Source organism: Cupriavidus sp. H39, from assembly GCF_050271075.1.
GTDB classification, from domain to species: domain Bacteria; phylum Pseudomonadota; class Gammaproteobacteria; order Burkholderiales; family Burkholderiaceae; genus Cupriavidus; species Cupriavidus necator_B.
In genome coordinates, this window is sequence record NZ_CP189848.1 from 2,141,496 (window position 1) to 2,254,526 (window position 113,031).

Annotated in this window: 103 protein-coding genes, 1 tRNA gene and 1 pseudogene (2 of these 105 running past the window's edge); 47 read left to right on the plus strand and 58 right to left on the minus strand. The window is 67.7% G+C overall.

From position 1 onward, the window contains the following. The 7 genes from galU to ACOCMH_RS25290 all read left to right on the plus strand — a co-directional run. Nucleotides 1-233, plus strand: partial view of a UTP--glucose-1-phosphate uridylyltransferase GalU gene (gene galU / locus ACOCMH_RS25260; protein WP_171517145.1) — the final stretch only. 664 nt of this gene lie to the left of the window's left edge; only the last 233 of its 897 coding nucleotides appear in the window; the start codon falls outside the window, past its left edge; its stop codon occupies nt 231-233. A gap of 57 nt (nt 234-290) precedes the next feature. Next, nucleotides 291-1,106, plus strand: a complete 816-nt coding sequence (locus tag ACOCMH_RS25265; protein ID WP_427309701.1) for an undecaprenyl-diphosphate phosphatase — start codon at nt 291-293, stop codon at nt 1,104-1,106. A 345-nt stretch (nt 1,107-1,451) separates the two neighbouring features. Then, the gene (locus ACOCMH_RS25270) at nt 1,452-1,931 is read left to right on the plus strand and encodes a VOC family protein (protein WP_427313362.1); all 480 of its coding nucleotides are present in this window, start codon (nt 1,452-1,454) and stop codon (nt 1,929-1,931) included. Beyond that, complete coding sequence (locus ACOCMH_RS25275; RefSeq protein WP_427309703.1) at nt 1,928-3,148, plus strand: FAD binding domain-containing protein; 1,221 nt, start codon at nt 1,928-1,930, stop codon at nt 3,146-3,148. The genes ACOCMH_RS25270 and ACOCMH_RS25275 overlap by 4 nt, the downstream gene beginning before the upstream one ends. A 35-nt stretch (nt 3,149-3,183) precedes the next feature. Beyond that, nucleotides 3,184-3,567: a DUF485 domain-containing protein gene (locus ACOCMH_RS25280; protein WP_427309705.1), complete on the plus strand. Its 384-nt coding sequence runs from the start codon at nt 3,184-3,186 to the stop codon at nt 3,565-3,567. Next, a complete protein-coding gene (locus tag ACOCMH_RS25285; RefSeq protein ID WP_427309707.1) occupies nt 3,564-5,201 on the plus strand; it encodes a cation acetate symporter in 1,638 nt (545 codons plus the stop codon). Before ACOCMH_RS25280 ends, ACOCMH_RS25285 begins: the two co-directional genes overlap by 4 nt. A gap of 121 nt (nt 5,202-5,322) precedes the next feature. Further along, nucleotides 5,323-5,997 carry a TetR/AcrR family transcriptional regulator gene (locus ACOCMH_RS25290; protein WP_427309709.1) on the plus strand — a complete coding sequence of 225 codons (675 nt, stop codon included), beginning with the start codon at nt 5,323-5,325 and terminating at the stop codon, nt 5,995-5,997. Nucleotides 5,998-6,155: 158 nt separating this feature from the next. Here ACOCMH_RS25290 and phaP read toward each other — a convergent pair whose 3' ends face one another. The 11 genes from phaP to ACOCMH_RS25345 form a co-directional block, all read right to left on the minus strand. Further along, the gene (gene phaP, locus ACOCMH_RS25295; protein WP_427309711.1) at nt 6,156-6,722 is read right to left on the minus strand and encodes a TIGR01841 family phasin; all 567 of its coding nucleotides are present in this window, start codon (nt 6,720-6,722) and stop codon (nt 6,156-6,158) included. A gap of 168 nt (nt 6,723-6,890) precedes the next feature. Beyond that, nucleotides 6,891-7,121: a hypothetical protein gene (locus ACOCMH_RS25300; protein WP_427309713.1), complete on the minus strand. Its 231-nt coding sequence runs from the start codon at nt 7,119-7,121 to the stop codon at nt 6,891-6,893. Nucleotides 7,122-7,349: 228 nt separating this feature from the next. After that, nucleotides 7,350-8,429 (minus strand): phosphotransferase, encoded by a 1,080-nt coding sequence (locus ACOCMH_RS25305; protein WP_427309714.1) that lies wholly within the window; start codon nt 8,427-8,429, stop codon nt 7,350-7,352. 117 nt (nt 8,430-8,546) lie between these two features. After that, a complete protein-coding gene (locus ACOCMH_RS25310) occupies nt 8,547-9,335 on the minus strand; it encodes an SDR family NAD(P)-dependent oxidoreductase (RefSeq protein ID WP_427313363.1) in 789 nt (262 codons plus the stop codon). Between the two features lie 38 nt (nt 9,336-9,373). Further along, entirely contained in the window at nt 9,374-10,843 is a 1,470-nt protein-coding gene (locus tag ACOCMH_RS25315) for an NAD(P)(+) transhydrogenase (Re/Si-specific) subunit beta (protein ID WP_427309716.1), read from the minus strand. Next, nucleotides 10,840-11,190, minus strand: coding sequence for an NAD(P) transhydrogenase subunit alpha (locus ACOCMH_RS25320; RefSeq protein WP_427309718.1), 351 nt, complete (start codon nt 11,188-11,190; stop codon nt 10,840-10,842). Before ACOCMH_RS25320 ends, ACOCMH_RS25315 begins: the two co-directional genes overlap by 4 nt. 22 nt (nt 11,191-11,212) lie before the next feature. After that, nucleotides 11,213-12,331, minus strand: coding sequence for a Re/Si-specific NAD(P)(+) transhydrogenase subunit alpha (locus tag ACOCMH_RS25325; RefSeq protein WP_427309720.1), 1,119 nt, complete (start codon nt 12,329-12,331; stop codon nt 11,213-11,215). 103 nt (nt 12,332-12,434) lie between these two features. After that, a complete protein-coding gene (locus ACOCMH_RS25330; RefSeq protein WP_427313364.1) occupies nt 12,435-13,229 on the minus strand; it encodes a TauD/TfdA dioxygenase family protein in 795 nt (264 codons plus the stop codon). Between the two features lie 34 nt (nt 13,230-13,263). Beyond that, on the minus strand, nt 13,264-14,235 hold the full coding sequence (locus tag ACOCMH_RS25335; protein ID WP_427309722.1) for a zinc-binding dehydrogenase: 972 nt from the start codon (nt 14,233-14,235) through the stop codon (nt 13,264-13,266). Between the two features lie 70 nt (nt 14,236-14,305). Continuing rightward, nucleotides 14,306-14,671: a hypothetical protein gene (locus ACOCMH_RS25340; RefSeq protein ID WP_427309724.1), complete on the minus strand. Its 366-nt coding sequence runs from the start codon at nt 14,669-14,671 to the stop codon at nt 14,306-14,308. Further along, on the minus strand, nt 14,661-15,122 hold the full coding sequence (locus ACOCMH_RS25345; protein WP_427309726.1) for a hypothetical protein: 462 nt from the start codon (nt 15,120-15,122) through the stop codon (nt 14,661-14,663). Before ACOCMH_RS25345 ends, ACOCMH_RS25340 begins: the two co-directional genes overlap by 11 nt. 217 nt (nt 15,123-15,339) lie before the next feature. Here ACOCMH_RS25345 and ACOCMH_RS25350 point away from each other — a divergent pair, with 217 nt between their 5' ends. From ACOCMH_RS25350 to ACOCMH_RS25380, 7 genes are all read left to right on the plus strand, one after another. Continuing rightward, nucleotides 15,340-15,630, plus strand: a complete 291-nt coding sequence (locus tag ACOCMH_RS25350; protein WP_427309727.1) for a UxaA family hydrolase — start codon at nt 15,340-15,342, stop codon at nt 15,628-15,630. Between the two features lie 5 nt (nt 15,631-15,635). Further along, on the plus strand, nt 15,636-16,790 hold the full coding sequence (locus ACOCMH_RS25355; protein WP_427309729.1) for a UxaA family hydrolase: 1,155 nt from the start codon (nt 15,636-15,638) through the stop codon (nt 16,788-16,790). A 6-nt stretch (nt 16,791-16,796) separates the two neighbouring features. Continuing rightward, a complete protein-coding gene (locus ACOCMH_RS25360; RefSeq protein WP_427309731.1) occupies nt 16,797-17,501 on the plus strand; it encodes a GntR family transcriptional regulator in 705 nt (234 codons plus the stop codon). Next, entirely contained in the window at nt 17,498-18,532 is a 1,035-nt protein-coding gene (locus ACOCMH_RS25365) for an Ldh family oxidoreductase (protein WP_427309733.1), read from the plus strand. The genes ACOCMH_RS25360 and ACOCMH_RS25365 overlap by 4 nt, the downstream gene beginning before the upstream one ends. A gap of 91 nt (nt 18,533-18,623) precedes the next feature. Further along, the gene (locus tag ACOCMH_RS25370) at nt 18,624-22,193 is read left to right on the plus strand and encodes an indolepyruvate ferredoxin oxidoreductase family protein (protein WP_427309735.1); all 3,570 of its coding nucleotides are present in this window, start codon (nt 18,624-18,626) and stop codon (nt 22,191-22,193) included. 65 nt (nt 22,194-22,258) lie between these two features. Then, a complete protein-coding gene (locus ACOCMH_RS25375) occupies nt 22,259-23,257 on the plus strand; it encodes a tripartite tricarboxylate transporter substrate binding protein (protein ID WP_427309737.1) in 999 nt (332 codons plus the stop codon). A 113-nt stretch (nt 23,258-23,370) separates the two neighbouring features. Next, the gene (locus tag ACOCMH_RS25380; protein WP_427309739.1) at nt 23,371-24,696 is read left to right on the plus strand and encodes an MFS transporter; all 1,326 of its coding nucleotides are present in this window, start codon (nt 23,371-23,373) and stop codon (nt 24,694-24,696) included. A 114-nt stretch (nt 24,697-24,810) separates the two neighbouring features. On the opposite strand, the gene ACOCMH_RS25385 is transcribed toward ACOCMH_RS25380, so the two are convergent. From ACOCMH_RS25385 to guaB, 4 genes are all read right to left on the minus strand, one after another. After that, a complete protein-coding gene (locus ACOCMH_RS25385) occupies nt 24,811-26,121 on the minus strand; it encodes an MFS transporter (protein WP_427309741.1) in 1,311 nt (436 codons plus the stop codon). Nucleotides 26,122-26,603: 482 nt separating this feature from the next. Then, entirely contained in the window at nt 26,604-28,223 is a 1,620-nt protein-coding gene (gene guaA, locus ACOCMH_RS25390) for a glutamine-hydrolyzing GMP synthase (RefSeq protein WP_427309743.1), read from the minus strand. Continuing rightward, nucleotides 28,198-28,809 (minus strand): hypothetical protein, encoded by a 612-nt coding sequence (locus tag ACOCMH_RS25395; RefSeq protein WP_427309745.1) that lies wholly within the window; start codon nt 28,807-28,809, stop codon nt 28,198-28,200. Before ACOCMH_RS25395 ends, guaA begins: the two co-directional genes overlap by 26 nt. A gap of 177 nt (nt 28,810-28,986) precedes the next feature. After that, nucleotides 28,987-30,450 carry an IMP dehydrogenase gene (guaB, locus tag ACOCMH_RS25400; RefSeq protein WP_427309747.1) on the minus strand — a complete coding sequence of 488 codons (1,464 nt, stop codon included), beginning with the start codon at nt 30,448-30,450 and terminating at the stop codon, nt 28,987-28,989. A 123-nt stretch (nt 30,451-30,573) separates the two neighbouring features. Between guaB and ACOCMH_RS25405 the strand changes: the two genes are divergently transcribed. Together ACOCMH_RS25405 and ACOCMH_RS25410 are read left to right on the plus strand one after the other, a co-directional pair. Next, a complete protein-coding gene (locus ACOCMH_RS25405; RefSeq protein WP_427309749.1) occupies nt 30,574-31,533 on the plus strand; it encodes a DMT family transporter in 960 nt (319 codons plus the stop codon). 203 nt (nt 31,534-31,736) lie between these two features. Further along, complete coding sequence (locus ACOCMH_RS25410; protein WP_427309751.1) at nt 31,737-32,261, plus strand: DUF4124 domain-containing protein; 525 nt, start codon at nt 31,737-31,739, stop codon at nt 32,259-32,261. A 54-nt stretch (nt 32,262-32,315) separates the two neighbouring features. Here the strand turns inward: ACOCMH_RS25410 and ACOCMH_RS25415 are convergent, their stop codons facing one another. Further along, on the minus strand, nt 32,316-32,663 hold the full coding sequence (locus tag ACOCMH_RS25415) for an RnfH family protein (RefSeq protein WP_427309753.1): 348 nt from the start codon (nt 32,661-32,663) through the stop codon (nt 32,316-32,318). Then, nucleotides 32,650-33,087, minus strand: a complete 438-nt coding sequence (locus ACOCMH_RS25420; protein WP_116356588.1) for a type II toxin-antitoxin system RatA family toxin — start codon at nt 33,085-33,087, stop codon at nt 32,650-32,652. The genes ACOCMH_RS25415 and ACOCMH_RS25420 overlap by 14 nt, the downstream gene beginning before the upstream one ends. Before the next feature lie 179 nt (nt 33,088-33,266). Between ACOCMH_RS25420 and smpB the strand changes: the two genes are divergently transcribed. Beyond that, nucleotides 33,267-33,719 carry an SsrA-binding protein SmpB gene (smpB, locus tag ACOCMH_RS25425; RefSeq protein WP_171517156.1) on the plus strand — a complete coding sequence of 151 codons (453 nt, stop codon included), beginning with the start codon at nt 33,267-33,269 and terminating at the stop codon, nt 33,717-33,719. A gap of 24 nt (nt 33,720-33,743) precedes the next feature. On the opposite strand, the gene ACOCMH_RS25430 is transcribed toward smpB, so the two are convergent. The 3 genes from ACOCMH_RS25430 to ppsA form a co-directional block, all read right to left on the minus strand. Beyond that, entirely contained in the window at nt 33,744-34,673 is a 930-nt protein-coding gene (locus ACOCMH_RS25430) for an SPFH domain-containing protein (protein ID WP_171517157.1), read from the minus strand. Between the two features lie 120 nt (nt 34,674-34,793). Next, nucleotides 34,794-35,228, minus strand: a complete 435-nt coding sequence (locus tag ACOCMH_RS25435) for an NfeD family protein (RefSeq protein WP_427309755.1) — start codon at nt 35,226-35,228, stop codon at nt 34,794-34,796. A 151-nt stretch (nt 35,229-35,379) separates the two neighbouring features. Further along, the gene (ppsA, locus tag ACOCMH_RS25440) at nt 35,380-37,764 is read right to left on the minus strand and encodes a phosphoenolpyruvate synthase (RefSeq protein ID WP_427309757.1); all 2,385 of its coding nucleotides are present in this window, start codon (nt 37,762-37,764) and stop codon (nt 35,380-35,382) included. Between the two features lie 405 nt (nt 37,765-38,169). Between ppsA and ppsR the strand changes: the two genes are divergently transcribed. Beyond that, nucleotides 38,170-38,973, plus strand: a complete 804-nt coding sequence (gene ppsR, locus ACOCMH_RS25445; RefSeq protein ID WP_010809585.1) for a posphoenolpyruvate synthetase regulatory kinase/phosphorylase PpsR — start codon at nt 38,170-38,172, stop codon at nt 38,971-38,973. Between the two features lie 54 nt (nt 38,974-39,027). On the opposite strand, the gene ACOCMH_RS25450 is transcribed toward ppsR, so the two are convergent. The 16 genes from ACOCMH_RS25450 to rpsB all read right to left on the minus strand — a co-directional run bounded on the left by ACOCMH_RS25450 (nt 39,028) and on the right by rpsB (nt 55,282). Next, nucleotides 39,028-39,810, minus strand: a complete 783-nt coding sequence (locus ACOCMH_RS25450) for a TrmH family RNA methyltransferase (protein WP_427309759.1) — start codon at nt 39,808-39,810, stop codon at nt 39,028-39,030. Then, nucleotides 39,807-40,568, minus strand: a complete 762-nt coding sequence (rnhB, locus tag ACOCMH_RS25455) for a ribonuclease HII (RefSeq protein WP_427309761.1) — start codon at nt 40,566-40,568, stop codon at nt 39,807-39,809. The genes ACOCMH_RS25450 and rnhB overlap by 4 nt, the downstream gene beginning before the upstream one ends. Further along, on the minus strand, nt 40,568-41,710 hold the full coding sequence (gene lpxB / locus ACOCMH_RS25460; RefSeq protein ID WP_427313365.1) for a lipid-A-disaccharide synthase: 1,143 nt from the start codon (nt 41,708-41,710) through the stop codon (nt 40,568-40,570). Before lpxB ends, rnhB begins: the two co-directional genes overlap by 1 nt. A gap of 87 nt (nt 41,711-41,797) precedes the next feature. After that, nucleotides 41,798-42,601 (minus strand): acyl-ACP--UDP-N-acetylglucosamine O-acyltransferase, encoded by an 804-nt coding sequence (lpxA, locus tag ACOCMH_RS25465; protein ID WP_427309762.1) that lies wholly within the window; start codon nt 42,599-42,601, stop codon nt 41,798-41,800. Nucleotides 42,602-42,743: 142 nt separating this feature from the next. Then, complete coding sequence (fabZ, locus tag ACOCMH_RS25470) at nt 42,744-43,193, minus strand: 3-hydroxyacyl-ACP dehydratase FabZ (RefSeq protein WP_010809590.1); 450 nt, start codon at nt 43,191-43,193, stop codon at nt 42,744-42,746. A 12-nt stretch (nt 43,194-43,205) separates the two neighbouring features. Next, nucleotides 43,206-44,297, minus strand: a complete 1,092-nt coding sequence (gene lpxD / locus ACOCMH_RS25475; protein WP_427309765.1) for a UDP-3-O-(3-hydroxymyristoyl)glucosamine N-acyltransferase — start codon at nt 44,295-44,297, stop codon at nt 43,206-43,208. 54 nt (nt 44,298-44,351) lie between these two features. Further along, nucleotides 44,352-44,879 carry an OmpH family outer membrane protein gene (locus ACOCMH_RS25480; protein ID WP_171517165.1) on the minus strand — a complete coding sequence of 176 codons (528 nt, stop codon included), beginning with the start codon at nt 44,877-44,879 and terminating at the stop codon, nt 44,352-44,354. Between the two features lie 22 nt (nt 44,880-44,901). After that, a complete protein-coding gene (bamA, locus tag ACOCMH_RS25485) occupies nt 44,902-47,235 on the minus strand; it encodes an outer membrane protein assembly factor BamA (RefSeq protein WP_171517166.1) in 2,334 nt (777 codons plus the stop codon). A 99-nt stretch (nt 47,236-47,334) separates the two neighbouring features. Further along, nucleotides 47,335-48,738: an RIP metalloprotease RseP gene (gene rseP, locus ACOCMH_RS25490; RefSeq protein WP_427309766.1), complete on the minus strand. Its 1,404-nt coding sequence runs from the start codon at nt 48,736-48,738 to the stop codon at nt 47,335-47,337. 102 nt (nt 48,739-48,840) lie between these two features. After that, nucleotides 48,841-50,022, minus strand: coding sequence for a 1-deoxy-D-xylulose-5-phosphate reductoisomerase (ispC, locus tag ACOCMH_RS25495; RefSeq protein WP_427309768.1), 1,182 nt, complete (start codon nt 50,020-50,022; stop codon nt 48,841-48,843). Nucleotides 50,023-50,033: 11 nt separating this feature from the next. Then, entirely contained in the window at nt 50,034-50,855 is an 822-nt protein-coding gene (locus ACOCMH_RS25500) for a phosphatidate cytidylyltransferase (RefSeq protein WP_427309770.1), read from the minus strand. A 36-nt stretch (nt 50,856-50,891) separates the two neighbouring features. Further along, the gene (locus ACOCMH_RS25505) at nt 50,892-51,662 is read right to left on the minus strand and encodes an isoprenyl transferase (RefSeq protein WP_171517170.1); all 771 of its coding nucleotides are present in this window, start codon (nt 51,660-51,662) and stop codon (nt 50,892-50,894) included. Nucleotides 51,663-51,708: 46 nt separating this feature from the next. Beyond that, complete coding sequence (frr, locus tag ACOCMH_RS25510) at nt 51,709-52,269, minus strand: ribosome recycling factor (protein ID WP_115703368.1); 561 nt, start codon at nt 52,267-52,269, stop codon at nt 51,709-51,711. A 115-nt stretch (nt 52,270-52,384) separates the two neighbouring features. Next, complete coding sequence (gene pyrH / locus ACOCMH_RS25515) at nt 52,385-53,095, minus strand: UMP kinase (RefSeq protein ID WP_012352952.1); 711 nt, start codon at nt 53,093-53,095, stop codon at nt 52,385-52,387. 273 nt (nt 53,096-53,368) lie between these two features. Beyond that, nucleotides 53,369-54,247 carry a translation elongation factor Ts gene (tsf, locus tag ACOCMH_RS25520; protein ID WP_171517172.1) on the minus strand — a complete coding sequence of 293 codons (879 nt, stop codon included), beginning with the start codon at nt 54,245-54,247 and terminating at the stop codon, nt 53,369-53,371. A gap of 291 nt (nt 54,248-54,538) precedes the next feature. Then, nucleotides 54,539-55,282 carry a 30S ribosomal protein S2 gene (rpsB, locus tag ACOCMH_RS25525; RefSeq protein ID WP_116356606.1) on the minus strand — a complete coding sequence of 248 codons (744 nt, stop codon included), beginning with the start codon at nt 55,280-55,282 and terminating at the stop codon, nt 54,539-54,541. Between the two features lie 337 nt (nt 55,283-55,619). Here rpsB and map point away from each other — a divergent pair, with 337 nt between their 5' ends. From map to ACOCMH_RS25540, 3 genes are all read left to right on the plus strand, one after another. Beyond that, nucleotides 55,620-56,438, plus strand: coding sequence for a type I methionyl aminopeptidase (gene map / locus ACOCMH_RS25530; RefSeq protein ID WP_427309772.1), 819 nt, complete (start codon nt 55,620-55,622; stop codon nt 56,436-56,438). Between the two features lie 77 nt (nt 56,439-56,515). Beyond that, on the plus strand, nt 56,516-59,098 hold the full coding sequence (locus ACOCMH_RS25535; protein WP_427309774.1) for a [protein-PII] uridylyltransferase: 2,583 nt from the start codon (nt 56,516-56,518) through the stop codon (nt 59,096-59,098). 22 nt (nt 59,099-59,120) lie between these two features. Next, nucleotides 59,121-61,100, plus strand: coding sequence for a pseudouridine synthase (locus ACOCMH_RS25540; protein WP_427309776.1), 1,980 nt, complete (start codon nt 59,121-59,123; stop codon nt 61,098-61,100). 236 nt (nt 61,101-61,336) lie between these two features. Here ACOCMH_RS25540 and def read toward each other — a convergent pair whose 3' ends face one another. The 4 genes from def to smc all read right to left on the minus strand — a co-directional run bounded on the left by def (nt 61,337) and on the right by smc (nt 68,968). Further along, nucleotides 61,337-61,870 carry a peptide deformylase gene (gene def, locus ACOCMH_RS25545; protein ID WP_427309778.1) on the minus strand — a complete coding sequence of 178 codons (534 nt, stop codon included), beginning with the start codon at nt 61,868-61,870 and terminating at the stop codon, nt 61,337-61,339. A gap of 14 nt (nt 61,871-61,884) precedes the next feature. Then, nucleotides 61,885-64,014: an NAD-dependent DNA ligase LigA gene (ligA, locus tag ACOCMH_RS25550; protein ID WP_427309780.1), complete on the minus strand. Its 2,130-nt coding sequence runs from the start codon at nt 64,012-64,014 to the stop codon at nt 61,885-61,887. A gap of 12 nt (nt 64,015-64,026) precedes the next feature. Next, the gene (locus ACOCMH_RS25555; protein WP_427309782.1) at nt 64,027-65,346 is read right to left on the minus strand and encodes a cell division protein ZipA C-terminal FtsZ-binding domain-containing protein; all 1,320 of its coding nucleotides are present in this window, start codon (nt 65,344-65,346) and stop codon (nt 64,027-64,029) included. Between the two features lie 106 nt (nt 65,347-65,452). Continuing rightward, the gene (gene smc, locus ACOCMH_RS25560) at nt 65,453-68,968 is read right to left on the minus strand and encodes a chromosome segregation protein SMC (RefSeq protein ID WP_427309784.1); all 3,516 of its coding nucleotides are present in this window, start codon (nt 68,966-68,968) and stop codon (nt 65,453-65,455) included. Nucleotides 68,969-69,397: 429 nt separating this feature from the next. Here smc and ACOCMH_RS25565 point away from each other — a divergent pair, with 429 nt between their 5' ends. Continuing rightward, nucleotides 69,398-70,225 (plus strand): ferritin-like domain-containing protein, encoded by an 828-nt coding sequence (locus ACOCMH_RS25565; protein ID WP_427309786.1) that lies wholly within the window; start codon nt 69,398-69,400, stop codon nt 70,223-70,225. Between the two features lie 17 nt (nt 70,226-70,242). Here the strand turns inward: ACOCMH_RS25565 and ACOCMH_RS25570 are convergent, their stop codons facing one another. Next, a complete protein-coding gene (locus ACOCMH_RS25570) occupies nt 70,243-71,202 on the minus strand; it encodes a DMT family transporter (RefSeq protein WP_427309788.1) in 960 nt (319 codons plus the stop codon). A 206-nt stretch (nt 71,203-71,408) separates the two neighbouring features. On the opposite strand from ACOCMH_RS25570, the gene dapC reads away from it, so the two are divergent. The 24 genes from dapC to ACOCMH_RS25690 all read left to right on the plus strand — a co-directional run bounded on the left by dapC (nt 71,409) and on the right by ACOCMH_RS25690 (nt 94,031). Next, nucleotides 71,409-72,608 carry a succinyldiaminopimelate transaminase gene (gene dapC / locus ACOCMH_RS25575; protein WP_427309790.1) on the plus strand — a complete coding sequence of 400 codons (1,200 nt, stop codon included), beginning with the start codon at nt 71,409-71,411 and terminating at the stop codon, nt 72,606-72,608. 222 nt (nt 72,609-72,830) lie between these two features. After that, nucleotides 72,831-73,658 carry a 2,3,4,5-tetrahydropyridine-2,6-dicarboxylate N-succinyltransferase gene (dapD, locus tag ACOCMH_RS25580; RefSeq protein ID WP_427309791.1) on the plus strand — a complete coding sequence of 276 codons (828 nt, stop codon included), beginning with the start codon at nt 72,831-72,833 and terminating at the stop codon, nt 73,656-73,658. 116 nt (nt 73,659-73,774) lie between these two features. Then, a complete protein-coding gene (locus ACOCMH_RS25585; protein WP_427309793.1) occupies nt 73,775-74,134 on the plus strand; it encodes a hypothetical protein in 360 nt (119 codons plus the stop codon). A 27-nt stretch (nt 74,135-74,161) separates the two neighbouring features. Continuing rightward, nucleotides 74,162-74,509 (plus strand): ArsC family reductase, encoded by a 348-nt coding sequence (locus ACOCMH_RS25590; protein ID WP_427309795.1) that lies wholly within the window; start codon nt 74,162-74,164, stop codon nt 74,507-74,509. Nucleotides 74,510-74,528: 19 nt separating this feature from the next. After that, entirely contained in the window at nt 74,529-75,680 is a 1,152-nt protein-coding gene (dapE, locus tag ACOCMH_RS25595) for a succinyl-diaminopimelate desuccinylase (protein WP_427309797.1), read from the plus strand. A 23-nt stretch (nt 75,681-75,703) separates the two neighbouring features. Beyond that, entirely contained in the window at nt 75,704-76,597 is an 894-nt protein-coding gene (gene prmB, locus ACOCMH_RS25600; RefSeq protein WP_427309799.1) for a 50S ribosomal protein L3 N(5)-glutamine methyltransferase, read from the plus strand. Nucleotides 76,598-76,765: 168 nt separating this feature from the next. Then, on the plus strand, nt 76,766-78,037 hold the full coding sequence (locus ACOCMH_RS25605) for an MFS transporter (protein WP_427309801.1): 1,272 nt from the start codon (nt 76,766-76,768) through the stop codon (nt 78,035-78,037). 156 nt (nt 78,038-78,193) lie between these two features. Then, nucleotides 78,194-79,192 carry a tripartite tricarboxylate transporter substrate binding protein gene (locus tag ACOCMH_RS25610; RefSeq protein ID WP_427309803.1) on the plus strand — a complete coding sequence of 333 codons (999 nt, stop codon included), beginning with the start codon at nt 78,194-78,196 and terminating at the stop codon, nt 79,190-79,192. A 61-nt stretch (nt 79,193-79,253) separates the two neighbouring features. Then, a complete protein-coding gene (locus ACOCMH_RS25615; RefSeq protein WP_427309805.1) occupies nt 79,254-80,804 on the plus strand; it encodes a class I adenylate-forming enzyme family protein in 1,551 nt (516 codons plus the stop codon). 85 nt (nt 80,805-80,889) lie between these two features. Then, nucleotides 80,890-80,966: transfer RNA gene (locus ACOCMH_RS25620), tRNA-Val, on the plus strand. A gap of 124 nt (nt 80,967-81,090) precedes the next feature. Next, entirely contained in the window at nt 81,091-82,074 is a 984-nt protein-coding gene (locus ACOCMH_RS25625; protein ID WP_427309807.1) for a LysR substrate-binding domain-containing protein, read from the plus strand. Nucleotides 82,075-82,159: 85 nt separating this feature from the next. Beyond that, nucleotides 82,160-83,638, plus strand: a complete 1,479-nt coding sequence (locus ACOCMH_RS25630) for a 2-hydroxymuconic semialdehyde dehydrogenase (protein WP_427309809.1) — start codon at nt 82,160-82,162, stop codon at nt 83,636-83,638. 15 nt (nt 83,639-83,653) lie between these two features. Next, nucleotides 83,654-84,433, plus strand: coding sequence for a 2-keto-4-pentenoate hydratase (locus ACOCMH_RS25635; protein WP_427309811.1), 780 nt, complete (start codon nt 83,654-83,656; stop codon nt 84,431-84,433). A gap of 23 nt (nt 84,434-84,456) precedes the next feature. Then, the gene (locus ACOCMH_RS25640; RefSeq protein WP_427309813.1) at nt 84,457-85,398 is read left to right on the plus strand and encodes an acetaldehyde dehydrogenase (acetylating); all 942 of its coding nucleotides are present in this window, start codon (nt 84,457-84,459) and stop codon (nt 85,396-85,398) included. An 8-nt stretch (nt 85,399-85,406) separates the two neighbouring features. Then, entirely contained in the window at nt 85,407-86,450 is a 1,044-nt protein-coding gene (gene dmpG / locus ACOCMH_RS25645) for a 4-hydroxy-2-oxovalerate aldolase (protein WP_427309815.1), read from the plus strand. Then, entirely contained in the window at nt 86,447-87,223 is a 777-nt protein-coding gene (locus tag ACOCMH_RS25650; protein WP_427309817.1) for a 2-keto-4-pentenoate hydratase, read from the plus strand. The genes dmpG and ACOCMH_RS25650 overlap by 4 nt, the downstream gene beginning before the upstream one ends. Further along, nucleotides 87,220-87,651 (plus strand): RidA family protein, encoded by a 432-nt coding sequence (locus tag ACOCMH_RS25655; protein WP_427309819.1) that lies wholly within the window; start codon nt 87,220-87,222, stop codon nt 87,649-87,651. Before ACOCMH_RS25650 ends, ACOCMH_RS25655 begins: the two co-directional genes overlap by 4 nt. Nucleotides 87,652-87,660: 9 nt before the next feature. After that, the gene (locus ACOCMH_RS25660) at nt 87,661-88,212 is read left to right on the plus strand and encodes a 3-hydroxyanthranilate 3,4-dioxygenase (protein ID WP_427309821.1); all 552 of its coding nucleotides are present in this window, start codon (nt 87,661-87,663) and stop codon (nt 88,210-88,212) included. 9 nt (nt 88,213-88,221) lie between these two features. Then, a complete protein-coding gene (locus tag ACOCMH_RS25665; protein WP_427309823.1) occupies nt 88,222-89,223 on the plus strand; it encodes an amidohydrolase family protein in 1,002 nt (333 codons plus the stop codon). A gap of 56 nt (nt 89,224-89,279) precedes the next feature. Beyond that, a complete protein-coding gene (locus ACOCMH_RS25670; protein ID WP_427309825.1) occupies nt 89,280-90,455 on the plus strand; it encodes an ABC transporter substrate-binding protein in 1,176 nt (391 codons plus the stop codon). Nucleotides 90,456-90,474: 19 nt separating this feature from the next. Further along, entirely contained in the window at nt 90,475-91,464 is a 990-nt protein-coding gene (locus tag ACOCMH_RS25675; RefSeq protein ID WP_427309827.1) for a branched-chain amino acid ABC transporter permease, read from the plus strand. A 1-nt stretch (nt 91,465) separates the two neighbouring features. Then, nucleotides 91,466-92,446 (plus strand): branched-chain amino acid ABC transporter permease, encoded by a 981-nt coding sequence (locus tag ACOCMH_RS25680; protein ID WP_427309829.1) that lies wholly within the window; start codon nt 91,466-91,468, stop codon nt 92,444-92,446. Then, nucleotides 92,443-93,324, plus strand: a complete 882-nt coding sequence (locus tag ACOCMH_RS25685; protein ID WP_427309831.1) for an ABC transporter ATP-binding protein — start codon at nt 92,443-92,445, stop codon at nt 93,322-93,324. The genes ACOCMH_RS25680 and ACOCMH_RS25685 overlap by 4 nt, the downstream gene beginning before the upstream one ends. Further along, the gene (locus tag ACOCMH_RS25690; RefSeq protein WP_427309833.1) at nt 93,321-94,031 is read left to right on the plus strand and encodes an ABC transporter ATP-binding protein; all 711 of its coding nucleotides are present in this window, start codon (nt 93,321-93,323) and stop codon (nt 94,029-94,031) included. Before ACOCMH_RS25685 ends, ACOCMH_RS25690 begins: the two co-directional genes overlap by 4 nt. A 66-nt stretch (nt 94,032-94,097) precedes the next feature. Here ACOCMH_RS25690 and ACOCMH_RS25695 read toward each other — a convergent pair whose 3' ends face one another. The 3 genes from ACOCMH_RS25695 to ACOCMH_RS25705 are packed head-to-tail and all read right to left on the minus strand — an operon-like array spanning nt 94,098 to nt 97,304. Further along, nucleotides 94,098-95,258, minus strand: a complete 1,161-nt coding sequence (locus tag ACOCMH_RS25695; RefSeq protein ID WP_427309834.1) for a CaiB/BaiF CoA transferase family protein — start codon at nt 95,256-95,258, stop codon at nt 94,098-94,100. A gap of 13 nt (nt 95,259-95,271) precedes the next feature. Next, the gene (locus tag ACOCMH_RS25700; protein ID WP_427309836.1) at nt 95,272-96,285 is read right to left on the minus strand and encodes an NADPH:quinone oxidoreductase family protein; all 1,014 of its coding nucleotides are present in this window, start codon (nt 96,283-96,285) and stop codon (nt 95,272-95,274) included. A gap of 11 nt (nt 96,286-96,296) precedes the next feature. Continuing rightward, nucleotides 96,297-97,304 (minus strand): Bug family tripartite tricarboxylate transporter substrate binding protein, encoded by a 1,008-nt coding sequence (locus ACOCMH_RS25705; protein ID WP_427309838.1) that lies wholly within the window; start codon nt 97,302-97,304, stop codon nt 96,297-96,299. Nucleotides 97,305-97,519: 215 nt separating this feature from the next. Here ACOCMH_RS25705 and ACOCMH_RS25710 point away from each other — a divergent pair, with 215 nt between their 5' ends. After that, nucleotides 97,520-98,419, plus strand: coding sequence for a LysR family transcriptional regulator (locus tag ACOCMH_RS25710; protein WP_427309840.1), 900 nt, complete (start codon nt 97,520-97,522; stop codon nt 98,417-98,419). Nucleotides 98,420-98,431: 12 nt separating this feature from the next. Here the strand turns inward: ACOCMH_RS25710 and ACOCMH_RS25715 are convergent, their stop codons facing one another. The 14 genes and pseudogenes from ACOCMH_RS25715 to ACOCMH_RS25780 all read right to left on the minus strand — a co-directional run. Next, nucleotides 98,432-99,394, minus strand: a complete 963-nt coding sequence (locus ACOCMH_RS25715) for a phosphatidate cytidylyltransferase (protein ID WP_427309842.1) — start codon at nt 99,392-99,394, stop codon at nt 98,432-98,434. Then, a complete protein-coding gene (locus ACOCMH_RS25720) occupies nt 99,391-100,017 on the minus strand; it encodes a lysophospholipid acyltransferase family protein (RefSeq protein ID WP_427309844.1) in 627 nt (208 codons plus the stop codon). The genes ACOCMH_RS25715 and ACOCMH_RS25720 overlap by 4 nt, the downstream gene beginning before the upstream one ends. A 6-nt stretch (nt 100,018-100,023) precedes the next feature. Next, entirely contained in the window at nt 100,024-100,467 is a 444-nt protein-coding gene (locus ACOCMH_RS25725; RefSeq protein WP_427309846.1) for a hypothetical protein, read from the minus strand. After that, nucleotides 100,457-101,840: pseudogene (locus ACOCMH_RS25730) on the minus strand (phosphatase PAP2/dual specificity phosphatase family protein). The gene ACOCMH_RS25725 and the pseudogene ACOCMH_RS25730 overlap by 11 nt, the downstream one beginning before the upstream one ends. Further along, a complete protein-coding gene (locus ACOCMH_RS25735) occupies nt 101,837-103,606 on the minus strand; it encodes a bifunctional alpha/beta hydrolase/class I SAM-dependent methyltransferase (protein ID WP_427309848.1) in 1,770 nt (589 codons plus the stop codon). Before ACOCMH_RS25735 ends, ACOCMH_RS25730 begins: the two are co-directional and overlap by 4 nt. Nucleotides 103,607-103,610: 4 nt before the next feature. Further along, nucleotides 103,611-104,237 (minus strand): CDP-alcohol phosphatidyltransferase family protein, encoded by a 627-nt coding sequence (locus ACOCMH_RS25740; RefSeq protein ID WP_427309849.1) that lies wholly within the window; start codon nt 104,235-104,237, stop codon nt 103,611-103,613. A 263-nt stretch (nt 104,238-104,500) separates the two neighbouring features. Next, nucleotides 104,501-105,571 carry a M14 family metallopeptidase gene (locus tag ACOCMH_RS25745; RefSeq protein ID WP_427309851.1) on the minus strand — a complete coding sequence of 357 codons (1,071 nt, stop codon included), beginning with the start codon at nt 105,569-105,571 and terminating at the stop codon, nt 104,501-104,503. Nucleotides 105,572-105,637: 66 nt separating this feature from the next. After that, complete coding sequence (locus tag ACOCMH_RS25750; protein WP_427309853.1) at nt 105,638-106,402, minus strand: hypothetical protein; 765 nt, start codon at nt 106,400-106,402, stop codon at nt 105,638-105,640. A 74-nt stretch (nt 106,403-106,476) separates the two neighbouring features. Continuing rightward, complete coding sequence (locus ACOCMH_RS25755) at nt 106,477-107,295, minus strand: M55 family metallopeptidase (RefSeq protein WP_427309855.1); 819 nt, start codon at nt 107,293-107,295, stop codon at nt 106,477-106,479. Beyond that, nucleotides 107,295-108,332 (minus strand): P1 family peptidase, encoded by a 1,038-nt coding sequence (locus ACOCMH_RS25760; protein WP_427309857.1) that lies wholly within the window; start codon nt 108,330-108,332, stop codon nt 107,295-107,297. Before ACOCMH_RS25760 ends, ACOCMH_RS25755 begins: the two co-directional genes overlap by 1 nt. 4 nt (nt 108,333-108,336) lie before the next feature. Next, nucleotides 108,337-109,245 carry a glutathione ABC transporter permease GsiD gene (gene gsiD / locus ACOCMH_RS25765; protein ID WP_427309858.1) on the minus strand — a complete coding sequence of 303 codons (909 nt, stop codon included), beginning with the start codon at nt 109,243-109,245 and terminating at the stop codon, nt 108,337-108,339. A gap of 7 nt (nt 109,246-109,252) precedes the next feature. Continuing rightward, nucleotides 109,253-110,173, minus strand: coding sequence for a glutathione ABC transporter permease GsiC (gene gsiC, locus ACOCMH_RS25770; protein ID WP_427309860.1), 921 nt, complete (start codon nt 110,171-110,173; stop codon nt 109,253-109,255). A 280-nt stretch (nt 110,174-110,453) separates the two neighbouring features. Then, nucleotides 110,454-111,998 carry a glutathione ABC transporter substrate-binding protein GsiB gene (gene gsiB / locus ACOCMH_RS25775; RefSeq protein ID WP_427313366.1) on the minus strand — a complete coding sequence of 515 codons (1,545 nt, stop codon included), beginning with the start codon at nt 111,996-111,998 and terminating at the stop codon, nt 110,454-110,456. 50 nt (nt 111,999-112,048) lie between these two features. Continuing rightward, a protein-coding gene (locus ACOCMH_RS25780) for a dipeptide ABC transporter ATP-binding protein (protein WP_427309862.1) crosses the window boundary here: on the minus strand, nt 112,049-113,031 show its 3' portion. The gene runs 922 nt beyond the window's last position; the window shows 983 of its 1,905 coding nt (coding positions 923-1,905); its start codon lies off the right edge, out of view; the stop codon is at nt 112,049-112,051.

A 113,031-nucleotide genomic window follows, 5' to 3' on the forward strand; every position in this document is an offset into this window, starting at 1 on the left:
TGAAGCCCGGCGCCGGCGGCGAATTCCAGCTGACCGACGCAATCCAGTCGCTGCTCAGCCAGGAGCAGGTTCTGGCCTATCGCTACCACGGCACGCGCTATGACTGCGGCAGCAAGCTCGGCTACCTGAAGGCCACCGTCGAGTTCGCGCTCAAGCACCAGGAGACCGGCGCGCATTTCCGCAGCTACCTGGAACAGCGCGAGCCTCAACTGCTCCACAGCCTGGCGGCCTGACGGCCTCCTGCTCCGCGCCCCCTTCGACCCGCACAGCAACCACAAGGCAGCCGCCACATGATCGACTGGATCCACCTGGGCAAGGCGTTCTTTCTCGGCCTGCTCGAGGGGCTGACGGAATTCCTGCCCATTTCGAGCACCGGGCACCTGATCCTGGTCGGCGACTGGATCGACTTCGCATCCCATGAAGCGCGCGTGTTCGACGTGGTGATCCAGCTGGGCGCCATCCTGGCCGTGTGCTGGCTGTACCGTGCCAAGATCACGGACCTGTGCGAAGGCGTGGTGCGGCGCGATCCGGATGCGCTGCGCTTCGCCACCGCGGTGCTGGTCGCCTTCCTGCCAGCCGCGGTCATCGGCGCGTTGCTCATCGGTCCCATCAAGCATCACCTCTTCGATCCGGCTGTGGTCGCCGCGGCCTTGATCGCGGGCGGGCTGGTCATCCTCTGGGCAGAGCGGCGCAGCGCCGTGCCGCGCATCCACGCCATCGAGGATTTCGGCTGGAAGCAGGCCATCGGCATCGGCTTTGCGCAGTGCGTGGCGATGATTCCCGGCACGTCGCGCTCGGGCGCCACCATCGTCGGCGGCATGCTGTCCGGCGTATCGCGGCAAGCGGCGACCGAATTCTCTTTCTTCCTGGCGATCCCCACCATGCTGGGCGCCGCCAGCTACGACGCCATGCGGCACTACCACCTGCTCAGCATGGCCGACTTCTGGGCCATTGCCACCGGTTTCAGCGCGGCCTTCCTCTCCGCGCTCTTTGTCGTCAATGCGCTGGTGCGGCTGGTGGCGCGGCATTCGCTGCGCGTGTTTGCCTGGTATCGGATTGCGCTGGGGCTAGTGATTGCGGGGGTGAGCGCGGTGCCGTCGCTGTAAGCGCCAGACGCGCTTGGCTTTCATTGCAGGCTTTCAGCAACATTCCAATCCAACTCGGCCCTTGGGCGACGCTACCAATGGTGTCGACCACGCTGAAGTTCCGGCGCATCAGGTAGGCGGCTGACAAGCCCCGCGTGGTCATCGGCCGTACCCAGCTTCCCCCTTCCCCAGGCGTCTCGCGCTTTCCCTTTCCGACAGCGCCACTCAGTGCATCTGGCACCACATTAGATCAAGAACGCTTCGCCCTAGGGTAAGTACCAGCCTGTGGCAGCTTGGCTAACAGCATTCAGCTGCCTATGATTATCACACGATCACTTATCGATTGATAATCAACAGGAGGCAATGATGGGCATCAAGAAACTGGCCCACTACTCGATCCGCACGACCGACCTGGAACGCTCATGCGCGTTCTACGAACGCGTACTGGGATTTCGACGCGGATACCGGCCCCCGTTTGCCTTTCCGGGTGCGTGGCTCTACCTGGGCGACGACGAGCGCGACTTTGGCACCGTGCACATCATCGGCATCGACCCTGAAGATCCGTCCGGCCTTGTGGCCTACCTGGGCGACAAGGCCCTGCCGCAGAGCGGGACCGGCACGGTCGACCACATTGCGTTCCTGGCAGAAGGCGTTTCGCGGATGTGGGACACGCTGAAGGCGGAAGGCATTCCCTGGCGCGACCGCACCGTACCCAGCCTGGGACTACACCAGGTGTTCATCGAGGACCCCTCGGGCGTCACCATCGAACTCAACTATCCCGCCGAGGAAGTGGCGGGCATGACCCTGCCCTCGCAAACGCAGGTCAACGCAGGAGCCACACCATGAACGCAGCACAACCTTCGCAACGCAAGGCCATCGTGGTTGGCGGCTCGGTAGGCGGATTGTTCGCTGCCACCCTGCTGTCGCGCAGCGGCTGGGAAGTCGAGGTGTTCGAACGCACGCCCGAGGCGCTGACCGGTCGTGGCGCCGGTATCGTCACCCACCCCGAGTTGTTCGAGGCCCTGAGCGCCGCCGGGATCGAGGTGAACGACAGCATTGGCGTTTCGATCAATACCCGAATTACGTTGGCGCGAGACGGCAGTGCCGTATCGGAACGTGAACTGCCGCAGACGCTGACGGCATGGGGCAAGATGTACGAAGTTCTTGGCAACGCTTTTTCCGGCCCCTATCGCACCGGCGCACATGTGACGGCGGTTGCATCGCTCACGGATCATGCCGAGGTCACGCTCGCCGATGGCACGACGCATCGGGCCGACATGGTGATCGCAGCCGACGGCTTCCGATCCGGCGTCCGCGAACAGTTGCTGCCCGACGCACAACTCGAGTATGCGGGCTACATCGCATGGCGCGGACTCGTCGACGAAACCCAACTCTCGCCCCAGACCCACGCCGCAATGTTCGGCAAGTTTGCGTTCTGCCTGCCTCCCCGGGAACAGATCCTGGGATACCCGGTCGCCGGCGACAGAAACAGCACGGCCCCCGGCGCGCGGCGTTTCAACTTCGTCTGGTACCGCGCGACCTGCGAAGACGAACTCGCCAACCTGCTGACCGATGCCAACGGGAAGTGCTGGTCGACGGGTATCCCTCCGAGCCTGATTCGTCCAGACGTGATCGCGGACATGGAAAGCGCCGCGGCCGATCTGCTCGCACCCCAGTTCGCCGAGGTCGTGGCGCGGACCACGCAGCCACTGTTCCAGCCAATCTACGACCTGACCGTTTCGCGCATGTCATTCGGCCGCATCGCATTGCTTGGCGACGCCGCCTTCGTTGCCCGTCCGCACTGTGGCATGGGCGTCACCAAAGCGGCCGGCGACGCCATGGCACTGGTTCGCGCGTTGCAAGGATCCGCCCCCATCGAAGCGTGCCTCGACGCTTATAGCGCGGAGCGGGTCCAGGTGGGCCAGGCGATCGTCGAGCATGCCCGGCACCTGGGTGCCTATATGCAAGCGCAACTGAAAAGCGATAAAGACCGGGCCATGGCCGAGCGCTATCGGACGCCGGAAGCCGTCATGCGCGATACGGCCGTGTCGCGCCGCTTCTGAGCAAGCCCTTTCGACGACAATACAAGGAGACAGTCATGCCTCAAGTCGCCCCCCCTGCCGCGGCAGCCGACGCACCCTTCGGTGCTCGCTTCGCCGCCGACGATACCGATCCACCGTATATCCCGCACCCGATGCTCGCTCGTGCCGATTTCTGGCAACTGCACCGGGCCCGGCGGCGCTTTGCCTGGTCGCTCACCGCGATCATGCTGGTCGCCTACTTCGGCTTCATCCTGACCCTGGCGTTTCGCCCCGACCTGCTGGCACGGCAAATCGTGGCCGGAGAGCCGATGAGCGCTGGCATCCCGATCGGATTCGGCATGTTTGCGTTCACCTTCGCGATGGTCGCCGTCTATGTCTACCGCACCAACACTGTCTACGATCGCATGATCGCGGACGTTCGCGCCGGAGCCCAGTCATGAACCGCATGCTTCCTGCAGCCCTCGCCCTGGTGGTTGCCACCCCGGCCATAGCCGCCACGCCTCCGGTCGGTCAGGGGCTCAACGTCATCGCCATCGCGATGTTCCTCGTGTTCGTCGTGGCGACGCTTGGCATCACCCGATGGGCGGCGCGGCGCAACAACAGCGTGGCCGACCACTATGCCGCGGGCGGCAAGATCACCGCCATGCAGAATGGCTGGGCCATCGCCGGCGACTACATGTCCGCCGCGTCATTACTCGGCATCTCGGCTCTGGTGTTCACCAGCGGCTACGATGGCCTGATCTACTCGATCGGCTTTCTGGCAAGCTGGCCGATCATCCTGTTCCTGATTGCCGAGCCGCTGCGCAACCTGGGGCGCTACACGTTGGCCGATGTGCTGTCATATCGGCTTCGGCAGCGTCCTATCCGCGCGTTCTCGGCGTCCAGTTCCATCGTGATCGTGCTGCTCTACCTGGTGTCGCAGATGGTGGGCGCCGGCAAGCTGGTGGAACTGCTGTTCGGTTTCCATTACACCGCGGCGGTCGTGCTGGTGGGCGTGCTGATGGTGATCTATGTGTTCTTTGGCGGCATGCTGGCCACCACGTGGATCCAGATCATCAAGGCGGTCATGCTGCTGGCCGGCTGCGCGTTCATGGCGTTCATGGTGATGAGCCGGTTCGGATTCAGCCTGAACAGCCTGTTCGACCACGCCATCGCCGCGCATGGCAAGCAGCAAGCCATCATGCGTCCCGGCGGCCTGGTCTCCGACCCGGTCTCCGCAGTCTCGCTCGGGCTGGCGCTGATTTTCGGCACGGCAGGCCTGCCGCACATCCTGATGCGGTTCTTCACGGTCAGCAACGTCAAGGCGGCGCGCAAGAGCGTGCTGTACGCCACCGGCATCGTTGGCATGGGCTACGCAATGATCATCGTGATCGGCTTCGGCACGATCGCGCTGGTGGCTCAGGACCCGCTGTATCACAACAGCACCGGTGCGGTCATCGGTGGCGTCAACATGGTGGCCGTGCACCTGGCCCACGCGGTTGGCGGTAACGTATTCCTCGGCTTCATCTGCGCGGTGGCATTCTCGACGATCCTGGCCGTGGTGGCCGGACTGACGCTGGCTGGCTCATCCGCCATCTCGCACGATCTGTACGCCACGGTGATCCGCCAGGGCAAGGCGTCGGACCAGGACGAGATGCGGGTCTCGCGCATGACGACGCTGGTGCTGGGCGTGCTGTCGATTCTGCTCGGCATCCTGTTCGAGAAGCAGACCATCGCATTCATCGTCAGCCTGACGTTCTCGATCGCCGCCAGCTCCAACTTTCCGGTGCTGCTGCTGTCGATCTACTGGCGCGGCCTGACCACGCGCGGCGCCGTCATGGGCGGCATGATGGGCCTGGTCACGGCCGTGGTGCTGACGATCCTGAGCCCCACGGTGTGGGTGCAGGTCCTGGGGCACCCGTCGGCCATCTACCCGTACGAATATCCGGCGCTATTCTCAATGCTGGTGGCTTTTGTCGGGATCTATGCCTTCTCGGTAACCGACCGCTCGGCACGCGGCGCCTGGGAGCGCAATGCCTACCAGAACCAGCGCGTGGACTGCGAACTGGGCATCACTGCCAAATCGGGAGGCTGAACGCGTCTTCCGGCGTTCAGGCCAGGGCGACGGCCATCCACCGGGCCGCCGCCCTGTTCCCATTTATCGGGTGATTGGTAGAATCGGACCCATATCCAGACCGCAGGACCGGGAGACAGCCATGGAGTCACGCGCCACCACCACCGAAGACGACGCGATGGTCAAGTCCACGCGACGCCTGCTGCCTGAAGAGCGGGAGCAGCAGATCGTCGAAAAGGCGATCGAGCATTTCACGCGCAACGGTTTCGGCGGTAGCACACGTGAACTGGCCCGGCAGATCGGTGTCACGCAGCCCCTGCTCTATCGGTACTTCGAAAGCAAGGATGCATTGATCGAGCGCGTCTACAACGAAGTATTCCAGTGGCGTCCGGACTGGGACCGCCAGATCGCCGACCGGTCGCTGCCGCTGACCGAGCGGCTCCATGCCTTCTATCTCGACTATTCGACAGTGATCCTGCGCGAGGAATGGATCCGGCTTTTCATCTTTGCCGGCCTGACACACGAAGGCATCAACAACAAGTACCTTAGCAAGCTGCGCACCAAGGTCTTCCTGCCGGTCCTGGCCGAAGTGCGCGAGGCATTCGGCATTCCCGCACCACGCAATACGGCCGAGACGGACGCCGAAATCGAGATGATCTGGAGTCTCCATGCGGCCATCTTCTACATCGGCGTGCGCAAGTGGGTCTATGGATTGAAGGTCCCGACCGACCTCGATGCAGTGATTCGCCAGAAAGTGGACATGTTCTTGTACGGTGCGCCCGGCGCAATGAAGAAGATGCGCGACCGGAAGGTGTAAATAACCTGGCGGAGTCGCCGAAACGTGTTTGCTGGCCGGCGATAGCCGAATAACTGCCGCGACGTATGCCTTCTAAAGCATCACGTCACGGCAGTTTTCGGCTCGCTGGCGATCGTCCCGGAAGGACGTCAGTTACCTCTCACTCCAACAACGGGCTACTACTTTGCCGCTGCCTGGGAATGCTGCGCGGTCCGCCGTCGCGCGCCTGACGAGGCCGCTTGCGACACATTATTGAAACTGCTCTCGGCTACCTGCGCGGCCTGCTTTGCCGTCGCGTGCAATGACTCGTAGAACATGGTGGTCGCGTTCAGGGCCTCCTGCCAGGCCGCCAGTGGCGCCGCCGGCCCGGCTTGCGTTTTGCTTGTGACGCTTGCAATGAAGTCATGCAGGCCCTGCTTGCCTGCCGTGTACTGGACCTCGCCAACCTTGTCGAATTCGGTACGTGTCGCGGCCAGAATTTCGATGAATTGGCGACGATATGCCAGCGCCCGTTCCGTGGCGGGTGAAATGGATTCCATCTGCAATGCCAGAAGTTCTTGCGGGTTCGAAACCGACAGGACTTTCTCCAGGCCTTCCTGTGTCTCTGCCAGCGTGGCCTTCATCGTCTGCAGGTTCAGCTCCGTCACATGCTGGAAGCACTCAAAGGCCTTGCCGGTCAGGCCGACCAGGGCTTCGATGCCTGCAAGTTGCGCTTTGGTGAATTGCTCGGGGGACCACTGAGTCATCTTGCATCTCCTGGAGGCGACCCACGACCCGGGGCAATCCTGGGAATGCACCATGGCGCGGGACTGGGATCAATGACGATGGCGTTGCCGCGGCCGTTGCCTGGCGACGCCGAATGCAACCCCGGGGACGCGGCGAATGCCCGTGTCCCCGGGATTCATGCAAACTGCTCACCGAGAAGCCGGGCGTGCGCGACAATCCCGAGCGGGAACACGCCCGAACGCCTGGAGCAAGGCGTAGCCCCGGGTCGTGACCCGGGCCCTGGTCTGGTCCTGGCCCAAATGCTCGAGCGCAACCAGCTGCTGCGCCCGCAGCGCCTCGACATCCGCGAGGTCCAGTTCTGTCGATTCGGCGCTGTCGTTCAGCAGCACCAGGGTGGCAAACTCATGATGACTCAGCACAGTTGTCTCCTAAGCTATAGATCTATTTTTGCTACGGGACTTCACTGCCATCCGGGACAGGGTGGACGCAATCCATAGGTCCACCTCGGATGCGAGGTCTGGCCGGAGCGATTTCCTTTGCTCCGAACAATCATCCTAGGCACTGGCCATCAACAATTCAATACAATTAGCAGACATCTGGTGGTTATCCCTAATGCCCGCCTGATTTAACGCTCGGGCACGCCAGGATTACGCAAAAGTCATCCCCACCTCCACGCGCTGCGCCTGCGCCCAGGCGAGATCGGCCACCCGCGCGAAGCGCTCGCCCATGGCGTGCGCGTCGGCGCTGGAAGCCGTGCCGCGCGCAACGCGGCCCTTGATGCCATGGAGAATCGCCGCGAAGCGGAACATATTGAAGGCGATGTAGAAATCCAGGCTGCCGAGGCCGGCGCGCCCGGTACGGCGGCAATAGGCCTCGACATAAGCCGCTTCGTCCGGCAGTCCCTCGGCCGCCAGGTCCCGCCCCGCGATACCGCCCAGGATATCGGGCGGCATGCGGAACATCATGGCGTGGTAAGCAAAGTCGGCAAGGGGATCGCCAAGGGTCGACAGCTCCCAGTCCAGCACGGCCAGCACGCGCGGCTCGGAGGGATGGAAGATCAGGTTGTCGGCCCGGAAATCGCCGTGGGTGATGGCGACCTCGTCCGTCGCGGGCAAATGCCGCGGCAACCAGTCCACCAGCCGGTCCATTGCCGGGTGCCGGCCAGCCAGCTCGTCGCCCAGGTACTGCGCCGACCAGCGCGCTACCTGACGGGCAACGTAGCCACCGGCCTTGCCATAGTCGCCCAGCCCGATCGCCGCCGGGTCGATCGTATGGAGCCTGGCCAGCGTCGCGTTCATCGCGTCCAGATAGGCCATGCGATCCGCGCGCGGCACGTCGGCAAAACCGGCATCCCAGAAGATCCGGCCCTCGACGAGATCCATGACGAAGAACCAGCTGCCGATGACGGTGTCGTCGGTACACAGCCCGTGTATCCGCGGCACGGGGAAACCAGCCTGTCCCAACGCAGCCATCACCGTTGCTTCACGGTCCACGGCGTGGGCGCCCTTGAGCAGTTCGCCGGGAGGCTTGCGCCGCAGCACGTAGCTGCGTCCGGGCGTATGCAGCCGGTAGGTGGGATTGGACTGCCCGCCCTTGAACTGGTCGATCGTCAGCGGACCGGCATATCCGGCCACATTCTGCGCCATCCAGCGTTCCAGGGCGGCCTGGTCGAACCGGTGCTGCTCGCGCACCGGCACCGTGCCGGAGAATTCCGGCGCGCTAGCCACGGTTCGCCTCGCCGCTCAGGGCCTGGCAATGGATCATCTTCGCCAGGAACGATTGGTGGGCTTCGGCAAGGACCGGGCTGCGCCCGGCAGGACAGGAAGTGAACATGAGGCTTTGCCTTAGAGCGAGTTGATGGAATGGCCGCCGTCGACGGGCAGCACCGTACCGGTCATATAGTCGGACGCGTCCGACGCCAGCAACAGCAAAGCGCCATCGAGCTGGCCCGGTCGCCCGAGCCGCCGCTGGGGGATGCGGCGGATCATGGCTTGCCCGCTTTCCGCCTCGAAGAAGCTGCGGTTGATCTCGGTCTCGAAGTAGCCCGGTGCCAGGGCGTTGACGCGGATGCCATGGCGCGCCCATTCCAGCGCGAGCGAGCGCGTGAGGTGGATCAGGCCGGCCTTGGCGGCCGTGTACGCGGGAACCTGCTGGGCCACGCGCAGGCCAAGGATGGAAGCGATATTCACAATACTCCCTCCGGTGCCGGCATCGCGCATCATCCGGGCCGCGCGCTGGGCCACCCGCCAGGCGCCGTTCAGGTTGGTGTCGATCACGCTTTGCCATGCCGCCTCGTCCACCTCCAGGGCCGGGCCGGTGGTGGCGATGCCGGCGCTGTTAATGACGATCCGCACCGGGCCAAGCTCGCGCCGGCTCGCGTCAAAAGCGGCGTCGACCGAGGCCGGATCCCTGACATCGAGGGCCACCGCGCAGGCCTGCGCGCCCTGTCCGCGCAGCCCGGCCGCCAGGGTTTCGCCTTCGCCCAGGCGCCGCCCGGCAAGGGCCACCTTGCAGCCAGCGCGTGCCAGGGTCTGTGCGAAGTGCAGGCCGAGCCCGCCGAACGCGCCGGTCACAAGCGCCACCTTGCCCTCCAGATCATCAAATGGGCTGGGCGCGCCGCCCTTCTCATGCATCGCCATGTCTTCTGAATCCTCCGCTGTCATCGTCATGCTCACGCGGCCTTGACCATGTCCTCGACCACCTTCTTGGCGTCGCCGAACACCATCATGGTCTTGTCCATGTAGAACAGTTCGTTGTCGAGCCCGGCGTAGCCGGCGGCCATCGAGCGCTTGTTGACGATGATGGTCTTGGCCTTGTACGCCTCCAGGATCGGCATGCCGGCGATCGGCGACTGGGGATCGGTCTTGGCCGCCGGGTTGACCACGTCGTTGGCGCCCAGCACCAGCACCACGTCGGCCTGGCCGAACTCGCTGTTGATGTCTTCCATCTCGAAGACCTGGTCGTACGGCACCTCGGCCTCGGCCAGCAGCACGTTCATGTGGCCCGGCATGCGGCCCGCCACCGGGTGGATCGCGTACTTCACCGTCACGCCCTTTTCCGTCAGCGCTTCGGTCAGCTCCTTGAGCGCATGCTGGGCGCGCGCCACGGCCAGGCCGTAGCCGGGCACGATGATCACGGTTTCGGCATTGCCCATCAGGAATGCGGCATCGTCGGCGGAACCCGATTTCACATTGCGTTGCGCCTGCCCCGCCGGCCCGCTCGCGGCGGCGGCGCCGTTCCCGAAGCCGCCCAGCAGCACGTTGAAGAACGAACGGTTCATCGCCTTGCACATGATGTACGAGAGGATGGCACCGGACGAACCCACCAGCGAGCCCGCGATGATCAGCATCGGGTTGTTCAGCGAGAAGCCGATGCCCGCCGCGGCCCAGCCCGAGTACGAGTTCAGCATCGACACCACCACCGGCATGTCGGCGCCGCCGATCGGGATGATGATCAGCACGCCCAGCACGAAGGCGATCGCCAGCATCACCAGGAACGGCAGCCACTGCTGCGTCATGAAGAACGCGATGCCGAAGCCGAACATGGCAACGGCCAGCGCCAGGTTCAGCCAGTGCTGGCCGGCAAACGCCACCGGCGCGCCCTGGAACAGGCGGAACTTGTAGCGCCCGGCGAGTTTGCCGAAGGCGATCACCGAGCCCGAGAACGTGATCGCGCCGACGAAGCAGCCGATGAAGAGTTCGATGCGGTTGCCCAGCGGAATGTCATGCGAACCGGCCGCCGTGATGCCGAAGGCCGCCGGCTCGGCCACGGCCGCCACCGAAATGCACACCGCCGCCAGGCCGATCAGCGAGTGCATCGCCGCGACCAGTTCCGGCATCCTGGTCATCTGGACTTTCTTCGCCACATAGGCGCCGATGCCGCCGCCCACCACCAGTGCGGCCAGGATCAGCGCCAGGCCGGTTGCCGGCGCAGACGGGTCCGCCCCGCCGGGCAACAGCGCGTTCTTCAGCTTGAAGATCAGCGCCGCCGTGGTGAGTGCCGCTACCACCATGCCGGCCATGCCAAACACATTGCCGCGCCGCGCCGTGGTCGGGTGCGACAGCCCTTTCAGCGCCTGGATGAAGCACACCGAGGCGCCCAGGTAGGACAGCGTCACCATATTCATCGACAGGCCGTTCATTGCGCCACCTCCGCCAGTTTTCCGCCGGTTTGCCCCTTGGCTGCGGGCAGTGTCCTGGGCGCCTTCTTCCTGAACATCTCCAGCATGCGCTGGGTGACCAGGAACCCGCCGAACACGTTGACCGCCGCCAGCGCCACCGCCAGCGTGCCCATGGCGCGGCCAACGTAGCCCTCGGTCAGGCCGGCGGCCAGCATGGCGCCGACGATGATGATGGCCGAGATCGCATTGGTGACCGCCATCAATGGCGTGTGCAGCGCGGGGGTGACCGTCCAGACCACGTGGTAGCCCACGTAGATCGCCAGGACAAAGATGATCAGGTTGATCACCGTGTGGCTTACCATTTCCATGGATATCTCCTTGATTGCCGGTTCAGCTGGCCAACGCCAGTGCTTCGCGCCGCGTCATCAGGCAGGCGGCGACGATGTCGTCTTCGAGGTTGAGCGTGAACTGTCCGTCCTTGTCGACCACCAGCTTGAGGAAGTCCAGCACATTGCGCGCATACAGCGCCGAGGCGTCGGCCGCGACCATGCTGGCCAGGTTGGTATGGCCGATCAGGATCACGCCGTTGTGGTTGATCACTTCGTCGGCCACCGTCAGCGGGCAGTTGCCGCCTTGCGCGGCGGCCAGGTCGACCACTACCGAGCCGGGCTTCATCTGCGCCACGGTGCTTTCCTGCAGCAGCACCGGCGCCTTGCGGCCCGGGATCAGCGCGGTGGTGATGACGATGTCGGCCTGGAGCGCGCGCTGGTGCACCAGCTCGGCCTGGCGCTTCATCCAGTCGGGCGGCATCGGGCGCGCGTAGCCGCCCACGCCCTGCGCGATCTCGCGCTCTTCGTCGGTCAGGAACGGCACGTCGAGGAACTTGGCGCCGAGCGATTCGATCTGTTCCTTGACCGCGGGGCGCACGTCGGAGGCCTCGATCACCGCGCCCAGCCGCTTGGCGGTGGCAATGGCCTGCAGGCCCGCCACGCCCGCGCCCAGGATCAGCACGCGCGCCGCCTTGACGGTGCCGGCGGCGGTCATCAGCATCGGCATGAAGCGCTGGTAGTGGTGCGCGGCCACCAGCACGGCCTTGTAGCCGGCGATGTTGGCCTGCGACGACAGCACGTCCATGCTTTGCGCGCGCGTGGTGCGCGGCGCGGCTTCGAGCGCGAAGGCGGTGATGTTCGCCGCGGACATGCGCGCGTTGTTCTCGGCATCGAAAGGATTGAGCATGCCGACCAGCACCGCGCCTGGCTTCATCTGCGCCAGTTCGGCGGCGTCGGGCGCGCGCACCTTCAGCACCAGTTGCGCGCCAAGCGCGTCGGCGGCGCTGCCGATGGTGGCGCCGGCCGCCTCATACGCGCTGTCGGGCTGGCTGGCGCCCAGGCCGGCGCCGGCCTGCACCACTACCTTGTGGCCCTGGGCGACGTATTTCTTGACGGTCTCCGGGGTGGCGGCGACGCGCGCCTCCCCCGCCCGCGTCTCAGTCGGGATCCCTATCTGCATTGCAATCTCCGTTTGGTGCCGTCGGCAAGCCGCACGGGCACCCTTGATGCCGGGCGCAGCCTGCCGGATCTGCGGCAAGCGGCGCCGGTATTGGCGGTACCGCTCAGCGGGGCACTTCCCCTTCCAGGGTCACGCGGTTGAGTACCCGCTCGGCATTGCCGTAGTCGTGCACGGCGTAGTGCATGGTGCAGCGGTTGTCCCACATCACCACATCGCCCTCCTGCCACATATGGCGGTAGACGTTGTCCGGCGTCACCGAGTGCTGATACAGGAAGTCGAGCAGCGGGCGGCTCTCCGCTTCGGTCATGCCTTCGATGCACTGCGCGGTGTCGGGGTGTCCGACATAGAGGGCCTTGCGCCCGGTCTCCGGGTGCGTGCGCACGATCGGGTGCACGGCCGTGGGCACCCTGTCGGAACCCGTCATCTTCGCCAGCCGCGCGCCTGAGAACCTTGCCCGCAGCCCTTCGATCATGCGCTGCATCGCCGGCGACAGGCGCTCGTACGACGCGTACTGGCTGCACCACATGGTGTCGCCGCCGATGGGGATGGTGACGGCCGACAGGATCGAGATCTTCGGCGGCACCTCGGTATAGATCGAGTCGGAATGCCAGGCCTCGGTCGACGCGGTTTCCTTCGGGATTTTGGTGACCTGGGCCAGTTCCGGGAATTCAGTCAGGCCCTTGAGCAGCGGGTTGCCCTGTACCGGCTTGCCCCAGCGCCGGGCGAATGCGACCTGCGCGGCCGGCTGCAGATGCTGGCCCCGGAACACCAGCACGCCATGCTCCAGGAACGCCCGGTGCAGGATCTCGAAGCTGGCATCGTCGAGCGGCTGGTTCAGGTCGACACCGGTCACGGCTGCGGCCACCGAGCCGGTCAGCGGCTTGATCTGGATTGTCATCATGTCTCCTCTTGCCTGTGGCTTGTCTGTGGAATCAGTCGACCAGCAACACGATCTTGCCGACGTGCTGGTCTTGCTTCATGTAGGCATGCGCGGCGTCGATGTCGGTCATGGCAAAGGTCCGGTCGATCGGCAGGCGCACGCGGCCCGCGCGCAAGAAGGGCAGCAGGTCGCGTGCGCAGGCCTGGATGCATTCCAGCCGCTCTGCTTCCGTGCGGGTGCGGAAGGTCACGCCGATCAGTTGCAGGCGCTTGAGCCACAGCGTCGACAAGTCGATCTGCGCCGTCGCCGAGCCAAGCCGGGCGATGTTCACCAGCCGGCCCTTGACCGCCAGGCTCTTCATGTTGGCCTCGAACACCGGGCCGCCGACGGTATCGATGATGATGTCGACGCCCTTGTTGCCAGTGGCCTGCATGACCGCCTCGACCTGGTCGTCCTGCGACGCGTCGATGCCCACATCCACGCCGAACTGGCTGATCCTGTCGAGCTTGGCCGCCGAGCGCGACGACGCGATCACGGGCCGCGCCCCCATCAGCGAGGCGATCTGGATTGCCGCCATCGCCACGCCGCCCGAGGCGCCGTTGACCAGCACCGACTCGCCCGCCACCAGGCGGCCGTTGGTGACCAGTGCGTCATGCGCGGTGATAAAGACGTTGGGAAACGCCGCGGCATCGATCCACGACAGGCCATCCGGCACGGGGATCAGCGCCATCGGATCGGCCACCACATATTCCGCCTGGCAGCCACGGCCATGCCCCATCACGCGATCGCCCTTGCGCCAGCCACCGACGCCTTCGCCGACCTCCGCGATCTCGCCGGCAAACTCGACCCCAGTCGTGATCGTGTTGCCCGAGCGCAGCTCCTTCGCCTGGTTGATTTCGCCCCGGTTCAGGCCGGCGGCGCGCACCCGCACCAGCACCTGCCCCGCTGCCGCCACCGGCACGGGGATATCCTGCACTTCGACCTTGCCGCCCTCGGGGCCTGGCACTACACGGACTGCCTTCACTGATCTCTCCTTTTCCTGTTTCTTGACCTGTCTCTCGACGTTGCTCTCGCTGTGTCTGCCGCAACCTCCACTACGCGCCGCCCAGCGCGGTCGCGCGGATCAGCGACAGCAGCTCCAGCGCCCGGTCGGCGGCAGCCGCTCCACCCGGATGATTGCCGCGTACGTATGGCGCCCGCGTGTCCTCGATGGCGGCCAGGGCTTGCAGCGGCCTGGCCGCCGCCACCGCCAGACGCCGGAATTCATTGATGGTCAGCAGGTAGGTGTGGAACACGTCTGCCTGCGACGGCGTCGCGCCCAGCTTGTGCAGCAGCGCGTTGAGCCAGTGTGTGCCCGCCAGCATCGCGCCTTCGATGGTCATCTCGTAGTCGGCGCCGGTGCACTTGCGCAGCGAGGCCTCGAGGCTGCGCGCCATCGCAATGTGCTGCTCAATGTCCATGACGGTCCCCGGCCAGGCGCGCATCCAGCAAGTCCAGGCAGCGGCGCAGCGCGGCGTCGCAGCCTTCGGCGATCTCGGCCGTCGGCGCCAGCCCCGCGCGCAGGCACGGATCGCGGTAGTGCTCGATGTGCTCCATCGCCGCCATCATCTCGGCGATATCGGCAGGCACCGGTCCCTCCACTTTCGGGCGGCCGACATGCAGTACATCGCCCAGCGGGCGGAATGCCGGCCGCAGGCTGCCATCGGGCTGCGGGACAAGGTAGACGCCGGGCTGCGTCGGGAAGCGGTCATCGTCCAGCGTGATGCCCGCCTGGTGCAGTGCTGCATTGACGGCATGGGTGCCGGCGGTCATGCCTGCCCAGAACCACAGGCCGAAATCCTGCAGCGGATCCAGCCGTGCGCGCAGGGCCTGCAGCTTCGCGATCTTCTCCTTGTGTGACATGACGTTCATGTCCGTGTTCTCCATGGATTCACTGTGCCGATGCGGCGGCGCTGACAAACTCGCCGTTGTCATGACGATAGACAGCGGCCTCGCTGATGTCAACAAACTTCTATATAGGACTTTCACTGTGGGAGTAGTGGTTTTCGCTGAGTAGGCCTATTAGAACTTGACTGCACCCCGGTCGAATCCCTACATTGGATCCCAACACCTATACAGGAGTTGATCAATGCCCCGAGCCATCGTACTCAACCCGGCCGACAATGTGGCCACCTTGCTGGATGCCGGCCAGGCCGGCGACGCCTGCGCGCTGGAAGGCGAGCGACAAGGCAGGCTGGTGCTGCTGCAAGACGTGCCGTTCGGCCACAAGATCTGCGTCGCCGATACGGTCGCGGGAGACACCATCCTGAAGTACGGCCAGGTCATCGGCCGTGCCAGCCGCGCGGTGCGCGCCGGCGAACACATGCATGTTCACAACATCGAGTCGGCGCGTGCCCGCGGCGACCTGCAACAGGGGTAATGCAGATGACAACAACCTTCCTCGGATACCCGCGCGAGAACGGCGCAGTCGGTGTGCGCAACTGGGTCGCGGTGGTCTCGGTGATGGACAACTGCAACCCGGTCACGCGCACCATTGCCCGCACTGTGGGCGGGTGCATCCCGGTCACGACGCTGTTTGTGCGCGGACAGTTCGGCGCCGACCTCGACTTCGCCTTCGAGTCGCTGGCGGGCCTGGGACGCAATCCCAATATCGCCGCGGTGCTGCTGGTAGGCCTGGAAGAATCATCGACGGAAGAGGTCGCGCGCCGCATCCGCACCACCGGCAAGCCGGTTGAATGCGTGCACCTGCAGCCCGACGGCACGGTGGCATGCATTGCCGATGGCACGCGCAAGGCCAGCCGCCTTTCGCTGGCCGCGTCGAAGGCGCGCCGCGTGCCGTGCCCGGTGTCGTCGCTGGTGATCGGAGTCGAGTGCGGCGGTTCGGACACCACCTCGGGGCTGAGCTGCAACCCGGTGATCGGCCGCATGGCGGACATGGTGGTCGCCGGCGGCGGCACCGTGATCATTTCCGAGACCTCCGAGTTCATCGGCGCCGAGCACCTGTTCGCCGAGCGCGCGGTCGATGGCCGGGTGCGCGAGGCCTTTGTCACGGCCGTGCGCAACATGGAAAACCTGGCCATCTCGCGCGGCGTCGACATGCGCGAAGACCAGCCTTCGCCCGACAACAAGCGCGGCGGCCTGACCACGGTCGAGGAAAAGGCGCTCGGCGCCATGGCCAAGGCCGGCACCAGCCCGCTGGTGGGCGTGCTGCGCTACGGCGAGGCACCGCAGAAGAAGGGGCTGCATTTCATGGACGCGCCGGCCGCGGCAGTGGAAAATCTGACTGCGCTGGCTGCCGGCGGATGCCAGCTGACCTTCTTCGGCACGGGGGTGGGCAATCCGATCGGCAGCATGGTGGCACCGACCGTCAAGGTGTGCGGCAACGTCAATACCCTGCGCACCATGGCCGACAACATTGACTTCGACGTCAGCGGCGTCCTGCAGAACGGGGACAAGATCACCGACCTCGGCGAGCAGCTGTATGGCTATGCGATGGACGTCGCATCCGGCACGCGGCTGACCAGCGAGGTGCTCGATATCCGTGAGACCGCGGTCAGTCGATTCGCACTGAGCCTCTGAACAACCATGACCAAACTTCGCAGCGTCTCCGACGCGATCATCCGCTCCATTGAATCCGGCGCACTGCGCGAGGGCGACCGCCTGCCCTCCGAAGGCGAGCTCGCCAGCTTCCATGGCGTCAGTGTCGGCACGGTGCAGAAGGCCCTGGCACGGCTGACGCACTCCGGGCTGATCACGCGCGAACAGGGACGGGGCACCTTTGTGTCCGGGACGCGCGTGGCGCCGGCCGACGTCCGTTACCTGCGCTTTCGCGATGAACAGGGCAACGAGCTGCCGTCCTACGTCCATGCGCGCTCGGTCAAGCGGATCAAGCGCAAGGGGCCGTGGTCGGAGTTCCTTGCCGGCGACGGCTACGTGCGCATCGAGCGCGTGATCAGCGTCGGCGGCCATTTCGACCTCTACAGCGAGTTCTGGCTGCGCGAGGAAGATTTTGCGCAGCTGGGCGGGCTGGACCGCGATGCCCTGGAGAAAAACCTGCGCGAGCTGATCGGCCAGCGCCTGTCGCTGCCAACGCTGCGCGTGGACCAGTGGATCCGCTTCGGCAAGGCCCCGGCCGCGGCCGCGGAGGAACTCGGGCTCGACCCCGAGGCGCCGGCATTCATCATGGAACTGCGTGGCTACACGCTGCGCGACCAGCCGCTCTACTACCAGTCGGTCTATGCCGCTCCGTTCGGCGAGCGCCTGATGATCGTGCGGGAGAAATCGACATGAGACTGCGCTGGAACACCGACCAGCTCGCGCGCTGGGCCGCCGCCGTGTTCGAGTCGTGCGGCGTGGCGCCGGAGCAGGCGACGCAAGCCGCCGCCGCGCTGGTGCGCAGCGAACTGCGCGGCTACAAGACGCATGGCCTGACGCGGGTCCCCTCCTACGTGGAGCGACTGCGGGCCGGCGATTTCAATCCGCGTCCGCACATGTCGCACAAGGCCTTCCCGGGCGGCATCGTGCTGGATGCCGACGGTGCCATGGGCCAGGTTGCCGGCCCGCGTGCCGTGCAACTGGGGCTGGAGGCGCTGCAGTCGAGCGCGTCCGTGCTGGTGGCCGTGCAATCGTGTGGCCATCTCGGCGCGCTCGGCATCCCGGCGTTGCTGGCCGCCGAGGCCGGCGCCTTCTGCATGGTCGGCCAGCGCACGCCGCCCATGCTCGGCATGGAAGGCTTTGCCCGCGCCGCGATCGGACACAATCCCATCGCCTTTGGCTGCCCGTTGCCGGGCGCGGCGCCGATCGTCTTCGACGTGGCCTGCAGCGTTGCCGCGCGCGGCCATATCCTGTTGGCCGCGCGTGAAGGCAAGCCGATTCCCGAGGGCTGGGCGCTTGATGCCGACGGCCATCCGACCACCGATGCGCAACGCGCGCTGGAAGGGTCGCTGCTGCCCACGGGCGGGCACAAGGGCATCGGCATCGCCATGATGGTGGAGTGCCTGGCCGGCGCCATGGCCGCCACCGCGGATTCGCTGGCGCCCGCGCGCAATGCCGTTTCCGGCGCGGGCGCGGTCGGCCGCCAGGGCGGCTTTGTCTGGCTGGTCAAACCGGACGCCTTTGCCGGCCAGGCGCTGTTCGCCGAATACATGGCGCAGTGGACCGGCAACTATCTTGCCGCCGGCGGCGCCGACGCGCGGCTGCCCGGACACCGCGGCGAAGCGCTCGAGCGCGACGGCCGCGCGCACGGCATCAGCCTGCCCGACGCGGTCGTGCGCGCGCTGGATGGGCTCGGCCGGGAACTCGGCATCCCCCTCCCCGGCTAGCGCCGCTTTCATCACCAGTCATGCCAGAGATCCGGGTGCCAACGCACGCCGGCAGGCCCCGTTCAACCCTGTTTGCCTGAGAACCGCCCTTATGAACGCCCCCATACTCCCTGATGCGGCCCGGCAGGCCATGCAAGCCGTGTCGATCGACGACAAGTACGCGCTGGACTCCGGCCGCGCCTACATGAGCGGCGTGCAGGCGCTGGTACGCCTGCCGCTGCTGCAGCGCAAGCGCGATGCCGCGGCCGGCCACAACACCGCCGCCTTCATTTCCGGCTACCGCGGCTCGCCGCTCGGCACCTATGACCAGGCGCTGTGGCAGGCAAAGAAGCATCTTGCCGACCACCACGTGGTCTTCAAGCCCGGCGTCAACGAGGAACTCGGCGTCACCGCGGTGTGGGGCTCGCAGCAACTGGAGTTCGATGCCGCCAGCAAGCGCTATGACGGCGTGTTCGGCATCTGGTATGGCAAGGGCCCCGGCGTCGACCGCAGCGGCGATGCGCTCAAGCATGCCAACCTCGCCGGCACCTCGCCGCTGGGCGGCGTGATCGCGCTCGCTGGCGATGACCACATCTCCAAGAGCAGCACGCTGGCCCACCAGAGCGACCACACCTTCATGGCATGCGGGCTGCCGGTGTTCTTCCCGTCCAATGTGCAGGACATCCTCGACCTGGGCGTGCATGCGCTGGCGATGAGCCGCTTCAGCGGGCTATGGGCCGGCATGAAGACCGTGCAGGAGGTGGTGGAATCGGGCGCGTCGGTGATCACCGACTCGGATCGCGTGCGCGTCTTGCTTCCCGAGGACTTCGCCATGCCCGACGGAGGCCTGCATATCCGCTGGCCCGACGATCCGCTCGCCGCCGAAGCGCGCATGATGGAGTTCAAGTGGCCGGCCGCGCTTGCCTATGTGCGAGCCAACCGCCTGAACCGCAACGTGATCGAGGGACCCAACGACCGCCTTGGCATCATCGCCAGCGGCAAGGCCTACAGCGACACCCGCCAGGCCCTGCTCGACCTCGGCCTGGATGACGCCGCCTGCCGCGCGCTCGGCATCCGGCTGCACAAGGTCAGCGTGGTATGGCCGCTGGAGCCCGACAGCGTTCGCGACTTTGCGCGCGGGCTGCGCGAAATCCTGGTGGTCGAGGAGAAGCGCCCCGTGATCGAGCAGCAACTCAAGGACGAGCTGTACCACTACCCGCCCGCCGCCCGTCCGGCTGTCTTCGGCAAGTACCACCACGCCGACGGTGCCGGCGGCGAATGGAGCCACCGCAAGCCGGCCGAGGACTGGCTGCTGCGCGCCAAGGCTGACCTGTCGCCCGCGCTGGTGGCCAAGGCCATCGCGCTGCGGCTCAAGGCCCTGGGCGTGCCGGCCGACGTGGCCGCGCGCATGGACGTGCGCCTGCAGGAAATCGACGCCAAGGAACGCGCCACCACCCAAGGCGATGCGCGCGCCACCGACCGCCTGCCGTGGTTTTGCCCGGGCTGCCCGCACAACACCAGCACGCGCGTGCCGGAAGGCTCGGTCGCGACCGCCGGCATCGGTTGCCACGGCATGGTGGTGTGGATGGACCGCTCGACCACTTCCTGGTCGCAGATGGGCGGCGAAGGCGTGCACTGGATGGGCCAGGCGCCCTTCAGCAAGCGCACCCACATGTTCGCCAACCTGGGCGACGGCACCTACAACCATTCCGGCCTGCTGGCGGTGCGCCAGTCGATCCATGCCGGCGTGAACCTGACCTACAAGATCCTGTTCAACAGCGCCGTGGCCATGACCGGCGGGCAGCCGGTGGACGGCCAGCTCGACGTGCCGGCGATGACACGCGAACTCGCCGCCGAGGGCGCGCGGCAGATCGTGGTGGTGACCGACGAACCCGGCAAGTACCAGGGCGTCGGCAACCTCGCCGCCGGCGTCACCGTGCGCCACCGCGACGACCTCGATACCGTGCAGCGCGAGCTGCGCGAGGTGCCAGGCGTGACCGTGATCATCTACGACCAGGCCTGCGCCACCAAGAAGCGCCGCGAGCGCAAGCGCGGCACCATGGTCGATCCCGCGAAGCGCGTGGTCATCAACGAGCTGGTGTGCGAAGGCTGCGGCGACTGCTCGGTGCAAAGCAACTGCCTCGCGGTGCAGCCGGTCGAGACCGATTTCGGGCGCAAGCGCAAGGTCAACCAGGACAGCTGCAACAAGGACTTTTCCTGCACCAAAGGCTTCTGCCCGAGCTTTGTCACGGTCGAAGGCGGCAAACTAAAGAGTCCCACCCCCACCGCCGCGACCGGCGGCCGCGCCACGCCACCGGCCATCCCGATGCCTGCGCTGCCGGATGCCGGCAAGCCGTGGCGCATCGTGGTGGCGGGGATCGGCGGCACCGGCATCGTCACCATCGGCGCCGTGCTGGGCATGGCCGCCCACCTGGAAGGCAAGGGCGTGATCACCCAGGACGCGACCGGCATGGCGCAGATGGGCGGGGCCACCTGGAGCCATATCCAGATCGCCGCCAGCCCGGACGCCCTGCATGCGAGCCGCGTCGACATGGCCATGGCCAACCTGGTGCTCGCCTGCGATACCGTGGTCGCGGCCAGCAAGGCCTCGCTGGCCGCGATGTCGCCGGCACGGACCTATGTGGTGCTGAACAGCCATCTGACCCCGACCGCGGCCTTCGTCCGCAATCCGGACTGGGATCCGCAAGCCGGCGAGGCCGTGGCCCGGATCGCGCAGTCCGTGGGCGAGGGCCAGCTCGCCAGCTTCGATGCCGAACAGGTGGCGAAGCAGGTGCTGGGCCAGTCGATCTACGCCAACCTGCTGCTGCTCGGCTATGCCTGGCAGATGGGCAAGGTGCCGCTGTCGCACGCCGCGCTGATGCGTGCCATCGAGCTCAACGGCGTGCAGGTCGACAGCAACAAGGCGGCCTTCGAATGGGGCCGGCTGTGCGCCCACGATATGTCGAAGATACCGGCGCAGCCGGGCGGGTCGCAGGTAATCCAGTTCGTGCGCAAGGTGCCGGTCGAGGAACTGGTGCAGAAGCATGCCGAGTTCCTGGCCGGCTACCAGAACCGCGCCTACGCGGCGCAATACGAGGCATTTGTCCGCCGCGTGAAGGCGGCGGAGTCGGTCCTGGGCGGCTCCCGCCTGACTGAAGCCGTGGCCCGCTCGCTGTTCAAGCTGATGGCCTATAAAGACGAATATGAGGTGGCCCGCCTGCATACCGGCGCCGCATTCCGCCAGCAGATCGCGTCGATGTTCGAAGGCAAGGTCCGGCTGGTCCATCACCTGGCCCCTCCCCTGTTTGCGCGGAAGAACCAGGCCGGCGAACTGGTCAAGGGCGCCTATGGCCCGTGGATGCGCAGTGCGTTCGGCGTACTGGCCCGCTTCAAGGGCGTGCGCGGCACGGCGTTCGATCCCTTCGGCTACACCTTGGAGCGCAAGGAAGAGCGGGCGCTGATCGGTGAGTACCGGCGCAGCGTGGAAGCCTTGCTGCCGGCACTTTCCGCGCGGAATCTCGACCTGGCGCTGGAGATTGCCCGGCTGCCGCAAGAGATTCGCGGCTACGGCCATGTCAAGGCGCGCAACCTGGCGGCGACCCGCTTGCGCTGGCAGCGGCTGATGGCGCAATGGCAGCAGGAGCGCACCACGCCGCAGGGCAAGGCGACTGAAGCGGCATAAGGCAAAGACTGAAACAGCGCAGGCTCGCCACCGGAGCCTCGGAAGAGACAGCGAGGAGACAAGAGATGAATTTCGTACTGAATCGCGTTGGCCGTACCCTGGGCGCGCTTGCGCTTGCCGCCTGGGCCGCTTGCGCCACCGGCGCCACCGGGGCACCGGCACACGGCGCATACCCGAACCGCCCGGTCCGCATCATCGTGCCGTGGCCGGCGGGGGGCGGCGTCGATGCCGTTACCCGCACGGTGGCCGAGAAGATGACAGCCAGCCTCGGCCAGCAATTCGTGGTCGACAACCGGCCCGGGGCTACCGGGAATATCGGGGCTGGCATGGGCGCCAAGGCGGCGCCGGACGGCTACACGCTGCTCGTAGCCAGTGCGCCAATGGCGATCAACGCCAGCCTGCAAAAGAACCTGCCGTTCGACATGGGCAAGGATTTCGCGCCGCTGGGGCTGATGGCAAGCTCGCCGTACATGCTGGTGGTGCATCCGTCCGCGGGGGGTTCGGTGAAGGAACTGGTGGCGCACGCCAAGGCCAACCCCGGCAAGCTCAGCTATGCATCGGTGGGCCCGGGCACCCAGCAGAACGTGATTGCCGAGGTGTTCAAGGAAGCCGCCCATATCAACATCGTGCACGCACCCTACAAGGGCGGACCGCAGGCGCTGACTGACATGGTGGGCGGCCATATCCAGATGATGTTCCACGGCGTGCCGGCGGTGATGCCGTTCGTCAAGGGCGGCCAGCTCAAGGGCATCGCCGTGGCCAGCAAGCAGCGGCTGCCGTTGTTCCCGGACGTGCCGACCCTGGCGGAGGCCGGCTTCCCGGGTATCGACGCGAGCGAATGGTATGGCCTGGTGGCGCCGGCCGGCACGCCGAAGGACATCGTCGCGCTGCTCGGCAAGGAGATCGAAAAAGCCCTGAATGCGCCGGGCGTGCGCCAGCAACTGGTCAGCAAGGGTTATGAGCCTGCCAGCCAGAGCTCGCCGGACCAGTTTGCGGCCTTCATGGCCGCTGAACAGAAAAAATGGGCATTTGCCATCAGGCAGACCGGTTTCCATCTGGAATAACGCGAAGCACCTGCCCTGGTGACGGCGGGTAGCGGACCCGCCGCTTCCCACCCGCCGAATCCAAACCCACAACAGCGCGCGCCGGCATCATGCCGCCGCGCCAGGAGACCGCTTTGCCCCTCGATCCCACCACAGCCATGGCGGCGCCGGTATCCACGCCCATGCCGGCCGAAGCCAACCCCAAGCCCATGTCAAAGGCCTCCGCGGTCACCGCCATCACCATCGGCGGCGCACTGGAGTTGTACGACTCGGGCGTGTACAACTTTTTCGCCACGCTGATCATCCCCCTCTACTTTCCCGTCAGCAATCCGCTCGGCCAGTTGCTCCTGTCCTTCGGCACCTTCGGCGCGGGCTACCTGATGCGACCGCTGGGCGGACTGGTGATCGGGGCGTACGCCGATCGCCATGGCCGCAAGCCCGCCGTGCTGCTGTCGATGTGGCTGATGGCTTTCAGCGCGCTGGTACTCGTGGTGACGCCGACCTATACGCAAATCGGCTACCTTGCGCCGGTCCTGATGATCGTCGCACGCCTGATCCAGGGCTTTGCGATCGGCGGCGAAATGGGCTCGGCCAGTGCCATGCTGCTGGAATACGCCGACGAACGCTCGCGCGGCTTCTACACCAGCTGGCAGACGGCCAGCCAGGGCATTGCCGCCGTCTTCGCCGCGCTGGTGGCGCTCTCGCTCAGCCACGCGCTCAGCGCAGATGCCCTCGAGCACTGGGGCTGGCGTGTGGCGTTCCTGATCGGCATTCTGGTGATCCCCATCGGCCAGCTGATCCGCCGGCGGCTGGAGGAAACGCTGGTGCCGCCTCCGCGCAAGAAGGCTGCCGCCGGCGGCTGGCAGCTGATGCGCCAGCACTGGCGTGAACTGGTGGCCAGCGTGCTGCTGATGACCGGCCTTGCCGCGGCGGTTCACCTGATCGCCTACTACCTGCCTAACTACGCCACCTTCCAGCTGCATATCCCGCGCGGCGAGGCGGTCTGGGCCGGTTTCGTGGCTGCGGCGATGATGGTCGTGTTCGGCCCGATCGCAGGCTGGATGTGCGACCGCGTCGGGCGTCGCGCCATGGTGTGGTGGTCGCGCCTGGCGCTGCTGCTGATGGCCTATCCGGCCTTCTTCCTGCTTAATGCTTTGCCGTCGCTGACCTGCCTGTTGCTGGTGGTCGGCTGTCTGGCCATTCCCATGGCCATGACCTCTCCCGCGACGCTGGTCCTGGTGAGCGAGGTATTGCCGCAGCGCCTGCGCGCCACCGGCATGGCCGTCACCTATTACGTGGCCATTGCGGTATTCGGCGGCTTTGCCCAGCTGTTCTCGACCGGGCTGATCCACCTGACCGGCAGCCCGAACGCACCGGCGTTCTACCTGATTGGCTGCGGCGTGCTATCGCTGTTCGGGTTGGCGATGGTACCGGAGACGCTCGGCCGCAAGCTCTCGTAGCCACGATGATCAGCGGAAACCGAATTCGTTCTGTTCAGTGACAGGTTCAGGCCCGGGGTGCCTCCCGCGTTGCGGCGGCGCCCCGGCTGCGACGCTTGCCCAAGGCACGGGCGTCTAGGTGCGCTCCGCGCGCGGGACATCGTTGCGCGCCGCGGCCTCGACCTCCGGATTGGGTTCGCCGTCCCGGGTGGCGATCAATGCTTTCGGCGTCAGCGCGATCAAGGGCAGGATCAGGGCGTAGACCACGGTGGTAGCGATCACACAATATGTGAAACCATGCGCTGGACTGCTGCTGTAGATCGATGAGCCCAAGAGATCGCCGGCCCTTGCCGACAACGCGAGCACGCCGTCCACCAGCATCATCAAGGTGCCTTGCAAGCCCGGCGGACAGGACCGCATGGCAAGGTCGAAGTATGCCGCGGTGGCCAGACCGCCCATCAGCCCTATCGGTGCTGCCAATGCAAGAGCGAGGTCGGCCGACTGAATGAATGCCAGCGGAATCATCTGTGGCACAGCGATGACCGTTCCCCACCACAGCAACTTGTTCAGCGCGACTTTCTTGCACAGGAAGCCATACAGCAAGAAAGTCGGGATAAAGGCAGCGGCAAAGATCCCGTTATAGAACGAGTAAACCGAATCCGACGCATGCAGTTCATTGGCCAGGTAGAACTGCAAGGGCGTGGCCGCGCCTGGCGCAAAGTTCCACAGGAAGCAGATCAGAACCGCCGGATAAACCGCCTTATGCTTGACCAGCCGCCGGACATTGCCGAGAAAATCCGCACCCCTGGCTGGCGGCGTCTCATAGATATGGTCGAAGACGGAAACGGGCTTCCACAGCCCTAGCACGGCCACCAATAAAGCCGCCGTCGCCACCAGCAGGAAAGCTTCCCTTGCAGCAAGATGGTCGGAGATGTACCCGGAGGCGAAGGCTCCCGCCACGACCGGGACCGAGCCGACCACGTTCAACAGAGCACTGAGGCGGCCTGACATGCGCTTTTCCTGGCCCACCAGAGCGATCAACCCCTGAAAGGCCGCAGCGACGAATCGGGACGAGACCATCGCCAGCAGCATTCCGATCACCAATCCCGCGTAGGAGAAACCAGAAAATGCGATCCAGATGAATGCTGCCGCGGTCGCCGGAGCGAAAATCAGGAAGAAGCCGCGATCCCGCAATCCCAGCGGGTTCCACTGGTCGCGCGCAAGGCCAAAAGCGAACGCGACATACACCGGGATGCCGGTCACCAGCCGGAAGACAGAGATCTGCGTCGCCGTCGCATTCAGCTGGTTCTTCAGTATGTACGAGGTCTGTATATCGACCAGGTAACCGGCCGGGGTCCCCAGGGCGATGCACAGGGTCAGGCAACCGAAGTACAGCAGGGTTCGGTCATTGTTCCCTGGACCATGACAACCAGAGGTGGCCAGCATTTTCGTGGCTCGACAGCGAGACTGGTTCGGCGGGTTGCACGGCGGCATGGCAGTTCCGAACATCGCTTCAAGCGACCTGCCCCAAGCGGGCGCCTGCCCGGTCCGACGCTACTGTCAGAGTAGGCGAAAATGGGATGGAATGTCCCCCGGGTCTGCCTCATTGCTCATGGGGAATCTTCTGGGTCTTGTTCAGCCTGACCCCAGGGTCAGCGCGCTGGGCATGCGTTTCTCGATATTGAATTGCAGCAACGCCGCCGCGTGGCAGGGGCCTGGCGGCACTGGACGGTCGCGGCCGCCCTCGCCCCCGCCAGGCCTGCCCTCCTCCGCTATTGCTCGGGATGAGGTTACCGGACCGTGCCGTCAGGGCGGTGCATGCTGAAGTCCGATCAGATCGAAATCCGCCTGCCGCGACGTATTTTCTTCTAAATCAACACGTTATGGCTGATTTCGACAGCTGGCGATAGTCCCGGCAGGACCCGGCTTCACTCCCACTCAATCGTCGCCGGCGGTTTCCCCGACACGTCATACACAACCCGGTTGAGACCACGTACTTCGTTAATGATCCGGTTCGAGCAACGGCCCAGCAGCGCATACGGCAGGTGCGCCCAGTGCGCGGTCATGAAGTCGGTGGTCTGCACCGCGCGCAGTGCAACGACGTAGTCATAGGTGCGGCCGTCGCCCATCACGCCCACCGACTTGACCGGCAGGAACACGGCGAAGGCCTGGCTGGTCAGGTCGTACCAGCTCTTGCCGACGTGGTCCGGCTCGCACAGGCCCGCGGCCGCGTCCTGTTCGGTGGCGATGGTCTTGCGCAGTTCTTCGATGAAGATGGCATCGGCGCGGCGCAGCAGGTCGGCGTAGTCGCGCTTGACTTCGCCCAGGATGCGCACGCCCAGGCCCGGGCCCGGGAACGGGTGGCGGTAGACCATTTCCGGCGGCAGGCCCAACGCCACGCCCAGCTCGCGCACTTCGTCCTTGAACAGGTCGCGCAGCGGCTCCAGCAGCTTCAGGCCCAGCGTCTCGGGCAGGCCGCCGACGTTGTGGTGGCTCTTGATGGTGGTGGCCTTCTTGGTCTTGGTGCCGCCCGATTCCACCACATCCGGGTAGATCGTGCCCTGCGCCAGCCACTTGGCATTGCTCAGCTTGCGGGCCTCGGCCTGGAACACCTCGACGAACTCGCGGCCGATGATCTTGCGCTTCTGCTCGGGATCGGTGACGCCGGCCAGATGGCCCAGGAACTGGTCCGAGGCGTCGACATGGATCACCTTGGCGTGCAGGCGGCCGACGAACATTTCCATCACCAGCTTGCCTTCGTCCTGGCGCAGCAGGCCATGGTCGACGAACACGCAGGTGAGCTGGTCGCCAACGGCGCGATGGATCAGTGCCGCGGCCACCGACGAATCGACGCCGCCGGACAGGCCCAGGATGACTTCTTCATCGCCGACCTGCTCGCGGATCTTGGCCACCGCTTCCTCGATATGGTCGCGCATGACCCAGTCAGGCTTGCAGCCGGCGATCTGCAGCACGAAGCGCTCCAGCATCTGGCGGCCTTTGACCGTGTGGGTGACCTCGGGGTGGAACTGCACCGCGTAATAGTGCCGCGCCTCGTCGGCCATGCCGGCGATCGGGCAGCTGGGCGTCGACGCCATCAGCTTGAAGCCGGGCGGCAGGCCGGTGACCTTGTCGCCATGGCTCATCCAGACCTTGAGCATGCCGTGACCTTCCGGCGTGCGGAAGTCCTCGATGTCCTTGAGCAGTTCGGTATGGCCGTGGGCACGCATCTCGGCGTAGCCGAATTCACGGTGGTCGCTCCACTCGACCTTGCCGCCCAGCTGGACCGCCATGGTCTGCATGCCGTAGCAGATGCCCAGCACCGGCACGCCCAGGTCCCATACCGCCTGCGGCGCGCGCAGCTGGTGGTCTTCATAGGTGCTGGCGTGGCTGCCCGACAGGATGATGGCCTTGGGGGCGAATTCGCGCACGAACGCGTCGGTGACGTCGTTCGGATGGATTTCGCAATAGACGTGCGCCTCGCGGACGCGGCGGGCGATCAGCTGCGTGACCTGCGAGCCGAAATCAAGAATGAGGATTTTGTCGTGCATGATGGGCCGATGGCGTGTCTTCCGGGATGGGCTCGGTCACGACTTCCGTGCCGGGGCCATAGCCCGGCGGCGGCGTGATGACCGGCTCGCGCCGGTATTCTGGGGTATTCGTTGGGCGCGCCGCGGGGGCAACGCCGGGTTCCTTCCTGCCTTCCTGTTCCTGCAGTGCGCGTTCCATCTTCCGTTGCTGTTCGCGCACGCGCACGCGCTTGGCCGCCGGGATCTGCACCACGGCGAAGAACAGCAGCACTACCGCCATGGTCGGCACCCAGATCTTGCCGGCGCCTTCCAGCGGGAGGTCCAGGAACACCATCCAGCCAATGACGAGGACCGCGCTGGCCAGGTTGACATAGCCCGCCGTGCGCGCCACCGGCACCGTCAGCTGGCCATTGAAGGTGGCCTGCCACAGCAGCACCGACAGCCCCAGCAGCGCCACGCCCAGCAGCTGACCGAACAGCGCCGGCTGCGGCTGCGGCAACTGCAGCGCGGCATACAGCGTGGTAAACGGGGACATCAGCAGCAGGATGCCCAGCAGCAAGTCCACCAGGGCATCGAAAAACAGCACGGCTCGCAGCAACACCTTCATTGGCGCTCCTCGTCTTGGCCCCGGCCGGTGGTGCGGCGGGCATCAGGACAACGCCTGCATGGCGCGCGGCCAGGTTCGGATGGGATGGCGGGTCGGGCGCAGGCACGCGCTGGCGCGCCCTCGCCCCGATGCCGCGGCCGCACACCGCCTGCAGGGACGGTGCGCGGCCTCAGGGCATCAGTCGATATGGTAGTTCGGCGCTTCCTTGGTGATCTGCACGTCGTGCACGTGCGATTCACGCATGCCGGCTGCCGTGATCTGGACGAACTGCGCGCTCTCGTGCCAGTCGGCAATCGACTTGCTGCCGCAATAGCCCATCGAGGCACGCACGCCGCCGGTCAGCTGGTGGATGATCGCCATCACCGAGCCCTTGTACGGCACGCGCCCTTCGATCCCTTCGGGCACCAGCTTGTCGACGTTGGCGGTGTTGTCTTCCTGGAAGTAGCGGTCCGCCGCGCCATCCTTCATCGCCCCGACCGAACCCATGCCGCGATAGCTCTTGAACGAACGACCCTGGAACAGGAAGGTTTCGCCCGGCGCTTCCTCGGTGCCCGAGAACATGCCGCCCATCATCACGGTATGCGCGCCGGCCGCCAGGGCCTTGGCCACATCGCCGGAATAACGCACGCCACCGTCCGCGATCAGCGGCACGCCGGTGCCCTTGAGCGCCTCGGCCACGTTGGACACCGCGGTGATCTGCGGCACGCCCACGCCGGCGACAATACGCGTGGTGCAGATCGAGCCCGGGCCGATACCGACCTTGACGCCATCGGCGCCATGCTCGACCAGCGCGCGCGCGGCCTCGCCGGTGGCGATATTGCCGCCCACCACCTGCACCTGCGGGAAGTTCTGCTTGACCCAGCGCACGCGGTCCAGCACGCCCTGGCTGTGGCCGTGCGCCGTATCCACCACAATCACATCGACACCGGCCTTGACCAGCAGCTCGACGCGCTCATCGTTGTCCGGGCCCACGCCGACCGCGGCGCCTACGCGCAGCTGGCCGTGGTCGTCCTTGCTGGCCAGCGGGTTGTCCACCGCCTTCTGGATGTCCTTCACGGTGATCAGGCCGCGCAGTTCGAAGGCCTGGTTCACTACCACCACGCGCTCGAGACGGTGGCGGTTCATCAGCCGCTTGGCTTCTTCCAGCGGCGCGCCCTCGGCCACGGTCACCAGCTTGTCGCGCGGCGTCATCTTGGCGCGCACCGGGGCGTCGAGTTCTTCCTCGAAGCGCAGGTCGCGGTTGGTGATGATGCCGACCACGGCCTTGCCCTCGACCACCGGGAAGCCGGAAATGCCGTGTTGCTGCGACAGCGCGATCACATCGCGGATCTTCATCTCCGGCGAAATGGTGATCGGATCACGCAGCACGCCCGACTCATAGCGCTTCACGCGCGCGACCTCGCGGGCCTGGTCGGCGGGCTTCAGGTTCTTGTGGACGATGCCGATGCCGCCGGCCTGCGCCATCGAAATCGCCAGGCGAGCCTCGGTCACTGTGTCCATCGCCGCGGAGACCAGCGGGATGTTCAGTTCAATGGAGCGGGTCAGGCTGGTGCGGAGGGAAACATCCCGGGGAAGGACGGCCGAATAGGCCGGGACGAGCAGCACGTCATCGAATGTGAGTGCTTTCTGGACAAGACGCATAGCAATTCCTCTAGGCGCAAAAGCGAATTATACAGGAATGCGCGATTTGCTGATGCCCGGCAACGGCCTTTCCGAGGTGCTGTCTGCTATGCTCGTTGTCTTTTTATCCGGGCACGGCGAAGTATGGGAATCGGCGTATTGTGCGGGCTGCTGGCTGGCGCGTTCTGGGGCATGGTCTTTATCGCCCCCAAGCTGCTGCCCGTGTTTTCGCCGTGGGAACTGGCGATTGGCCGCTACCTGGCCTACGGGCTGGTGGCCGGCGTGGCCGCGCTGCCGCTGGTGCGCCGCATCGCGCGCAAACTGACCCGGGCCGACTGCGTGGCGCTGCTGCGCCAGGCCTTTACCGGCAACCTGCTCTACTACGTGCTGCTGGCCTTCGGCGTGCAGCTGGCCGGGGTGGGCCCGACCTCGCTGATCATCGGCATCCTGCCGATCTCGGTCACCATCATGGGCCGGCGCGACCACGGCGCGGTGCCGCTGTCGCGGCTGCTGTGGCCGCTGCTGGTGGTGGCCGCCGGCATTGCCTGCATCAATATCGACCTGTTCGGCGGCGGCCACAGCGCCCATGCGGCCGCCGCCGGCGCCGTGGCGCGGCCGGTGTGGCAGAAGCTGGCGGGGGTCTGCTGCGCCGCCGGTGCGCTGGTCTGCTGGAGCCTCTATGCGGTGGACAACGCGCGCTACCTGCAGCGCAACCCGCATTACAGCGGCAATGAATGGTCGGCGCTGTACGGGCTGTCGACCGGCGCGGTGTCCGCGGTGCTGGCGGCAGTCGGCTGGATGCTGGCCGGCGATACCCTGAGCGCGGCGGACAGCGGCCGCGACTGGCAGTGGTTCTGGATGGTCAACGCCGCGGTGGCGCTGGGCGCTTCGCTGATCGGCAACAACCTGTGGAATATCGCCAGCCGCCGCCTGCCGCTGACGCTGTCGGGGCAGATGATCGTGTTCGAAACGCTGTTCGCGCTGGCCTATGGCTTTGTCTTCGACCAGCGTTGGCCCCGGCCGCTGGAAATCGCCGCCATCGTGTTGCTGATGATCGGCGTGGCCTGGTCGGTGCGCTTGCACGCCACCGACAAGTCTGCGTAGACTAGCGAACCATGGCGCGGGGGTCACACGCGCCGGCGGAAAAATACAACGCATCTATACAACGCATTTCCCAGGGTCAACCCGGCGCTACGCATTGCATTGCAGGCGGGCGCCCCGCTCTTGTCGTGGCTGTCCTGCCGCGGCAATGGCCATGCAAGCAGCCGGCGGCCCGTGCTTCCAGAGCCACTTTGAGACGTCTCGCCATGTTTCGATCGTCCGCGCCGTGCCTGCTTGCCGCTGCCCTTGCCGCCAACCTCGCGGTGCCTGCGCCGGCCCTTGCCTACTGGCAGTGGCGCGACGCCAACGGGCATATGGTCTACAGCGACGTGCCGCCGTCCACCGCAGCGGCCAGGATCCTGCGCGCGCCCGGGCGCCATGCGGGCGAATTCCAGCCCGTCCAGGCAGCAGCCCAGGCCGCGGATGTCACCACGCCGGCTCCGTCCAAGGCATCGGCCAGGCCCGCCGTCGCCGCGCCGACGCCCGAAGAAGCGTTCCAGAAGCGCCGCGAAGCCAGCCTGAAAGCCGCCGCCGAAGACGCCCGCAAGGAAACCGAGGCGGCCGAGCGCGCCGCCCGCTGCGCGCAGTTGCGCAACTACGCCGCCGGACTGCAACAGGGCATGCGCGCCGCGGTCGCCGGCCCGGATGGTTCGCTGCAGCACCTGAACAGCGAGCAGCGCCAGGCGGAAATCCTCAAGACCAGCGCCAACCTCGAGAAGCACTGCAGCTGAAGCAACAAAAACGGGGCCGCGTTGGCCCCGTTTGCTTTGGCGGCGATGCGCGGCTCAGCTGCTGCCGCGCAACCATTTCTGGCCCTCACGCGTGCCGCTGGCGCGCTGCTTCTGGACCCGCTTGCGGCGAGCCTGCTTCGGATCCGCCGTCAACGGCCGGTAGACCTCGATGCGATCGCCATCGCGCACCACCGTCTCCGGGGTCTTGAGCTTGCCGAAGATGCCCACCCTCATGGTGGCGGGATCGACCTCCGGGCAAGCCTGCTGCAGCCCGGAGCCGACGATCGCCGCGGCAATCGTGGTGCCCTCGGGGACGTCGATGTCTTTCAGGAACACGGCATCCGGGCGCGCGTAGCAGACCACGATATGCGCCGTGCCGGCGCTGCGTTCAGCTGGTGCCATACACCACCTCGGCGCGCTTGACGAAGGCATCGACAAAGGTATTGGCGATCATGCTGAAGACCGGGCCGATGAGTTTTTCCAGCAGCAGGCTGGAAAACTCATAGTGCAGGTGGAACTCGATCTTGCAGGCGTCTTCGCGCAGCGGCGTAAAGCGCCATGAGCCGTTGAACGTCTTGAACGGCCCGTCGGCAAAGGTCATGTCGATACGCGTGGGACGCTCCTGGGTATTGCGCGTATGGAAGAACTGCTGGATACCCTTGAAGTGGATATGGATCTTGGCGTCGAGCATGGTCTCGGTCTGCTCGAACACCTCCACGCCGCCGCACCATGGCAGGAACTTGGGATAGTCCTCCACGCGGGTGACCAGGTCGTACATCTGCGCGGCGGAGTAACCGAGCAGGACGGATTTATGGACGTCTGCCATGTATGGGGAAATCTGGCTTGCGGCCATGCCGCGCTCGGTGCGCGGCAGGCATGCGCCTGTGCCGGGGGCTGGTTTGCTAGAATCCCGATTTTAGCCGACACGCGCGTTCCGCGGCATCCCGCCATGCGGCGCTGCAGCGAACCGGCCAGAATCCACCCTACCGCACCCTACCCGCACGCATGACCATTGCAGATAACAAGAAGGCCTTCTTCGACTATTTCATCGAGGAACGATACGAGGCCGGGATCGTGCTGGAAGGCTGGGAGGTCAAGGCGATCCGCGCCGGGCGGGTGCAGATCAAGGAAGGCTACGTGGTGGTGCGCGACGCCGAGATGTTCCTGATCGGCGCCCATATCAGCCCGCTGCAAAGCGCCTCCACCCACGTCACGCCCGATCCGGTACGCACGCGCAAGCTGCTGCTCAAGGCCGACGAAATCAAGAAGCTGATCGGCAAGGTCGAACAGCGCGGCTACACCCTGGTGCCGCTGAACCTGCATTACACGCGCGGCCGCGTGAAATGCGAAATCGGCCTGGCCAAGGGCAAGAAGCAGTTCGACAAGCGCGAGACCGAAAAGCAGCGCGACTGGCAGCGCGAAAAGGCCCGCATCATGAAGGGCGACACCAAGGGCTAGACCTCCGGCCGCCGCCCTGCCGCATCAAGCAGCCTTCTGCCCCTTCACGATCTGCAGCGCAGAAGCGATCATGCTACTCATGTCGCCCATATTGCCCGGCACGATCAGCGTATTGCCCTGCTTGGCCAGGTTGCCGAACGCGGCCACGTACTCCTCGGCCACCTTCAGGTTGACCGCATCCATGCCGCCTTCGGTGCGGATCGCATTGCCGATCTTCTGGATCGCCTGCGCATTGGCCTCGGCCACCGCCAGGATCGCGCTGGCTTCGCCCTGGGCCTTGTTGATGGCGGCCTGGCGTTCGCCCTCAGACTTCTGGATCGCCGCCTCGCGCGCGCCGGTGGCCAGGTTGATCTGCTCCTGGCGCTTGCCTTCGGACGCCGCGATCAGCGCGCGCTTCTCGCGCTCGGCGGTGATCTGCGCCTGCATCGCATGCAGGATTTCCTTGGGCGGAGTCAGGTCCTTGATCTCATAGCGCAGCACCTTCACGCCCCAGTTGGCGGCGGCCTCGTCCAGCGCATTGACCACGCTGTGGTTAATGAACTCGCGCTCCTCGAAGGTCTTGTCCAGTTCGAGCTTGCCGATCACCGAACGCAGCGTGGTCTGCGACAGCTGCGTGATCGCCACCACGAAATTGCTGGAACCGTACGACGCCTTCATCGGGTCGGTCACCTGGAAGTACAGCACGCCGTCCACCTGCAGCTGCGTATTGTCCTTGGTAATGCAGACCTGGCTGGGCACGTCCAGCGGGATTTCCTTGAGCACGTGCTTGTAGGCGACGCGATCGACGAACGGCACCACGATCGACAACCCGGGCGTCAGGGTGGCGTGATAGCGGCCCAGGCGCTCCAGCACCCAGGCATGCTGCTGCGGCACGATCTTGATGCCCTTGGCAATCAGCACGATAACGGCAATAAGGATGATCAGCGGCAGCAAACCAAGCTGAAAAGCGAGCATGTAACGATTCTCCAGGCAGAACACATCGGTACGGCGCCGCCGGGCGGCGGCAGGCGGAACACACCGCGGCCGCAGCCGCGAGGTGCAAGAAGACGGGCAAGACCGGGCTGCAGCGGCGCTTCAGCGAGGCAATACCACCAGCGTGCTGCCGCGCACCGCGACGATGCGGTAGCGGCCCGGCGCAAGGGCGCGGTCAGGGGGGCAATCGGGCGCCAGCTCGACGGTCCAGTCCGCGCCGCGGTACGGTACGCGCGCGCGCCGGTTGGCGTCCCAGGCGGGCACGTCGAGCTCCTCGCCGATATCGAGATTGACGTTGGGATCGGCCGCGGCATTGCCGCGCCGCAGCTTGCCGAAGCGGGTGCGGCGCAGCCCGGCGATCAGCACCGCCGCGACCAGCGCCCCGATCAGTGCCTGCGCCGCCGGCCATGCGCCGAGCAAGGCCGCCACCCCGGCGGCGGCGAAGCCCACCGCCACCATCAGCAGATAGAACGTGCCGGTGTTCAGCTCGACGATCACCAGCACCACCGCTGCCACGAACCAGATGTAATACGCCATCCAAGCTCCCGTTCGTCCAGGGACTTCCCGAAAAGTAAAAACCCCGCAGCGCCGTTGAGCGTCTGCGGGGCTTTGCAACACCTGACGCAGGGCCGGTGCTTCCGCCGGCTGCCCGTAGGTGCCGGCAATCGTTATTGTGACGTCAAATGCCTCAGGAAGCCAGCTGTCGCCAGGTCTCGATCACCGAGTCCGGGTTCAGCGAGATCGACTTGATGCCTTCCTTGGCCAGCCACGCGGCAAAGTCGGGATGGTCCGAAGGACCCTGGCCGCAGATGCCGACGTACTTGTCCAGGCGGATGCACGCCGCAATCGCGCGCGACAGCATGAAACACACCGCCGGATCGCGTTCGTCGAAGTCCTTGGCCAGCAGCTCCATGCCTGAGTCGCGATCCAGGCCCAGCGTCAGCTGGGTCAGGTCGTTCGAGCCGATCGAGAAGCCGTCGAAGAACTGCAGGAACTCTTCGGCCAGGATCGCGTTGGACGGCACCTCGCACATCATGATGATGCGCAGGCCGTTCTCGCCGCGCTTCAGGCCGTGCTTGGCCAGCAGCCCGATGACCTTCTCGGCCTGGCCCAGCGTGCGCACGAACGGCACCATGATCTCGACGTTGGTCAGGCCCATTTCGTCGCGCACGCGCTTCATGGCCTTGCATTCCATCTCGAACGCTTCGGCAAAGTCTTCGGCGATGTAGCGCGAGGCGCCACGGAAGCCCAGCATCGGGTTCTCTTCGTCCGGCTCATAGCGCGAACCGCCGATCAGCTTCTTGTACTCGTTGGACTTGAAGTCCGACAGGCGCACGATCACGGGCTTCGGGTAGAACGCCGCGCCAATGGTGGCGATGCCCTCGGCCAGCTTGTCGACATAGAACGCGCGCGGGCTGGCATGGCCGCGGGCCACGCTTTCCACGGCCTTCTTCAGGTCAGCGTCGACCTGCGGGTAGTCGAGGATGGCCTTCGGGTGGACGCCGATATTGTTGTTGATGATGAATTCCAGGCGGGCCAGGCCGACGCCGTTGTTCGGGATCTGCGCGAAGTCGAACGCCAGTTGCGGGTTGCCGACGTTCATCATCAGCTTGACGTCGATCTCGGGCATCTCGCCGCGCTGGACTTCGGTCACCTCGGTTTCCAGCAGGCCGTCGTAGATACGGCCTTCGTCACCTTCGGCGCACGACACCGTCACCAGCGTGCCGTCCTTGAGCACGTCGGTGGCATCGCCGCAGCCAACCACGGCCGGCACGCCCAGTTCACGCGCGATGATCGCGGCGTGGCAGGTGCGGCCGCCACGGTTGGTGACGATGGCCGAGGCGCGCTTCATCACCGGCTCCCAGTTCGGGTCGGTCATGTCCGCCACCAGCACGTCGCCGGGCTGCACGCGTTCCATCTCGGACGGGTCGTTGATCACGCGCACCGGGCCGGTGCCGATCTTCTGGCCGATGGCGCGGCCGCTGGTCAGCACGGGGGCAGTGCCCTTGAGCTTGAAGCGCTGCTCGGCCTTGCCGGCGGACTGGCTCTTCACCGTCTCCGGGCGGGCCTGCAGGATGTAGATCTTGCCGTCCTTGCCGTCCTTGCCCCACTCGATGTCCATCGGGCGGCCATAGTGCTTCTCGATGATCATCGCGTAGCGCGCCAGCTCGGTCACGTCTTCGTCGGTGATCGAGTAGCGGTTGCGCAGTTCGCCCGGCACGTCGACGGTCTTCACGCGGCCGGCTTCGCCCGGCTTGGTGAACTCCATCTTGATCAGCTTGGAGCCGATCGAGCGGCGGATGATCGGGTACTTGCCGGCTTGCAGCGTCGGCTTGAAGACGTAGAACTCGTCTGGGTTGACCGCGCCCTGCACCACCGTTTCGCCCAGGCCGTAGCTGGAGGTGATGAAGACCACGTCGGGGAAGCCCGATTCGGTGTCGATGGTGAACATCACGCCGGAAGCGGCCAGGTCCGAGCGGACCATGCGCTGGATGCCGGCGGACAGCGCCACCACGTCGTGGGCAAAGCCCTTGTGCACGCGGTAGGAAATGGCGCGGTCGTTGTACAGCGAGGCGAACACGTGCTTGATCTTGTCGAGCACGTCGTCAATGCCGCTGACGTTCAGATAGGACTCCTGCTGGCCGGCGAAGGAGGCGTCGGGCAGGTCTTCGGCCGTGGCCGACGAACGCACCGCGAACGAGGCCTCGGCGCCTTCGCGCTCGGACACGCGGGCATAGAATTCACGGATTTCCTGTTCCAGGCGCGGCTGGAACGGCGCGCTGGCGACCCACTCGCGGATCTCGGCGCCGGCCTCGGCCAGGGCCTTGACGTCGTCGACGTTCAGGGTCTTCAGGCGCTGCGAAATGCGCTCGGTCAGGTTGTTGTGGGCAAGGAAGTCGCGGAAGGCGAGCGCGGTGGTGGCAAAGCCGCCCGGAACCCGGACGCCGGCCTCCGCCAGCTGGGAGATCATCTCGCCCAGCGACGAATTCTTGCCGCCGACGATTTCCACGTCAGCCATGCGCAACTGCTCGAACGGCAGCACATAGGCGCCGTTATCTGCCTGGTTAGTCATGAGAGCCTCAAAACAAAGTAGAAAACTGGTTGCGCATGCCCGGTATGTTCTTGGTGTTCTGTTCCCGGACGGATCGCTTGGCTAAGCAACCCCGAACTGGCGCTGCGGACCTGGCGCTACGGCTCTCATCGCGTAGCGCGCATTGTCGACAATCCCGGGTGCGCATTGTTGCGGGGGCGGCTACCCTGTGGAATTGCTTAGCGAAAAGATCGCCGCTATTCTACCGTGCTGCGCCGCACTTTTCTGCGGAAGATTGAATCTATTTATTGCGCCATCGCGTGCGCCATCCCCATGTCCCAGCCAGAAGCGCCCGGAACGGCGACACCCGGGTCCCAGCCTGGAATGCAGCCCGCAACCCCTGCCGCACCCGCCACCCAGGCGGCCGAGCGCCCGGGGGTCCGCACCGTGTTCATCGTCTCGGATGGCACCGGCATCACCGCGGAGACGTTCAGCCACTCCATCCTGGCCCAGTTCGAGATGCGCTTCCGCAAGGTGCGCATGCCCTTCGTCGACACCCCGGAAAAGGCACATATTGCCGTCGGCAAGATCAACGAGGCGTTCCACAACGAAGGCGTGCCGCCGATCGTCTTCACCACGCTGGTGAACCAGGAAGCGAACAAGGCACTGCGCCGCGCCAAGGCGATGATCCTGGACATGTTCCAGACCTTCATCGAGCCGCTCGAAAAAGAACTGGGCCTGAAATCCACGCACGCCATCGGCCGCTTCCACCAGAACGCCGACACCGAGGCCTACAAGAACCGCATCGAGGCGATCAACTTCTCGCTGGCGCATGATGACGGCCAGTCACACAAGAACCTGGAAGAAGCCGATGTGATCCTGGTCGGCGTATCGCGCAGTGGCAAGACCCCGACCAGCCTTTACCTGGCCATGCAGTATGGGCTGAAGGCGGCCAACTATCCGCTGATCCCCGACGACTTCGAGCGCGGCCGGCTGCCGTCGGCGCTCTATGCGTTCAAGCCGAAGATCTTCGGCCTGTCGATCGATCCGCAACGCCTGACCGAGATCCGCAACGAGCGCCGCCCCGGCAGCAAGTACGCCGCGCTGGAAAACTGCCGCTACGAAGTCAACGAGGCCGAGGCGATGATGCGCCGCGAAGGCATCAAGTGGCTGTCGTCGACACACAAGTCGATCGAAGAGATCGCGACCACGATCCTGCAGGAGATCAAGGTCGATCGCGACAACTACTGAAGTAATAAAAAAGCGGCCGCACAGGCCGCTTTCTCTTTGGCTGCGCCGGCGGCTTCAGCCGGCGCGGCGCTGGCGCACCGCCTCGAACAGGCAGATCGCCGTCGCCGCGGCCACGTTCAGCGATTCCATCCCGCCCGGCTGCGGAATGCCGACCTTGCGCGTGACGTGGGCCATCCAGCCCTCGCTGACCCCTGCCCCTTCATTGCCCACCACCCACGCCACCGGTCCGCGCAGGTCGGTGTCGAACACGGCGGCCTCGGCGTGCGACGAGGTTGCCAGCAACGGCACGGCCAGGCGCGGTGCGAGCGCGTCGAGCGTGCAATGCTCGACGATATTCAGGTGGAAGTTCGCACCCATGCCGGCGCGCAGGGTCTTGACCGACCATGCGAAGGCGCAGCCGGTGGCGAGGAAGGCATCGCGGATGCCCGCCGCGGCCGCGCTGCGCAGGATCGAGCCGACATTGCCGGCGTCCTGCACCCCGTCCAGGATGATGCAATCCTGCTCGATACGCGCCGGCAGGTGGCCCGCCGGGGTCTCGATCACCAGCATCAGGTCGATGCCGTTGACCACGCCGCTGATCTGCGTGAACAGCGCATCGGCCAGCACCACCACGCGCTCGGCGTCGACCTGGGCCAGCAGCGGCGCCACTTCGGCATGGTCATAGTGGCGCTCCGACACCAGGCAGGTGACGGGCTGGCCGCGCGCGGCCACGTAGGCCTGCGCCAGGTGCACGCCGTCGAGCAGCGACTGGCCTGCCTTGCGGCGCTGGTGCGTGGAACCGGCAAGCGCCTTCAGGTGCTTGAACAGCGCATTGTCGCGCGAGGTAACGTGCTTCACGAGGCTTCGGATGGCAAGGACGTGCCGCATTGCGCGGCCGGTAGCAAGGCGCCGGCGTCAGCAAGCGGCGTGACCTCGATGACTTCCGCCACGGCGGTCACCGCGGTAAACATCGGCCGCTGCGCCAGCGCCTCGCGCACGGGCGCGAACGAGCGGCGATGGTGCGGGGTCGCGCCGAATTCGGCGAGCGCGGCCATATGCTGGGGCGTGCCGTAGCCCACGTGCGAATCGAAGCCGTATTGCGGATACGCTGCGTGCAGTTCCATCAGGGCGCGGTCGCGCGCCACCTTGGCCAGGATCGACGCGGCCGAGATCGCCTTGACCAGCGCATCGCCCTTGACGATGGCTTCGACCGGGAACGCCACCTGCGGGCAGCGGTTGCCGTCGACCTGGACCAGGTCGGGCACGATGCCGCTGGCGGCCAGGCCCTGCACGGCGCGCTGCATCGCCAGCATGCTGGCGTGCAGGATGTTGATGGTGTCGATTTCCTCGACCGTGGCGAAGGCGATATGCCAGCCCAGCGCGCGCTCGCAGATTTTCTCGTACAGCGCCTCGCGCTTGGCGGCGGTCAGGATCTTGGAATCGGCCAGGCCGCGGATCGGGCGCTTCGGGTCGAGCACCACCGCGGCGGCATAGACCGGCCCGGCCAGCGGGCCGCGGCCCGCTTCGTCGACGCCGCACAGGCGCTGGATGGCGCGCGCCGCCGGCGCCAGGTCCAGTCCGAGTTGCGGCGAATCGGCAGCGTTACGGCGCGCCATCAGACCGTCCCCCGGCTGTGCATCAGGTCCACCACCACATCGGCTGCCAGTTGCGCGGTATTGCATTTCAGCGTCTCGTGCATGCGGGTGAAATGCTCGTACAGGAAGGCGGTATTGCCTTCGTCATTGAGCTGCAGCAGGGTCTCGCGGGCCAGGGCCTCGGGCGTGGCGTCGTCCTGCAGCAACTCGGGCACGACAAAGCGCCCTGAAAGGATATTAGGCAATCCCACGTAAGGCAGATAACCCTGGCGCTTCATGATCTGCGCGGTCAGCCAGGGCACCTTGTACGAGATCACCATCGGCTTCTTGTACAGCGCCGCTTCCAGCGTGGCGGTGCCGCTGGCCAGCAGCACCACGTCGGCGGCTTCCATGGCCTGGTGCGATTTGCCGTCGACGATGGTCAGGCGCAGTTCGGGATACTGCGCGTGCAGGTCTTCGACGATGGCGCGCAGCGGCGCGCTGGCCGCCGGCAGCACGAACGCCAGGTTCGGGTCCATGCGCTGCATGCGAGCCATCGCCGCGAAGAAGGTGGCGCCCAGGTTGCGCACCTCGGACTGGCGGCTGCCCGGCAGCACCGCCACCACGCGGTGCCCGGCGGGCAATCCCAGCGCGGCGCGCGCGCCGGCCACGTCGGGCACCATCGGGATCACGTCGGCCAGCGGATGGCCCACGTAGGTGGCTGGAATGCCCGCCCTGGCGTAGATCTCGGGCTCGAACGGGAACAGGCACAGGATGTGGTCGACCGCGCGCGCGATGGTGCGGATGCGTCCGCCGCGCCAGGCCCAGATCGACGGGCTGACGAAATGCACCACCGGAATGCCGGCGCGGCGCAGCGGCACTTCCAGGCCGAAATTGAAGTCCGGGGCGTCAACCCCGATAAAGCACAGCGGCGGGTCGGCCAGCAGCCAGTCGCGCACCGCGCGCCGCGTGGCCAGGATTTCGCGCAGCGAGCCCAGCACCTCGACATAGCCGTTGACCGACAGCGTTTCCATCGGCCAGCGCGAGGTGAAGCCCTGCGCCATCATGCGCCTGCCGCCGATGCCGGCGTAGTCGACCACCTCGCCGGTCTCGGCCAGGCGGGCCTGCAGCCCGCCCATCATCAGCGAAGCCAGCAGGTCGCCCGAGGCCTCGCCGGCCACCATGGCGATGGTGCCGCGCTTGCCCCCGGCGCTACGGTTGCCCGCGGGCAGGTCCTTCCGAATCGCGGCGTCTGCCATGTGGGTCCGGTCTCAGCGCACGATGCCGCGCTGGGTGGCGGCAAGGAAGTCGACAAAGGCCTGCAGCGGCGCCGCGGTGCCGGCGTCCACCTGGGCCAGCAATGCGGAAATCTCGTTGCGCGCCTCGTCGAAGCTGAGGTCGGACTTGTAAAGCAGCTTGTAGGCCTGGCGCAGCGCGGCGATCTGGCCGGCGTCGAAGCCGCGGCGGCGCAGCCCTTCGACGTTGACGCCATGCGGCGTGGCCTTGTTGCCGCTCTTGTCGCTGGCGGCGATCACGAACGGCGGCACGTCCTGCACCAGCGCCGAAGCGCCGCCGAGCATCGCGTGGGCGCCGATGCGCACGAACTGGTGCACCCCGCTCATGCCGCCCAGGATGGCCCAGTCGCCCACCTCGACGTGGCCGGCGATCTGCGCGTTGCTGGAAAAAACGGTGTGGTTGCCGACCATGCAGTCATGGGCGATATGGACGTAGGCCATGATCCAGTTGTCGTTGCCGATGCTGGTCAGGCCGCGGTCCTGCACCGTGCCGGTGTGGATCGTGGTGAATTCGCGGATGGTGTTGCGGTCGCCGATCTCGAGCCGGGTCGGCTCGTTGCGGTATTTCATGTCCTGCGGCACGCCGCCGACCGACGCATAGGGACCGATCTGGTTGCCTTCGCCGATCGTGGTATGGCCTTCGACCGTCGTATGCGAGCCGATCCGGGTGCCGCTGCCGATCCGCACGTTGGGACCGACGATGGAGAACGGGCCGACACTCACGTCGGCGGCCAGCTCTGCCTTCGGGTCGACCAGTGCGGTGGGGTGGATTTGCGTCATGCGTACTGTCCTGTGATGGGTCTGGTGAAGGATGGGCCAATGCGCCGGGCAAAGGTTCCCGTCCGGGCCGTCTGCCCCTCAAGCGCGGCAGCGCAGGGGCACGGCAGCCAGCCCGCGGCAGCGCCGCGGGCCGTACGCGGCCTCACTCGGCCTGCTTCACGGTGCACATCAGCTCCGCCTCGCAGGCCACCTTGTCGTCGACCGTGGCGAACGCCTTGAACTTCCAGATGCCGCGGATATAGCGCTCGACCGTCACGTTCATGTGCAGCTGGTCGCCCGGGTACACCACCTGCTTGAAGCGCGCGCCGTCGATGCCGACGAAGTAGTACAGCGCGCCTTCCTTGCGCTCCATGTCGGCGCCAAAGGTCAGCAGGCCGGCCGACTGCGCCAGCGCTTCCAGGATCATCACGCCCGGCATCACCGGCTGTTCGGGGAAATGGCCCTGGAAGTACGGCTCGTTGATGGTGACGTTCTTCAGGGTCTTGATCCGCTTCTGCGCTTCGAACTCCAGCACGCGGTCGACCAGCAGGAACGGGTACCGGTGCGGCAGCAGCTTGAGGATCTTGCGGATATCGATTTCGGCCGCGCTCATGATGATTTCTCTTTAGTCTTGTGAGGGTTGGGACCCGGCGGCCTGGCCGCGCAGGCGGCGTTCCAGCGCCACCACCCGTTCGCGCAGCTTGCTCAGGCCGCGCACGATGGCTGCGTTGCGCTCCCACTCGCCGTGCGGCAGGAACGGAAACACGCTGGTGAAATGGCCGCCGGGCTTGGTAATGGATTTGGTGATCGAGGTGCCGCCCGACACCGTGGTGCGGTCGGCGATGGTCAGGTGGCCGGCAAAGTTGGCCGCGCCGCCGATCACGCAGAAGCGCCCGATGCGCGTGCTGCCCGACACCGCGGCGCAGCCGGCGATCACCGTGTGAGCGCCGACCCGCACGTTGTGCGCGATCTGGACCTGGTTGTCGATCTTGCAGCCGTCCTCGATCACGGTGTCGGCCATCGCGCCGCGGTCGATCGCGGTATTGGCGCCAACCTCGACGTCATTGCCCAGCACCGCGCGCCCGGTTTGCGGGATCTTCACGTATTCCACGCCGGTCGCGCTGATGTCCGGCGCAAAGCCGAAGCCATCGGCGCCGATCACCACGCCGCTATGCAGGATGGCGCGCGCGCCGACCACGCAGTGGTGGTAGACCGATACGTTGGCATACAGCAGTGAATCGTCACCGATCTCGGCGTGCGCGCCGACATAGCCGTTGGCCAGGATGCGCACGCGCTCGCCCAGCCGCGCGCCGGCTTCGATGACCACGTTGGGGCCGATGTAGCACGAGGCCGGCACCACCGCGTCGGGCGCCACGGTGGCGCGCGCGTCGATGCCGGTGCGCGCATCGCTATTGGCGGCGCGGTCGAAACGTTGCGCCACGCGGGCAAAGCATACGTAGGGATTGCGCGCCACCAGCCAGTTGCGGCCGTCGGCCTTGCCTTCGGCGCGCACGCGCTCGAGGTCGGCGGCCGAGACGATCACGGCGCCGGCATTCGCATCGAGCGCCTGCTGCAGGTAGAGCGGGTTCGACAGGAACGAGAGCTCGCCCGGTCCGGCCTGGTCCAGGGGGGCCAGGCCGGTGATCGCCAGGTCGGGGTCACCCACAACCTGCGCGCCGTTCTCGGTGGCGAGCTGACCCAGTGTGGGTGTCTGCATGGCGGTACTTCCTGATGGTAAAACGAACGAAGGAACGAACGAAGCGGCGGCGGCTTACTTGCCGCCGGCGTTCAGCACCTTCATCACGTCGTCGGTGATATCGATGCGCGGATTCACGTACACGGCTTCCTGCACGATCAGGTCGTACTTGCGCTGTTCGGCGAGCTGGCGGATCACGCGGTTGGCGCGCTCGAGCACCTGGGCCAGCTCCTCGTTGCGGCGCTGGTTCAGGTCCTCGCGGAATTCGCGCTGCTTGCGCTGGAACTCGCGGTCCAGATCGGCCACTTCGCGCTGGCGGCGCTGGCGGTCGGAGTCGGCCAGCACGGCCGTGTCCTTGTCCAGCTTGTCAGCCATGCCCTTGATCTTCTGCGCCATGTCCTGCAGTTCGCGATCGCGCTTGGAGAACTCCTGCTCCAGCTTGACCTGCGCCGCCTTGGCCGGCTGCGAATCGCGCAGGATGCGTTCGGAATTGACCGCGGCGATGCGCGCTTCCTGGGCCGAGGCCGGCATCGCGGCGCAGATCGCCGCGGTGGCGAGCGCGGCGGCGCCCAGGGACTTGACCAGTTTGAATGTTGTAGTCATGAAAACAGATCCTTTGTCAGAATCAGAATGCCGTGCCGATCTGGAACTGGAAGCGCTGGACCTTGTCGTTGTCGTCGCGCTTGAGCGGGAAGCCCATGCTGATCTTCAGCGGCCCGATGGGCGACAGCCACGACATGCCGAAGCCGGTCGAGTACTTCAGTTCGCTGAAGCTCAGCGGCTGGCCTTCCTGATAGACGTTACCGAAGTCAAAGAAGGTGAACAGGCGCAGCGTGCGGTCCACGCCGGAGCCCGGCAGCGGGAAGATGAACTCGACGTTGCCGATCATCTTCGAGGCGCCGCCCACCGGGTTGCCGTTCTGGTCCTTGGGGCCCAGCGTGCTGGTCTGGTAGCCACGCACCGAGCCGATACCACCCGCGTAGAAGTACTTGAACACCGGGAACGGCGTGTTGCCGTAGCCGTGGCCGTAGGCGACTTCACCATTCAGCGCCAGGGTGAAAGCCTTCGAGATCGGGTAGAAGTACTGCTGCTGCACGCTGGCGCGGTAATACTGCGTATCGCCGCCCGGCAGGCCGACTTCCAGGTTGGCCTGGGTGTACGGGCCCTTGGTCGGGACCAGCGCGCTGTCGCGGCGGTCGCGCGCCCAGCCGATCGTGAACGGGAAGTTGTTGATGCCGTCGCCCGAGCTCTTGCCGATCTTGTTGAGCCAGTCGGTGTACTGGGTCGGGGTGTTGACCGACGTGTACACCTGGGTGCGTTCGTAGCCGATGCCGAAGAACACGGTGTCGACTTCCGAGAACGGCACGCCGAACTTGAAGCCGCCGCCGGCCGACACGATCTTGTAGTCCTGGTCGCCGGTGTAGTACAGCGGGCGCGAGGTACGGTAGTAGATATCGGTCGAGCGGCTGATGCCGTCCACCGTGAAGTACGGGTCGTACTGCGTCAGCGCGATGGTACGGAACGACTTGGCGGTGTTCACGTCCAGGCCCAGGCTGGTGCCCGAGCCGAACACGTTGTCCTGGCGCAGGCCGGCCTGCAGCACCAGCTTGTCGGTGGACGAGAAGCCCACGCCCAGGCTGATCTGGCCGGTCGGCTTTTCGGTCACGTTGACATTGACATCGACCTGGTCGGGCGCGCCGGGCACGTCCTCGGTGGTGATGTTGGTGTCGGTGAAGTAGCCGGTACGGTTGATACGCGCCTGCGACTGCGTCAGCTTTTCGCTGTCGAACCACGAGCTTTCCATCTGGCGCATCTCGCGCCGCACCACTTCGTCGCGGGTCTTGCTGTTGCCCACCACGTTGACGCGGCGCACGTAGACGCGGCGGCCCGGATCGACCATCAGGGTCAGCGCGACTTCTCGCTTTTCCTTGTCGATCTGCGGTTGCGGGTTGATGGTGGTGAACGCGTAGCCATAGGTGCCGAGCAGGTCGGTAATGGCCTTGGTGCTCTGCGTCAGCTTCTCGGACGAGAAAATATCGCCCTTCTTCAGCTGCAGCAGCTTTTCCATTTCCTCCTGCTTGCCCAGCAGTTCGCCCGCCAGGCGCACCTCGGACACCTTGTACTGGTCGCCTTCCTTGATGTTCAGCGTCAGGAAGATGTCTTTCTTGTCAGGCGTGATGGAAACCTGGGTCGATTCGATGGCGAATTCCAGGTAGCCGCGGTTCAGGTAGTACGAGCGCAGCGCTTCCAGGTCGGCGGTCAGCTTCTGCTTCGAGTACAGGTCGTTCTTGGTGTACCACGACAGCCAGTTGGGGGTGGACAGCTGCATCTCGTCGCGCAGCGTGCTTTCCTTGAACGCCTTGTTGCCGACGATATTGATCTGGCGGATCTTGGCGACCGGACCCTCGTCGACGTTGAACACCACCGAGACGCGGTTGCGGTCCACCGGCGTGATCGTGGTCTGCACGTCGGCGGCATAGTAGCCGCGCGCGACGTACTGGCGCTTGAGCTCCTGCTCGGCCTTGTCGATCAGTGCCTTGTCGTAGTAGCGGGCCTCGGCCACGCCGACCGCGCGCAGCGAGCGGCGCAGCGTGTCCTTGTCGAATTCCTTGATGCCGACGAACTCGAGCTGCGAAATCGCCGGGCGCTCTTCGACCTGCACCACCAGCACGCCTTCCTCGGCGCGGATCTGCACGTCCTTGAAGAAGCCGGTATTGTAGAGGGCACGGATGGCGTCGGCGCCCTTGTCATCGGTGAAGGTTTCCCCGACCCGCACCGGCAGGTAGCCAAACACGGTACCCGGTTCGACGCGTTGCAGTCCCTCAACGCGGATGTCCCTGACGACGAACGGATCGGCAGCCCAGCCCGCCGGGCTCCAGGCTGCAATAACGGCACTCGCCAGCAAGCCCAGCGAAATGCGCTTATGTCTGATCAATGTTGATCCCCTCTTTGATTCCATCCAGGATTGCGCTCCGATGCCTCATTGGACTGCGCCTGGCAAATGGCGTCCCCGGCGACGGTGTCCGACGACACCACCACCCCTTGCCGACACACGTTTCTAGCCGTTCGCCAGAAACATTCGGCTGACGTCATTGAACAAAGCGAGCGAAGTCAGGAGCAAGATGCAAGCAATGCCAACCTTCTGCAGCATTGCCTGCCAGTGGTCTGGGACGGGCCGGCCAGTCAAAAATTCCACGCAATAATACAGCAAATGCCCCCCATCCAGAACCGGAATGGGTAACAAATTGAGTACGCCGAGACTAACGCTGACCAGCGCCAGGAAGCTGACAAAGGCTTGTATGCCGAGGTTTGCGGCACGCCCGGCGTAGTCCGCCACGGTCAGCGGTCCGCTCAGGTTCTGCAGCGAAGCCTGCCCCACCAGCATCTTGCCCAGCAGCTTGAGCGACAGCGCGCTGGTGTCCCAGACCTGCCCCACCGCGCGTGCCAGCGCCTCGCCCGGCTGGTAGCGCACGGTCTCCATCTGCACCGCCTGGCTGAGCGCCGCGCCCAGCTTGCCGGAAGGCGCCGCGCTGGCGCCGCTGGCGTCCTTGGCGCCGTCGCGCGCCGCGGCGGTGTCGAGCGTGACCGGCACCTCCAGGCGCTGGCCATTGCGCTCGATGCCGAGCGTCACGGCCTGCCCCGGCTGGCTGCGCACCGCCTTGATCAGGGCGCTGGCCTGCGTCAGCGGACTGCCCTGCCAGGCCACGATGCGGTCGCCCTTGCGCAGCCCGGCGCGTTCCGCCGCCGAATCCGGCAGCACCTCGGTGATCGTCACCGGCCCGCCCTTCAGGTTCAGGCCCAGCGTGGCCAGCGGATCCTGCTCGGGATTGCCGCCGGTATTGGGCAGGCGCGGCAGCGTGACATCGCGCTCGGCGCCGTCGGCACCGCGCACGCGCAGCACCGCGCGCGCATCGCCGAAGCCTTCGGCAAACACCGCCATGCGCAGGTCGTTCCAGGAGCGGACCGGCTCGGTGTGGTCGTTGGCGGTCAGGGACAAGACCCGGTCGCCCTCGCGCACGCCGGCCTGCGCCGCCATGGTGCCGGCCGCGGGCGCCGCCACCACGGGCGCGGGCTCGCGCATGCCGCCGGCGAACAGCGCGAAATACAGCACGATCGCCAGCGCGAAGTTTGCCAGCGGACCGGCCGCGACGATCGCAAAGCGCTTGCCCACCGGCTGGCGGTTGAAGGCACGCGGCAGGTCGGCCGCGTCGATGGGGGCGTCGCGCGCGGGATCCAGTTCGCGCTCGTCGAGCATCTTGACGTAGCCACCCAGCGGGATGGCCGCCACCGTCCACTCGGTGCGGTCGCGGCTTTTGGAGATCCAGCGCAGCAGCGGCCGCCCGAAGCCGATGGAAAAACGCAGCACCTTCACGCCGCAGGCGCGCGCGGCCAGGTAGTGACCCATTTCGTGCACGTAGATCAGCACGCACAGGGCAACGATGAAAGCGAGTACGGTTTGCATGGTGCGGGACGTCGGTAAGATCGCTGGGGCGGCATGCGCGGTCCGCGGGGAGCGGCCGGCGCAGCCGTTATTGTCGCAGATGCGGCAGACCGCCCCGCCGCATCAGCGGGCGGTGGCCCGTGCGGCTACGGCGACCCTGGCCGCCGCGCGCGCCAGCGCGTCGGCCGACAGCACGGCCTCGAGCGTATCGGCGGGTCCGCTCGGTGCCTGTTCCAGCACCTGGCGCACGATGCCGGCGATATCGGTAAAGCGAACCTGACCGGCGAGGAATGCCTCAACCGCCACTTCATTGGCGGCATTGAGCACCGCCGGCGCCACCCCCGCCGCCTGCAACGCGTCGAAGGCCAGTCCCAGGCACGGGAACCGGACCAGGTCCGGCTTTTCGAAATGCAGCCCGCCGGCGCTGGTCAGGTCGAGCGGGGTCACGCCCGCGTCGATCCGTTCCGGGTAGGCCAGGCCATAGGCAATCGGCGTGCGCATGTCCGGGTTGCCGAGTTGCGCCAGCACCGAGCCATCGGCATAGGCCACCATCGAATGCACGATGCTCTGCGGGTGGATCAGCACCTCGATGCGCTCGGCCGGGGCACCGAACAGCCAATGCGCCTCGATCACCTCGAGTCCCTTGTTCATCATGGTGGCCGAGTCCACCGAGATCTTGCGGCCCATGACCCAGTTGGGATGGGCGCAGGCCTGGTCGGGCGAGATATCGTGCAGCGTGGCCGGGTCGCGCGTGCGGAACGGCCCGCCCGAGGCGGTCAGCAGCACCTTGGCCACGCCGCGGCCATAGCGCGGGTCGTCGGCGGGCAGGCACTGGAAGATGGCGTTGTGCTCGCTGTCGATCGGCAGCAGCGTGGCGCCGTGCTCGCGCACCGCATCCATGAAGATGCGGCCGGACATCACCAGCGCTTCCTTGTTGGCCAGCAGCACGCGCTTGCCGGCGCGCGCCGCGGCCAGCGTCGGGCGCAGGCCCGCCGCGCCGACGATCGCGGCCATCACCGCATCGACCTGCGCATCGGCGGCGATGGATTCCAGCGCAGCTTCGCCGTAGCTGACCTCGGTGGCCACGCCCGCAGCACGCAGCAGCGTTTCCAGTTCCTGCGCCGCCGCGGCCGTTCCCACCACGGCGCGCGCCGGGCGAAATTCAATGCACTGGTCGGCCAGCTTGCGCACCTGTCGATGGGCGCTGAGCGCATGCGCCGCGTAACGGCCGGGATGGCGCCGGATCACGTCGAGCGTGCTTTCTCCGATGGAGCCGGTGGCGCCCAGGATAGTGATGCGATGCATGGCAGACGGCTTCAGAGAAAAATCAGCATCAGGGCGGCCAGCGGGAATACCGGCAGCAAGGCGTCGATGCGGTCCAGCACGCCACCGTGGCCAGGCAGCAGCCGGCTGCTGTCCTTCTTGCCGACCTGGCGCTTGAGCAGGGATTCGAACAGGTCGCCCACCACGCTCGCCGCAACCAGCAGCGTGGTCAGCGCCGCGACGAAGCCGAGGCCGCCGCGGTCGCCCATCGCGGAAAACCAGGTCGGGGCAAAGGCGTGGGTGGCGGCCAGCGCGAGGCCGATCGCCAGCGCCAGCACCCAGCCGCCAATGGCGCCCTCCCAGGACTTGCCCGGGCTGATCCCGGGCGCCAGCTTGCGCCGGCCGATCGCCTTGCCGGTGAAATACGCGCCGATATCGGCGGCCCATACCAGCACGGCGGCGGTCAGCAGCACGCCGATGCCGGCGCCGCGCAGGATCATGGTGGCATGGGCAAACGCGGGCAGCATCACCAGCCCCAGCACCACGCCCAGCGCCGTGAAGGCCGGGGTGGCGGTGCGCACGCCGCGCGCCAGCAGCACCACCGCCACGCCCCAGCACACTACCGCGGCCTCCAGCAGCCAAGTCGTGGCGTGGCGCAGCGGCAGGTCATGCCAGGTGATGGTGGCGATCAGGCAGGCCAGCGCATAGACATAGGGCCACGGCCCGCGCAGTCCGATCAGGCGGCCGAATTCCCAGCCGGCCAGCAGCACGATCACGCCGAGCAGTCCCGCCAGGCCCGCCGGCGGCGCCAGGAACAGGATCGGCAGGATCAGCAGCAACAGGCACAGGGCGGTGATGACGCGGGTGAGGAGCATGCGCTGCGGTCCCGTGAAAGGTTGGAGTAGCCGGTCTCAGGCGGTACCCGAAAGTCCCGGCGCGACCAGCTGCGCGCTGGTGCGGCCGAAGCGGCGTTCGCGCTGGCGGTACGAGGCAAAGGCCTTGTCGAGTTCCGCGGCGTCGAAATCCGGCCAGTAGACGTCGGTGAAGTACAGCTCGGAATAGGCGAGCTGCCACAGCAGGAAATTGCTGATGCGCTGTTCGCCGCCGGTACGGATGAACAGGTCCGGCTCCGGCGCATAGGCCATGGCCAGGTGTGGTGCCAGCATCGATTCGTCGATGGTTTCGGGATCGAGCATGGGCGAGCGCGCCAGCATCTTGCGCATGGCCTGCAGCAGGTCCCAGCGCCCGCCGTAGTTGGCGGCGATGGTGACGGTCAGGCCGGTATTGCCGGCGGTGCGCGCCTCGGCATCGCGGATCAGCCGCTGGATGCGCGGGCTGAAGCGGCTCAGGTCACCCACCACCCGCAGCCGGATGTTGTTGGCGTGCATCTTCACCACTTCGCGCCGCAGCGACATCATGAACAGCCGCATCAGGAACGTGACCTCGTCCGCCGGACGGCGCCAGTTCTCGGAGCTGAACGCGAACAGCGTCAGGTACTGCACGCCCCGGGCGGCGCAGGCTTCCACCACCGCGCGCACAGCGTCCAGCCCCCGGCTGTGCCCCGCCACGCGCGGCAGATGCCGCTGGGTCGCCCAGCGGCCGTTGCCGTCCATGATGATGGCAAGGTGCCTGGGCACGTAGGATGTATCGGGTACGGCAAGCGTCGAGCTGATGTGCTGCATGGGCGTGAGACGGCCGCTGACAGTCCCGGCAAGGCCGGGACGGGCGTCAGACCGTCATGATCTCCTTCTCTTTTTCGGCGACCATCTTGTCGATCTCGGCCACGTACTTGTCGGTCAGTTTCTGCACCTCGTCCTGGCCGCGGCGCTCGTCGTCTTCGGAAATGGTCTTGTCCTTGACCAGCTTCTTGAACTGCTCGTTGGCATCGCGGCGCAGGTTGCGCACCGCCACCTTGGCACCCTCGGCCTCGCCCTTCACGACCTTGGTCAGCTCCTTGCGGCGCTCTTCGGTCAGTGCCGGCATCGGCACACGGATCACTTCGCCCATGGTGGCCGGATTCAGGCCCAGGTCGCAATCGCGGATCGCCTTCTCGACCGCGCCCACCATTTTCTTTTCCCACGGCTGCACCGTGATGGTACGGGCATCGGCCAGGCCGATCGCTGCCACCTGACTGATCGGCACCATCGAGCCGTAGTAATCCACCTGAACGTGGTCGAGCAGGCCGGTATGGGCACGGCCGGTGCGGATCTTAGCCAGATCGGCCTTGAAGGCTTCGATCGACTTCTGCATTTTCTGCTCGGCGCTCTTCTTTGTGTCGGCGACGCTCATTTTTACCTCCGGAAATCAGCCAACCAAGATCCCCTCTGGTGGGGATCGAAAATGAATCATTCTACTCTTTGCCCGGCCGGATACCAGCGCCGCGGCGCGGCATCCGTTATCGGACTCACACATGCACCAGGGTACCCTCGTCCTCGCCCAGGATGACGCGCTTGAGCGCGCCGGGCTTCACGATCGAGAACACCTTGATCGGCAGCTTCTGGTCGCGGCACAGCGCAAAGGCGGTGGCGTCCATCACCTGCAGGTTGCGCGAGATGGCCTCGTCGAAGCTGATGGTGGTGTAGCGCGTGGCGCTGGGATCCTTCTTCGGGTCGGCGGTGTACACGCCGTCGACCTTGGTCGCCTTCAGCACGATCTCGGCGCCGATCTCGGAGCCGCGCAGCGCGGCCGCGGTGTCGGTGGTGAAGAAGGGATTGCCGGTGCCGGCGGCGAAGATCACCACCTTGCCCTCTTCCAGCTGGCGGATCGCGCGCGGGCGGATATAGGGCTCGACCACCTGGTCCATGCGCAGCGCCGACTGCACGCGGCCTTCGATATTGGCGTGGCGCATTGCGTCCTGCAGCGCCAGCGCATTCATCATGGTGGCCAGCATGCCCATGTAGTCGGCGGTCGCGCGATCCATGCCGGCCGCACCGCCCGCGACGCCGCGGAAGATGTTGCCGCCGCCGATCACCACCGCCACCTGCACGCCGAGCTTCACGATCTCGGCAATGTCGTTCACCATCGCCTCGATGGTGGAGCGGTTGATGCCGAAGGCATCGTCGCCCATCAGGGCTTCACCGGACAGTTTCAGAAGGACGCGCTTGTAGGCTGGCATGTTCACCCTCGGACAGGAGCAGTTCGCTCGGTTGAGACGATACTGGGACGTATGTTTTGGCACCGGCGGCACGGGTCATGGTGCCGCCGGCAGGAGAAAGCCGGTTTTCGGGGTGCCCCGGCCTGGACCGGACCACCGCGGAAACGGACTGTTGCAGTGCAACGCCGGCTGCGCCGCGCTGCACTACTTATGCAGAGGGGCACCTTGCGGCGCCCCTGCGGCATTATAGGCGCCCGGACCCGCCCCGACGGGCAGTCCGCGGCGCCCCGGACCTCAGCCCTTCTGGGCAGCGGCCACCTGGGCGGCCACTTCAGCGGCGAAGTCGTCCTGCTTCTTCTCGATGCCTTCGCCCACGACGTAGAGGGTGAAGCCCTTCACGGTCGTGTTGGCGGCCTTCAGCATCTGCTCGACGGTCTGCTTGTCGTTCTTCACGAACGGCTGGTTGAACAGCGAGACTTCCTTCAGGTACTTCTGCACCGAACCCTCGACCATCTTGGCGACGATCTCGGCCGGCTTGCCCGACTCGGCAGCCTTCTGCTCGGCGATGCTGCGCTCCTTGGCGATCAGGTCGGCGGGGACCTGCTCGGCCGACAGCGACACCGGCTTCATCGCGGCCACGTGCATGGCGACGTCCTTGGCGGCGGCTTCGTCGCCGTCGAACTCGACCATCACGCCGATGCGGGTGCCGTGCAGGTACGAAACCAGCTTGCCGCCATTGGCGTAGCGGACAAAGCGGCGGATCGTCAGGTTCTCGCCGATCTTGCCGATCAGCGCGGTACGGGTCGCTTCAACGCTGACGCCGTCGATTTCCAGCGCCGACAGCGCGGCCACGTCGGCCGGGTTCTGCTTGGCGATCAGTTCGGCGACCTTGGCCGAGAAGGCCAGGAAGTCGTCGTTCTTGGAGACGAAATCGGTCTCGCAGTTCAGTTCGACCAGCACGCCGGTGGTGCCATCGATGAACGAAGCGACCACGCCTTCGGCGGTCACGCGCGAGGCGGCCTTGCTGGCCTTGTTGCCCAGCTTGACGCGCAGCAGCTCTTCGGCCTTGTTCAGGTCGCCGTCGGCCTCGGTCAGGGCCTTCTTGCATTCCATCATCGGCGCGTCGGTCTTCGCGCGCAGTTCTGCAACCATGCTTGCGGTAATTGCCGCCATTTGTCACTCCTTGAATGGTTCGCGCCGGCTGCCGGCAGTCGCCCGCGGCACCCGGTCGGTGGGTCTACAGCGCACCCGCGACAGATGCTGCCTGCGGCGGATGACAACAATTCAACATTCAAAAAAAGGGGGCGCCAGATGTGCCCCCTTCTATTGCCCTTCCTGCCGGCTGCCGGCGTCCCCCGGCTTTGGCCTTGCGCGCAGCCCGCGGTGGCGGGCGGCAAGCGTTGCTTGTCGGTCTGGTGACGATGCGCGCTAGGGTTTCCTTTCCGGCAGCGGGGCGCGGGGCGATCAGCCTTCCTGCACTTCGACGAATTCGTCGTCGCCGCGGGCGGCTTCAACGACTTCCTGCACGGCGTTGGCACGGCCTTCCAGGATGGCGTCAGCCACGCCGCGCACGTACAGGGCCACGGCCTTGCTCGAGTCATCGTTGCCCGGGATCACGTAATCGATGCCTTCCGGCGAGTGGTTGGTATCGACCACGCCGATCACGGGGATGCCCAGCTTGTTGGCTTCGGTCACGGCAATCTTGTGGTAGCCGACGTCGACCACGAAGATCGCGTCAGGCACGCCGCCCATGTCCTTGATGCCGCCGATCGACTTCTCCAGCTTCATCATCTCGCGCTCGAACATCAGCGCTTCCTTCTTGCTCATGGTTTCCAGCGCGCCGGCTTCCTTGGCGGCTTCCATGTCCTTCAGGCGCTTGATCGAGATCTTGACCGTCTTGAAGTTGGTCAGCATGCCGCCGAGCCAGCGGGCGTCGACGTAGGGCATGCCGGCACGGCCAGCTTCTTCAGCCAGGATTTCGCGCGACTGGCGCTTGGTGCCCACGAAAAGGATGGTGCCGCGATTGGCTGCCAGCTGACGCACGTACTTCATGGCGTCCTGGAACATCGGCAGCGTCTTTTCGAGGTTGATGATGTGGATCTTGTTGCGATGGCCGAAGATGAAGGGGGCCATCTTCGGGTTCCAGAAGCGGGTCTGGTGGCCGAAGTGGCAACCGGCTTCCAGCATTTCGCGCATGGTGACGGACATGTAAATCTCCAAAGGGTTAGGTCTGAAGCCCGCCCCGACATTCCTGAAAAGGAACACCCCGGATAGGCGGGCCAGCGATTTCAAGCGGCAGGAAAAGCCCTGCCAAATAACCGAACCGGCCGGCGCAATTGCTGCGGCGCAACCAGATCAGCCCGCTATTGTAGCAACAAAAATGCCGCTGGCTCAAGCCGCCCCCGGCCTCTTCCGCCCCTGGCGCCCTGGCCCCGGGCGGCGGGAACAGGCTGCGATCCGGCCTCGATGGTGCGATAATCCCACTTTGATCCATCGATTCGGGCGTGGCCAGTGGCCCCGTCATCACTTTTTCTGGCGACGCAGCATGAGCATTTACCTGAACACCGCCGAAGACATCGCCCACATGCGCGTGGCTTGCCGCCTTGCCTCCGAAGTCCTCGACTACATCACGCCTTTCGTGCAACCCGGCGTCACCACCGGCGAACTCGACCGCCTGTGCCACGCCTACATGCGCGACGTGCAGGGCACGGTGCCGGCGCCGCTGAATTATGCGCCTCCGGGCTACCCGCCCTTCCCCGGCGCGATCTGCACTTCGGTCAACGACGTGATCTGCCACGGCATTCCGGGCGACCGCGTGCTCAAGAGCGGCGACGCCGTCAACCTGGACATCACCGTCATCACCAAGGACGGGTACTACGGCGACACCAGCCGCATGTTCATCGTCGGCGAGGGCTCGATCCTGGCCAAACGCCTGGCGCAGGTGACGTATGAATGCATGTGGAAGGGCATCGCGCAAGTGCGCCATGGCGCGCGCCTGGGCGATATCGGCCACGCCATCCAGGTGCACGCCGAAGCCGCCGGCTACAGCGTGGTGCGCGAGTACTGCGGCCATGGCATCGGCAAGAACTTCCATGAAGACCCGCAGATCCTGCACTATGGCCGCCCCGGCACCGGCGCCGAGATCAAGGCCGGCATGATCTTCACCGTGGAGCCGATGATCAACGCCGGCAAGCGCGATATCCGCACCATGCCCGACCAGTGGACCGTGAAGACCCGCGACCGCAGCCTGTCGGCGCAGTGGGAGCACACGGTGCTGGTCACCGAGACCGGCTACGAGGTGCTGACGGTGTCCGCCGGCACCCCGGCGCCACCGGCTTTTATTACCGATTCCGTGGCGGCCTGACGCCGCGCAGAAGCCAGGGCGCCTGACCGGGCGCCCTTCTTTTTCCAGCCGTGCCCACGAACCATCCCGCCACCTCCATGGACACCACGCCGGAACTGCTGCTGGCCGCGCGCGTGCGCGACCAGCTCAAAGCCGACAAGCAGGCGCTGTTTGCGGACTTCAACGCCAGCGCCAACGCCGCCACGCTGACCACGCGGCTGCGCCGCGCCGTCGATGCCGCGCTGAGCGAGGCCTGGCGCGGGCTGGCCATGCCCGCGGACGCGGCGCTGGTGGCGGTGGGCGGCTACGGCCGCGGCGAACTGTTCCCGTACTCGGACGTCGACGTGCTGCTGTTGCTGCCCGCCGAGCCCGACCGGGACACCGCCGGCAAGCTGGAACGCTTTATCGGGCTGTGCTGGGACCTGGGGCTGGAAATCGGCTCGGCCGTGCGCACGGTGGACGACTGCATCCGCGAATCGCGCCAGGACGTGACCATCCAGACCTCGCTGCTGGAAGCACGGCTGCTGACCGGCAACCGCAAGCTGTTCGAGGCGCTGCGCAGCCGCTACCAGGCGGACCTGGACCCGGCGGCGTTCTTCCAGGCCAAGCTGCTGGAAATGCGCCAGCGCCACGCCAAGTACCAGGACACGCCCTACGCGCTCGAGCCCAACTGCAAGGAGAGCCCGGGCGGCCTGCGCGACCTGCAGGTGATCCTGTGGATGACCAAGGCCGCGGGCCTCGGCGACAGCTGGAAGGAGTTGTTCGAGAAGGGCCTGCTGACGCGCCGCGAAGCCCAGGAGCTGGCCCGCAACGAGCGCCTGCTGAAGATCATCCGCGCGCGCCTGCACCTGGTGGCCGGGCGCCGCCAGGACGTGCTGGTGTTCGACCTGCAGACCGCGCTGGCCGAGGCCTTCGGCTACCGCCAGAACGCCAACAAGCGCGCCAGCGAGCAGCTGATGCGCCGCTACTACTGGGCCGCCAAGGCGGTGACCCAGCTCAACAGCGTGCTGCTGCTCAATATCGAGGCGATGCTGTTCCCGAGCGAGTCGCAGGTGACGCGCGTGCTCAACGAGCGCTTCGTCGAGCGCCAGGGCATGCTGGAGATCACCAGCGATGACGTGTACGAACGCGATCCGCATGCCATCCTCGAAACCTTCCTGCTGTACCAGCGCACCCCCGGCGTGAAGGGCCTGGCGCCGCGCACGCTGCGCGGTCTGTACAACGCGCGCACGGTGATGAATGTGCACTGGCGCAACGACCCCGAGAACCGCCGCCTGTTCCTGGCCATCATGCAGGAGCCGCAGGGCATCACCCACGCGCTGCGACTGATGAACCAGACCAGCGTGCTGGGCCGCTACCTGATCAACTTCCGCCGCATCGTCGGCCAGATGCAGCACGACCTGTTCCACGTCTATACCGTGGACCAGCACATCCTGATGGTGGTGCGCAACATGCGCCGTTTCGCCATCGTCGAGCACACTCACGAGTTCCCGTTCTGCAGCCAGCTGATGGCCAGCTTCGACAAGCCCTGGGTGCTGTGGGTGGCGGCGCTGTTCCATGACATCGCCAAGGGCCGCGGCGGCGACCATTCCCGGCTCGGCACCGTCGATGCGCGCCGCTTCTGCAAGCAGCACGGCATTGCGCGCGAAGATGCCGACCTGATCTGCTGGCTGGTCGAGCACCACCTCACCATGAGCCACGTCGCGCAGAAGCAAGACCTGACCGATCCGGATGTGGTCCATGCCTTTGCCGAGGTGGTCGGCAGCGAACGCTACCTGACCGCGCTCTACCTGCTGACCGTGGCCGATATCCGTGGCACCAGCCCCAAGGTGTGGAATGCCTGGAAGGGCAAGCTGCTGGAAGACCTTTACCACATCACGCTGCGCGTGCTGGGCGGCGCGCGCGTCGATTCGCACTCGCTGTGGTCGCAGCGCAAGGCAGACACCATCTCGGAACTGCGCCTGAAGGCCTTCGACCCGGCGCTGGGCAAGTCGCTGTGGGCGCAGCTGGACGTGGCCTTCTTCCTGCGCCACGATTCGCACGATATCGCCTGGCTGACGCGCCACCTGTACAACAAGGTGGACAGTCCCGTGCCGGTGGTCAAGGCGCGCGTGTCGCCGGCCGGCGAAGGCCTGCAGGTGGCGGTCTACATCAAGGACCAGCCCGACCTGTTCGCGCGCATCTGCGGCTATTTTGAGCGCAAGGCGTTCTCGATCCAGGACGCCAAGATCCACACTACGCGCCACGGCTACGCGCTCGATACGTTCCAGGTCACCGATCCCGGCATGGCCGGCGACGGCGGCAACTACCGCGACATCATTGCGCTGGTGGAGCACGAACTGTGCGAGCGGCTGCGCCTGCAAGGCGCGCTGCCCGAGCCCACGCAGGGACGGCTGTCGCGCCAGTCGCGCAGCTTCCCGATCAAGCCGCGCGTCGACCTGCGCCCGGACGAGCGCGGGCAGTATTACCTGCTGTCGCTGTCCGCCAACGACCGCACCGGCCTGCTGTACGCCATCGCCCGCGTACTGGCACGGCATCGCGTGTCCGTGCACACGGCACGCATCAACACCCTGGGCGAACGCGTCGAAGACGTGTTCCTGGTCGACGGCAGCCGCCTGGCCGCCGACAACCGATTGCAGATTCAGCTTGAACAGGACTTGCTCGCCGCCCTCGCGATATGAGGCGGCGGGCCAGCATCAACCTATGACCGACAGCAATTCGCCGAAGCGCAAGACGCTAGGCATCAAGGCCGCCAGCGATACCGGCACGGCCGCGCGCAAGACCGGCACCCGCCCCGTGCGCGTGTCCGACCTGAATCGCAAGCGCGTACAGGCCGTTTCCGAAGGGATCAAGCGCGCCCAGCATCGTGCCGGCGGCAAGACCGGCAGCGGCGCGGCCCAGGGGGAAGGGCAGGGCCAGCCGCGCAAGCCGCGCGCGCCGCGCCCCGCTGACGCCGAACGCCAGGCACGCCCGCGCCGCCCGGAAGGTGGCGAAGCGCGCCCGCGCCGCTTCGGCGATGACGACAACCGTCCGCGCCGCTATGGCGACGATCGCGGCGAAGCCCGTCCGCGCCGTTTCGAAGGCGGCGAAGCGCGCCCGCCGCGACGCTTTGGCGACGATGACAACCGCCCGCGCCGTACTGGCGACGATCGCGGCGAAGCCCGTCCGCGCCGTTTCGAAGGTGAAGCGCGCCCGCCGCGACGCTTTGGCGACGATGACAACCGCCCGCGCCGCACTGGCGACGATCGCGGGGAGGCCCGTCCGCGCCGCTTCGAAGGCGGCGAAGCGCGCCCGCCGCGACGCTTTGGCGACGATGACAACCGCCCGCGCCGCACCGGCGACGATCGCGGGGAGGCCCGTCCGCGCCGTTTCGAAGGCAGCGAGTCGCGCCCGCCGCGACGCTTTGGCAACGATGACAACCGCCCGCGCCGCACCGGCGACGACCGCGGCGAAACCCGTCCGCGCCGCTTCGAAGGCGGCGAAGCGCGCCCGCCGCGACGCTTTGGCAACGATGACAACCGCCCGCGCCGCCCTGGCGACGACCGCGGCGAAGCCCGTCCGCGCCGCTTCGAAGGCAGCGAGTCGCGTCCGCCCCGACGTTTAGGCGACGACGACAACCGCCCGCGCCGCACTGGCGACGATCGCGGGGAGGCCCGTCCGCGCCGTTTCGAAGGCGAAGCGCGCCCGCCGCGCCGCTTCGGCGATGACGACAACCGCCCGCGCCGCTTCGAGGGCGACGACAGGCGCCCTCGCCCCGCGCCGTCGGGCGAGCGCCGCCGCGAGGGCACGGCGCCGGCGCGCCGCTTCAGCGATGCGGCCGACCGCATCCGCACCGCTGGCCCGGCCCGCCCGCAAACGCCCGCTCCGCGCCGCGAAACGGCATCGGCGCAGCGCGACGAATCCAGTCACGACGACGGCCTGGTACGCCTGTCCAAGCGCATGTCCGAGCTTGGCCTGTGCTCGCGCCGCGAGGCCGACGAATGGATCCCGCGCGGCTGGGTGCTGGTCGACGGCAAGCCCGTGACCGAACTCGGCAGCCGCATCCGCCCCGACGCCGAGATCGAGATCCTGCAGGAAGCGCGCTCCGAGCAAGGCGAGCGCGTCACCGTGCTGCTGAACAAGCCGGTGGGCTATGTTTCGGGCCAGGCCGAGGACGGCTACGAGCCCGCCGCGGCACTGTTTACCCCCGAGAACCAGTGGGAAGGCGACCCCACGCGCAAGCGTTTTGCGCCGTGGCAGCGCAAGAACCTGGCACCCGCGGGCCGCCTCGATATCGACTCCACCGGCCTGCTGGTGCTGACGCAGGACGGCCGCGTCGCGCGCGCGCTGATCGGCGAGGATTCGAATGTCGAGAAGGAATACCTGGTGCGCGTGGTCTGGCACTCGCCGCAAGGTCCGGTCGAGCGCAACATCAGCGCGGAATTCCCCGCCGATGACCTGGAACTGCTGCGCCACGGCCTGTCGCTCGACGGCGTCCCGCTCAAGCCCGCCAAGGTCAGCTGGCAGAACGAAGAGCAGCTGCGCTTTGTGCTGCGCGAAGGCCGCAAGCGCCAGATCCGCCGCATGTGCGAACAGGTCGGGCTGCAGGTGGTGGGCCTCAAGCGCGTGCGCATGGGGCGTGTGGTGCTGGGCGACTTGCCGCCGGGCAAGTGGCGGTTCCTGGGGCAGTTCGAGAAGTTCTGATGTGAAAAAGCGGCCGGGATGGCCGCTTTTTTTTAGGAGTCGTGGCAAATAGCCACAACCTCATCCCGTACCGCTTGCGTGCTCCCTCTCCCGCTCGCGGGAGAGGGTTGGGGTGAGGGCCGGAGCTGCCACGAAGTGAAGCGCTACGATGCTTGTCAAGCGCCTGCCCTCACCCCCTGCCCCTCCCCCGCAGGCGGGAGATGAGCAAACCTGCCGCATGTGAATTGGCGTCGCCGTCAGTCGTCGCTGTTCGCCGGCAGATCCGGAAACAGCACCTCGGTAAACCCGAACTGCCGGAAATCCCTGATGCGCATCGGATAGAGGATGCCCTGCAAATGGTCGCACTCATGCTGCACCACGCGCGCATGGAAGCCTTCGGCCACGCGTTCGATGCGGTTGCCCATCAGGTCGTAGCCGCTGTACTTCAGCCGCAGGTGCCGCGGCACCACGCCGCGCAGCCCCGGCACCGACAGGCAGCCCTCCCAGCCGTCTTCCATCTCGTCGGACGGCATGTCCAGCACCGGGTTGATCAGCACGGTCTTGGGCACGGTGGGCGCGTCCGGATAGCGCGGGTTGCGGTCGAAGCCGAAGATCACCACCTGCAGGTCCACGCCGATCTGCGGCGCCGCCAGGCCCGCGCCGTTGGCGTGGTCCATGGTGTCGAACATGTCTTCGATCAGCGTGCGCAGCTCCGGCGTGTTGAAGCGCTCCACCGGCCGCGCCACCTGCAGCAGGCGCGGATCGCCCATCTTGAGAATCTCGCGGATCATCTCGTGTCCCCCGGTTAGTCTTGGGCTGGCGCCGCGCCCACTTCAGCCAGCAGCGCGAGCATGCCCGCCTCGTCCAGCACCGGCACGCCCAGCGCCTCGGCCTTGTCGAGCTTGCTGCCGGCCTCGGCGCCGGCGACCACGTAGTCGGTCTTCTTCGAGACCGACCCCGCCACCTTGGCGCCGGCGGCTTCCAGCAGTTCCTTGGCGTCTTCGCGCGACAGCGTGGGCAGCGTGCCGGTCAGGACAAAGGTCTTGCCCGACAGCGGCGCCGGGGCCCGCGCCAACGGCTCGCTTTCCGCCCAGTGTACGCCGGCGGCGCGCAGTTGCTCGATGACCTCGACGTTGTGCGGCTCGGCCAGGAAGTTGGCGATCGACTGCGCCACCACGGGCCCGACATCGTTGACCTCGAGCAGCGCCGCTTCGTCGGCCGCCATCAGCGCATCCAGCTTGCCGAAGTGTTTGGCCAGGTCCTTGGCGGTGGCTTCGCCCACGTGGCGGATGCCGAGCGCGAAGATAAAGCGGTTCATGGTGGTCGCGCGCGACTTGTCGATCGCCGCGACCAGGTTGGCCGCCGATTTGTCCGCCATGCGCTCCAGCGCGGCCAGCTTGGCCACGCCGAGCTTGTACAGGTCGGCCGGCGTGCGCACGATGCCGTGGTCGACCAGTTGCTCGACCAGCTTGTCGCCCAGGCCTTCGATATCCATGGCGCGCCGCTGCGCGAAATGCAGCAGCGACTGCTTGCGCTGCGCCGCGCAGATCAGGCCGCCGGTGCAACGGGCAATGGCTTCGTCCTCGAGCTTTTCGATATGCGAGCCGCACACCGGGCAGGCGGTCGGCATCACAAAGGCGCGGGCATCCGCCGGGCGGCGCTCGGTCACCACGGCGACCACCTCGGGGATCACGTCGCCGGCGCGGCGCACGATCACAGTGTCGCCGATATGCACGTCCTTGCGGCGGATCTCGTCCTCGTTGTGCAGCGTGGCATTGGTCACGGTCACGCCGCCGACGAACACCGGCTTGAGCCGCGCCACCGGCGTGATCGCGCCGGTGCGGCCGACCTGCACCTCGATGTCCTCGACGACGGTGGTCATCTCCTGCGCCGGGAACTTGTGCGCCAGTGCAAAGCGCGGCGCGCGCGAGACAAAGCCCAGCCGCTCCTGCTCGGCCAGCGCATTGACCTTGTAGACCACGCCGTCGATGTCGTACGGCAGGTCGTCGCGGCGCTTGCCGATATCGCGGTAGAAATCGAGCAGTCCCTGCGCGCCCTTCACCACCGCGCGGTCCTTGCACACCGGCAAACCCAGCGCGGCAAAGCCATCGAGCATGGCTCCGTGGGTCGGCGGCCGGTCCACGCCCTGCAGTTCGCCCAGCCCATAGGCGAAGAACGACAGCGGTCGCTTCGCGGTGATGCGCGGATCGAGCTGGCGCAGGCTGCCGGCGGCGGCATTGCGCGGATTGACGAAGGTCTTTTCGCCGGCCTCGGCCTGGCGCGCGTTGAGCTTGTCGAAATCGCGCCGGAACATGAAGACCTCGCCGCGCACTTCCAGCACCGCGGGCGCCTGGCCGCGCAGCTTGAGCGGGATCGCCTTGATGGTGCGCACGTTGACGGTGACGTCCTCGCCGGTCTCGCCATCGCCGCGCGTGGCGGCCTGCACCAGGCGGCCATCCTCATAGCGCAGCGACATGGCCAGTCCGTCGAACTTCAGTTCGCAGGCGTATTCGACCGCATCGGCGGCGCTGAACAGGTCGGCCTCGGCCGCCGCGGGCGCGCTGCGGCCCAGGCCTTGCGCGCAGCGGCGGTCGAAGTTCAGCACGTCTTCGTCGGCGAAGGCATTGTTGAGCGACAGCATCGGCACGCGGTGCCGCACCGAGTCGAACGCCGACAGCGGCTCGCCGCCGACGCGCTGGGTGGGCGAGTCCGGCGTCTGCAGCTCGGGATGCTCGAGCTCCAGCGCCTGCAGTTCGCTGAACAGCGCGTCGTATTCCGAGTCGGGAACGGTGGGCGCATCCAGCACGTAATACTGGTAGTTGTGGCGGTCCAGCTCGTCGCGCAGCCAGGCCACGCGTTTGGCTGCGGCCGCGGGCGGCAAGGCGCCGACGGGCGCGGAGGCATCTGCCTGCGCGCCGCGGTGTTTTGCGGTCATGGCAGGCTCCGGCTAGTTGCTGAACAGGCGCAGCGCCACCGACGACCCGGCCGGCATGCCGCGCGCTTCCAGCTTGTTGTACAGCGTTTCAAGCTGGCTGAAGATGGCGACGAACGAGGCTTCGGTCAGCGGCCGCATATTGTCGTCGACCAGTTGCGCGCCCATGCGCTGGGCCAGCGTGTGGCCGTACTCGCACACCGTCTTGAACGGCCTGGCGGCCTGGTCGGCCACCGGCACGTCGAGCAGCAGCGTGATCTGGCGGCCGGCCTTGACGGTCAGGTCGTCGCGCAGGAAGTTGGTGTCGCCGAACTGGAGCGTGAACAGCGGGCGCTGCACGCCCTCGGCATTGGGCTGGTAGCGGATAAAGCGGGTGCCGTCGCGCGACAGCACCAGCCCGTCCTGCGTCGCCACGTTCTGCACATAGGCCGCCGACCACGGCGCGCCGTCGGAGATCACGTTGACGCCCAGCTGCACGTCGCAGCCGGCGGCAAAGCCATCCAGCTCGCGCGCGTTGGCCACGGTCTCGGCCATGTCCGGCAGGTCGGCCGAGGCGTCGAGCGACTCGGCCAGCGACTCCACCGCGGTGACGAATTCCGAGAACTCCAGCGCGTTGAGCGGGCCACCCCGGTTGGCCAGCTGCACGCCGACCTGAAGGTCTTCGTACTGATGGCCGGCGGTGACGGGTTCCCAGGCGTTGGCTTCGGCGCGCAGGCCTTCGATATGGACCGGCTTGGTGCCGGCGCGGCGCAGCCGGCCGGTCAGCGGCAGGATGCGGTCGCCGGAGGCCTTGCGCTCCAGGTGCAGCGGCACGATGCAGTCGATCAGCGGATCGACCACCGCCGGTGCGGGCTGGCCATCCGGTACTGCCGCGACCGAAGCCGGAGCCGGAGCGGGGACAGGCGCGGGCGCCGGTGCCGGCGTCAGCTCGGCTTCGGCCTCGTCGGCTTCCGGCGCATGCGACGCGGCCGCGACGGCGACTTCCTCGGCGACGGCTTCGTCGGCATCGGCCGTGCTTGCGGCGGCGGCAGCGGCCGCGGCGGCGTGGTTGTTGTCACTGACCGCCGAGGCGCCGGCCCTGGCCGGCGCCTGCGACAGCGTGGGCTCGCGCCGCGGCGGCTGCTCCGCGGCGGCTTCGTGCAGGCGCGCGGCGGTTTCCGGCGCGGTGCTCTGGCCGACCACCGGCTCGCGCATCGGCGGCAGGTCGTCTTCAGGGCTGAGCGCGCGCGGGCGGCGCGCCTTGCGGATCTGCCACTGGTTGTAGCCGAACACCAGTACCACGAAAACCAGGCCCGCGACGATCAGCGCGGTCTGCAGGTCCATGTTGAGCTTCATGCAGCAATCTCCAAAGCGCCCATATTGATCACAGCACGGTGGTGTCGGTTGCCCGCAGCATTCGCGGACGTGCGCCGCCCCGCTGCGCGGGGCCCCTGCCTACTGCTCATGCTGCCTCCGCCATCGAAACCGCCGCGTCCATATCCACGGCCACGATCCGCGAAACGCCTTGCTCCTGCATGGTCACGCCAATGAGTTGATGAGCCATTTCCATGGCGATCTTGTTATGTGAGATGAAAACGAATTGGGTCTTGTCCGACATGCGCGCGACCATATTGGCGTAGCGCTCGGTATTGGCATCGTCCAGCGGCGCGTCGACCTCGTCCAGCAGGCAGAACGGCGCCGGGTTGAGCTGGAACATGGCAAACACCAACGCGATCGCAGTCAGCGCTTTTTCGCCGCCCGACAGCAGGTGGATGGTCGAGTTCTTCTTGCCGGGCGGCTGCGCCATCACCTGCACCCCGGCGTCGAGGATCTCCTCGCCGGTCATGATCAGGCGCGCCTGGCCACCGCCGAACAGCGACGGGAACAGCTCGCCGAAATGATGGTTGACCTGGTCGAAGGTGCCCTGCAGCAGCGCGCGGGTTTCCTGGTCGATCTTGGCGATCGCGTCTTCGAGCGTGTTGATGGCGTCGTTCAGGTCGGCCGACTGCGCATCGAGGAAGGTCTTGCGCTCGCGCGCCGCGGCCAGCTCGTCGAGCGCGGCCATGTTGACCGGGCCCAGCGCGTTGATGGCGTTGTTGATGCGCGTGACTTCGCCCTGCAGGTACGACGGCTTCAGGTCGCCGGTCAGCTTGTCGGCCAGCGCGGCCTCGTCCACCTCGGCCGTGGTCAGCTGCTCGCTGAACTGCTCCTGGTTCAGGCGCGCAGCCTGCTCCTTGAGCTGCAGCTCGGTGATGCGGTCGCGCAGCGGCTGCAGGCTGCGCTCGGCGGCCAGGCGCTGCTCGTCGTGCTGGCGCAGCTGCGCCGACAGCGCATCGAGCTCGGTGCGCGCGATGGTGAGCTTTTCTTCCTTCTCGGCGCGGCGTTCCAGCGCTTCCTGCAGGCCGGTATGCGCGGTCTGCTCGTTGATGGTCTCGAGCTCGGCGCGGGCGTTCTCGAGCGACTCGGCGATGCGCTCGGCCTGGTCGGCGGCCACCTGGATATTGCGGCGCAGTTCGTCGATGCGGCTGGCCAGGTTGCGCTCGGCAAACAGCGCTTCCTGCGCGGCGCGCTCGAGGTCGCGCAACTGGTGGCGCGCGCCCGAGAGCTTGCTGTCCAGCGCCTCGAAGGCCATCTGCTGGTCTTCGTGCGTGGCCTGCATCTCGGCCAGCGCGGCGTCGTGCTGTTCGAAGCTGGCTTCGGATTCGGCGCGGATCGCGCGCTGCTCGTCGATCTGCGCGTGGATCTCTTCCAGTTCCTCGCGGATCTGGCCGCTGCGGGCGGCATAGCGCTCCATCGCCTGCGACAGCTTGAGCACGTCCATCTGCAGCGCATGCACGCGGCGGGTGGCCTGCTCGGCGCGGGCGCGGGCCTCGGCCAAACCCTGGCTGGCCTGGGTGTAGGCCGCTTCGGCGCGCACCGCGTCGGTCTTGGCCTGGTCGGACAGCAGCAACTGCGCACGCGCCTGCTTCTGCAGGTTTTCGATTTCCTGCTCGCGCGCCAGCATGCCGGCCTGCTCGGAATCGGCGGCGTAGATCTGGATGGCGTTGCGGCCCACCAGGTGGCCCTCAGCCACCACGAACGACGCGCCATCCGGCAGCGTGTTGCGCGCGGCCAGCGCCTGCGCCATGTCGGTGGCGACATAGACATCGGCCAGCCAGTCCTGCATCACCGCGCGGATGCCCGGCTCGGTGATCTGCACCAGCGCCATCAGCGGGCGCAGGCCGGCAGGCGTTTCCAGCGGGCGGGCGGCGGCCGGCGGCGAATAGAAGGCCAGCTTGGCCGGCGGCGCGTCGGACAGGAAGGCCTTGACCCAGTCCAGGTTCGACACTTCCAGCGCCGCCAGTTTTTCGCGCAGCACGGATTCCAGCGCGTTTTCCCAGCCCGGCTCGATATGGACTTTCTTCCACAGGCGCGGCAGCTCGGCCAGTTCGTGCCGGGCCAGCCACGGCTGCACCTTGCCGTCGGTCTGCACGTTCTCCTGCAGCTGGCGCAGCGCCGCGAGGCGGGCCTCGAGCGTGGCGATGGCGGCGGCTTCGCTGTGCACGCGCGCCTGCGCGGCGCGGCGCGCTTCATCCAGGCGCGGCACGCTGTCTTCGGCATCAGCCAGCACCGCCTGGGCTTCCTCGACCAGCGCTTCCTGCTCGGCCAGCTCGGCGCGGGCCTGCTCCAGGCGGGTTTCGTCGGGGCGGTCCAGGCCCTTGTCTTCCGCCGTCAGCCGTTCGCGGCGCTGTTCCAGCTGCTGCAGCATCTGGTCGGCGCTGCGCTGCTGCGCGGCTTCGAGCTTCAGCGCCTGCTCGGCCTGCATGATGCCGGCGCGCTGCTCGTTGAGCAGCTGCTGGGCGTCGCGCCATTGCGCTTCCAGCGTCGGCAGTTCGTCGTTCTGCTGGGCGACGGCGTCCTGCGCCTCGACCGTGCGGCCTTCGGCCACGGCCAGATTTTCCTCGGCCTGCGCCAGTTCGTCGGTGGCCTGTTCCGCCTTGCCCTGCCACTGCTCGCGCTGGGTGGTCAGTGCCGCGATCTGGGCCTGCACGCGGTTGCGCGATTCCACCACGTAGCGGATCTCGGCTTCCAGCTTGCTGACTTCGGCATTGGCCTCGTACAGCGCGCCTTGCGCGGCGTGCATGCCGTCGGACGCGGCGTAGTGCGCCGCGCGCAGGGTTTCGAGCTCGGCCTCGACGTGGCGCAGCTGCGCGGTCTGCGCTTCCAGGTCGATCTGGGCCTGCTCGATGGCGCGCTGGTGGCGCTCCTGCTCCTGCTGGGCCTCGCGCTTGCGCAGCAGCCACAGCAGGTGCTGCTTTTCTTCGCCGTCGGCCTGCAGCGTCTTGAAGCGCTGCGCCACTTCGGCCTGGCCTTCGAGCTTTTCGAGGTTGCTGCCGAGTTCGCGCAGGATGTCTTCGACGCGGGTCAGGTTTTCACGGGTATCGGACAGCCGGTTCTCGGTCTCGCGGCGGCGCTCCTTGTACTTGGACACGCCCGCCGCCTCTTCCAGGAAGATGCGCATGTCATCGGGCTTGGCCTCGATGATGCGCGAGATCATGCCCTGGCCGATGATGGCGTAGGCGCGCGGGCCCAGGCCCGTGCCCAGGAAGATGTCCTGGATGTCGCGCCGGCGCACCGGCTGGTTGTTGATGTAGTAGGACGAGGTGCCGTCGCGGGTCAGCACGCGCTTGACCGCGACTTCGGCGTACTGGCTCCACTGGCCGGCGGCGCGGCCCTCGGCGTTGTCGAACACCAGTTCGACGCTGGCGCGGCCGGCCTGCTTGCGCGCCGTGGAGCCGTTGAAGATGACGTCCTGCATGGATTCGCCACGCAACTCAGACGCGCGTGACTCGCCCAGCACCCAGCGCACCGCATCGATGATGTTGGATTTGCCGCAGCCGTTGGGACCGACGATGCCGACCAGCTGGCCAGGCACCTGGAAATTGGTGGGATCGACGAATGACTTGAAGCCCGCCAGCTTGATCGAGGATAGTCGCACGGTTTCTCGTGTGGTATCGGCCACTCCGGCATGAGCGCGGGGGCGGCCTGGTATCGGGGCTATTGCACTATTCAGGAAAGCCGGGCTGCGCGGGAGCCGGCGCGGCGTGACGCCAGCACCTCAAACCACCCCTCCAGCCCGAGAATTGGGGCTAATCATACCATCGCAGATGCCTTCGCCGGCCCGTTTGGGGGTGGCCCCGGGTACCGGCCGGGGCGTCGATTTCCCTTGCATTTCCGCCCCTTACAAGGGATTCCGCAAGCACTTTGGCAAGCCCGGCACGCGCCCTCGGCCGTCACCGATGCGCGGCGGCTGGGAAACTAATCAGGGTAAATGCTAGTCTCTGCTCTGTCGGCGTGACTCGGGATGCTCTCGGAGTCGCGCACCATGAACGCCCCTCGCGCCTATGGCCAACCAGGAGGATAGAGCATGAGTGAACCGTCAGCGGCCGCCCGGCCGTGGTCTGTCAGCGACATCAACTACGAGGCGATCGACGTCAAACGCGTGCGCGGCGATCGCGACCTGTTCTACCTGCTGGTGTCGGCCTCGTTCATCGAGAGCGGCTCCGACACCTATGCCGGCAACCTTGCCACCTACTACGCCGGCGTGCCGGACACCGCCGGCTGGCTGGCCGAGCACTGGGAAGCCGAGGAACTGCAGCACGGGCTGGCGCTGCGGCGCTATGTCGAGCAGGTCTGGCCTGAATTCGACTGGGAGCGCGGCTATGCGCGCTTCTTCCACGAGTACAGCAAGACCTGCTCGATCGACCAGTTCGAGCCCACCGAGGCCCTGGAAATGGCGGCCCGCTGCGTGGTGGAGACCGGCACCGCGGCCTACTACCGCGCGCTCGAGCAGGCCAGCGACGAACCGGTGCTGCGCGACCTGACGCGGCGCATCTCCAATGACGAGGTGCGGCACTACAAGCACTTCTATCGCTTCTTCAACCGCTTCGCCGAAGCCGAGCGCCTGGGCCGGCTGCGCGTGCTGGGCGCGCTGGCGCGCCGGCTGCTGGAGATCAAGAACGAGGACGCGGCGATCGCGCTGCGCAACGTGCTGCGCATGGAACGCGGCGTCGAGTCGGTCTCGGAGGCCGAAGTGCGCGCGCTCAATACGCGCGTGTCAGGCGTGATCCGCCGCAACATCCCCATCGAGATGACGGTGAAGATGCTGCTGCGGCCGCTGCACCTGCACCGCGGCGTCGAGCGCGCGGTGCGGGCGCCGCTGGTGGCGATGGTGTCGCGGGTCATGCTGCACTGACCCGCGCCGGGCTAGGGTCAGGCCGCCGCCTCGGCGCCGGCCGCCGCGGGCGCGGCGCGGCTGCGGTGCACCAGCCCGGACAAGGCCCCGGCCGCGATGATGCACAGGCCGCCCGAGGCCTCCTTCCAGCTCAGCACCTCGGTCGCCAGCCACCACGAGGACAGCGCCGCGATGACGATCTCGAACAGCATCAGCAGCGACACGCGGTTGGCCGGCAGCCGCTGCAGCCCGTACTGGACCACCGAGTTGCTGACCACCAGCACCGCCGCCAGCCCCAGCACCAGCATGGCCGCGCTGACCTGCGCGCCGGGGACGATGGCCACCGACGGGCCGTCGAGCAGCAGCGCAGCCGGCACGCCAACCACGGTGCAGCCCAGATAGACCACCACCGTGCGCACGCGTGCGTCGGTGTCCGGAAAGCGCTGTCCGGCGCGGCGCGAAAGTACGTTGTTGACGGCAAAGCCCATGCCGCCGATCAGGCCCGACCATTCCGCGGCGGAGCCCGGCAGCGGCACGCCGACCGCGGGCGTCCACAGCATCAGCCCGGCGCCGAACAGCGCCAGCCCCACCAGCGACAGTCCGGCCGCCGACAAGCGCTCGCCCAGGAACAGCCGCGCGAACAGCGCGGTCCAGACCGGCGTCAGGTAGAACAGCAGCAGCACCCGCATCACATGGCCGTTGACGCTGCCCCAGACGAAGCCGGCGTTGGTCACGCCCGCCGCCAGGCCGATCGCGACGAACAGCCAGTGCGGCCGCAGTCCGGCCAGGTGGCGGCGGAAAGCCAGCAGCGACAGCACCGCCGCGACCGCACTGACTAGCGCCGCGGCATGCATGCCGCCCAGGCCCCAGCCGGCCAGCACCCGGTATGGGAACCAGGCGATGCCCCACACCGAGGCGCCGATCAGGATGGAAAGCGATGCCTTGACCGCATGGCGGTCGGCCGGCGCCAGCGGCGCCGTCACGGTATTTGTGCTCATAAAGGGAATCGATACGAGGCGAGCCGGGCCACCCGCCAGGCGCGGCAGGCAGCGTCCGGACGGCGCCGGCGGCATCACCGTGGCGTGATGCCCGCCATCCATGCGCGCCCAACCTCGCCAAAGACCGCCTGGCGGGCCGGGGCGGCGCACGGAAACCCGCGCCGTTCCTCTATAATGCGTCGTTTTAACCGGCCCCGACTGACACTGTGAATCCGCGCCTCGACCTGCTCCAGCCCTACCCGTTCGAGAAACTGCGGGTGCTCTTTGCGCAAGTAAAGGCGGCCGACAAGCCGGCCATCAGCTTCGGCATCGGCGAACCCAAGCATCCGACGCCTGCCTTCATCAAGCAAGCGCTGGCAGAGTCGCTTGCGGGGCTGGCGAATTATCCCACAACGGCCGGTTCCGAGGCACTGCGACAGTGCATCGCGGGCTGGCTGGAGCGCCGCTACGGCCTGCCCAGGGTCAACGCCGCCACCGAAGTGCTGCCCGTGACCGGCTCGCGCGAGGCGCTGTTCGCCTTTGCCCAGACCGTGGTCGACGGCACCCGGCCGGGCGCCCTGGTGCTCTGTCCCAACCCGTTCTACCAGATCTACGAAGGCGCGGCGCTGCTCGCCGGCGCTACCCCGGTATTCGCCAACAGCGACCCGGCCCGCAATTTCGCCCCGGCGTTCGACCGCATTGCCGACGCGGTCTGGCAGAAGGTGCAACTGCTCTTTGTCTGCACCCCCGGCAACCCGACCGGCGCGGTGCTGTCGCTGGAAGACTGGAAGCAGCTGTTTGCGCTGTCCGACCGCTATGGCTTCGTGATTGCCTCGGACGAGTGCTATTCCGAAATCTATTTCGACGAGGGCCGGGCGCCGCTGGGTGCGCTGGAGGCCGCGCACAAGCTGGGCCGCGGCCTTGACCGGCTGGTGATGTTCTCGAGCCTGTCCAAGCGCTCCAACGTGCCGGGCCTGCGCTCGGGCTTTGTCGCGGGCGATGCCGCGCTGCTCAAGCAGTTCCTGCTCTACCGCACCTACCACGGCGGCGCCATGAACCCGGCGGTGCAGAGCGCCAGCATCGCCGCGTGGAACGACGAGTCGCACGTCCGCGAGAACCGCGCCGCCTACGTGCGCAAGTTCAGCGAGGTCACGCCGATGCTGGCCGAGGTGCTCGACGTGGCGCTGCCCGATGCCGGCTTCTACCTGTGGGCCGACGTCTCGCGCACCGGCCTCTCCGATACGGAATTCGCCGAGCGGCTGCTGGCGGAGCAGAACGTCACCGTGCTGCCCGGCAGCTACCTGGCACGCGAGGCCGACGGCATCAACCCGGGCGCCAACCGCGTGCGCATGGCGCTGGTGGCGACGCCGGAGGAATGCCTGGAGGGGGCGCGACGGATCGTGGAATTTTGCCAGGGGCTGGGCTGAGGGTCTGGCTTGCCTCATTGTGTTCTCCCTCTCCCGCTTGCGGGAGAGGGTTGGGGTGAGGGCCGGCGTGTCCACGCAGCGGCGAGTGTCGGCATGCCACCGCCTGCCCTCACCCCCGGCCCCTCTCCCGCACGCGGGAGAGGGGAGCAAACAAGCGGTCGAGGCTGAAGCACTTCAGGCTCGGCACCCGAATATCAACATTCACCACCTGAGAAACCAAACATGACGCAAGCTCTGCAAGCCCTGATCGACCAGGCCTGGGAAGACCGCACCAGCCTGTCGCCGAAGTCCGCCCCCAACGACATCCGCGAGGCCGTTGCCAACGTCATCAGCCAGCTGGACTCGGGCGCCCTGCGCGTGGCCGAGAAGCAAGGCAAGGACTGGATCGTCAACCAGTGGGTCAAGAAGGCCGTGCTGCTGTCGTTCCGCCTGGAAGACAACGCGCCGATGAGCGCCGGCGGCTTTGCCCAGTTCTACGACAAGGTCCCGACCAAGTTCGCCAACTGGAGCGGCGACGACTTCGCCAAGGCCGGCTTCCGCGTGGTGCCGCCGGCGGTGGCGCGCCGCGGTTCGTTCATCGCCAGGAACGCGGTGCTGATGCCGTCGTACGTCAACATCGGCGCCTATGTCGATGAAGGCACCATGGTCGACACCTGGGCCACGGTCGGTTCGTGCGCGCAGATCGGCAAGAACGTGCACCTGTCGGGCGGCGTGGGCATCGGCGGGGTGCTGGAGCCGCTGCAGGCCAACCCCGTGATCATCGAAGACAACTGCTTCATCGGCGCGCGCTCGGAAGTGGTCGAGGGCGTGATCGTCGAAGAAAACTCGGTGATCTCGATGGGCGTGTACCTGGGCCAGTCGACCAAGATCTACGACCGCGAGACCGGCGAGATCCACTATGGCCGCGTGCCGGCCGGCTCGGTGGTGGTGGCGGGCAACCTGCCGTCCAAGGACGGCAAGTACAGCCTGTACTGCGCCGTGATCGTGAAGAAGGTCGACGCGCAGACCCGCGCCAAGACCAGCCTGAACGACCTGCTGCGCGGCGACTGAGCGCGCCTGGCGCAGCCCGCACCGGCTGCGCCGCCCCGGGGCCGGGCTCCGGGGCAGTCTTGCCGCTGCCATCCCGCCTGGCCAGGCTGAACCTGCCCTCCCTCCGCAAGCGACTCATGGCCCTGGACCCCACCACCGTCAGCACCGTGCTCTCCCTGCTGCCCACCATTCTCGAGCAGGCCAACAAGACTCTCGAGAAGCTGAAGAAGAACAAGCGCAAGGACGGCACGCCCGAAGGCGCGGTGGCCGACGCGCGCGATCCCGCTGCCCGCATCGCGGAGCTGGAAGCCGTGGTCGTGCAGCAGGCCGAGGCGGTCAAGCTGCTGGCCGAGCAGCACGCCATCACCATCGACGCGCTGCGCAAGGAAGCCGCCCGGCTGGACCGCCGCCTGCGCCTGATGACCGCGGTGGCGATGGGCGGCGTGGCACTGGGCCTGGGCGGCCTGGTGATCGCGCTGAATTTGCTGTTGCGCTGAATTTCTCGACTTTCCTCAAGACTTGCCATGACCGTCCTGCTCTACGGCATCCCCAACTGCGATACCGTCAAGAAAGCCCGCACCTGGCTGGATGCCAACGGCGTGGCCTATGCCTTCCACGACTTCAAGAAACAGGGCGTGGATGAGGCCATGCTGCGCGGCTGGCTGCGGCACGTGCCGCTGGCCACGCTGCTCAACCGCAAGGGCACCACGTGGCGCGCGCTGTCCGACGCGGACAAGGCCCGCGCCGACGAAGAAGCCGGCGCGATCGCGCTGATGCAGCAAAGCCCGTCGCTGATCAAGCGCCCGGTGCTGGCCCACGATGGCAAGGTGATGGTCGGCTTCTCCGCCGACCAGTACGCCAGCCAGTTCTGATTTCCCATTCCGCCGTCCGATGAACCCCACCCTCGCCCTCACTGAAGACCTGATCCGCCGCCGCTCCGTCACGCCCGCCGACGAAGGCTGCCAGGCCATCCTGGAAACTCGCCTGAAGGCGCTTGGCTTCGATTGCGAAGCGCTGGTCAGCGGCCCCGACGATTTCCGCGTGACCAACCTGTGGGCGGTGAAGCGCGGCACCCAGGGCAAGGACGGCAAGCTGCTGGTATTCGCCGGCCATACCGACGTGGTGCCGACCGGCCCGCTGGAGCAGTGGCATTCGGACCCGTTCGAGCCGACCCACCGCGACGGCAAGCTGTACGGCCGCGGCGCCGCCGACATGAAGACCTCGATCGCCGGCTTCGTGGTGGCGGTGGAGGAATTCGTCAAGGCCCACCCCGCGCACGACGGCTCGATCGGCTTCCTGATCACCAGCGACGAGGAAGGCCCCGCGCACGACGGCACCATCAAGGTGGTCGAGGCGCTGTCCGCGCGCGGCGAACGGCTGGACTACTGCGTGATCGGCGAGCCCACCTCGGTCAATGCGCTCGGCGACATGGTCAAGAACGGCCGCCGCGGCTCGCTGTCGGGCAAGCTCACGGTGAAGGGCATCCAGTGCCATATCGCCTACCCGCACCTGGGCCGCAACCCGATCCATGACGCGGCACCGGCGCTGGCCGCACTGGCCGCCGAGGTGTGGGACGAGGGCAACGAGTACTTCCCGCCGACCAGCTGGCAGATGTCGAATATCCATGGCGGCACCGGCGCCACCAACGTGATCCCGGGCCACGTCACCATCGACTTCAATTTCCGCTTCTCGACCGCCAGCACGCCCGAAGGGCTGAAGGCGCGCGTGCATGCAATCCTGGACCGCCACAGCCTTGAATACACGCTCGACTGGACACTTGGCGGCGAGCCCTTCCTGACCCCGCGCGGCGACTTGTCCGAGGCACTGTCGTCGGCGATCAAGGCCGAGACCGGCTTCGACACCGAGCTGTCGACCACCGGCGGCACCTCCGACGGCCGCTTCATCGCCAGGATCTGCCCGCAGGTGATCGAGTTCGGTCCGCCCAACGCCAGCATCCACAAGATCGACGAGCACGTCGAAGTGCGCTTCATCGAGCCGCTGAAGAACGTTTACCGCGGCGTGCTCGAACGCCTGATCGCCTGATTTTTTCCGAAAGAACACCCTCCATGGCAACGCCCTCTCCCCTGCGCACCGTGCGCGACCTGCTGCGTCTGGCCGTGTCGCGCTTTACCGCCGCGCGCCTGTCCTTCGGCCACGGCAGCGCCAACGCCTATGACGAAGCGGCCTACCTGGTGCTGCATACGCTGAACCTGCCGCTCGATACGCTCGACCCCTTCCTCGATGCGCGCCTGCTGCCCGAGGAAGTCGAAGCGGTGCTGAAGGTCATCGACCGCCGCGTCAACGAGCGCGTGCCGGCCGCCTACATCACGCACGAGGCCTTTATGCACGGCCTGCGCTTCTACGTCGACTCGCGCGTGATCGTGCCACGCAGCTTTATCGGCGAACTGCTGCAGGAAGGGCTGGAGCCGTGGGTCGGCGAGACCGACAGCATCGGCCCGGTGCTGGAGCTGTGCACCGGCTCCGGCTGCCTGCCGATCGTGGCGGCGCACGTCTGGCCGCATGCGAAGATCGACGCCGTCGACATCTCGCCCGACGCGCTCGCCGTGGCACGGCGCAATGTGGCCGACTACAAGATGGACGACCGCATCCGGCTCTATGAAGGCGACCTGTACGCGCCGCTGCCCCATGGCGCCACCTACGACGTGATCCTGACCAACCCGCCCTACGTCAACGAAACCTCGATGCAGGCGCTGCCGGCGGAATACCTGGCCGAGCCGCGCATCGCCCTGGCCGGCGGCGACGACGGCATGGATGTGGTGCGGCGGATCATCGCCGGCGCCAAGGCACGGCTGAATCCGGGTGGCGTGCTGGTGGTGGAGATCGGCAACGAGCATGCCAACGTGGAGGCCGCGTTCCCGGAACTGGAGATCGTGTGGCTGCCGGTCAGCGCGGGCGATGAGCAGGTGTTCTTGCTGACGTACGACGCGCTGCCGGGCTGACCAAGTCAGCGAACCGCTAGTTTGCTCCCTCTCCCGCTTGCGGGAGAGGGAGCCCCCCCATCAGCGGGGATACGCTAACCCGCGCAATCTGGGCGAACACCGGCCAACCGTTGATCCGGCAACGCGCGCAGGCCCTACACTCGCTGCAGAGATAGCGCCACTGACGCCGTGACCCCCAGCAATACCCCTCCTTCCGGATCTGCTCCCAGCTCCAGCGCCCTGCCCGCCCGCAACCCGGCGGCGTATGCCGCGCGCGGCATTGCGCTGCTGACCTTCGCGTTCGCCCTCAGCCAGTTCTTCCGCTCGTGCCTGGCGGTGATGGCACCCGAGTTGCAGCACGATTTCGGCTTGTCGCCGGCGGGCTTCGGCGCGCTGTCCTCTTCGTTCTTCCTGGCCTTCGCGGTGGCGCAGATCCCGGTTGGCATCGCCTTCGACCGCTATGGCGTGGGCCGGCCGACCGCGCTGCTGCTGGCGGTGGGCGCGCTGTCGTCGATCCTGTTCGTGCTGGCGCCCAACGGCACCGCCGCCACGCTGGCGCAGGTGGGCCTGGGGCTGGCGTGCGCGCCGGTGTTCATGGGCCTGCTGCATTTCGCCTCGGAGCAGCTGTCCGAGCGCGACTACACCCGCGTGGTCAGCCGCTCCAACGCCACCGGCATGATCGGCTCGCTGTGCGCCACGGCGCCGCTGGGCTGGGCCATCTCGCTGGTTGGCTGGCGCCCGTCGATGGCGGTGTCGGCGCTCGGCATGGTGGCGGCCTGCTATGGCGTGTGGCGCTGCGTGCGCGACCAGGGCCATGCCGAGGCGCGCAGCGCGTCGTGGCCGGCGATGCTGTCGGAAAGCCTGCAACTGCTGAAGCTGGCACCGCTGTGGACGCTGATCCCGATGTGCGTGGCGATGGCCGCCGGCACCGCTTTCCGCAATGCCTGGAGCGGCCCCTACCTGGCCGACGTGTTCAGCCTGGGCTCGGCGCCGCGCGGCGTGGCGCTCACGCTGCTGAGCCTGGCCGGCTTCCTGACCGCCTTCCTGCTGCCGGTGCTGGTGCGGCGCGGCACGCTCAAGACCACCATCATCGGCTGGTCGTGCCTTGCCATGGCCGGGGCGATCCTGCTGGCGCTGTGGCCAGACCACGGCATCGGCTATGGCGTGGCGATGATGGCGCTGCTGTCGACCATCGGCATGCTGCATCCGCTGGTGATGGCACAGGGCCGCGGCCTGATCCCGCCGTCGCAGCGCGGGCGCGGGCTGGGGCTGCTCAATACCTTCGTGTTCCTGGGCTCGGCGCTGACCTCCTGGGCCTTTGGCCTGATCGCCAATGCCGGCCATGTGCGCGGCTGGCCGCTGCCGTCCACCTATGCGGCCATCTTCCTGTCGGCGGCGGTGCTGATCGCGGCCGCGCTGGTGCCCTACTGCTTCAGCCCGCCGCATCCGACCCGCCATTAGCCGCGGTCGCTTTGCCTGCAAAAAGCCAGACTTATCGATTTAAGAATTCCGCTGGCGGGCTGACGCGTTTACCGTTTGTGATACCAACGTCCCAGCCGGATCCGGCGCCAAGGGACAACGGCTGCGCCAGCGGCCGGCAAACGAGGAGACCGCCTGATGCCATCCCCATCCCGCCCCGAGCGGGGCCGCCGCGCATGGCTTGCCGCCATGCTGGCCACGACGGCCGCCATCGCCTTGCCGGGAGCCGCTCACGCCGAAACCTGGCCGGGGCGCCCTATCCAGCTGCTGATCCCCTACCCGCCCGGCGGCAGCGCCGACCTGCTGGCGCGCCCGGTTGCCGCGAAGCTGCAGGAGCGCCTGGGCCAGCCCGTGGTGCTGGACTACCGGCCGGGCGCCGGCGGCACCATTGCCAGCCAGGCGCTGGCGCGGGCCAAGCCCGACGGCTACACGCTTATCATGGTGCTGGCCGCCCATGCCATCAATGCCAGCCTCTACCCCAAGCTGCCCTATGACACGCGCAAGGACTTCGCCCCGGTATCGCTGGTGGCCAACCTGCCGATGATCCTGGCCGGCAGCCCGTCGCTGCAGGCCACCAATGTGAAGGAGCTGATCGCCGCGGCCAAGGCCGCGCCCGGCAAGCTGACCTTTGCCTCGGCGGGCAACGGCAATACCGGCCACCTGGCGGGCGAGTTGTTCGATTCCGTGGCGGGCATCAAGATGACCCATGTGCCGTACAAGGGCAGCGCGCAGGTGGTGACGGCGATGCTGTCGGGCGAGGTCCAGCTCACCTTCGACAGCATTTCCACCACCCTGCCCCACGTAAAGAGCGGCAAGCTGCGCGCACTGGCCGTGACCGGCAGCCAGCGCGCCGCGGTCGCGCCCGAGGTGCCGACGCTGGCCGAGGCCGGCGTGCCGGGCATCAGCATCACCGGCTGGTATGCGATGCTGGCACCGGCCGGCACGCCGCAGCCCGTGATCGACCGGCTCAGCACCGAGATTGCCACCGTGCTGCGCCAGCCCGAGCTGAAGGCGACGCTGGCCGCCAACGGCTATGAACCGGTGGGCTCGACCCCCGCCGCGCTGCGCACCCATATCGACGCCGAGATCAACCGCTGGAGCAAGGTGGTGAAGGACTCCGGCGCACAGATCCAGTAAGGCTAACTGCATCCCCCAACGCTGCCGAGGGGCCGCCCGCACCCGCATTCCCTTGCCCAACATGACCCAACCGACTCCGCTCCAACGCCCCTTCACCACCATGTCCGTGCTGGTGCGCGAACACGCCACGCAACGCCCCGCGCAGCGCGCGCTGATGCATGGCGAGCGCGTGCTCGACTATGCCGGGCTCGACGCCGCCATGGACCGCATTGCCGCGGCGCTGGCGCGCGACGGGGTGCGGCCCGGCGAAGCCATCGCCATCTGCGCGGCCTCGTCGATCGAATACGCCGCGGTGTACCTGGGCGCAGTGCGCGCCGGCGTGGTGGTCGCGCCGCTGGCGCCGTCGTCGACGCCGGACGGCCTGGCGGGCATGATTGCCGACGCGGGCGCGCGCATCCTGTTCAGCGACGCCACCGTGGCGGACGTGCTCGCGCCGGTGCGGGACAGGCTGGCCGGCACGCCTGTGGTGACGCTCGACGGCAGCGAGGCGGGCCGGCCGTACGCGGACTGGCTGGCGCCCGCCGGCACGCCGGTGGCGGAACCCGAAATCCGCCCGGAGATGCCGCTCAACATCATCTATTCGTCGGGCACCACCGGCACGCCCAAGGGCATCGTGCAGTCGCACGCGATGCGCTGGGCCCATGTGTCGCGCGGCGCCGCCACCGGCTATGGGCCCGAGGCCGTCACGCTGCTGTCCACGCCGCTGTATTCCAACACCACGCTGGCCAGCTTCTTCCCCACCATCGGCCTGGGCGGCACCGCCATCCTGATGGCGAAGTTCGATGCGGGCCAGTACCTGGCGCTGGCGCAGCAGCATCGCGTCACGCATACCATGCTGGTGCCGGTGCAGTACCAGCGCCTGCTGGCGCATCCGGAATTCGATCGCCACGACCTGTCGTCGTTCCGGCACAAGTTCTGCACCAGCGCGCCGTGCAGCCCGGCCCTGAAGGCCGAGGTGCTGCGGCGCTGGCCCGGCGCGCTGACCGAGCTGTACGGCATGACCGAAGGCGGCGGCGGCTGCCTGCTGTTCGCCGACCAGTTCCCCGACAAGCTGCACACCGTCGGGCGCCCCGCCACCGGCGCCGACGTGCGCATCATCGACGAGGCCGGCCGCGAGCTGCCGCCGGGCAGCACCGGCGAAGTGGTGGGCCGCTCGGCGGCGATGATGAACGGCTACCACAACCAGCCCGAAAAGACCGCCGAGACCGAATGGCATGACGCGCAGGGCCAGCGCTTCATCCGCACCGGCGATATCGGCCGCTTCGATGAAGACGGCTTCCTGGTGCTGCTGGACCGCAAGAAGGACATGATCATCTCGGGCGGCTTCAACATCTACCCGAGCGACCTGGAAACGGTGGTGCGCGAGCACCCGGCGGTGGCCGACGTGTCGGTGGTGGGGGTGCCGTCGGAGCGCTGGGGCGAGACCCCGGTGGCCTTTGTCGCGCTGCGCGCCGACGGCGGCGCCAGTGCGCAGGAGGTGCTGGCGTGGGCCAACGAACGCCTGGGCAAGACCCAGCGGCTGGCCGCGATCCACGAAGTGGAGAGCCTGCCGCGCAGCGCCATCGGCAAGGTGCTCAAGCGCGAACTGCGCGACCGCATCAGCGCGGCCTGACGCGCTCTGCCAGGCCGCCACGCAAAAAGCCGCGCGAGGGTGCTTGCACAATCGCAAACGCCTCTCTATAATTCGCGCCTTCGCTAGGCTCGTAGCTCAGCTGGTTAGAGCACCACCTTGACATGGTGGGGGTCGTTGGTTCGAGTCCAATCGAGCCTACCAACGCACAACGGAACACGGACGGTACGCATCGCGCACCGTCCGTTTTTCTTTGGTGCCGCGCGCGCGGCGCACGTGCGCCCGTCTGTGATACTGTCGGCGCTCTCCCGAAGCCAGGCATCCGGACATGGCCGCCCCTCCCCCCTCGCTCAATGCCGAAAACCTGCTGCGCACGCTGAAGCTGCGCTCGCTGCGCGTATTCGACCAGGTGGTCGCGCACGGCTCGACGCTCAAGGCGGCGCAGGTGCTGAACCTGACGCAGCCGGCGGTGACCAAGACCATCCAGGAACTGGAGCAGACGCTCGGCCTCGCGCTGTTCGTCCGCACCAACCGCGGCCTGGTGCCGACCGACTACGCGCGCATCCTGGAGCGACGGGTCAAGTCCCTGCTCGCTGAAATCCGCTACCTCGCCGACGAATCGAATGCGTTCCTGACCGGCGATTCCGGGCATGTCGTCATCGGCACGCTGATCTCCGCTTCGGCGCGGCTGCTGCCGCTTGCCATCACGCTGCTGGAAAACGTGGCGCCGCGCATTGGGCTGACCATCCGCGAGGGCACCAACGACCAACTGTACCCGCTGCTTGCGGTGGGCGAGCTCGACTTGGTCATCGGCCGCGTCCCCGATCCGTCGTATTCGTGGATCCGCGACCGGCTGGTGGCCAGCGAGGTGCTGGTCGAGGAAGCTTTGTGCGTGGTGGTCGGGCGGCACCACTCGCTGGCCGGCGAGGCTCCGGTGCCGCTGGCCGAGCTGCTGAGCCATCGCTGGATCTTGCCGCTGGCCGAGTCGCCGACCCGCGCCGTGGTCGAGCGCATGTTCCAGCGGGCCGGGCTGCCGCTGCCCGGGCGCGTGATCGAATCGCTGTCGCTGCTCACCAACCTCGGCCTGCTGCTGGCCACCGACACGGTGGGCGTCTTGCCGGCCGCCGCGGCGCGCGAATTTGCCCGGCGCGGGCTGCTGCAGATCGTGCCCGTGCGCGAGCCGCTGGAATTCGGCCCGGTCGGCTTTTCGGTCCGCACTGGCCAGCCGCTGACCCCCGCGGCGCAGCGCATGGTCGAGTGCCTGCGCCAGGCCGCCGCGGCCATTGCCGGCGAGGCGCAATCCCAGCTATAAAAACCTGGAATAGCAGAAAGCTGATTTTTCATTTTTTTTTATTTCTGGCCGCCACTACGATGGGTGCATCCCACAGGAGGCCAGCATGCATCACCTCGCTTCGGACGCACCCAGGCTGATCCGACACTACATCGCCGGCGAATTCGTCGGCTCCGACAGATCCTTCGTCAAAACCAGCCCGGTCGACGGACGGCCGTTGGCCACCGTCTGCGAAGCGGGCGCCGACCAGGTCCAGGATGCCGTGGCGGTCGCCAGGGCGGCGCTGAACGGGCCTTGGGGCAAGCTGAAGACCGCAGAGCGTTGCGCCATGCTGCACCGGATCGCCGACGGCATCGAACGCCGCTTCGATGACTTCGTGGCCGCCGAGGTGGCCGACACCGGCCGCCCGGTGAGCCAGGCCCGCACGCTGGATATTGCGAGGGGGATCGCCAATTTCCGCACCTTCGCCGACCTCGCCAGGACGGCCCACGGCGAGCTGTTCCAGACCCCGACCGCCGACGGCGCGGGCGCGCTGAACTATGTCGTGCGCAAGCCGCTGGGTGTGGTGGCGGTGATCTCGCCCTGGAACCTGCCGCTGTTGCTGCTCACCTGGAAGGTGGCGCCGGCACTGGCGATGGGCAATACCGTGGTCGCCAAGCCATCCGAGGAGACCCCCTCCTCGGCCGCGCTGCTGGCCGAGGTCATCGATGAAGCCGGGCTGCCGCCCGGCGTGTTCAACCTGCTGCACGGCTTTGGCCCGGATTCCACCGGCGAATTCCTGACGCGGCATCCGGACCTTGCCGCCATCACCTTCACCGGCGAGTCGCGCACCGGCTCGACCATCATGAAAGCCGCGGCCGACGGCGTCAAAGACGTCTCGTTCGAACTGGGCGGCAAGAATGCCGCGGTGGTGTTCGCCGACGCCGATTTCGACGCGGCGCTGGACGGGGTCATGCGCTCCACCTTCACTAACGCCGGGCAGGTGTGCCTGTGCTCGGAACGCGTCTACGTGGAACGCCCGATCTTCGAGAAGTTCGTGGCGGCGATGAAGGCGCGCACCGAGGCCCTCAGGCTCGGTTACCCCGACGACGACGGCGTGGCCATGGGCCCGCTGGTCTCGCAAGGGCATCGCGCCAAGGTGCTGTCCTACTACCGGCTGGCGGTCGAGGAAGGGGCGAAGGTGGTGACCGGTGGCGGCGTGCCGCATTTCGGCGATGCGCGCGACCAGGGCGCGTTCGTGCAGCCGACCATCTGGACCGGGCTGCCGGACCATGCCCGCTGCATGCGCGAGGAAGTCTTCGGCCCGGTCTGCCATATCGCGCCCTTCGACACCGAGGACGAGGCGATCCGGCGCGCCAATGACAGCGACTACGGACTGGCCGCCTGCGTCTGGACCACCAACCTGGCGCGGGCACACCGCGTGGCGCAGCAATTCCATACCGGCATCGCCTGGGTCAATACCTGGTTCCTGCGCGACCTGCGCTCGCCGTTCGGCGGCGCCAAGCTGTCGGGCCTGGGGCGCGAAGGTGGGCGCCATTCGCTCGACTTCTACTCCGAGATCACCAATATCTGCATCAAGCTCTGAGACGCGGAGGCATCCATGAACCCCATTGAACAGGCTGCCACGCGCCTGCGCCAGGCGCAACAGGACGGCCGGCCCTGCGCGCCGGTACGCGACCTGATCGCGGCCGGCGACATCGACGCGGCCTATGCCGTGCAGCAGGCCAATACCGCGCACTGGCTCGGCACCGGCCGGCGCCTGGTCGGGCGCAAGATCGGCCTGACCGCGACCTCGGTGCAGCGCCAGCTCGGCGTCGACCAGCCCGACTTCGGCATGCTGTTTGCCGACATGGCGGTCGGCGACGGCGAGGAAATCGCCGCGGGCCGCGTGCTGCAGCCCAAGGCCGAAGCCGAGATCGCGCTGGTGCTGAGCCGCGCCCTGACGTATGAGCGGCACACCTATGCCGACGTGATCGGCGCGACCGCGTACTGCCTGCCGGCCATCGAGATCGTCGGCAGCCGCATCGCCGGCTGGGACATCAGCCTGGTCGACACCATTGCCGACAACGCCTCCAGCGGCCTGTTCGTGCTGGGCTCGACCCCGGTCGGGATCGGCGCCCTCGACCTCGCCGGCTGCGGCATGGTGATGGAGCGCCACGGCGAGCCGGTCTCGGTGGGCGCCGGCTCCGCCTGCCTCGGCAATCCGCTCAACGCCGCCGTGTGGCTGGCCGATGTGATGGTGCGCTACGGCACGCCGCTGCAGGCCGGCGACATCGTGCTGACCGGCGCGCTCGGGCCCATGGTGGCCGCCGCGCCCGGCGATGTCCTGCGTGCAAGCATCGGCGGGCTGGGCACGGTGCGTGCCTGCTTCGCCGGATAAGCGCCCTGTCCCAAGGAGAAACCATGCAAGCACAACGCCGCATCCCGGTTGCCATCATCGGCTCGGGCAATATCGGCACAGACCTGATGATCAAGGTCATGCGCACCTCCCAGCGCCTGAGCGTGGGCGCGATGGTCGGCATCGACCCGGCTTCCGACGGGCTGGCCCGCGCCGCCCGGCTCGGCGTGCCGACCACGGCCGAGGGCATTGAAGGCCTGACCCGGCTGGCCAACTTCGGCGACCTCCGCATCGCCTTCGATGCCACCTCGGCCGGGGCCCATGCGCGCCACAACGCGGTGCTGCAGCAGCACGGCGTGACCGTGATCGACCTGACGCCGGCCGCCATCGGCCCGTACGTGGTGCCGGTGGTTAACCTGCACGCGCACCTGGACGCGCCCAACCTCAACATGGTGACGTGCGGCGGCCAGGCCACCATCCCCATGGTGCGCGCGGTGTCGCGCGTGGCGACGGTGCACTACGCCGAGATCGTGGCCTCGATCGCCAGCAAGTCCGCCGGCCCGGGCACGCGCGCCAATATCGACGAGTTCACCGAGACCACCGCGCGCGCGATCGAGCAGGTCGGCGGCGCGGCCCGCGGCAAGGCCATCATCATCCTGAACCCGGCCGAACCGCCCCGGATCATGCGCGACACCGTGTTCTGCCTGGCCGACGCCGACGCCGACGAGGCCCAGATCCGCGCTTCGGTCGCGCAGATGGCGGCGGACGTGGCGCAGTACGTCCCCGGCTACCGTCTCAAGCAGGAAGTCCAGTTCGAGCGCCGCGGGCGCGGGCGGCCGGTGGAGATTCCCGGGCTGGGCCGGCAGGCCGGGCTGGCAGTCACCATCTTCCTGGAAGTCGAGGGCGCCGCGCACTACCTGCCGGCCTACGCCGGCAACCTGGACATCATGACCTCGGCCGCGCTCGCCGCCGCCGAGCGCCTGGCCGAGCGCAGGTTCGGCGCCTAGGAGACCCCATGCAAGCAAAGAAGAAAATCCATGTGTCGGACGTGACCCTGCGCGACGGCATGCATGCGATCCGCCACCGTTACACGATCGAGCAGGTCGTGGCCATCGCCCGCGCGCTGGACCAGGCGCAGGTGGACAGCATCGAGGTCGCGCACGGCGACGGGCTGTCGGGCTCCAGCTTCAATTATGGCTTTGGCGCGCACACCGACCTGGAATGGATCGAAGCGGTCGCGGCCACGGTCAGGCATGCGCGCGTCGCCACGCTGCTGCTGCCCGGCATCGGCACCATCCACGACCTGGACGCCGCGTACCAGGCCGGCGCGCGCATCGTGCGTATCGCCACCCATTGCACCGAGGCCGATATCGCGAAGCAGCATATCGCGCATGCGCGCAAGCTGGGCATGGACACGGTCGGCTTCCTGATGATGTCGCACATGACCTCGCCGCAGGCGCTGGCGCAACAGGCGAAGCTGATGGAGTCCTACGGCGCCCAGTGCGTTTACGTGGTCGACTCCGGCGGTGCGCTGTCGATGCGCGACGTCGCCGAGCGCTTCCGGGCCTTCAAGGAGGTGCTGGACCCGCGCACCGAGACCGGCATCCATGCGCACCACAACCTGTCGCTGGGCGTCGCCAATTCGATCGTGGCGCTCGAGCATGGCTGCGACCGCGTCGACGCATCGCTGGCCGGCATGGGAGCCGGCGCCGGCAATGCGCCGCTGGAGGTATTCATCGCCGCGGTCGACCGCCTTGGCTGGCAGCACGGCTGCGACCTGTACCGGCTGATGGACGCGGCCGACGACCTGGTGCGCCCGCTGCAGGACCGCCCGGTGCGGGTCGACCGCGAAACCCTGGCGCTCGGCTACGCCGGCGTCTATTCAAGCTTCCTGCGCCATGCCGAGGCAGCGTCCGCCCGCTACGGCATCGCGACGGTCGATATCCTGGTCGAGCTGGGGCGGCGGCGCATGGTCGGCGGGCAAGAGGACATGATCGTCGACGTCGCGCTGGACCTTGCCAGGGCGCGCGCCAACCAACCGAAAGCGGAGGCCGCATGAGCGTGGATATCCTGCAACTGGCGCAGCGCCTGGACGAAGCCGCCCTGCATGCCCAGGCGATCGAGCAGCTGACGGCATCGGCACGGTTCTCGTTGCCGCAGGCCTATGCGATCCAGCGCGCGTCGATCGCGCGCCGCGACGCGCGCGGCGAACTGCCGCTGGGCATCAAGCTTGGCTTCACCAGCCGCGCCAAGATGGCGCAGATGGGCGTCGATGCGCTGATCTGGGGCCTGCTGACCGACGGCATGCTGGAAGAAGAAGGCGGCACCGTCGACCTGGCCCGCTACATCCATCCGCGCGTCGAGCCGGAAATCTGCTTCCTGCTGAAAGAGACCATCGACGGACCGCTGACGCAGCTGGAACTGGCACAGTATGTCGAAGCGGTGGCGCCCGCCGCCGAAATCATCGACTCGCGCTACCGCAACTTCCGCTTCACGCTGGAAGACGTGGTCGCCGACAACTGCTCGTCGGCCGGCCTGGTGGTCGGCGCCTGGGCCAGGCCCGATATCGACCTGGCCAACCTCGGCGTCGCGCTGTGCTTTGACGGGCGAGCGCGCCAGCTCGGCTCGACCGCGGCCATCCTTGGCAATCCGTGGCGCGCGCTGGTGCAGGCGTCGCGGCTGGCAGCCGCCGCCGAAATGCCGCTGCGCGCCGGTTCGCTGGTGCTGGCCGGCGCCGCCACCGCGGCCGAGGCCCTGGTGCCCGGTTGCCATGTCAGCGTCGAGATCCACGGCCTGGGCTGCGCCGCCTTCCATACCCGGAGGTCCTCATGAGCGATATCCGCAGCAAGGCGACCGTGCTCGCCGACAAGGCCACGCCGCGCGGCCGGTTCCCGCACCTGCGGCGCGCCGGCGACTTCCTCTTTGTCTCCGGCACCAGCTCGCGCCGCCCGGACAACACCTTCGACGGTGTCGAGGTCGATGCGCTGGGCACCACGCGTCTCGACATCCGCGCGCAGACCCGTGCCGTGATCGAGAACATCCGCGACATCCTGGCCAGCGAAGGGGCGGCGCTGGCCGACCTGGTCGAGCTCAGCAGCTACCTGGTGAACATGAACGACTTTGGCGGCTATAACGAAATCTATGGCGAGTACTTCGGCTATGACGGCCCGACCCGCACCACGGTCGCGGTGCACCAGCTGCCGCATCCGCACCTGCTGATCGAGATCAAGGCGATCGCGTACAAGCCGCTCGCGCAATAGGAGGCTTCCATGCCATCGATCAAGACCATGAAACCGTTCAATTTCCTGAAATGGGTGGAGGACAACCAGGCCCGCTTGCTGCCGCCGGTTGGCAATGCGCAGATCTGGGAAGACGGCGAACTGATGGTGACCGTGGTCGGCGGGCCGAACGCGCGCACCGACTACCACGACGACCCGACCGAGGAGTTCTTCTACCAGATCAAGGGCGATATCACCCTGCGCGTGATGGAGGAAGCAGGCCGGCCGCCGATCGAGATTCCCATCAAGGAAGGCGAGGTCTTCCTGCTGCCCAGCCATGTCCGGCATTCGCCGCAGCGCCCGGTCCCCGGCAGCTACGGCCTGGTGGTGGAGATGCCGCGCCCGCAAGGCGCCCTCGATGCCTTCGAGTGGTACTGCCTGCGCTGCCACCACCTGGTGTATCGCGCGGAAGTCGCACTGCAGAGCATCGTGCGCGACCTGCCGCCCATGTTCGAGCGCTTCTACGGCGATGCCTCGCTGCGCCGCTGCCCGCATTGCGGTGCCGTCCATCCCGGCAAGGCCGCGCCGCAAACCCCTGCCTGAGCCCCCGAGATGAAGCACACAGTCGTAGACATGCATGCGCACTTCTTCCCGCCGATTGCGCGCGAGGAGGCCGCGCGCCTGGACCCCGAGCATGCGCCGTGGCTGCAGATCCGCAGCGATGGCAGCGGCATGATCATGACCGGCGACCAGCCCTTCCGGCCGGTGTACGACGCGCTGTGGGATGCCACCAGGCGCCTGGAGGAAATGGACGCCGCGGGCGTAGACATCCAGGTGATGTGCGCCACCCCGGTGATGTTCGGCTACCGGTATGCGCCCGGCAAGGCCACAGACTGGTGCCGGCGCATGAATGACCATGCGCTGGCGCTGACCGTGCCGGACCCGGCGCGCCTGAAGGTGCTGGCCCAGGTGCCGCTGCAGGATCTCGACGCGGCCTGCGCCGAGGCCTCGCGCGCGCGCGCCGCCGGCCATGTCGGCGTCCAGATCGGCAACCACCTGGGGCCCAGGAACCTCGACGACGCGCAGCTGCTCGGCTTCCTCGCGCATTGCGGCGACGAAGGCATCCCGGTGCTGGTCCATCCGTGGGACATGATGGGCAGCGAGCGGATGAAGCAGTGGATGCTGCCCTGGCTGGTATCGATGCCGGCGGAGACGCAACTGGGCATCCTGTCGCTGATCCTGTCCGGCGGCTTCGAGCGGCTGCCCAGGACGCTGAAACTCTGCTTTGCCCACGGCGGCGGCAGTTTTGCCTTCCTGCTGGGCCGGGTCGACAACGCCTGGCGCCATCGCGACATCGTGCGGCGGGACTGCCCGCAGCTGCCGTCGTCGTACCTGGACCGGTTCTACGTGGACTCCGCGGTCTTTGACGAGGGCGCGCTGGCGCTGCTGGTGGAAGTGATGGGCGCGGAGCGCGTGATGCTCGGCTCCGACTATCCGTTCCCGCTTGGCGAGCGCGAGATCGGCGGCCTGATCCGCAACACCGGCCGGCTGTCCGCTGCGATCAAGCCGAAACTGCTGGGCGCGAACGCCATGCAGTTCTTTGGGCTGGGCTGATGCGGCGCGCCCGCAGCGCCTGAAGCAGAGACATCGATAACAACAGAGGAGACACCATGCAAGCCAGCATCATCAAGCGCATCGGCGCGCTCTGCCTGGGCCTGGGCCTGGGCTGCGCGCTGCCGGCGACGGCACAGGTCCGGGTGGGCTTTGTCGGCACGCTGTCCGGCCCCGGCGGCGCCCTTGGCCAGGACCAGTACGACGCCTTCATGCTCGCGCTCGCACACCTGGGCGGCAAGCTCGGCGGCCAGCCGGTCAAGGTGGTCAGGGAGGACGACCAGCTGCGGCCCGACGTCGGCGCGCAGGCCGTGCAGAAGCTGATCGAAAAGGAGAAGGTGCAGGTCATCACCGGCATGACCTTCTCCAATGTGCTGCTGGCCACGTACAAGAGCATCGTCGAGCGCGAGGTCTTCCTGATCGGCTCGAATGCCGGCCCGAGCCAGATGGCCGGGGCCCAGTGCTCGCCCTTCTTCTTTTCGACCTCGTGGCAGAACGACGAGCAGTACGAGGTCATGGGCAAGCACGTGCAGGAGCGGGGCTACCAGCGCGTGTTCCTGCTGGCGCCGAATTACCAGGCGGGCAAGGACGCCGTGGCCGGCTTCAAGCGCTACTACGAGGGCCAGATCGCCGACGAGGTCTACACCCAGGTCAACCAGCCCGACTACGCCGCCGAGCTGGCGCAGGTCCAGGCCGCCAGGCCCGACGCGGTGTTCGTATTCTATCCCGGCGGCATGGGCGTGAACTTCGTCAAGCAGTACCAGCAGGCCGGACTGCTGGGCAAGGTGCCGTTGTTTACCGGCTCGACGCTGGACGGCACCACGCTGCCGGCGCTGAAGGACGCCGCGCTGGGCGCCTGGTCCGGCGCCGCATGGAGCCCCGACCTGAATGTCGCCGCCAACCGCAAGTTCGTCGCCGACTTTGAGAAGACCTACCGGCGCACTCCGTCGCACTATGCGGCCTACAGCTACGACGCCGCCATGCTGCTGGACAGCGCGGTGCGCAAGGTCGGCGGCAAGCTCGACGACAAGAAGGCCTTCCAGGCAGCGCTGAAAAGCGCGGACTTCAACTCGGTGCGCGGCAATTTCCGCTTCAACAGCAACCAGTTCCCGATCGCCGATTTCCATGCGCTCGAAGTGGTCCGCGACCGCGCCGGCCAGGTCGGCCTGGCCACCCGCAAGACCGTGTTCCGCGAACACCGGGATGCCTACTACAAGCGCTGCCCGCTGCGCTGAGCCCACCAGGAAAGCCATCATGCGTCATCCCCTCCTGGCCGTGGCGGCCCTCGCCGCCTGCCTGCTGGCGCCCGGCGCTGCCCACGCGAGCGCCTCGCTGCTGCTGGTCCAGGCGCTCAACGGGCTGCAGTTCGGCGTGCTGCTGTTCCTGCTTGCCGCCGGCCTGACCCTGGTGTTCGGCATCATGAACTTCGTCAACCTGGCGCACGGCTCGCTCTACATGATCGGCGCCTATCTGGCCGCGAGCCTCTACCACTGGAGCGGGTCGTTCCTGCTGGCGGCGGCCGGCGTGGTGCCCGCGATGCTGGCGCTCGGGCTGGCGCTCGAGCGCATTGCGCTGTCCAGGCTGGCCCAGCGCGACCACCTCGAGCAGGTGCTGGCCACCTTCGGGCTGATCCTGTTCTTCAACGAGGCCGCCCGCATGATATGGGGCCCGTCGCCGTTCTACATGGGCGTGCCCGAAGCGCTGTCCGGCACCATCGATCTGTTCGGCATCGCCTATCCGCGCTACCGCGCCGCCATCATCGTGGCCGGCCTGCTGGTGGCGCTGGGCTGCTACCTGGTGATCCATCGCACCCGCCTCGGCATGCTGATCCGCGCGGGCGCCGCCAACCGCACCATGGTGGGCGCGCTCGGCGTCAACATCGGGCTGCTGAATGCGCTGCTGTTCGGCCTTGGGGCCGTGCTCGCCGGCATCGCCGGGCTGATGGCCGGCCCGATCCTGTCGGTGCAGCCCGGCATGGGCGAGCCGATCCTGATTCTGACCATGGTGGTGATCGTGATCGGCGGCATCGGCTCGATCCGCGGCGCGTTCTGCGCGGCGCTGATCGTCGGCGTGGTCGATACGGTCGGGCGCGCCTTCCTGCCGCTGCTGCTGCGCGCTGTCTTCGAGCGCCAGGTGGCCAATGCGGCCGGCCCGGCGCTGGCGTCGATGCTGATCTTCCTGCTGATGGCCGCGGTGCTGGCATGCCGCCCGCAGGGCCTGTTTCCTGTCAAGAACGGGGGTTGAAATGATCCTGAGGACTTCCTGGGTAACGCCCAGCCGGCTGGTTACCGCGGCGCTGCTGCTCCTGCTCGGCCTGGCGCCGGTCTATGCGGCCGCGTTCTCCGAGCCCTTCTACCTGACGCTGTGCGGCCGCATCGTGGTGTTCGCGCTGGCCGCGCTGAGCCTCAACCTGATCCTCGGCTACGGCGGCCTGGTGAGCTTCGGCCACGCCCTGTACCTGGGAATCGGCGCCTACGCGATCGGGCTGATGTCGTTCCACGGCGTCACCAATGGCTGGGCGCAGCTGGCGCTGGCCCTGGGCGCGTCCGCGCTGGTCGGGCTGGTGACCGGGCTGGTGTCGCTGCGTACCACCGGCATCGCCTTCATCATGATCACCCTCGCCTTTGCGCAGATGTTCTATTTCCTGGTGGTCAGCCTCAAGCCCTATGGCGGCGACGACGGCCTGCCGATCGAGGCGCGCAGCGACTTCGGCACGCTGCTGAACCTGGCCGACAACCTGCAGCGCTACTACCTCGCCTATGCGCTGCTGCTTGCCTGCCTGTACGGCAGCTACCGCGTGGTGCGCTCGCGCTTCGGCATGGTGCTGCGCGGCAGCCGCCTGAACGCGCGGCGCATGCGCGCACTGGGCTACCCGACCGTGCGCTACCAGCTCACGGCCTACGTGCTGTCGGCCATGATCTGTGCGCTCGCCGGCCTGCTGCTCGCCAACCAGACCCAGTTTGCCTCGCCCGCCTACATGGCCTGGACCGTCTCCGGCCAACTGATCGTCATGGTGGTGCTGGGCGGCATCGGCAGCGTGGCCGGGCCGGTGATGGGCGCGGTGGCACTGCTGGTGATGGAAGAGTTCCTGAAGGGCTACACCGAGCACTGGATGGCCATCCTCGGTCCGGTGATCGTGGTGATCGCGCTGCTGGCCAGGCGCGGCCTGGCGGGCCTGCTGCAGGCATGGGACCAGCGCATGGGCGCAAACGGAGGCATCCAATGAACGCCATGTCCTCATTGCCCGCTGGCGTGGCCAGCCGTGCCCGGCATCCGTCCGGGGCAACGCCGGAGGCCGCCGCGGCCGGCCCGGCGTGCGCCTGCGAGCCGGCACGCCCGCCGCTGCTGGCGGTCGACGGGCTGGTCAAGCGCTACGGCGGACTGACCGCCACCGACGGCTTCTCCATCACGGTCGGCCCTGGCGAGATCCACGCGGTGATCGGTCCGAACGGCGCCGGCAAGACCACGCTGATCGGCCAGCTTGCGGGCGAGCTGGCACCGGATGCCGGCACCATCCGCTTCGACGGCCGCGACATCACGCGCGCACCGGCGCACCAGCGCGCGCTGGCCGGCCTGGCGCGCTCCTACCAGGTCACGTCCGTGTTCCCCGAGTTCACCGCGCTGCAGAACGTCGCGCTGGCGGTGCAGGCGCATCGCGGCCACAGCTTCCGCTTCTGGCAGCCGGTGCTGGCCAGCCGCGAACTGCTGGCGCCTGCGTACGCCGCGCTCGGGCAGGTGGGACTGGCGCACCGCGCCGGCACGCTGGCGGCCGAGATGGCGCACGGCGAGCACCGCCAGCTGGAGCTGGCCATGGCGCTGGCCACGGCACCCCGGCTGCTGCTGCTCGACGAGCCGATGGCAGGCATGAGCCAGCTCGAATCCGAGCGCATGGTGGCGTTGCTGCAGGGCCTCCGGGGGCGTTTGGGCATGGTGCTGGTCGAGCACGACATGGACGCCGTGTTCGCGCTGGCCGACCGCATCACGGTGCTGGTCTACGGCCGCCCGCTTGCCTGCGGCACCCCGGACCAGATCCGCAACCACCCGCAGGTGAAAGCCGCCTACCTGGGCGACCAGGAACAAGCCTTCCAGGCAGGATCGCGATGAGCCATCTACTCGAAGTCCAGGATGTCGAAAGCTTCTATGGCGCCAGCCAGGTCTTGTTCGGCATCGAGTTCCAGGTCGGCCGCGGCGAGGTGGTCACGCTGCTGGGCCGCAACGGCATGGGCAAGTCGACCACGGTGAAATCGATCATGGGCATGCTGGCGCCGCGGCGCGGGTCGATCCGCCTTGCCGGCCGCGACCTGGCCGGGCAGCCGTCCTACCGAGTGGCGCAGGCCGGCATCGGGCTGGTGCCGGAGCAGCGCCAGGTCTTCCCCAACCTGACCGTGCGCGAGAACCTGGTCGCCACCGCGCACAACCGGCAGCAGCTGCAGGCGCCATGGACGCTGGCGCGGGTCTACGCGCTGTTCCCGCGCCTGCAGGAGCGCCAGCACAACCTGGGCGCCAACCTCTCCGGCGGCGAGCAGCAGATGCTGGCGATCGGCCGCGCGCTGATGACCAACCCGCGCCTGCTGATCCTGGACGAAGCCACCGAGGGCCTGGCGCCGCTGGTGCGCGAGGAAATCTGGGCCTGCCTGGCGCGGCTGCGCGACACCGGCTTGTCGATGATCGTGATCGACAAGAACCTGGGTCCGCTGCTGCGGCTGGCTGACCGCCACCACATCGTCGAGAAGGGCGAGGTGGTCTGGCAAGGCAACTCCGACCAGCTACGCGCGCAGCCCGGGATCCAGCAGCGCTACCTCGGCGTCTGAGCGCATGGCCAGCCTGCCTGGCCATGCATTGCTGCCGAGCGCCGCGGCGTGCGCCGCAAGGCCTGATCACACTGTGCCGATGCCGAACTCCGCCAGCACTGCCGCGGTATGCTGGCCCAGCGCCGGCGCACTGCCAGCCGGCCCTTCCCTGCCCGCCATGCCGGGCAGGTTGGCCCACGGCACTTCGCCGATGCCGGCCAGCGGCAGGCGCCCGAACACGCCCGCCTGCGTGCACTGCGCGCTGTCGAGCAAGTCGCGCGCATGGCCGACGCGCGCGAACAGCACATCGTGCTCGGTCAGCAGCGCCTCCCAGTGCGCCAGCGGCTGCGCCGCCAGTGCTTGCGCGACGCGCCCGCCCAGTTCTGCCGCGCGCGGCAGCCGGCCGGCGCTGCGGTGCAGCGTGGTATCGGCAAGCCAGTCGTCGAAGCCCAGCAGCCTGGCCAGCCGCAGGAACATCGCGTCATTGAGCATGCTCAGGTAGAGCGCGCCATCGGCCGCTTCGAACAGCCCGGTCGGCGCGTTGGCCGCCGCCAGCTCGGCGTCGGGAAACATGGCGTCGTCCACCATCAGGTAGGACTGCAGCGCGGCACTGGTCTCGAGCAGCGACAGCCGCACATGCCGGCCACGTTCGCTGCGCGCGGCCTTGTACAACGCCGCCGACGCGTGCTGGGCCGCATACAGCCCGGTGGCCAGGTCGACCAGGAAGAAAGCGATGCGGCGCGGCTGGCCGGCGCCGTCGCGGTTCAGGTGCATCAGCCCGCTGTAGGCCTGCATGGTGGTATCCACCGCCGGCCGGTTCGCCAGCGGCCCCGCGTGGCCGTAGCCCGAGATCGAGACATAGACCAGCGCCGGGTTGTGCGCAGCGAGGGCCTTGTAGCCCACGCCCATGCGCTCGGCCACGCCGGGACGGAAATTCTGGATCACCACGTCGGCGCGCTGCGCCAGCCGGCTGATGGCGGCCCGGCCCTCGGCGCTGCGCGCATCCAGCACCACGCTCTCCTTGCCAGCGTTGCAGGCGACCGCGATCGCGGTCTGGCCGGCGCGGATGCGGCCCATCTGCCGCGACCAGTCGCCGTCCGGCGGCTCCACCTTGATCACGCGCGCGCCCTGCTGGCGCAGCATCAGCCCGCAGTACGGGCCGGCGATGCCCTGGCTCAGGTCGAGCACGGTCAGGCCATCGAACATGGCATCGTCGATGGGGTCCACCGAGGCTTGTGCATCGTGCATGGGTTGGCTCCGTTCAGATATCCAGCATGACCTTGCCGATGGCGCGGCGCGACATGGTGGTGTCGACCGCGTTCAGCCAGTCGCTCAGCGGGAAGTGCTGCAGCACCGGCGGCGCGAGCTTGCCGCTGGCTCCCGCCGCCATGATTTCGCCGACCATCGCCTGCACCCGGGGGGCAAAGCGGCGGCGTTCGTCGGTCAGGCCCCAGCCGATGTAGTAGCCATAGTTGAATCCGATCACTGCCAGGTTCTTCACCAGCAGCAGGTTGGCCGGCACCGCCGGGATGCGGCCGCTGGCATAGCCGATCGACAGCAGCCGCGCACCGGGCGCGGCACAACGCAGCGAGGCGTCAAACAGATCGCCGCCGACCGGGTCGAACACCACGTCGGCCCCGCCCGCCGGACACAGCGCCTTGACCGATGCCGCCAGCGCGGCCGCGTCCGAAGGCAACGCATGCGCCGCGCCATTGCGCAGCGCCGCCTCGCGCTTGGCCTGCGTGCTGGCCGTGGCGATCACGCGCGCGCCCATCAGGCGGCCGACCTGCACCGCTGCCGTGCCGAGCGCGCCGCTGGCGCCATGGACCAGCATGGTGTCGCCGGGCTGCAGCGCCGCGCGCCACGCCAGCGCGCCCCACACCGTGCCATAGGTGACCGGCAGCGCGGCGGCGTGCGCCAGGGCCAGCCCGTCGGGCACCGGGTAGACCGTATCGGCGCTCGTTACCACCTCCTCGGCAAAGCCGCCCCAGTCCAGCGCGGCGGCCACGCGCTGGCCCGGGCGCAGTTGCGTGACGTCGGCCGCGACTTCGATGATCTCGCCCGCGGCCTCGGTGCCCGGGGTGAACGGCAGCGGCGGCTTGCGCTGGTACTTGCCGGACACGAACAGGCTCAGCGCGAAGCCCACGCCGGCATGCCGCACGCGGATGCGCACCTGGCCCGGTGCCAGCGGCCGGCGCGCAATCCGTTGCAGCGCCAGCTCGCTCCAATGGCACCAGCGCGAGCAGACCAGCCCCTGGTAATCGTCGGCTTGCATCGGCCCCTCCCTCATTCGAGCGTGATGCCGACATCGCGGATGATGCGGCTCCATTTGTCGCGGTCGTTCTTCATCACCGTGGCGAAGGCCTCCGGCGTGCCGCCGACCGGCACCAGGTTCAGGTCCTGCATCTTCTTCGCGACCTCGGGCAGGCGCACGATCCGCGCCACCTCGCGCGACAGCGCTTCGACGCGCGCCCGGGGCACGCCGGCCGGAAACAGCAGCCCCATCCACGCATCCGGCTCGAACCCCTGGTAGCCGGCTTCGCGGAAGGTCGGCACCCGGGGCAGCAAGGCCGAGCGCTCCGCGCCGGCAATCGCCACCGGCACCAGCTTGCCGCCCTGCAGCAGCGGCATCGCCGTGCCCACGGCGATAAAGCCGAGCTTCACGTGCCCGGCCGCCAGGTCGGTGGCCAGCGGCGCGCCGCCCTTGTAGGCCACATGCTCCATCTGCAGGCCGGCCTCGCGCTTGAGCAGTTCGCCCAGGATGTGTCCGGTGGTGCCGGCACCGTAGGAGCCATAGGGATACTTGCCGGGGTTGGCCTTGAGCAGCGCCACCACCTCCGGCAGCGTGCGCGCGGGGAAGTCGGGCGACACCGCCAGGATGGTCGACGAGATCGCCACCTCGCTGACCGGCGTGAAATCCGCGATCGGGTCATAGCCGATGCCCCGGTACAGCGACGGGTTCTGCACGTGTGCGGTAAAGGTCAGCAGCGCGGTGTAGCCATCCCTGGGCGCCCTGGCGACGTACTTGGTGCCGGTGGTGGTGCCGGCGCCGGGCTTGTTGTCGACGATGACCGGCTGGCCCCAGCGCCGGGTCAGCTCCTGTCCGATCAGCCGCGCCACGGCGTCGTTGACGTTGCCCGCCACCGACGGAACCACGATGGTCAGCGGCCGCGACGGATAGGGTTCGGCGGAATCGGCATCGGCGGCGGCAGCCGCGCCCGGAATGACGGCTGGCATGGCGGCCAGCAATATGGCGGTCACGGCTGCGCGCAGCCGTGCGGAACGGTATGGCATGGGTTGGTCTCCTGTCCTGGCTCCCTTCTGTGGGGCCCGCTGCGGTGCGGTGCGCGAGGGATGCCAGGCAGTCTAGGCCAGCGTCCGCGCCGGCGTGATTCCCGCGCGGGGCGAACCGAGTCCTGCCGGGCATGGCGCGGCGGCAAGACCCGCGTGCCCGGCGCGCGCGGTGCGCGGCGCTACAATGGCCCGCACCATCCAGCGCCGCCACGCCCATGCGATTCGAGGATCTAGAAGCCTTCCTGGTCGTGCTCGACCAGGGCAACCTGCACCGCGCCGCCGACGCCCTGGGCATGACCCAGTCCGGCCTGTCCAAGACGCTGGCGCGGCTGGAAGGCGAAGCCGGCATGCCTTTGTTCGAGCGCACCCCGCGCGGACTGGTGCCGACCGGCGCGGGCCGCACCCTCGCCACCCATGCGCGCCGGATCTCGCTGGCCGCCGGCGACATGCGCAACGAGCTGGCCGAGCAGCGCGCGGCGCGCGCCGGCACGGTGCGCCTGGGTGCCATCCCCTACCTGCTGCCCTCGCTGCTGTCGCCGCTGCTGGCGCGGTTCTTCGTGAGCCGGCCGCTGGCCACGTTCTCGATCGAGACCCACCTGAGCGCACGCCTGATGGCGATGCTGCAGAACGGCGACGCCGACCTGATCCTGGGTGCGCGTCCCGCCAGCCTGCCGGCCGACATTGCCTGGCTGCCGCTCGGGCCGCTTACCATGCAGATCGTGTGCCGCAACGCCCATCCGCGCCGCGACGGCTTTCGCACCCTGGCCGACCTGGCCGGCGAACGCTGGGTAGTGCCGGCCAGTTCGCTGTACCTGCGCCAGTGGCTGGAACAGCGATTCACCGCGGTCGGGCTGCCGCCGCCGCGCGTGGCGGTGGAAAGCACGGCGTCGCCGGTGGCCTTTGGCGAGTTGCTGCGGCATTCGGACCTGCTCGGCATCATGCCGCCGCGCATGCTGCGCCAGGCCGAAGGCCAGGGACTGGCCGCGATCGAAGCCCCAGGCATGTCGTGGCAGCACGAACTGGCCGTGCTGTGGCGCGCCGATGGCTACCTGTCGCCGATCTGCCAGGACTTCCGCGATGCCGTGGTCACGTGGTGCGAGGAAATGGCGTTGTGACGCCCTTGCGGCTCAGGGCACCCACCAGTAGCGCGTGACGTGGAAGAACACCGGCGCGGCGAACACCACCGAATCGAGCCGGTCGAGCATGCCGCCGTGGCCCTGGATCATGTGGCCCCAGTCCTTGATGCCGCGGTCGCGCTTGATCGCCGACATCACCAGTCCGCCAAGGAAGCCCATCAGCGCGATCACCAGCGCGATCGCGCCGGCCTGCCACGGCGAGAACGGCGTGATCCACCACAGCGCCGCGCCCAGCGCGGTGGCGCTGACGACGCCGCCGACAAAACCCTCGACGGTCTTGGACGGCGACAGCAGCGGCGCGATCTTGCGCTTGCCGCACAGCTTGCCCCACACGTACTGCAGCACGTCGCTGCCCTGCACCACGATCACCAGGAACGCGATCAGCAGCAGGTTGCGCCCGTCGAAGCCCGGGATCGGCAGCGTCAGCAGCGCCGGCACGTGCGAGATGCAGAACACGCACACCATCACCGCCCACTGCACCCCGGCGCAACGCTCCAGGAAGCGCGTGGTCTCGGCCGACAGCGCCGCCAGGATCGGCAGCACCAGGAAGGCGTAGACCGGGATCAGGATCGAGAACATGCCGTACCAGCCGACATAGACCAGCACGTACTGCAGCGGCAGGAACACGAAGAACGCGGCGACGATGGCGCGATGGTCGCCGCGCCGCGTGGTGGTGATGGTGACGAACTCGCGCAGCGCGAAGAACGACAGCAGGTAAAACAGCACGATCACCGCGGTGCGCCCCAGCGCAAAGGCCACGCCCATGATGCCGATCATCCACCACCAGGCCCCGACGCGCTGCGCCAGGTTGTCGATCACCGCGTGCCGGCCGCCGCCCGCCACGCGCCAGCGCAGCAGCGCGGTCACGATGGAGGCCAGCAGCAGCACGCCGAACAGGCCGCCGAACAGCAGCCAGGTCTCGCGGCTCCAATGCAGGGTGGGCATGGCGGTCATTCCAGTTCCGGGGCAAGCGCGAGCAGGCCGTCGCGGCAGCGCGCAAGGAACGCTTCCTTGCTTTCGCCGGCGGCCGGCAGCACCGGCTGGCCGAAGGTCACGGTGCACAGCAGCGGCACCGGCACCACTTCGCCCTTGGGCATCACGCGGTTGAGGTTGTCGATCCACACCGGCACGAATTCGACCTGCGGGCAGGCCCGCGCCAGGTGGTAGATGCCGCTCTTGAACGGCAGCAGGCGCGCGTCGGTGGTGTTGCGCGTGCCTTCGGGAAACAGGATCAGCGAGTCGCCCGCCGCCAGGCCGGCCCGCATCAGCGCGATCGGGTCGCTGCCGGGGTCGCTGCGGGTGCGGTCGATCAGCAGCGCGCGGAACACGTCGCGGCCGATAAAGCGCCGCAGCGGCGATTTCTCCCAGTAATCGGCGCCGGCCACCGGCCGCGTGACCGTGCGCAGGTCGGGCGGCAGGCAGCCCCAGATCAGCACGAAATCGCCATGGCTGCTGTGGTTGGCAAAGTAGACGCGCTGCATCGCGGCCGGGATGCAGCCCTGCCAGTTGGCGCGCATGCCGGTCAGCAGCCGGGCGAAGACGATGATGGCGCGCGCGGTGGCACGGGCAAGCCACATGGTTGTTTACCTCAGGATCAGGGACAGCAAGGCCAGCGCCAGCTGGCACACGGTCAGCGCGGCGCTGGCGCGCACCAGGCGCAGCGCGCCGCGGGCGCGTTCGGACAGCGGGCGTGCGGCGCGCGCGGCGGGCATCCAGCCCAGTTCAAGCAATGCGCCATCGAGCCCGGCCAGGTCGGGCTGGCCCGGCACGCCGCCGGCAAGCGCGCCGAACAGGCGGCGGTCGATCGCGACACGCAGCAGCAGCCAGAGCTGGGGCAGCGCCAGCAGCAGGGCCAGCGCCGCCGGCCAGCGCGAGATCGCGGTGCCCGCGCCCAGCCACGCCGCCAGCATGGCGAACGCCAGTCCCGCCGCGCCCACCCACGCGGCACCCGCGAGCGCGCCCGTCACCGCGTGGGCGACCCAGGTGTCGGTGCGGTGCGACGACGCTGCGTCGTGGTCAGCGGCCATCGCCAGGCTCCTGCGTGGCCGCACGGTCCAGCCAGCGCTGCAGCGCGTCGGCATGTTCGCGGCCGAGCACCACGGCGGGCCGATGCCGGCGCAGCACCGCCAGCGCGGCGCCGGCGTCGCGCAGGCCTTGCCGTCGTGCCAGCCACGCTGCCGCCACCAGCGCGCTGCGCGAATAGCCCAGCGCGCAGCTGACCAGCACGCGGCGCCCCTGCCGCTGCCAGGTGTCGAGTTGCGTCACCGCTTATTCGAGCTGCTGCGGCGTCGGCACGGTCAGGTCCAGCACCGGGACGCAGCGATACGCCAGGCCGGGCCCGCTGGCCGCGCGCGGCAGCTCGGCGCTGAGGTCGAGCACCGCATTCGCGCCGAGCGCGCGCAGCTCGGCCCGCGTCGGGAAGCGGCCCACCCAGAGGCCCGGCGCGATTGCGCTGGCCTGCGGCGCGCGCCGCGTCCACCAGCGCGAATTGAGGAAGGCACCCAGCAGGTAAGGCGCCAGCACCCAGCACCCAGCACGCGGCCGACGCCATGGCCCCGTCGGCGTCTTTCTGGAACCATGCCGGCGCTGCCAGCGCATAGACGCGGGCCACGCAGCCCAGCGCCAGCGCGGCCCACAGCAGCAGGAATGCCAGCGTCACCGAGCCGCCCACGGCCAGCACCGCGCACAGCAGCGCCACCACCGCGCCCGCGCCGTAGCGGCGCGCCAGCTGGCGCGTGCGTGCATCCGGCACGCCAGCCGCGGCGACAGGCAGCCGCATCGGGAACAGGTAAACGCACAGCCAGCCCACCAGCGCGCCGGTGGGCACGTCGATCAGGTGGTGCTGCCAGGTGGTCAGCACCGAGATCCCGATCAGCGCAAACCAGCCGTGCAGCAGCCAGCGCCAGCCGCCGCGCAGGTGCGCGGCAAAGGCGACCCACAGGATTACCAGCAGGCTGATATGCAGCGACGGCGCCTGGTTGAATGGCAAGTCGAAGCCGCCCAGCAGCGTGAACAGCTGGCCCGGCAGGCCGTCGGCATCGGGCCGCGCAAAGCTGAAGCGCAGCGGAAAGGCGATAAAGCACGCTACCGACACCAGTTGCGCCAGCACCAGCCGCTTGACGTGCGGGACCAGCGCCGCGCGGGTGCGCCACAGGAAGAACGAGATGCCGTACAGCAGGTCGATCGACCAGTACGGCACGATGGTCCAGGGCAGAAACGGAATGCCCCGCTCCCATTCGAAGTAGAACGAAGGCACGTCGGCGCGCTGGCTCGCCAGCCAGTTGGCCAGGCCATAGCTGGAGAAAAAGAACGCGCCGGCCAGCGCCAGCAGCACGCAGGCCAGGCCCCACGGCCGCTGCGGCTGCGCATCGGCCTCGGCCAGCGTCGGCACCGTGCTCATGCGCCGCGCCTGCGCGCCAGGCTGACGGTGAAGATGCCCCACGGGTCGATGCGCTGCGTGACCTTGTCGAAGCCAGCGGCCCGCACCAGTTCATCCATCTCGGCCTGCGAGCGGCGGCGCATCACCCAGGCCGCGCCGGCGCGATGGCTGGTCAGCGCGCGCGCGATGAACTCGAGCTGCGGATGCCACGGCTGGCCGGTGTAGACCAGGTAGCCGCCGGGCGGCACCGCGCGCGCCAGGCCGGCGAGCGAGCGGCGCACCATGGTGTTGTCGGGAAACAGCTCATACAGGCCCGACACCACCGCCAGCGTAGGGGCCGGCGCCAGCGCGGCGAGGCTGTCGCCGTCGAAGGCATCGCCCTGCTCGAAGCGGGCCACGCCCTGCAGGCCCTTGGCGGCGATCAGGGCGCGGCCCTGCTCGACGTTGAGCGGGCTGTAGTCGCGCAGCAGGATCGATTCGACCGCGGCCGCGCCGCCCTCCAGCGCGCCCAGCGCTTCCAGCACGTAGCGCCCGTGGCCGGCGGCGATATCGACCATGCGCACCGGCATGCCCGCGGCGCGCAATCGCCGCACCGCCTCGGCAATCAGCGCCTCGGCGTGGACCTTGCGCTGGCGGATGCCGCGCCAGCCGATCGCGTCCAGGTATTGCCGGTCGGCCAGCCGGCCCAGGGCGCCGCGCCCTGACGGCGTGTTGCGGTAAACGTAGTCGAGCGTCGAGCCGGAGTCGAAGCCGGTCTGATGGCCCAGCCGCACGCCATCCGACAGCATCCCGCCGAGCTTCAGGTTGGCCCGCGCCGCGCGCCAGTACCAGGCGGCGAGCCCGCCCGGCGCCGACCCGAGGCGGTCCGATTCCTCGCGGAACGGGCCGATCTGGTCGGCGTCGAGCAGCGAGCGCGGCGCCGACGGCGTGTCGAATTCTTGCAGGACAAAGCGTCGCGCGGCATCGACCGCCAGCTTGCGCTCGCGCTCGCCAAGCGTGTCGTGGTAGAAGCCGTCCAGCACGATGCGCTCCTTGCTGCGCGATCCCAGGCGCTCGTAGAAGCGGTCCTGCGGCCCGCGGTGCACGACCCAGTCGGCGCCGGAGATCAGCAGCTGCGTCGGCACCGTGATCGCGGCGGCATCGGCGACGACGCGCTCGGCGGCCTCGTACAGGTCCAGCAGGATATTGACCGCGATCGCGCGCGTGATCAGCGGATCGCTGTCATAGCTGGCGATGCGTTCGGGATCGTGCGTCAGGAACCTGGCCTTGACGTAGCTGTTGACGAAGAACTTGCCGCGCAGGCGCTGCATCAGCTTCAGGCCCGGCCGCGCAAACGGCACGTACAGCTTGACCTTGAACGCCGGCGAAGCCAGCACCAGCGCGCGGATCGGCGGCGCGTAGTCATGCACCCAGGTCGCGGCCAGCACCGCGCCGACGCTTTGCGCGATTACCGCGGTGCGTTCCAGCGGGATGCCGTGGACGTCGGCGATATGGGCGGTGAAGGTCTGGATATCGCGCACCGAATCGGCCAGGCTGGGGCTGTAGCCGCGCTCGCCGGGCGAATTGCCGTGGCCGCGCGCGTCCCAGGCAAAGATGTCGTAGCCGGGCAGGTTCAGTTCGTCGGCGAGGTGGGCGACCCGGCCGGAATGCTCGTGGCCGCGGTGGAACAGCACCACGGCGCCGCGCGCCGGGCCCTCCACGGCGGGCCAGTGGCGATAGAACAGCGCCTGGCCATCGTGGGTCTCGAATTGCCGCTGCAGTGGCTGGCGGGTCGACAGTCGGTCCATCGCGCTACTCCGCAAGGCGGGCCTCGGCCTCGGCAATGCCGCGGCGCACCCGGTTGGCCATCGTGCCCAGCGACAACAGCGACAGCAGCAGCCACAACCAGCTGGCGGCCGCACCGAAGCCGAGCCCCAGGCCGGCCCACAGCGCGATCGCGCCGACCGCGAAGGCGCGGTCGCTCTTGCCCAGCGGGCCGTCATAGCGCCGGCTGGCCCCGGCCAGCGGCCCGATCAGCCCGGCGGCCTCGACCAGCAGCGCCAGCAGCGCGAAGGTGCCGACCTGACCCAGGCTGAAGTCCGGCAGCGCAGCCAGCGGCAGGATCAGCGCCAGGTCCGAAACCATGTCGCCAAGCTCGTTCAGGTAGGCGCCCAGCACGCTCTGCTGGCCATGCTCGCGCGCCAGCATGCCGTCGATGGCATTGAGCGCCATGCGCGCGAACAACCACAGGGGGAACAGCAGGAACAGCGCCGGGGTCTCGGCCACCAGCATGCCCAGCGCGGCCAGCACGCCGACCGCCAGCGATCCGGCGGCGGCGGCCAGCGTGACCTGGTTGGCGGTCACGCCGCGCTGCGCCAGGTCTTGCACCATGGGGCGCAGCCAGGCCTGGAACCTGGGCTTCAGTTCATAGAGCGTCATCGCACCGGCCTCCCTGCCGCGCTGATGCCGGAAGCGGGGATACCCGGCTGCCCGGGACGGCGCCGGTGGCGCGACGCCCTGGCCCGACCGCGGCCGCTTCCGTCTTGTTCTTGGTCTTGTTGTTCGTCTTGGTCCGGCGCCTGCCCGGCCGTCGCACATCCGGTCATGGCCCGGCCACGGCCCGGCAGCAGTGCCTGGCTCAGCACTCTACCGCTAAGCCCCGGACAATACCAGATGGCGCCTGAAGCCAGAAACCTGCCCGCTCAGGCCGACGCGATGGTGTCCCGCACCGCGTCGGTCACCTGCGCCACCACGCCGTCGCGCCAGTCATCGGCATCGCCATAGAAGGCGCGCCACATCGCCTGGCGCACCAGCGAGCGCTGGTTCTCGTCGGCCTCCGGATGCAGGTGCAGCCAGTGGTCGCCGCGCAGCGCGTCCAGCACCTCGCCCACCGGCAGCGTGCCGAACTCCAGCGCGATGCCGGCGTAGTCCACCGTCGGCAGTGTCTGCGGCACGGCATGCCAGGCCAGTCCGGTGAGGTTGGCCGAAGTCGATGAACCATCGTAGATCGAGGTCACCCGCTCGCCCCAGATCGCGCGCGTGCGCGTGACCGATTCGGGCGTGTCCGGGCCCATGTGGATGGGCTCGCCATAGCCCCACGGCCCCAGCCCGGTATGGACGTCGATCCAGCGCAGCGCCTCGCGCCCGGCGCCAAAGCGCGCCAGGATGCGGCACAGCGTGTAGTTGCTCCAGGTGGCCTTGTCGCCGCCGTAGAACATGCCGCCCGGGTCCTGGTACTGGCCGCCGCTGACGGCGGCCTGGTACCACGCCATGCCGCGCTCGGCCACCGCCTTCATCAGTTGCGCCTGGTCGCTCTCGGACGGCGGCCATTGCGCCGGCAGCAGTAGCGGCGCGATCTCGGCATAGGCTGCGTTGTGCGGCAGCGGCTGCGAGAAATCCAGGAAGTTGCGGTTCAGGTCGACGTTGTCCTCGTTGACCCGGCGCAGGTGGGAGAAGCCATAGGGATTGATCGCATGCACCAGCAGCAGGCTGGTGTCGGCCGCGGCGCAATCGGCAAGCAGCGCGGCGTCGTGCAGCAGCGCCACCTGCGCGCCGGATCCGGCAAAGCCCTCGGCGCCGTGCGTGCCCGAGGTCACCATGAGGCAGCGGCGGGCCTCGGGCGCACCGGCCAGCGCCACGTCGATCGCCAGGTCTTCGCCGGCACTGCCGCGCTTGGTGGGATGCGGAAACTGCGCCAGCGCGGCGCCCGCGGTACGTGCGGCGTCCAGGAAGGTCTTGCGCGCTTCGGCGTAGCTGCGAGAAAAATGGCTCATGGCGTCACCCGCGGATGCGATGCAGGCATTAGACGCCAAATCCGCGGGTCTCGCCAGTCGCGGCGGCTAGAACAGCGAGCCGGACGGGAACTTGGCCGGGGCCGGCGGCGGCCCGGTCTCTGGCCCCCAGATGCCGGTCGAGGTAAACGCCTGCGGGTGCATCGCGATCCCGGCGGCTGCCAGCTGGCCGGCGGTCAGCACCAGGTGCCGCGCCAGCCAGTCATGCAGGCTGCGCAGGAAGCGGATGTTGTCCACGCTGGTGGAGGCCGCGATCAGCCGTTCCAGCTTCACATGGGCGGTATAGACATCGAGCAGGTTGGTCGCGCGCAGACGCGCCGGCGTGGACGGGCTACGTTCGATCGCCAGGATGCGGCGCACCTGCGCCAGGCCGACGTCGCCGCTGCGCAGGTACTGCGCATACACCTCGTCGAGCGCCGGGAAGCGCACGGTCGGCTGCACGCGCGGCACCGCGGCCACCTTCTCCATGCGCAGCACCAGGTAGCGGATCGCCGCGGCGCGCTCGGCCGCCTGGGCCTGCGCGGCGTCGCGCCGGCGCGGGCGGGGCGGCAGTTCCGGCAACGCGGCGCGCGGCACCACGTCGCGTTCGGTGTAGTCGGGCACCTGCCGCAGCAGGGCCGGATGCGCCACCGCGGCGCGGGCGCAGTCCTCGCCAAACGGATGTTCATGTCCGGCGGCATCGCGCAGGATATAAGCCTGCCCGTCCGCAAAGCCGTGATGGCGCCGGCTGGCGCCGCGCGCGTGGCAGCGCGTGGCCGGATCGACGAAGTCCTTGCGTACGGGGATCCAGCCCCCGTCGTGTGCCTGGGTCATGCGTTGCGGTAATGCCTGGGTATTGCTCGAGCCGCCATTGTCGCCGATCCGCGCGCGCCGCCGGCACACCGCGCCTACTTCAGCATGAACGACATCGCCGACAGGCAGTTCAGCATGCGCACCGCGGCCTGCACCGAATCGGCCTGGAATGACAGCGTCACGCCGTCGCGCCGCTCCATCGCGGGCCACTGGCAGAACAGGTCGGCGTGCGCCGGCGTCTGTGCCTGCAGGGTGCAGGCCACCGGCGCGGCGATGCGCAGGCATTGCGCCTGCGCGCGCTCGCGCACCGCGGCCGCTGCCGCCGCGGCAATGGCTGCGCGCGCGGCCGTTGGCGACAGCGAGGTGCCGCTGCCGAAACCGCCCGCGGTCTTGGTCTCGACATAGCGCACCCACGGCATCAGCGCGTGGGTTTCCTGCACGAACACGTCGTCGCCGCTGGCCATCAGCACCGGCGCGTTGAACTCGCCGGCCAGCGCGGCGTACAGCCCGGCCTCGCCGAGCTCCTTGCCGTTGAGCCAGACCCGCGCAAAGGCGCCGCTGTTGATGGTGTGCGCCAGCACGCCGCGGCTCTGCGCGCGGCCGTGGTAGCCGATCATCAGCACGCCGTCGACCCCGGCCTCGACGCCGGCCATCATGCCCAGGTAGCGCGGCTTGCCCAGCACCACCCGCGCGCGCGCGTCGAGCTGGTCCGGCAGCAGGTTGCGGAAGCCGCCGTGCGAATCGTTGACCAGCACTTCGGCCGCGCCGCCGGCAAAGGCGCCTTCGATGGCGGCATTGGCTTCGCCGGTCATCCAGGCGCGGGCGCGTTCGTATTCGCCATTGCCCGGTCGCGTCTGCTCGGCGTGGAACACGCCGGCCACGCCTTCGATATCGGTGGAAACAAGGATCTTCATCAGGCGGTTCGGCCCAGTTCTGGCATCACGTCCAGCAGTGCGCGCCGCGCGTGGCCGTCGCGGCCCTGCACCGGCGCGGCATGCCACAGCGCATGCACGATGGCTTGCTCGACGCTGTCGGCCGCGGCGCGGAACAGCGGGTCGAGACGGGTTTCATGCAGCATGGCGACGGCCGGCATCGGGCATGCCGCGTCGTGGGGCACGGTGTACGCGGTCGAGAACGCGAGCGCGATATCGCCGGAGCCGTGCCCGAACACGGAGCCGGTGCGCGCCAGCCCTGCTCCCGCGCGCAGCGACAGCCGGCGCAGCTGGCGCGCGTCGAGCGGCGCGTCGGTGGCGACGACCATGATGATCGAGCCTTTTTCCGGTTGCGCCGCGCTGTCCGGCTGCGCCAGCCTGCGTGCCAGTTCCGGCCCGGCAAGCCGGCCGGCCACGGTCAACGAATCCGGCGTGCCGAAGTTGGCCAGCACCAGCGCGCCGACGGTGTAGCCGTCCACCACGCGCGAAGCCGTGCCGATGCCGCCCTTGACGCCGAACGCCGACATGCCGCGGCCCGCCCCCACGGCGCCCTGCGCGACGGCCTGCCCGGTGCGGGCCAGCGCCGCGTCGTAGTGGCTGCTTTCCACCGCCATGCGCTGGATATCGTTGAGGTAGCCGTCATTGCATTCGAACACCAGCGGATTGACCGTGGGCGAGGCGCGGCCGATTTCCGGATTGGCCGCCACCGCGGCGCGGATCTGCGCCTGCGCGACGGCACCGACGGCAAAGGTGTTGGTCAACGCCACCGGCGTTTCCAGCACGCCCAGCTCGTCCACCTGCACCAGCCCCACGCTCTTGCCGAAGCCGTTGAGCACGGTGGCCGCGGCGGGCACCTTGTCGCGGTAAGGATCGCCGCCATGCGGGCGGATCACGGTGACGCCGGTCTGCACGCCAGCGTCGGCCAGCGTGCAATGGCCGACGGTCACGCCGGCGATGTCAGCAATGCTGTCCAGCGGCCCGGCGGCCAGTGCGCCGATGCGGGGGATCGATGCAGCCATCGCTTCAGCGCCGGTCGATCTTGGGATCGAGCGCGTCGCGCAGCCCGTCGCCCAGCAGGTTGAAGGCCAGCACGGTCAGGAAGATCGCCAGGCTCGGGAAGATCGCCACGTGTGGCGCGGTCACCATGTCGGCGCGCGCCTCGTTGAGCATCGCGCCCCATTCCGGCGTGGGCGGCTGCGCGCCCAGGCCCAGGAACGACAGGCTGGCCGCGGTGATGATCGAGGTGCCGATCCGCATCGAGAAATACACCACGATCGACGAGATCGTGCCCGGCAGGATATGGCGCATCAGGATGGTCCAGTCCGATGCGCCGATGCTGCGCGCCGCTTCGACGTAGGTCAGCCGCTTGAGCATCAGCGTATTGCCGCGCACCAGCCGCGCGAACGCCGGGATGCTGAAGATCGCCACGGCGAAGATCACGTTGGTCATGCCGTTGCCGAGGATGGCGACGATGCCGATCGCCAGCAGGATGCCGGGGAAGGCGAACAGCACGTCGGAGATGCGCATCACGATGCGGTCCCACCAGCCTTCGTAGTAGCCCGCCAGCAAGCCCAGCACGGTGCCGATCACGGCGCCGATGATCACCGACAGGAAGCCCGCCGCCAGCGAGATGCGGGTGCCGGCCAGGATGCGGCTGAAGATATCGCGCCCGAGCGAATCGACGCCCATCCAGTGCGCGGCCGAAGGGCCGGCGTTGAGCGCGTCGTAGTCGAAGAAGTTCTCGGGGTCGTACGGCACGATATGCGGCGCGACGATGGCGATCGCCACCAGCACCAGCACGAACGCGCCGGCGCCCAGCGCCAGGTGCTGCTTGCGGAATTTGCGCCAGAACTCGGTCCAGGGCGTGCGCACCGCCTCGGGCGCGGTAGCCGGTGCCGCTTGCGCTGCGGCGGGCGTGGAAAGCTCAGTCATGCCGGCCTCACTTGTAGCGGATGGTGGGATTGATCACGGTGTAGAGCATGTCCACCACCAGGTTGATCAGGATGAATTCCAGCGAGAACAGCAGCACCTCGGCCTGGATCACCGGGTAGTCGCGCATCTCGACGGCATCGACCAGCAGGCGTCCCAGGCCCGGCCAGTTGAACACCTTCTCGACCACAATCGAGCCGCCCAGCAGGAAGCCGAACTGCAGGCCCATCATGGTCACCACCGGGATCATGGCGTTGCGCAGGCCGTGCTTGGCCACCACCAGGGTCTCGCGCACGCCTTTGGCGCGCGCGGTGCGGATAAAGTCTTCCTGCAGGACTTCGACGAAGGAGGCGCGGGTAAAGCGCGCCATCACCGCCGCCACCGCGGCGCCCAGCGTGACCGACGGCAGCACGTAATGCTGCCAGGTCTCGGCGCCGATCGACGGCAGCCAGCCCAACTGCACCGAGAACACCTCCATCAGCAGCATGCCCAGCGCGAAGGCCGGGAAGGAAATCCCGGAAACCGCCAGCGTCATGCCGAAGCGGTCCGGCCAGCGGTTGCGCCACACCGCCGAGCCGATGCCGATCGCCATGCCGAACACCACCGCCCACGCCATCGACGCCACCGTCAGCAGCAACGTCGGCATGAAGCGGTCGCCGATCTCCTCGCTCACCGGGCGCTTGGTGCGCAGCGAATGGCCGAACTCGCCGCGCAGCGCATTGGAGAAGAAGTTGACAAACTGCTCGTGCATGGGCCGGTCCAGGCCCAGGTCCTTGCGCACCAGCTCGACCGTGGCCGAGTCAGCCTCGGGGCCAGCCGCCAGCCGCGCGGGATCGCCCGGCAGCAGGTGGACGAACAGGAACACCAGCACGGCCACGATCAGCAGCGTGGGAATCACGCCCAGCACGCGTTTGAGGAAGTAGTTCAGCATCACACACCATGAAGAAAGGCCGCGGGCCGCCCGCCTGCGAACCCCGCGTCGCGAGGCAGGCGGCCGCTCTCGGCTTACTGCTTTACTGCTTACTGCTCGTTGGATGGGATGGCGCGGTTGCGCGGATCGGGCGCATCGCTACTGCAAGCGCCTGCCCTCTCCCCCGCCCCTCTCCCGGAGGGAGAGAGGAGAAACCCTCGCGACTCAAAACCGCCCGCTGTTTGTTCCCCGGGGGAGAGGGCGGGAGCGTCAACGAAGTCCCGGCCTCCCACCTGCTCCATCACTGCTTGATATCAATCTCATCAAAATTGAACGACCCGTCCGGCATCACGTACGCCCCGCTCAACCGCTTGCTGCGCGCGAACAGCACCTTCTCCGTCACCAGGAACGCCCACGGCGCGTCCTTCCAGATACGCTCCTGCGCGTCCTTGTACAGCTTGGCCTTCTCGCCGCGGTCGGTAGTGCGCAGCGCGCCGGCGATATCGGCATCGACCTGGTCGTTCTTGTAGTAGGCGGTGTTCAGCAGCTTGGGCGGCATCGATTCCGAAGCCAGCAGCGGACGCAGCGCCCAATCCGATTCACCGGTCGACGACGACCAGCCCACGTAGTAGATGCGCACGCCGGCGTCTTCGGGCTTCGGCACGCTTTCGACCTTTTCTACGCGCTGGCCCGCTTCGAGCGCCTGCACCGAGGCCTTGATGCCCACCTGCTGCAGTTGCTGCTGCACGAACTGGATCACCTTCTGCGCCGTGGTGTGGTTATAGGCCGACCAGAGCGTGGTCTCGAAGCCGTTGGGATAGCCGGCTTCCTTCAGCAGCGCGCGCGCCTTGGCCGGGTCATACGGCCACGGGCCCAGCTTCTCGGCATAGTCGACGCCCGGCGGCACCACGCCCTCGGCCGGCACGGCATAGCCTGCGAAAGCCACCTTGGCCAGTGCTTCCTTGTTGATGGCGTAGTTGATCGCCTGGCGCACCTTGGGGTCGTTGAACGGCTTGACCGTCGTGTTCAGGCTCAGGTAGCGCTGGATGATCGATGGGGACGCAATCAGATCGACTTTCGGGCTGTTCTTCAGCACCGCGGCCTGCTCGAACGGAATGCTGAAGGCGAAGTCGGCCTCGCCGGTCTGCATGATTGCGGCGCGGGTGTTGTTGTCCACCACCGGCTTCCACGTGATGGTGTCGATCTTCGGGTAGCCGGTCTTCCAGAAGCCGGCGAACTTCTTGCCCTTCAGGTGGTCGGGCTGCTTCCATTCGACGAACTCGAACGGACCGGTGCCGACCGGATGGAAGGCAATGTCCTTGCCGTACTTCTGCAGCGCGGCCGGCGAGATCATCACCGCCGAAGGATGCGCCAGCACGTTGATGAACGGCGAGAACGGCTCCTTCAGCGTGACCTTGACGGTGCTGGCGTCGACCACATCGGTCTTGGCCACGCGGTTGAACAGCGTATAGCGCTTGAGCTTGTTGGCCGGGTTGGTGACGCGGTCGAGGTTGGCCTTGACGGCGGCGGCATCGAAGGTCGTGCCGTCGTGGAACTTGACGCCCTTCTTCAGCTTGATCGTGTAAGTCAGGCCGTCCTTGCTGACCTCGTAGCTGTCGGCCAGGACGTTGACCAGCTTCATGTCCTTGTCCAGCCCGAACAGCCCCTGGTAGAAGGTCTTGCCGACTGCCTGCGACAGCGTGTCGTTCGAGTCGTACGGATCGAGAGAGGTGAAGGTGGAAGCCACCGCCATCACCGCATCCTTGGCCGCAAAGGCCGGGGCCGCGGCCAGCATGCCGAGCGCGCCGGCGGCAAAGGCGCCGGCCATCCATCGGGGCGAAACCATACGTGCAGACATCGTCGAATCTCCTTGGAAACTGCTTGACTTCGAGGACTTCAATAGGCGCCGCCGACAGCATGCCGGGCGACATAGTGGCCGAGCGCCCCGCTGCCGGCGACCGGCACCAGCGGCTGCACCACCGGCTCGTCGCCGACCGCGCGGATCGGGCTGGGAATTTCGTCGTTGAGCGGCTCGCGCCGCAGGTGGCGCCGCGCCGGGTCGGCGATCGGCACCGCCGCCATCAGCTTCTTCGTGTACGCGTGCTGCGGGTTCTCGAAGATCGCGCGGCGCGGGCCGATCTCGACGATCTGGCCCAGGTACATCACCGCCACGCGATGGCTGACGCGCTCCACCACCGCCATGTCGTGCGAGATGAACAGGAAGGCGATGCCCAGCTCGCGCTGCAGGTCCAGCATCAGGTTGACGATCTGCGCCTGGATCGATACGTCCAGCGCCGACACCGACTCGTCGGCCACCACCACCTTGGGGTTCAGCGCCAGGGCACGCGCAATGCAGATACGCTGGCGCTGGCCGCCGGAGAACTCGTGCGGGTAGCGTGCCGCATGCGAAGGGTCCAGCCCGACCTTGTCGAGCAGCCACGCCACGCGCTGCTCGGCGTCCTTGCCGCTGGCCACCTTGTGCACCAGCAGCGGCTCCATGATCGAGTAGCCCACCGGCACGCGCGGATCGAGCGAGGCGAACGGGTCCTGGAAGATGAACTGGATATTGCGGCGCAGGGTCTGCAGCGCCGCGCCCTCGAGCTTGCTGATGTTCTGCCCGTTGAACTCGATGGTGCCGCTCTGGCTTTCCACCAGGCGCAGCAGCGAGCGGCCGGTGGTGGACTTGCCGCAGCCGGATTCGCCCACCAGCGCCAGCGTCTCGCCGGGATAGAGGTCGAAGCTGACCTGCTCCACCGCATGCACGCGCCGCGTGACGCGGCCGAACAGGCCGCCGGGCACGTCGAAGCGCGTCACCAGGTCCTGCACGCGCAGGATCGGCGCGACGCCGGGTGCCACCGTATCCTGCGGCGCGGCCTGCT

What these genes read in the sequence shown, in the direction of transcription:
- ACOCMH_RS25540 (WP_427309776.1), top strand. Translation starts at nt 59,121, where the DNA reads ATGACCGACAGCAATTCGCCGAAGCGCAAGACGCTAGGCATCAAGGCC.
- frr (WP_115703368.1), bottom strand. Translation starts at nt 52,269, where the DNA reads ATGAGCGTCGCCGACACAAAGAAGAGCGCCGAGCAGAAAATGCAGAAG.
- ppsA (WP_427309757.1), bottom strand. Translation starts at nt 37,764, where the DNA reads ATGACTAACCAGGCAGATAACGGCGCCTATGTGCTGCCGTTCGAGCAG.
- fabZ (WP_010809590.1), bottom strand. Translation starts at nt 43,193, where the DNA reads ATGAGCGCGGCCGAAATCGATATCCGCAAGATCCTCAAGCTGCTGCCG.
- ACOCMH_RS25420 (WP_116356588.1), bottom strand. Translation starts at nt 33,087, where the DNA reads ATGGCAGACGTCCATAAATCCGTCCTGCTCGGTTACTCCGCCGCGCAG.
- gsiC (WP_427309860.1), bottom strand. Translation starts at nt 110,173, where the DNA reads ATGCTGAACTACTTCCTCAAACGCGTGCTGGGCGTGATTCCCACGCTG.
- phaP (WP_427309711.1), bottom strand. Translation starts at nt 6,722, where the DNA reads ATGACTCAGTGGTCCCCCGAGCAATTCACCAAAGCGCAACTTGCAGGC.
- ACOCMH_RS25655 (WP_427309819.1), top strand. Translation starts at nt 87,220, where the DNA reads ATGAGCGATATCCGCAGCAAGGCGACCGTGCTCGCCGACAAGGCCACG.
- tsf (WP_171517172.1), bottom strand. Translation starts at nt 54,247, where the DNA reads ATGGCGGCAATTACCGCAAGCATGGTTGCAGAACTGCGCGCGAAGACC.
- ACOCMH_RS25720 (WP_427309844.1), bottom strand. Translation starts at nt 100,017, where the DNA reads ATGTGGCTTGCCCGTGCCACCGCGCGCGCCATCATCGTCTTCGCCCGG.
- ACOCMH_RS25375 (WP_427309737.1), top strand. Translation starts at nt 22,259, where the DNA reads ATGAATTTCGTACTGAATCGCGTTGGCCGTACCCTGGGCGCGCTTGCG.
- guaB (WP_427309747.1), bottom strand. Translation starts at nt 30,450, where the DNA reads ATGCGTCTTGTCCAGAAAGCACTCACATTCGATGACGTGCTGCTCGTC.
- ACOCMH_RS25480 (WP_171517165.1), bottom strand. Translation starts at nt 44,879, where the DNA reads ATGACTACAACATTCAAACTGGTCAAGTCCCTGGGCGCCGCCGCGCTC.
- ACOCMH_RS25370 (WP_427309735.1), top strand. Translation starts at nt 18,624, where the DNA reads ATGAACGCCCCCATACTCCCTGATGCGGCCCGGCAGGCCATGCAAGCC.
- ACOCMH_RS25590 (WP_427309795.1), top strand. Translation starts at nt 74,162, where the DNA reads ATGACCGTCCTGCTCTACGGCATCCCCAACTGCGATACCGTCAAGAAA.
- ACOCMH_RS25710 (WP_427309840.1), top strand. Translation starts at nt 97,520, where the DNA reads ATGCGATTCGAGGATCTAGAAGCCTTCCTGGTCGTGCTCGACCAGGGC.
- bamA (WP_171517166.1), bottom strand. Translation starts at nt 47,235, where the DNA reads ATGGAATCAAAGAGGGGATCAACATTGATCAGACATAAGCGCATTTCG.
- ACOCMH_RS25395 (WP_427309745.1), bottom strand. Translation starts at nt 28,809, where the DNA reads ATGAAGGTGTTGCTGCGAGCCGTGCTGTTTTTCGATGCCCTGGTGGAC.
- ACOCMH_RS25430 (WP_171517157.1), bottom strand. Translation starts at nt 34,673, where the DNA reads ATGCTCGCTTTTCAGCTTGGTTTGCTGCCGCTGATCATCCTTATTGCC.
- ACOCMH_RS25290 (WP_427309709.1), top strand. Translation starts at nt 5,323, where the DNA reads ATGGAGTCACGCGCCACCACCACCGAAGACGACGCGATGGTCAAGTCC.
- ACOCMH_RS25630 (WP_427309809.1), top strand. Translation starts at nt 82,160, where the DNA reads ATGCATCACCTCGCTTCGGACGCACCCAGGCTGATCCGACACTACATC.
- ACOCMH_RS25325 (WP_427309720.1), bottom strand. Translation starts at nt 12,331, where the DNA reads ATGCAGATAGGGATCCCGACTGAGACGCGGGCGGGGGAGGCGCGCGTC.
- ACOCMH_RS25690 (WP_427309833.1), top strand. Translation starts at nt 93,321, where the DNA reads ATGAGCCATCTACTCGAAGTCCAGGATGTCGAAAGCTTCTATGGCGCC.
- lpxD (WP_427309765.1), bottom strand. Translation starts at nt 44,297, where the DNA reads ATGCAGACACCCACACTGGGTCAGCTCGCCACCGAGAACGGCGCGCAG.
- ACOCMH_RS25310 (WP_427313363.1), bottom strand. Translation starts at nt 9,335, where the DNA reads ATGCATGAGAAGGGCGGCGCGCCCAGCCCATTTGATGATCTGGAGGGC.
- ACOCMH_RS25270 (WP_427313362.1), top strand. Translation starts at nt 1,452, where the DNA reads ATGGGCATCAAGAAACTGGCCCACTACTCGATCCGCACGACCGACCTG.
- ACOCMH_RS25665 (WP_427309823.1), top strand. Translation starts at nt 88,222, where the DNA reads ATGAAGCACACAGTCGTAGACATGCATGCGCACTTCTTCCCGCCGATT.
- ACOCMH_RS25585 (WP_427309793.1), top strand. Translation starts at nt 73,775, where the DNA reads ATGGCCCTGGACCCCACCACCGTCAGCACCGTGCTCTCCCTGCTGCCC.
- gsiB (WP_427313366.1), bottom strand. Translation starts at nt 111,998, where the DNA reads ATGGTTTCGCCCCGATGGATGGCCGGCGCCTTTGCCGCCGGCGCGCTC.
- lpxB (WP_427313365.1), bottom strand. Translation starts at nt 41,710, where the DNA reads ATGGTGGCCGGCGAGGCCTCGGGCGACCTGCTGGCTTCGCTGATGATG.
- ACOCMH_RS25725 (WP_427309846.1), bottom strand. Translation starts at nt 100,467, where the DNA reads ATGGCCGCTGACCACGACGCAGCGTCGTCGCACCGCACCGACACCTGG.
- ACOCMH_RS25685 (WP_427309831.1), top strand. Translation starts at nt 92,443, where the DNA reads ATGAACGCCATGTCCTCATTGCCCGCTGGCGTGGCCAGCCGTGCCCGG.
- ACOCMH_RS25555 (WP_427309782.1), bottom strand. Translation starts at nt 65,346, where the DNA reads ATGAAGCTCAACATGGACCTGCAGACCGCGCTGATCGTCGCGGGCCTG.
- rpsB (WP_116356606.1), bottom strand. Translation starts at nt 55,282, where the DNA reads ATGTCCGTCACCATGCGCGAAATGCTGGAAGCCGGTTGCCACTTCGGC.
- rseP (WP_427309766.1), bottom strand. Translation starts at nt 48,738, where the DNA reads ATGCAAACCGTACTCGCTTTCATCGTTGCCCTGTGCGTGCTGATCTAC.
- ACOCMH_RS25635 (WP_427309811.1), top strand. Translation starts at nt 83,654, where the DNA reads ATGAACCCCATTGAACAGGCTGCCACGCGCCTGCGCCAGGCGCAACAG.
- map (WP_427309772.1), top strand. Translation starts at nt 55,620, where the DNA reads ATGAGCATTTACCTGAACACCGCCGAAGACATCGCCCACATGCGCGTG.
- ACOCMH_RS25345 (WP_427309726.1), bottom strand. Translation starts at nt 15,122, where the DNA reads ATGAACGTCATGTCACACAAGGAGAAGATCGCGAAGCTGCAGGCCCTG.
- ACOCMH_RS25615 (WP_427309805.1), top strand. Translation starts at nt 79,254, where the DNA reads ATGACCCAACCGACTCCGCTCCAACGCCCCTTCACCACCATGTCCGTG.
- ACOCMH_RS25755 (WP_427309855.1), bottom strand. Translation starts at nt 107,295, where the DNA reads ATGAAGATCCTTGTTTCCACCGATATCGAAGGCGTGGCCGGCGTGTTC.
- dapE (WP_427309797.1), top strand. Translation starts at nt 74,529, where the DNA reads ATGAACCCCACCCTCGCCCTCACTGAAGACCTGATCCGCCGCCGCTCC.
- ligA (WP_427309780.1), bottom strand. Translation starts at nt 64,014, where the DNA reads ATGACCGCAAAACACCGCGGCGCGCAGGCAGATGCCTCCGCGCCCGTC.
- ACOCMH_RS25265 (WP_427309701.1), top strand. Translation starts at nt 291, where the DNA reads ATGATCGACTGGATCCACCTGGGCAAGGCGTTCTTTCTCGGCCTGCTC.
- ACOCMH_RS25675 (WP_427309827.1), top strand. Translation starts at nt 90,475, where the DNA reads ATGCGTCATCCCCTCCTGGCCGTGGCGGCCCTCGCCGCCTGCCTGCTG.
- ACOCMH_RS25715 (WP_427309842.1), bottom strand. Translation starts at nt 99,394, where the DNA reads ATGACCGCCATGCCCACCCTGCATTGGAGCCGCGAGACCTGGCTGCTG.
- guaA (WP_427309743.1), bottom strand. Translation starts at nt 28,223, where the DNA reads ATGCACGACAAAATCCTCATTCTTGATTTCGGCTCGCAGGTCACGCAG.
- ACOCMH_RS25355 (WP_427309729.1), top strand. Translation starts at nt 15,636, where the DNA reads ATGACAACAACCTTCCTCGGATACCCGCGCGAGAACGGCGCAGTCGGT.
- ACOCMH_RS25610 (WP_427309803.1), top strand. Translation starts at nt 78,194, where the DNA reads ATGCCATCCCCATCCCGCCCCGAGCGGGGCCGCCGCGCATGGCTTGCC.
- ACOCMH_RS25680 (WP_427309829.1), top strand. Translation starts at nt 91,466, where the DNA reads ATGATCCTGAGGACTTCCTGGGTAACGCCCAGCCGGCTGGTTACCGCG.
- ACOCMH_RS25365 (WP_427309733.1), top strand. Translation starts at nt 17,498, where the DNA reads ATGAGACTGCGCTGGAACACCGACCAGCTCGCGCGCTGGGCCGCCGCC.
- ispC (WP_427309768.1), bottom strand. Translation starts at nt 50,022, where the DNA reads ATGCATCGCATCACTATCCTGGGCGCCACCGGCTCCATCGGAGAAAGC.
- dapD (WP_427309791.1), top strand. Translation starts at nt 72,831, where the DNA reads ATGACGCAAGCTCTGCAAGCCCTGATCGACCAGGCCTGGGAAGACCGC.
- ACOCMH_RS25650 (WP_427309817.1), top strand. Translation starts at nt 86,447, where the DNA reads ATGAGCGTGGATATCCTGCAACTGGCGCAGCGCCTGGACGAAGCCGCC.
- ACOCMH_RS25740 (WP_427309849.1), bottom strand. Translation starts at nt 104,237, where the DNA reads ATGACGCTCTATGAACTGAAGCCCAGGTTCCAGGCCTGGCTGCGCCCC.
- ACOCMH_RS25565 (WP_427309786.1), top strand. Translation starts at nt 69,398, where the DNA reads ATGAGTGAACCGTCAGCGGCCGCCCGGCCGTGGTCTGTCAGCGACATC.
- ACOCMH_RS25505 (WP_171517170.1), bottom strand. Translation starts at nt 51,662, where the DNA reads ATGCAGCACATCAGCTCGACGCTTGCCGTACCCGATACATCCTACGTG.
- ACOCMH_RS25760 (WP_427309857.1), bottom strand. Translation starts at nt 108,332, where the DNA reads ATGGCTGCATCGATCCCCCGCATCGGCGCACTGGCCGCCGGGCCGCTG.
- ACOCMH_RS25285 (WP_427309707.1), top strand. Translation starts at nt 3,564, where the DNA reads ATGAACCGCATGCTTCCTGCAGCCCTCGCCCTGGTGGTTGCCACCCCG.
- pyrH (WP_012352952.1), bottom strand. Translation starts at nt 53,095, where the DNA reads ATGCCAGCCTACAAGCGCGTCCTTCTGAAACTGTCCGGTGAAGCCCTG.
- prmB (WP_427309799.1), top strand. Translation starts at nt 75,704, where the DNA reads ATGGCAACGCCCTCTCCCCTGCGCACCGTGCGCGACCTGCTGCGTCTG.
- ACOCMH_RS25350 (WP_427309727.1), top strand. Translation starts at nt 15,340, where the DNA reads ATGCCCCGAGCCATCGTACTCAACCCGGCCGACAATGTGGCCACCTTG.
- ACOCMH_RS25500 (WP_427309770.1), bottom strand. Translation starts at nt 50,855, where the DNA reads ATGCTCCTCACCCGCGTCATCACCGCCCTGTGCCTGTTGCTGCTGATC.
- ACOCMH_RS25705 (WP_427309838.1), bottom strand. Translation starts at nt 97,304, where the DNA reads ATGCCATACCGTTCCGCACGGCTGCGCGCAGCCGTGACCGCCATATTG.
- ACOCMH_RS25360 (WP_427309731.1), top strand. Translation starts at nt 16,797, where the DNA reads ATGACCAAACTTCGCAGCGTCTCCGACGCGATCATCCGCTCCATTGAA.
- ACOCMH_RS25385 (WP_427309741.1), bottom strand. Translation starts at nt 26,121, where the DNA reads ATGCTGGCCACCTCTGGTTGTCATGGTCCAGGGAACAATGACCGAACC.
- ACOCMH_RS25315 (WP_427309716.1), bottom strand. Translation starts at nt 10,843, where the DNA reads ATGAACGGCCTGTCGATGAATATGGTGACGCTGTCCTACCTGGGCGCC.
- lpxA (WP_427309762.1), bottom strand. Translation starts at nt 42,601, where the DNA reads ATGACGCAAATCCACCCCACCGCACTGGTCGACCCGAAGGCAGAGCTG.
- ACOCMH_RS25435 (WP_427309755.1), bottom strand. Translation starts at nt 35,228, where the DNA reads ATGGCGTATTACATCTGGTTCGTGGCAGCGGTGGTGCTGGTGATCGTC.
- def (WP_427309778.1), bottom strand. Translation starts at nt 61,870, where the DNA reads ATGATCCGCGAGATTCTCAAGATGGGCGATCCGCGCCTGCTGCAGGTG.
- ACOCMH_RS25700 (WP_427309836.1), bottom strand. Translation starts at nt 96,285, where the DNA reads ATGCAAGCCGACGATTACCAGGGGCTGGTCTGCTCGCGCTGGTGCCAT.
- ACOCMH_RS25570 (WP_427309788.1), bottom strand. Translation starts at nt 71,202, where the DNA reads ATGAGCACAAATACCGTGACGGCGCCGCTGGCGCCGGCCGACCGCCAT.
- ACOCMH_RS25330 (WP_427313364.1), bottom strand. Translation starts at nt 13,229, where the DNA reads ATGACAATCCAGATCAAGCCGCTGACCGGCTCGGTGGCCGCAGCCGTG.
- ACOCMH_RS25320 (WP_427309718.1), bottom strand. Translation starts at nt 11,190, where the DNA reads ATGGAAATGGTAAGCCACACGGTGATCAACCTGATCATCTTTGTCCTG.
- ACOCMH_RS25405 (WP_427309749.1), top strand. Translation starts at nt 30,574, where the DNA reads ATGGGAATCGGCGTATTGTGCGGGCTGCTGGCTGGCGCGTTCTGGGGC.
- ACOCMH_RS25745 (WP_427309851.1), bottom strand. Translation starts at nt 105,571, where the DNA reads ATGAGCCATTTTTCTCGCAGCTACGCCGAAGCGCGCAAGACCTTCCTG.
- smpB (WP_171517156.1), top strand. Translation starts at nt 33,267, where the DNA reads ATGACCATTGCAGATAACAAGAAGGCCTTCTTCGACTATTTCATCGAG.
- ACOCMH_RS25415 (WP_427309753.1), bottom strand. Translation starts at nt 32,663, where the DNA reads ATGGCACCAGCTGAACGCAGCGCCGGCACGGCGCATATCGTGGTCTGC.
- ACOCMH_RS25340 (WP_427309724.1), bottom strand. Translation starts at nt 14,671, where the DNA reads ATGGACATTGAGCAGCACATTGCGATGGCGCGCAGCCTCGAGGCCTCG.
- ACOCMH_RS25535 (WP_427309774.1), top strand. Translation starts at nt 56,516, where the DNA reads ATGGACACCACGCCGGAACTGCTGCTGGCCGCGCGCGTGCGCGACCAG.
- gsiD (WP_427309858.1), bottom strand. Translation starts at nt 109,245, where the DNA reads ATGACTGAGCTTTCCACGCCCGCCGCAGCGCAAGCGGCACCGGCTACC.
- ACOCMH_RS25670 (WP_427309825.1), top strand. Translation starts at nt 89,280, where the DNA reads ATGCAAGCCAGCATCATCAAGCGCATCGGCGCGCTCTGCCTGGGCCTG.
- ACOCMH_RS25695 (WP_427309834.1), bottom strand. Translation starts at nt 95,258, where the DNA reads ATGCACGATGCACAAGCCTCGGTGGACCCCATCGACGATGCCATGTTC.
- ACOCMH_RS25640 (WP_427309813.1), top strand. Translation starts at nt 84,457, where the DNA reads ATGCAAGCACAACGCCGCATCCCGGTTGCCATCATCGGCTCGGGCAAT.
- ACOCMH_RS25660 (WP_427309821.1), top strand. Translation starts at nt 87,661, where the DNA reads ATGCCATCGATCAAGACCATGAAACCGTTCAATTTCCTGAAATGGGTG.
- ACOCMH_RS25735 (WP_427309848.1), bottom strand. Translation starts at nt 103,606, where the DNA reads ATGGACCGACTGTCGACCCGCCAGCCACTGCAGCGGCAATTCGAGACC.
- ACOCMH_RS25280 (WP_427309705.1), top strand. Translation starts at nt 3,184, where the DNA reads ATGCCTCAAGTCGCCCCCCCTGCCGCGGCAGCCGACGCACCCTTCGGT.
- ACOCMH_RS25410 (WP_427309751.1), top strand. Translation starts at nt 31,737, where the DNA reads ATGTTTCGATCGTCCGCGCCGTGCCTGCTTGCCGCTGCCCTTGCCGCC.
- dmpG (WP_427309815.1), top strand. Translation starts at nt 85,407, where the DNA reads ATGCAAGCAAAGAAGAAAATCCATGTGTCGGACGTGACCCTGCGCGAC.
- ACOCMH_RS25750 (WP_427309853.1), bottom strand. Translation starts at nt 106,402, where the DNA reads ATGACCCAGGCACACGACGGGGGCTGGATCCCCGTACGCAAGGACTTC.
- ACOCMH_RS25275 (WP_427309703.1), top strand. Translation starts at nt 1,928, where the DNA reads ATGAACGCAGCACAACCTTCGCAACGCAAGGCCATCGTGGTTGGCGGC.
- ACOCMH_RS25625 (WP_427309807.1), top strand. Translation starts at nt 81,091, where the DNA reads ATGGCCGCCCCTCCCCCCTCGCTCAATGCCGAAAACCTGCTGCGCACG.
- rnhB (WP_427309761.1), bottom strand. Translation starts at nt 40,568, where the DNA reads ATGGCGCGCCGTAACGCTGCCGATTCGCCGCAACTCGGACTGGACCTG.